The following is a 115343-nucleotide window of genomic DNA, read 5'->3' as shown; positions in this document are numbered from 1 at the left end:
CACGTACTGCTCCACGGGCTCGGCGATGGGGGTGTCGTTGCTGCCTCCGCAGGCAGCCAGAGCGGCCACGGCGGCTGCGCTGAGCAGGGCGAGCTGCCAGCGGCGCCCGGTAGTGGAGATGGTCATGGGTCTCGGTCCTCGATCCAGTGGGGAAAGGCGGGGATGCAGCCTGCGGGTGGTGCAGATGCATGGCGAAACACATGATAGTCACGGTTTTGTCACACCGCAAAGGCAAAAAGGTGCCGATCAAAATGCGTGGCGGCATGTGCTCGTTATCCCTTGGGTGCCAGCCGGCCGCGCTCTGCGGGGCTTGCGTTCACGGCCGGGCGATGGTCCAATTGCGGCTTCGAAGGGGAGTAGCTCCCGCCACGCACCCGCGCTGCGCCCACAGGGCACAGCCATCGCGTGGCATCGGACCTGTCGTCAATACGAAGCGAAACACCGCTTCCGGCAGGCCGGGTTCAGCGCGCAGGAAGGGCGCTGGGCCGAGCAAGACCTTTGATGGGCCCTCTGTGGGCTGATCAAGGCCGCCCTCCCGATTCGACGACCCGCGCAACGCGGGCGAGCCCTTGATCCTCCGACCGCAGGCCCTCTATCCCCCGGATGGACTTGGCGCTACATTGTCGCCAAGCCCTCCTTTTATCTACCGATATTGAGGAATTTATGGAATTTTTGGCTTCGCCCGAATTCTGGCTCGCGCTGGGACAGATCATCATCATCGACATCCTGCTGGGTGGCGACAATGCGGTGGTCATTGCCCTGGCCTGCCGCAAGCTGCCCCCCGCTCAGCGTACCAAGGGCATCATCTGGGGCACGGCAGGCGCCATCGTTCTGCGCGTGATCCTGATCGCCTTCGCCATGACGCTGCTGGCGCTGCCATTCCTCAAGTTCGTGGGCGCGGTGCTGCTGGTGTGGATCGGCGTCAAGCTGCTGGCCCCCGATGAAGATGGCCACGGTGACGTGCAGGGCAGCGACAAGCTGCTGGCCGCCATCAAGACCATCATCGTCGCCGACCTGGTGATGAGCGTGGACAACGTGATCGCCATCGCTGGCGCTGCACAGAACGCGGGCGAGCACCAGTTCCTGCTGGTGGTGCTGGGCCTCCTGATCTCGATCCCGATCATCGTCTGGGGCAGCCAGCTGGTGATCAAGCTGATGGAGCGCTTCCCGTTCATCATCACGCTGGGCGGGATGCTGCTGGGCTGGATCGCTGGCGGGATGCTGGTGACCGACCCGGTCTTCTCCAATCCTGACAAGTGGCAGTGGATGATCAAGATCCCGCAGACCGACATGATCAGGTATGGTGCAAGCGTGGCAGGTGCCTTGCTGGTGCTGGCGCTTGGCAAGATGATCCTGGCACGCCGCACTGCCACTGCCGCCCCGGTGGAACACGGTTGAGCGGACTTCAATGACCCCATGGGCTGACTGCGGGGCGCTCGCCGAGCGCCTTTGGCGGCAGCCCCCGACCAGGGAGCTTACGCATATGGACAAAGTCATCGTGTACGTGGACGACGCAGCCCATGCACTGCAGATCCTCGCGCCCCTGTTTGCGCGCGGTTCGGCGGGCAATACGCACTGGGTGCTGGTGGCGTGCGCGCCACGCATGACCCATCGCATCAGCAAGTGGGTCAGCCACAGCGCGCGCGAAAACTGGCGCGCCAAGTGGGCCGACAAGCTGTTCGCCCAGGTGGTGCCGGGCCTCAGGGCCCACCCCGACCACGTCACCATGGTGCTGGCCAAGGGCCCGCTGCCGGAGCTGACGGACCGGCTGCAGGCCGACATGGGCAGCACCAAGGCCCAGGTGGTGGACGCGCGCCGCCCCAAGCTGGACGCCATGGCACCCGACGCGGCAACCACCGTGCCGACCGGCAATCGCTGGGCACTTCCCGGCACGCTGGGCAGCCTGTTTGCCAGCGTGGGTTTGCTGATGGTGCTGGGCACCGAGTAACCAGCAGGCTTCGAGGGGAAGGTGGTCGGAGTGTTCCGGCCGCCTGCGCGCCCCTTTTTGCCACAGGCCAATGCTATCCTGTGGCCCATGATCCGACTTCTTCTGAAATGGCTGCTCAGCGCCGCATCGCTGCTGTTTGTGGCCTATGTCTACAGCGGTGTGGTGGTGCAGAGCTTTCCGTCGGCGCTGATCGCGGCCTTCGTGATCGGCCTGTTCAATGTAATCTTGCGCCCCGTCCTCGTGGTGCTGACATTGCCCGTGACCATCGTGACGGTCGGGCTGTTCCTTTTTGTCATCAACGCGCTCATGTTCTGGGCTGCGGCCAGCGTGCTCGATGGCTTCCAGGTCACCGGATTTGCTGCCGCGCTGATCGGCTCGCTGATCTACTCGCTGCTCGGCGTGGTGATCGAATCAGCGCTCGGCGGCCTGTTCACGAAGAAGTGATTCCATGGCCTTGAGGCGGGTGTCGATGATGGACGCCTCGAAGTGGTCCACCGACGCACCGCTGCGCTTGGCCAGGTCTTGCCCCGCCTTGAAACGGTCTACCGCTGCGGCATAGTCATAGCGCGTGGCATGGGCCTCGGCCTCGGCACGGACAGCGCGCAGGGGCTGGCCGTTGGCCTGCCACACGGTGGCCATCAACTGCCACACGGTGGCGTCCCGCGGGTGGTTGGCGATCCAAGTCTGCAGCGCCCCGGTGACCTCGCCCGAGCGGCCGAGCTTGACCAGCGCGCGGGTGCGCAGCAGCAGCTCCGGCCGGTGGTCGTTGGCGGCCCCAGCAGGCAGCGCAGCGAGGGCCGCGTCTGCATCGCCGGCGGCCAGTTCGATTTCTGCCTTGAGCAGTTGCGCCAGCCGCTGGGCTGGCAGGTCGCCACGGACCTGCGCCTCCAGCAGCGCCCAGGTCGTGCGTGCCGCCTTGGCATCGCGCAGCTGGCTGCTCCCCAGGGCCGAGGCATACAGGATGGCGGCCTTGCGCGCCGCGCTCTGGCTGGCAAAGCCGGTGCTGCCCGGTTCGGCGATCCACTGGCGCTGGGTGTCCACCCCGGGATTGGAGAGCACCCGCGCCCGCGCGGAGGCCATGGCGTGCTCCTGCGTGGACACGGGGGCGGGCTGTTGTGCCTTGCCCGGCGGCAGACGCGACTGCATGTCGGCCATGCGCTGCGTGGTCAGCGGGTGGCTGCGCAGGTAGGGCCAGGAGCCGTTGTCGTTGATGCGGTTGGCCTGCTGCAGCTTGTCGAACATGCTCACGAAGCCCTGGGGAGCAAACCCCGCAGGCTCCATGAGCCCGTAGCCGACACGGTCGGCCTCGCGCTCCATGTCGCGCGAGAAATTGAGCTGCGTCTGCATGGCCAACGCCTGCCCCCCGACCACCATGGCCTGCGCGGCACCCGGGTTCTTGCTGGCGGCCAGGGCGCCGAGGATCATGGCACCCAGCAGCAGGGGCGTCTGCTTGCTCTGCTGGGCAATCAGGCGAGAGATATGGCGCTGGGTGACGTGGCTGAGCTCATGCGCCAGCACCGAGGCCAGTTCATCGCGCGAAGTCACCACGCCGATCAGGCCCAGGTGTACACCCAGGTAGCCGCCCGGCAACGCAAAGGCGTTCACCGAGCGGTCGCGCCCGAGCAGAATCTCCCACGCAAAGCGCTCGTCCAGCTCCGGCGAGAGTTCACCGCGCTTGCGCGCCGCATCCATCAGGGGCAGCCACAGGCTCTGGACATACTCGGACAGCACGGCATCGTCGATATAGTCCGGGTCGCGGTACAGCTCGCGGATGATGCGGTCGCCCAGGCGCCGCTCGCCGCTGGTGGTGAGCTCGCTGCCATCGCCCAGGGTGGGGAGTTGGGCGTGGGCAAGACGCACGGGAAGAATGGCCGTACTGGCCAGGGCGAGTGCCAGGGATGTCACTACCGCTCGCGCACGCCAGAGGCGGTGCGCCCGGGGGACCTGGCGCCCGGCCCGCACGCGGATGTCGCTTGAAGCCAGCGTGTGGGCCACACCAATATGGTTGCCCGCTGCCGGGGCACAAACAGGTTGAATAGGCAGGGTGGGGAGGGTCGCCACGCTTGGGATTTTCCGCATGGACCGTATGATGCCCTGACGCTCCAGTGTTTCCCCGGCGATTCAACTGGTTACCAAGAAATTGCAGCCCCCTGCCGACAGCCCGACTCCAGCGACCCCTCCATGTCCATCCCGACCACAACGCCAACGCTCACCCATTTCGACGCCCAGGGCCAAGTCCACATGGTGGACGTGGGCGCCAAGCCCGCGACCCACCGCATCGCGGTTGCCACGGGCCGGATCGAGATGCAGCCGGCCACGCTGGCCATAATCGAAGCCGGCACCGCCAAGAAGGGCGACGTGCTGGGTATTGCACGGATTGCCGGCATCCAGGCGGCGAAGAGGACGAGTGATCTGATTCCGTTGTGCCATCCGCTGGCATTGACGCGGGTGGCTGTGGAGTTTGAGGTGGCCAGCGTGAAGCATCCCGGAACTACAGGAATTGCCTGCACGGCCACCGTGGAAACCGTGGGCCAGACGGGGGTCGAGATGGAGGCGCTGACTGCGGTGCAGATTGCCTTGCTGACGATTTATGACATGTGCAAGGCGGTGGATCGGGGGATGGTGGTCAATAACGTACGGGTGGTGGAAAAGCAAGGCGGAAAGTCAGGAAACTTTGGAGAAGCAGCTCGATCCTAGCCGCGCGATCAGGGGAGATCTCATGAAAAACGAAAGCATCTGATCCTGGTTTCCATAGTTTGACAATACAAGGATTCGCGCTGCATTTAACAAAGTTGTCGTGCCAAAGTGCTACCTTTCCATTTCGCAGGACCGAGACACCCATGCAATCTCAAAAGCTGGCGAAACAAAGCCTAGTCGGCGCGTTGATCCAGGGCACCCTTCTTGCTGAATGGATTTGAATTTTTGAATGAAACTGGAGCAGTTGTTGATGACCCCCTCGCCCCATCGTGCCCGATTCTGGCTACTGGCCATCTTCGTTCTCTCAGGCTTTGCCGGACTGATCTATCAATCCATCTGGACCCACTATTTGGGGCTATTTCTTGGCCATGCAGCCTACGCACAGGCTCTGGTCCTTGCGATTTTCATGGGCGGCATGGCGGCCGGCGCCGCATGGATTGCCAAAGCGGGCCAAAAATGGCGCAATCTTATCCGGGGCTATGCAATTATCGAAGTGGTAATCGGAATATTTGGCCTATTGTTCCATCATCTTTTCACAGGCGTGGCAGAAATCAGTTATGACCACCTCTTTCCAGCACTAGGTGACACATCGGCAATCAATATCGCACGATGGCTTGTCGCAGCGCTACTTATTCTTCCCCAGACCATCCTTCTTGGAATGACTTTTCCACTGATGAGCGGGGGAATTATAAGAAGATTTCCCGGAAATGATGGCAATGTCCTCGGTGGACTTTACTTCACCAACAGCATTGGCGCCGCCATTGGTGCTTTGGTCGCCGTTTTTATACTCCTCCCGCGAGTTGGATTACCGGGGGCCATGGTCGCAGCCGCGATGCTTAATTTCGCCGTTGCTGCGTTGGCCTGGTGGCTGGCTCGCGAGCCTGAACCGGTGAAGCCCTCAGACTTCAACGTGCAGACAGAGCAGCGATTAGGTCACAGTCCACTACTCCGGACGGTGCTTTTTGGAACTGCACTCTCTGGTGCAGCCTCCTTTATTTACGAGATAGTCTGGATTCGAATGCTGAGCATGGCCGTCGGAAGCACCATGCATTCATTTGAACTCATGCTTGCAGCTTTTATCGCAGGCATCGCGTTCGGCGGCCTCTGGGTTCGCAACCACGCAAGCAAAACTCAACAGCCCCTGCGCTTGGCTGGCTGGATGCAGATTTTTATGGGCATTGCGGCTCTTGGTTCTCTTGCTGTCTATGCCAATTCCTTCTCCTGGGTTGGCTGGATCATGGAGGCCCTCGCGAGAACAGATGCTGGATATGCCCTATTCAACGCCGGAACAGCAGCCATAGCAATAATCGTCATGCTACCAGCTGCCTTTTTTGCTGGCACAACGCTCCCGCTTTTTACCATCGCGCTACTTCAAAATAGTTACGGCGAGCGATCTATCGGAAGGGTGTATGCCTGGAATACTTTTGGGGCAATTTTTGGGGTATTTTTCGCTATTCACTTTCTTATCCCCAATATTGGCTTGAAACTATCACTATGCGTTGCTGCAGTCATTGATCTTGCGGTGGGTCTGGTCCTCATTCGCATGCATGCCAAAAGCAGTGGAAAACTGTTTCCCTTTGCACTCGCTGCTGCCAGCTCCCTGCTGGCTATTGTCTTGGCATTCCGAGTTCCTTTCGACCCAATGCAGCTGGCGTCCGGAGTGTTCCGTCATGGAAAAAGCAGCGTATCCAAAGACAGTGAGGTTGTCTATTACAAAGACGGGAAAACGGCGAGTGTATCGGTTATCAATACGAAGCCAGGTGCGTTGGCCATTGCAACTAATGGCAAGCCCGATGCAGCGATCATGATGGCCCCCGGCATTGGCCCGACAGCAGACGAGCCCACCATGGCATTGTTGGCAGCATTGCCATTGACCATGCATGCGTCCCCTCAAAAAATAGGCGTGATCGGCTTTGGCTCTGGCCTGACAACTCACACCCTTCTTGGTGACCAGCGGGTCAAGCGCGTTGACACCATTGAGATAGAAGAAGCAATGATTCAAGGCGCAAGACTTTTCGGTCCCAGGGTGGAGCGGGCATTCACCGACCCTCGCTCCCACATTATTGTTGATGATGCAAAAACTTATTTCTCAGGACAAAGCCTTAAATATGACGTCATCATCTCCGAACCCTCCAATCCGTGGATCAGCGGAGTCGGAGCACTATTTTCTTCGGAGTTCTACAAATTTATTCCGCGGCACATAGCTGAAGGAGGACTGTTCGTACAATGGATTCAACTATATGAAATAGACGATGCTCTTATCGGATCCATTCTGAAAGCCATGACACCCGCCTTCGAGGACTATAGTGCTTGGATATCCAACAGTACAGATCTCATTATTGTCGCCAGTCCAAAAGGGCCGCTGCCGAAAGAGGATTTGGCAAACATTCTAAGTGACGGTGCCTTGACCGCCGAACTGGCGCGACAGGGACTGACTCGATCCGAGCATGTGCGCTTTAGAAAGATTGCGGATGCTCCAATGCTCAGAGGCTTTACGCACGCCTATGCTAATTTTCCGGCCAATTCTGACTATCACCCCATTCTGGGTCTTGTGGCTCCCAAAACCCGTTTCAAAGGCATTTTTGCTGAAGGTCTATTGTCGATTCCTTACCAATCCACTCCGTTCCTCGAGGCTTTGGGTGTACGACAGCCCTTCCCGCAGTCCATGGAGCCCAGTAAGGTGGAACATTTTCCTGCGGAACTCAATACATGGCGCGCGCGCGCTTTGCTGACCGAGCTGAATGGTGGAGATGGAACCGCTATGGCCCCTCACATAGTTGATAGACGATCGCTTACGCCAGCGACCTTGCTGCGGGAAGCTGCCGCCCAATGCAACAACCGTACGGATAATTACACACAGCGGTTCTCCGCTCTCTTGAGGGAATTCCATGAATCCACAATCCCCTATCTGTCGGAAGATACGATGAAAGGTGCCTGGACCAATCCTGCATGGCAGAAGTGCACGAATATACCTAACGACATTTCGGAAGCGATCGGGCTGTTGGCCGCCATTTCAGATAGAAGCTACACTGAAATGAACCGAAGAGGAAGAGAATGGCTGGAAAAATCAACTGACGGCAAAGTGACACGTAGAGAATTCAATGATATTGCCTTGTCAGCCGTATATCTTAGCCATGCCCATAGTGGACAATGGGAAAAAATCATGGAAGCAGAATCTACAATAGGTAAAAATATAATTTCCATTGGAGACTACCAAAAGCAACGACGACTTTTGAATGCCATGGCAGCAAGTATGACTCAAAAGTAATTTGCACCCGAGAATTTCCTTTATATGCCGAGCGGATACCGTCTGAAAATATTCGTCAGGCGACTTCCCGCCTCCGGGGCAGAGTCTTTTCTGCGTTTTACCGCAAAAGCTGTGAGCTGGAAAGTCCTGTATGGTTATCGCACCAATAGGCTCATACCCGCCATAGGTAGACTAAGGCCGCGACACCAATTCCGACAAGAACGCCAATGCTTATTTCCAATTTCGTATGTCCCATACGTTCGCGCAGGCGTTTTTTTTCATAGCACTTCAATTTGTCAGCCAGCCGATTGATTGCTTCTGCATGCTTTCCCACTTGGCGACGGAGGCTGTTGGCATCCAGCATGACCACAAAGGCGAACGTGACTGCCACTGCAAATGCCGGATGGTCAATGCCTTCCCGCAAGGCAACCAGTGTGACGGTACTGCTGACGATGGCGCTGTGCGTACTGGGTAGTCCACCGTATCCAATCAGGCCAAACGCCCATTGGCCTGATTTGACGCTATTGATGATGAACTTCAACGTACCCGCCGCCAGCCAGGCGAGAAAGGGGGTTAAGGCGTATGAAAGGTCCATGGATGTCGTCAATGGGAAGCGGGCCAAAGAACCCAGAGGCACGCGCCAATCCACACCAGTACCGTGGCAAGCAACGGCAGGTCGAACAGCAGAGCATCAGTCGGAGACTCCCCTCCCTCCAGCCTTTCAACCACAAACCAGTAGCGAAAGAGGCCGAACAACACCACTGGCACGGTAATGACCAGTTCAGGCTGTGCCGACATGACAAACATGCTGTAAAACACCAGAGCACCTGTCGCAGCCATCTCTGCATAGCGATCAACCAGGGCCACGGTGTACTGCTCAAGCACTTCTCGGCTCTCGCTGCCGCGGTGGCTCAGTTCCTGGCGCCGCTTGACCGCAGCCAAATACAGAGCGAGGCACAGTGTCGTGATAAACATCCAGGACGAGACAGGCACTGACAATGCCTGAGCGCCCGCATAGACCCGCAACACAAATCCAAAGGCCACGGTGAAAATGTCTAACACGGGCTGGTGCTTGAGCCCAAAGCTGTATGCCCAGTTTAGTGCCAAATAGCCACAAATCACCAGTACCACGGCAGGTTGGAGAAACCATCCCCATACAAGCACGCCATAGAGCAGAGCCACCAACGCCAGAGCTTCTGACCTCCTCACGATGCCCGCAGCCAATGGCCGCGTTTTGGATTTCTTGGGATGCATACGATCACGCTCGACATCCTTGATGTCATTGACGATGTACGCTGCGGAAGATGCGACACAGAACAGTGCCATGGCGAGCAGGGCCTGCGCGATGGCATGTGGATCTTTGAACGCGCCGGCAAACACCAAGGGCGCCAGCACAAAGCTGTTCTTGATCCACTGCTGCGGCCTCATCAGCCTCAAAAGGCCCGACCACCTCTTCATAGACGTGACGGATGGCGGGGTATCATGCATGCCGTTTATATACCTGTGCGACAAAGCATGGATTCTGCACCATGAGGATTGCATTGCTCTATGCATTGCTGGCAGCGGTTGCCACAGCTGTCAACATTGGCGCCCAGGATGCCTTTTTGCGCATGTACGGCGGGCCGTTGCACGTCCTGGCGTCGGTCATCGTAGGTACGGCCGCAGGCTTGATCGTCAAGTACCTGCTCGACAAGCGCTACATCTTCAAGTTCCGGGCGCGAGACGCGGCCCACAGTACCCGAACCTTCGCGCTATACACGGTGATGGGATTGCTGACCACACTGGTCTTTTGGTGCTTCGAATTTGGCTTTCACGCCTTGTTCGAAGGCTCGCGTGAGATGCGCTACCTGGGTGGCGCGTTGGGGTTGGCCATGGGCTATGCGGTCAAGTACCACCTGGACCAGCGCTACGTGTTCAAGGCAGCGGGATGAGGTCCATGCAATCATGGGGAAGGCTGAGCGCCGGCCCGCACCACGTTATCCCACTGGTTGACCCTTCTCGCGTCGCAGAGGCGATGCAGACCCATGCCCCCGGGATCGCCTACGGCAACGGCCGCAGCTATGGGGACATGTGCCTCAATCCAGGCGGAGTGCTCTGGCATACGAGAGGATTGGATCGCTTGTGCAGCTGGAACGCCGAGACAGGTATGTTGGTTTGCGAATCAGGGGTGCTTCTGCGGGATATACAGCAGACGTTTGTTCCCAAAGGCTGGATGCTACCCGTGACGCCAGGCACCCAGTTTGTCACCGTGGGCGGAGCAGTGGCCAACGATGTGCATGGAAAGAATCACCACGCGATGGGCAGCTTCGGTGATCAGATCCTGCGCCTGTGGCTGGCACGCAGCGATGGCCAAATCATCGAATGCACAAGGGGCCAAGCGAGTGAATGGTTTTTCGCCACCATCGGAGGGATGGGCCTGACGGGTGTCATCGTTCGGGTGGAACTGAAGTTGCGCCGCATATCCGGCCCCTGGCTGGACACAGAGACTATTCCGTACGGGAGCCTGGACGAATTCTTCGGCTTGTCGGATGCCAGCGAGGCTGCATGGGAGCACACCGTTTCCTGGATAGATTGTCTTTCCGGTGAACGCACACGCGGAATCTTCATGCGCGCCAAGCCCTCTGCCGCGACAATCGGGCCCTTGCCCAAGTCCGGTACCCGGCGCATGCCCGTCACGCCACCCGTGTCGCTCGTCAACCATATGACCTTGCGGCCCTTCAATATCGCCTACCACCGTCTCCAGCGCTGGAAGGCGGGGCAGGCCGTGGCGCATTACGAGCCCTTTTTCTATCCGCTAGACGGACTGCTTGAATGGAACCGCATGTACGGTCCCAAGGGATTTTACCAGTACCAAAGCGTCGTGCCTCGCGCTGCAGGGCCCGACGCTACCCGGGAAATGCTGCGTGAGATCGGACGTAGCGGGGAGGGCTCGTTCTTGGCCGTGCTCAAGACATTTGGCAGCCGAGCAGGCCCCGGTATGCTCAGCTTCCCACGTCCCGGTGTCACGCTGGCACTGGACTTTCCGAATCGCCGGGACAGCACCCTGCGCCTGTTTTCGCGACTGGATGAGATCGTGCTCGCTGCTGGCGGCACCCTTTACCCCGCCAAGGACGCACGCATGTCCCGCCGGATGTTTGAATCCGGGTATCCGCGCCTAGCGGAGTTTTTGCCATTTCGCGACCCCGGCATCACCTCGTCGATGTCGCGCCGCCTTCTAGGGAGCTGATGTGACACATTCACCGCACACACAACCACGACAGCGCATCGTGATCATTGGAGCGACTTCCGCCATGGCCGAGCACTGTGCCCGCCTGTGGATAACCAAGGGGTCTGCGGACATGGTTCTGGTCGGACGCAATGAGGCCAAGCTCCAAAGGACCATTGCCGATCTGGCCGTACGATCGCCAACATCAACCTTCACGTCGCTCACAATCGATTTTCTCGACGCAACGTCCATCGATGGAACGGCCTTGGCAATTTGCGAGGCGGGCTTGCCTGATATCGTTTTGATCGCCCACGGGTCACTGCCAGACCAGACTGCATGCCAGACTAACCTTCACGCGTGCCGCGACGAACTCGAAATCAACGGCGTATCACCAGCCTTGTTTGCAGAAGCCTTTGCGGCACGCATGGTTCCCGCCGACCAAGGAACGATCATCCTTATCAGCTCGGTCGCGGGCGAACGTGGCCGCCAATCCAACTATGTCTATGGAGCAGCCAAGGGCATGCTCAGCTTGTACGCTCAGGGCCTCCAGCACCGTGTGGCAAGCAGTTGCCGCAATCTGAACGTGCTGCTGGTCAAGCCGGGGCCCACCGCGACCCCCATGACGGCCCATCTGACAGAACAGGGCGTGGCCTTGGCTACCGTGGAAGACGTAGCGCGGGCTATCGTCGATGCAGCGGACAAAGGAAAGGCCGAGATCTACGCCCCCGGCAAATGGTGGTTGATCATGCTGGTGATACGCCACCTTCCGCGCTTTGTCTTCAACCGGCTGCGGATCTGAGCCACGCGTCCGAGCGCAACGAACTCGTCCTAGCGCGGGGCAGGGACTATGCCAGGGACTCGCCCACCGCCGCGATAACTTCATCGAAATGCTCTTCCAGTCCCATCCACAAGGGAAGGCGGACAAGCCGCGCAGAGTGGCTGTCGGTCACGTCCATTGATCCATGCGGGCGGCCAAATTTGCGGCCCGCGGGTGCCGAGTGCAAGGGAACATAGTGGAATACCGCACCGATCCCAAGCGTTTTCAATCGCTCGATGAACATCGTGCGGGAATCGAGATCCGGTAGCAGCACATAGTACATGTGCGCATTCTGCTGGCAATGGTCCGGCACGATGGGGCGACGTATCCGCCCCGTGCTTTCAAGCGCCTCCAGAGAATGGTGGTACTGACTCCACAGGCTGAGTCGCTGTGCGGTGATGGAGTCTGCGGCCTCCATCTGCGCCCATAGAAAGGCAGTGATCAGTTCTCCAGGAAGAAAGCTCGATCCCAGATCACACCAGGTGTACTTGTCCACCTGCCCACGAAAGAACAGGCTGCGGTTGGTTCCCTTCTCGCGGATGATCTCCGCCCGGTCAACAAACTCTGGATTGTTGATGAGCAGTGCCCCCCCCTCGCCGGAAATGATGTTCTTGGTTTCATGGAAGCTCAGGCACCCCATGTGCCCGATCGACCCCAAGGGACGCCCTTTGTAGGTCGACATGATGCCTTGCGCAGCATCCTCGATCACGATCAGTTCGTGGCGCTTGGCGATCTCCATGATCTCGTCCATCTCGCAACTCACCCCTGCATAGTGCACTACCACAATCGCTTTTGTACGGGGGGTGATAGCTGCTTCGATCAAGGTTTCGTCAATATTGAGCGTATCGGACCGGATGTCCACGAACACAGGGATCGCACCGCGCAGCACGAACGCATTGGCTGTGGAAACGAAGGTGTAGGAGGGCATGATCACCTCGTCACCCGGCCCCAGATTGGCGAGCATGGCTGCCATTTCGAGCGCTGCTGTGCACGAATGGGTCAACAGCGCTTTCGTGGCACCCGTGCGCTGCTCCAGCCACCTTGAGCACAGCTTGGTGAAGTTGCCGTCTCCTGCCAAATGGCCTTGGGCATGGGCCTGCGCTATGTACCAGAGCTCCTTGCCCGTCATGTACGGCTTATTGAATGGTATTTTTTTCATAATCTTTTCGCGATAGCTTACGCAGGCCCCGTGGATATCTAAGTCACGCTGTCGAGCTCGTGCATCAAACACATGGATCTGCTGAATGTAAGTCAACCAGAGCGGTGAGCCTACCACTCGCAGAGGACCGAGTGACTTATTTTTGGGGACGGAAACCCCAATTTTTCCAGGCAGGATCAGCACCTCCTCAATGCATTGGCATGAAAGTCAATCAGCCATATTTTCTACAAAAAATCACTTTTTTGAAAAAACAACAAATTTCAACAAAATGAAACTCAGTATTGCAATTACGCCAATAGCAATCAACTGCACAATTTCATGCTTATAACCCAGTTTATCCACCAAGAAGAATAGCAGACAAAGATTTATCAAGTACCCTAACGCATACACCGCAACAAACTTTATGCCCACGGCGGCAATTGCTCCACTGTGGTCGAAGGTAAATTTTCTGTTTCCGTAGAAACTAATAATAAAAACTGTTGCGTATACGAAGCTCATGGCAAGCTTATGCCCCACACCCACGGCCACGATGGCTATGTAAGCCATGTAGCCGAGGAAATTGGACAAAACTCCAACTCCTCCGTAACGCAAAATTTGGGTGAAGACAGGGCGCGGCATCATACCAACCGCTCATTTTGCAAATAAATGGCTTCAAGCTTCAAAAGATCTTTATGGCGATTTTTTATCTTTTTAGCGGGAATGCCAAAATAAATCGCCCATGGATCCGTACTCTTGGTCACCATCGACATCGCCCCTACAGCACTGCCCTCATTGATAGTTACTCCTGGAAGCACTATGGTACAAGCACCAATAATCACATGACGGCATATACGAATAGTAGCCTTGGTTTCATTTTTAAACTCATCTGGCATCGTTGGATTGGTCAATGATCGCCCAGAATAGTCATCTGACTGGGAAAAAACATGACATCCATAGGCAAGGCCAGAAAAGTCTTCCAAGAAGACACCTAATTCTCCGCCTGCCACGTTATTATAGACTGCAATGTGAACATTTCTTCCTATTACCACCTTGCCAGAAATTACGCAAAAGTCATCAATTCTCGAATTATCGCCAATCTCTATGCGATCCGGGTCGTATATTGAAGCTTTATCGCTGATGCGTACATTTTTCCCGAGATACTTGAAGGATAAAGCATTCAATTGATCTTGACTCAAAAATGGCATCATTCACTCCTAATTTCGGGAGCAAGTGCTGATTTGCTCACTTCAAAAATAACATCAACAGCATAGGGCGGGCGCTCCATCATTCTGAAATGCATTCGCGAAAGATATTCGCCAATAATTCCAAGTGCAAACAATTGCACTCCGGAAAAAATGGAGACTATAGATGCCAGAAAACTGAATCCAGGCACTGCACTTCCAGAAATCAGATAGCGAGCGATGACGTAGGCAAGGACGACCCCTCCCCCGCAGGCAAAGACCAATCCAATCATGCTGGCAACTCTCAAAGGAAGAGTGGAAAATCCAGTCATCATATTGATTGCATGCGCCATCAATTTTCTTAGCGTATATCCCGACTCTCCCGAAATCCTCTTGTCTTGGCGTACACTGACGGAGGAGAAACTGGTAGTGGCCCAACTCAGCAATACTTCGATATTTACCGTAGGACTACGATATGCGTCAAAAGCGGCGCACAACTTTCTTTTAAAAGCTCTAAAGGCGCTGACCTTGCTCGCTGAAGCTACGCCCATGGCACTTTGCAAGGCGATCTTGGTTATCCGGGATGCCGCATTTCGAAGGAATCCATGATTTTCTTCTTCTGGCGTTCCGTAGACGACATCGTAACCCTCCCGAATTTTCGCAAGAAGCTTGTGAATTTCCTCGGGAGGATTTTGCAGGTCATCATCCATAGTAATTATTATTTCACCAGTGGCGGCCCTTATACCGCACAGCAACGCGTTGTGCTGCCCATAGTTTCGGGCCAGCTTAATTCCTCGTATTCTGCCATCCCTCAGCGCCAATAAACATATTTCCTCCCAAGTTGAATCACCTCCGCCATCTTCGACAAAGATTATTTCATAATCAACAGCAAGAGCGTCCAGAATTGGCATAAGCCGTTCATAGAGCGGTCTTAAATTCCCCCCAGATCTGTAACAGGGGATGACGACCGATAATTCATTTTTTTTCATACAACTGCCATTCGCCATTTCTCGCAATCGGCCTCATTGCGCCGTTAGATTTTTCTTTGATCCATTCGGAAGCATCCTGCGGATGACGAACCAAGAAATAATCAAAAAGCTCGCCGTGATTCCGAGTCCAGTCGAAATTTGCCGGATACCATTCAAATCCTGAAAAAATACCCGATGGCGCGTCGATTTTGTACTTCACAGGCAGACCCCAGAATCGGGCAAAGTTAAATTCAGCCAAACCACCATGCTCGGCTTGATACCACCCGGCAAAATGCAGATGCAGAGGGGCACTCGACGCCTGACTTGTCGGTTTGAATGCAAACATCAGAATTCTTTTTCCTGGATCAGCCTTCTCCATAACAGCCCGATAGCCAGATGCTTCACCTTCGAAGATCAATGCCCGAACCGAATGCCAACCCACGATGGAGGATGCGATCAACGCCAACCCCACACCAGCCAATGCAGAATGGCTTGGAATGGGATGTTTATTGGAAATTTCAAAACATAAAAAATACAGTGGCAGGCCAAACAGCCCGAATCTCTGGTATGTGAAATAATTACCCCCCAAAAGATGAGGAACAAACATCATCCAAATAATATACAAACCAAACGGCGCCCAAGAAAAAACAGACCGCTTGGGTTGGGCCCCCCATATGAACGGCAGTATCAAGCAGGTCAACCCAATCAGCTGGCCAATACCGGGCGTGGGTGCCGAGACAAGTGATGGCAAAAATTCAATCACTCGATTAAGACCTACCATCCACATTACATTTCCCCTGGCCTCTGGAGCAGAGTTGAAGCCAATCACCAACCAAGCAACCGTGATGGGAAGCACTGAAAATATGGGAAGAATTTTATAAAACCATTTTTTAATGCCGCTCCAAGGCTCGGCCAATATAAAAATAGCGGCAGCGCAGAAAAACGCGGCTATCAAAAAATGAGCGAAGAATAGAAAATGCACCCATAAAGCGACCCTCACCCAGCCATCGCGCTTATCTTTATTCTTGAAATCAGAAATTTCACTAAGAAAAATAAACCCGAAGGGCGCAGCGACGATAAAATTGAGAAACCCCCATTGATAAGCAAATCCAAAGGGAAGTATAATAAAAATCCAGCGCCATTCGGCGGGCATTTTCATTTTTATGCAGAATCTCGCCGCAGCCCACACAAATAGGCATTGAGCGCTCGCGATAATTATCTTGATGGCTATCACCACATCGAACGGGATGGAAAGAATCATGACCAGCCCATATCCCAACCAGTAGGGGGTAAACAGCCGCAATTCAAACATGTCAGTGAAAGCCCATGGGCTTCCACCCAGCAACGCCTTCAGGGCGGTAATTTGCGCAGCATGCTGAGGCACATCCACCATGGCTGGATAGAACGGTAACATGACGGGAAGCCCACACAGCACACATGCAAGCAGGAAAATCCTATCCTGGCTAAATTTCATTTTGGAGGCTTTGCAATATTGGGAAGGTTTAGAATCAGTGCATGGACTGAGTGTGGCGTGCGATTTCTGAATTGTGCAGACAACCCGGACCTACCGCATTCTAGACCTCAGCAAGTTCACCCCGCCTAGAGAGTCAAGCTGAAGATCCAGAGGCTTGAGCGCTGGGTGTGCCAAAAGTAGGCCCGCGCTGAGCGATGATCAACCGATCAGACTTCAAGACTGATGTCCAGCCGACCCGGCTGAATCGAGAGGTGAGAGTTGCTCGCCGCACCTCAAGCTATGGCTATGGCTGACTATCTGGCTCGTAACACCGCGCCAATTTTGATGAACTCCACACGGCGCCTGCATTGCACTCCGTCACTCGTTCAGGTTGACAGGACATATCTATACGGAACGTAGGTGCTAAATATGGTCACCCGGCAGTCCGCTCGCGACGAAAATGCTACCCAAAAAAAAGTCAAGCGCTTTGTCAACGACATTCCGAAGGAGCGTACTTTGCGGGGAGGGAGCCAAGCGTCCTGTTTGTCAAGTTTCTGATCGAGGCTTGCTTGTCTGTCGTGCTCGTGCATGCCCAATCCATTGCACCTTGGGATGAGTCCGACGGAACCGCGCCATTGATGTTGGGGGATAGCACAATGGTGTTGCCATCCAGGCCTGCTGGAATGCCGTTGCCCGCACTTGCTGCAATGGAGACTACCAATGGCCAAGGACTTGCGGCACCAACAATGGTGACGTCTTTGACATACTTGCTGGCGCGAAAGCTGGCAGTCGCAGAATTGAAGGCGGCAGCTGCAGCATCCATGCCAGTGATTCCTCCGGCCTGAAACGACTCGTTGAGCAATTCCTTGCCTGGAGCAGTTGCAACCAACGCTTCCGCCACTTTGGCGCGGACCGTGTAATCCTGATAGGCCGGCAGCGCCACAGCAGCCAGGATCCCAATGATGGCCACCACAATCATCAACTCAATCAGGGTAAAACCTTTGTAAGGATGAGTAAGATGTGACATATGTGGCTCCAATCTGGTCAATGTTGCTGGTGTATGCAAGGAGCATTCCAAGATCAACTGCGGGCGCGTACAACAGGCTGGTGGTCACAACATAGCCCAAAAGATGCGAATGGCGCATAAACAGCAAATTTATGAACCAAAGCCATCTGCTTCAACATAACCGCGGATACGCCCACTGAGCGGGTCGACAAATGCGACCCAACCCATTGACATCCGGCTCACGACGGGTAGCCACAAGAGTTCTTCAGGCCTCAGCGCATCTTGCCGCCCATCGCCTTTTTCGGCGGCCTTCGCCGCATGGCGCTGAATGCGTTCCGTCAGTTGTGGGTTCAATGCAAGCAGGGCGTCCAATGGCATTGCCCGAGACTTCACTTGGGGAATGCTGAGCTCATAAGCCTGCCACCAGTCTGGGCGCTGACCAGGCTCCACACCTTGCAGCGACGCATCCACACTTTCCGCCTTCTCCTGCGGGGTTCTTGCGCTGCGAATCCCAAGAATACGGGGCGGTTCAAAACGCAAAGCACCAACCCACTCTGGAATGGTTTCAGGTTGCGATGTATCGATGTCGGCGTAGCTCACAACCCGGAAGCGATCTACTTCGAACAGCAAAGCAACTGGCCGCGCTTCGCTAAGGCTGTGCACACCATAACCCAAGGCTGCCATTTGCACAAAAAAAATAAGAGCAATGTCTATCCATATAGCCTTGGGCGTCTTTTCAGGATGAATCAATAGAAGAGTAAGGGTAGGCCCACACACCACGTCAACAAGCATGATCAAGAAAAAAAGCTTCCATGCGCCTGAAATATCCAGATAGGGCTGTGGAAACCATACACCCATAATCAGCAATGCTATAAAACCGGCAATTGCAGCAGAAACAATGAGGTGTCGCAAAGCCCAAGGCGCGGAAGATCGAAATCTGAAAATTAATTTAGAACTGACGAAATTCATATTCATGCATGAGTCATAAAATTCCACAAAGGTACATCCCAGCGGTCGATATGTCTGCTGTCCCTACCACCCATGGTCCCTTTGGGGCCATGCGGACTGGTGCAAACTTCGATCCGAACTCTGCAGGCCAGAACTGATTCGCAGAGCACCCCAAGACAACCGTGTAGAAGTTTCGCATCGGAAGTACCCAAAGCGCAAGTCATGTATGTGTATCCAGTCGAGTGGGGATCGCGCGGAATGCCGTCGACACACGCTTAGAAGCACTCCGGCGGCCCTCGCACCTCTACCGAGACGGCACTAGGCTTTCTTTCTTTAGTTCTTCTATAAATTCCAAAGCCTGAGGCTTACAATTTTCACCCTTCAATTGCAGGCACGTGAATTGAATCAGGGTCCGAATGGACGCGTGCATTTTATGGATGTCATAAGCATGAAGCATCTCCAAGTTTTCACGGTACAAATTCAATGCGTCAGCCTTATTGCCAGCCAGGTATTCCAACGCAATCATGGAATGAACAAATTGGAATTCCCCTCCTCGCCCTGTAAGAGCTTTGGATCGATTTAAAGTTTCACGAGCGAGTTTTAGATCACCATTGAATATCATAAGGGCCTGCGCATAATTAGCCAAAATGCTTGAGTATTTCAGGCTTTTCATCAACCCCAATTGCTCCCTGGGTTGATCCCAAATACCCACAGAGTTGTCTACCAACCCTTGCAAGTAAGGAATTGCCTCAGGATTCTGTTTAGTCAACAAGTAAATAGCATAGATACCCTGCACTTCCATCGGCAGACGCCCCCTGTTCCTGGATTGGATCTTTTCAATCTCGATCTCAAACTTTTTTTCCAGCTCGGGCTCTCGGGAACTCGACAGATGGACGAGGTAGTTCATCAGCACCATCTGATTTTCCGGGCGAGATTGGTACTGCCAACTCCACAATTTTACTCCGCTCTCCCACATGGATGTGACTGTGTAAGTTACCAAAAGCGACAACACGAGCCAGCCCCCAGCCACAGCCGCGCCCATCAAAGAGATTATTCGCTGCAGCGGGTATTTGTCACGGATTTCAAGAAATAATGCCACAGAGGCAAGTGCGAGCATGACCAGCGGCAGATACATGAACCGTTCAGCGCCGATAGTATCTGCAAGCCGAATAGACAAAATACCTAAAACCGGGAAAATTCCTGCATAAAATCCAATCCATAGAATGGCCCAAGTTTGACGTTTTATTGCAAAGTAAACTACCACCGCCAAAATTGCCAAAGCTACCGCAAGAGCAGCTATATGCTGCCGAGCCGAAGCCAGCTCCAACAAAATATCATGCTGAGGGCTGATGGAGCTGAAGGGCATAAAGCCCATGAACGTATAGAACGAAAGCGCTCGCATCCAGAATTCATAGTTTGCGAAACCGCTTGCCAACTGCATCAAACCGAATTCTGAATATGATACAACTCCCAGAGCCTGCCGTCTCAGAATGAAATAAATAATCGTTGTAGCTGCAGATACCAACAGGTAAGGCCAGAGATCAGCAAGCGTAACTCGAAGCGGTCGGCCCGGACTACGAGCGATGGCGAGAAGTACCAGTAAGGGGGCAAACAATATACCCGTTTCCTTCGAAAATAATGCGCCTAGCGCAAAAATACCGACTGCCATACAACGAAATACAGTGGCGGGAGCCATAGCAGTGGCAAAGCCCGCCAACAGCATGGTCGTTGCCAGCAGGTCAAAGCGTCCGGAAATCCAGGCCACGCCCTCTGCCAGACATGGATGAGCGCTGAAAATCAATGCGGCGACTAAAGCTGCAATTCGCGTCTTATCCCGAGATCCATATATTGCGCATGCAATGACATAAACCAGACATGTATTGATGCCATGGAGTATCACGTTGATCAAATGGGAGTATAGAGGCGTCAGCTTGAAAAGCTGCATCTCCGCCATCCAGGTGGTGAGTACCAGTGGACGAAAATAAGAAGTATCCGGTAAGATGGGGCGAGCAACAGCTGCCCAACTCCAGACGCCCTCTCGTAACATGGTATTGTCCACAAACAAAGAATTGTCGTCCCAGATATAGCCAAAGCCGAGACTTTGACCATAGAGACTGGCAACTACAGCAAGCAGCAAACCAAAAGGCCACAAGGCGCGAGGGGCAGGAGTAAATATACGCACGGTAATCAAAAATAAAAAAAGCGAGGCAAAGCCTCGCTTTTTAGAAAATGGTCCGCTTAGGCTGGACCAAAAATTAACGGCACTCGGAAGGCGCGTACTTGGAAGGCAGGGTGCCCACCGGACGGCTACCCAGGCCGCGGTTCTCTGCACTCTTGTTGGTGATCGAAGCACATGCCCAGTCAATAGCGCCTTGGGAAGTAGACGTAGGCGCGATCTGGTTCACATTGGGTGTGAAGACCAAAGTATTGCCGTCCAGGCCGGTCGGGATACCGTTGCCAGCGTTGGCAGACACAGTCACAGTGATGGACCAAGGTGTAGCGGTGCCGACTGCGTAGTCTTTCACGTACTTCGATTGCTTGGTAGCGACCGCGGCGGTGTTCAGTGCACCGGCTGCTGCCGTCAGGCCACCAATACCGTCGGTCTGGAAGGCTTCGGACATCGCGCTCTTAGGCGAGCTGGCAGCGATCACGGCTTCAGTCACCTTGGCACGCACGGTGTAGTCTTGGTAAGCAGGCAAAGCCACAGCAGCCAGAATACCGATGATCGCCACAACGATCATCAATTCGATCAGGGTAAAACCCTTTTGCATGAAACGCTTCATAAATCACTCCTCGGAGGTCAATTGCAATTGAAACCTGCAGAAAATTCTCCAGGCTACTGATCTATCAGCAGGTTCCGTGCCACCCCACCAAGCTGGCTACACCCCGTCTGAGCCCCTCCCCCAAATGGGTCAATTGTCCTCGAAGTGTTTCCTAGCCCCTCCCAAGGGCCTTGCTGCGACATTTTCGTCACACCACAAACGTCACCACCTGCAACACACTCGTCAGAACTCGAACTCGTCCCCTGCCTTGAGCCAATAAATGTCATGCGGAGCGGCCCCCCGCAGCCCCGCGTTCTGGTCGAAGCGACGGATCTCCTCCATGATCAGCTCGGTCTCCGAGGGTTTGGTATGGGTGATGTAGATGGGACAGCGCTTGCCGGGGGTCAGTTGCGCCAGTTCCTGGGCCAGGGTGTGGGGTGACAGGTGCAGGCTGCGCTGTGCAAGGGCGGTTTCGCGGTTGCTGAAGGCGGTCTCGATGACCAGCATGGTGACGGGCAGGGCATTGACGCGTTGCCAGAAGTCCGGGTTGCGGCCCGTGTCGCCGCTGAACACCCACCAGCCGGAGCTTCCGGCCACCGCATAGCCCACGGCGGGCACCGTATGCACGGCAGGCAGAACCTCCAGGTGCACGCCTTCGACGTGCAGTCGCTCCCCTACCGAGATCGCCTGGTACTGCAGAAACGGCTGGTCGGACGTAGGAATGCTGCTGAAGTCCGGCCAGATGACGTTGTTGAAGACATGCGCCTGCAGGGCGGCGATGGTGCCGGGCAGCGCGTGCACCTGCACCGGGCTGCTGCGCAGCGATGACACCGCATCCAGCATCAACGGCAGTGCCGCGATGTGGTCCAGGTGGGAATGCGTGAGGAACACATGATCGATGCGCCGCATTTCGTCCAGTGCCAGGTCGCCCACCCCTGTCCCTGCATCGATGAGGATGTTGTCGTTGACCAGGAAGGAGGTGGTCCGGCAATCTTTGGCGATGGCCCCGGAGCACCCCAGTACGCGAACCTTCATGTCATGCAGTCCTGTTTGTTCCGTCTGTCGCTTCTGGCTGTCTGTTGTTCGTCTGCGTCCGCCGGCTACTTGGCATCGAATTGGGTGGCACCATCCCAGTCCGGCTGGAAGGGTAACACCCGCAGGGCCTCCATGCGACCGGCATACAGCGAATACAGGATGCTCGCAGGTTGTAACGCCTTCAAATTCTGCAAAAGAAGGGCACATGCATCCCAATCCTGGGCCCGGTAAGTGGCGAGGAACTGGTGCCACAGGGCCAGTTGCTGCTCCCGCTCGGGCGCCAGCGGCTCGGCCGCCGTGCCCACGGGCGTGTAGATGGTGACGGCCTGGGCTTTGCCCTTGACGCGCACGCGGTCCAGCTCCTGCCAGATGAATCCCGGGGCCATGGCACGGGTGGTGTCGCTGACCACCATGGTCACGCCGTAGGTCTTGGACAGCCCTTCCAGACGGGAGCCCAGGTTGACGGCGTCGCCGATCACCGTGTAGCTGCGCCGGATGTCTGAACCCATGTCCCCCACGCACATGGTGCCGGTGTTCAGGCCGATGCCCACGCCGATCTCCGGCAGGCCCTTGCTGCGGTGCTCTTCGTTGAGCTGGGTGATCGCCCGGGTCATGTCCAGCGCCGCTGCCACGGCCGATTCGGCGTGCCCGGGGGTGGCCACGGGTGCGCCCCAGAAGGCCATCACGCAATCTCCCATGTACTTGTCGATGGTTCCCTGGCGGCGGCCACGGATGATCTGGGTCAGGCGGCTGAACACGCCGTTAAGCAGGGCCTGCAGTTGAAGGGGCTCCATGCGTTCAGACAGCGCAGTGAAGCCACGCATGTCGCAGAACATCACCGTCAGTTCCTGGTTGGCGGCATCCATGGTGTAGCGTTCGGGCTCCTTGAGCATCTCGTCCACCAGTTCTGGAGGCACGTAGGTGCCGAACAGGGCAGCGAGCTCCCGCTTGGAGCGGCTCTCCACAAAGTAACCATAGACCATGTTCAGCGTGAAAGCGGACAGTGCCAGTACCAGGGCGGTCGCCAGAGGCATCACCAGGCCATGCGACTGGTACAGCCAGAGATTCAGCCCCACCAGCCCAGCAAACACCCCCGCGCTGAGCAGAACGGCCCAGCCTGCCGTCAGCAAGGGCAATGAGAATGCCAGCAACAGGCCCGTTGCCACGAGCTGCAGAACATCGAAATCGGTGGCGTAGTCTGGCTGGAGCACATTCGCGCCGTCCAGGAAGGCGGACAGCAGATTGGCATGCGTCTCCACACCGGGATAAGTTCGCCCCACGGGCGTCACACGCAGATCGACCAAGCCTGGCGCCGTTGACCCTACCAGCACCAACTGGCCCTTCAGGCTGCCTTGCGGCAAGCGCCCCTCCAGCACATCACTGGCGGAGATATAGCGAAACGAGCCACCGGTAACGTCACCAGGGCCGCGGTAGGGCACCAGCGTCGCCAGATTGGGATCGACCGGCAACCGGATCAAGCTCTGGCCTTGGCGCAGCAGGATGCACTGCAACACGTCGTGATCGAATTCCGACGACGCATAGACTGGGTCCAAGTCCCTCACGCCCGTCGCCACACGCAGCATCGCCAAGGCCAGCGATTCGTAATAACGGCCCTGGAACTCAGCCAGCAGAGGCAGGGAGCGCACAACCCCGTCGGGGTCGGTGATGGAATTGAAAAAGCCCGCTGCAGGCGCCGCCCGTGCCAGCGCTCCGATATTGCTGCCATGGCCCTGCCAGGACGTGGCTCTCAGGGGCTTGCCGCGCAGCCGCTCCAGGGGCAGGGCAGGTTCGGGCAGGACTCCACGGGCCTGTCCGTCCCGATCGCTCGTGAAATAGTAGCCCAGCACCACGGGCCGGCCCTGCAGCGACTGTGCAAACAAGGCGTCGTAGTCCAGCTGCGGCGACAGCTGCGCCAATTGTTCGGCAAACCCGGAATTCCCTTGCAACGGCCCCTGCGCCAGCCGCTGCAGGCTGGCCAGTCCTGAACTGCCGTCAGGCTCGGCAAAGACCACGTCAAAGCCGAGCACGGAAACCTGTTGGCGCTCCAGCAGCTCGCGTGCGAAGCGGGCCATCTTGTCCCGGCCCCAGGGCCACTGCCCGATGCGTTCCAGGCTCCGCTCGTCGATGTCGACGATGGTGATGCGCTCGTCCATCGTGCCCGGCATGGTGGCGCGCAGGCGGGTGTCGTAAATGATGTTTTCCAACCGCTCGAGCACCTGAAGGTGCAGGACCCCACCCACGTGAAGCAGGGCGAACAGCAGTGGCAACAGCGTGACGGCGATGCGGCGCCAGCGGCGCGCCAACCAGGAGCCAGTCCGGGGGCGCATCAGAATGGCTCAGCTCGGTGGCGCCCGGCGCTTTGCGGACAAGGGGCCGAGCCAGGCAAGCGGCACAGCGCGCCCGTCAGGTCTGCTCGAACTGCATCTCGGTGCCTGCCAGCTCCAGCTTGTCGCCGTGCTTGAGCGGCACCGGCGACAGCCCGATGGCCGAGCCGTTGAGCAGCGGCATGTCCGGGCCTTCCACATGCGCCAGCACGAAGCCGTGGTGGCGCTTGGTGATGGAGGCCACGGCAACGCCCGGCTTGCCGATGGTGGTCACCACCTTGAGCAGCGAGACCTCGCGCCCTGCGGCTGCGCCGGACATGACCTTGATCACCGCCGTGATCGGTGCAGGGGGCGGGGCACCCGGCAGACCGGCCGGGCGCGATACGGCACCCAGCGGCGGCACCATGCCCGGCTTGAAGATCATGGTCTTCTCGAAATTCTCGCCTTCGGCCTCGTGCAGGAAGCGGATCTTGTACTTGCCCACTTCCACCGTATCGCCATTGCGCAGCTCCTGGCGTTTGACGGCCTTGGCATTCACGTAGGTGCCGTTGGTGCTGCCCAGGTCCTCGATCTCGACGTCATTCCCGACCATGTGGAAGATCGCGTGCTCGCCGCTCACCGCCAGGTTGTCGATCACGATATCGTTGTATGGCCTGCGTCCAAGGGTGGTGCGGTCCTTGGTCAACTGAACTTCCTTGATGACGACGCCGTCGATCGAAACGATCATTCTGGGCATGATCCACTCCTGATTTGAGATTTGTTATGGGCCGGCACCGTCATGCAGCACCCAGCAGGCGGGACATCAGGCTGCGCTTCTTGCCCCCCGCGCCGGCCTGTACCAGCAGTACGCTAACGTTATCACGACCGCCGTGTGCATTGGCGGTATCAATAAGCAATGTGGTTTTTTCCTCCAGCGGGAGGGATGCACGCACCATCTCCGCCAGATCGGCATCGGACACCATGTCCGTGAGCCCGTCCGAGCACATCAGGAACAGATCGTGCGGCGCTACCTGGAATTCATTGACTTCCATGAGCACATTGGGCTCCACGCCCAGGGCGCGGGTGACCAGGTTGCGGTTCGAGGAGATCGCCGCCTGGTGCGGCGTGAGGATACCGGCATCCACCTGCTCCTGCAGCCACGAATGGTCGCGCGTGATCTGCTGCAGCACCCCGCCGCGCAGGCGGTAGCAGCGCGAATCGCCGATGTGCCCAAGAATCAGCCGGGATCCCTGGAAGATGCCCGCCACCAGCGTGGTCCCCATGCCGGCGTACTGGGGGTTCGAAAGCGACGCCCCCAGAATGGCATGGTTGGCGTTTTCCACGCAGATTTCGAGCGCCCGGCGCACATCCGTCGCCTGGGGGGTACTGCCGGCCTGGGACAGCCAGCGGGCCATTTCCGTGCGGATGAAGGTCGTGGCCATGCCGCTGGCGACTTCGCCTGCGTTGTAGCCCCCCATGCCATCGGCCAGGATGGCCAGCTGGGCATCCCGGTCGATCGCGACGGCGTCTTCGTTGTTGCTGCGCACCCGCCCCCGATCGGTGCGCGCAAAAAAATCGTAATTCATGGATAAAGCGGCACAGGCCTCATCGGGCGCTGGATGGCGGCAGCGAAGAGTCCCTCTGTGCAGGATATTCCGTCACTGTTTCCTGAAAGTCCGCCATGTCGTTCCGTGTTGCCTTGCGAGCCGCATCATAGACGACTGTCCGCTGGTTTGTGCCGGTTTCAGCGGCTACCAGCGCTGCCAGTGCACGCCGGATCTCGGCCGCAAACTGGCGCCCCGTCTGGTAACGGGCTTCGGGGCGCTTCATCATCGACAGCGCCACCACCTCGGCCACCTCGGCCGACAGCTCGGGCCGCAGCGTGCGTACGTCGGGCGCCGGCACACTGGCAATCTTGTGCATCAGCTCGGGCATGGAGGCTCCACGCAGCGGCAACGAGCCGGTGAGCATCTGGAACAAGGTCACGCCCAGCGAATACAGGTCCGAGCGCCCGTCCACCTTCTTGCCCGCCAGCTGTTCGGGCGACATGAAGCTCGGTGTGCCCAGCACCAGGCCCGTACGGGTCTTGTTCGAGTCTGTGAGGCGCGCGATGCCAAAGTCGGTCACCTTGACCGCATCGGTCGCCGCGTCGAACATGACGTTGGCCGGCTTGATGTCGCGGTGCACCACCTGGTTGGCATGGGCATAGTCGAGCGCCTCGGCCACGCGGGCCGCCACCGACAGCGCCAGCGGCACCGGCAGCAGGTTGCCCTCCTTGCAGAAGGGCGACAGGTCCGTCCCCTTGAGGAACTCCATGGAGATATAGGCCAGGTCGTGCTCCTCGCCCGCATCGAAGATGGTCACGATGTAGGGATGCTGCAGGCGCCCCGCCGTCTCGGCCTCGCGAAAGAAGCGCGCACGGGCGTCGATCAGCCCGTCGCCCTCGAACTCCTGTCCCAGGGCCAGCGTCTTGATGGCCACCATGCGGCCGATCTTCGGATCGCGCCCCAGGTACACCACGCCCATGGAACCCTTGCCGAGCTCCTTGGTGATTTCGTAGCGGCCCAGCATGGGCAGACCGATGGTCGCGTCGCCCGGCAGGCGCGGCGTGGCCGGCACGCTGGGCATGGGCATCGGTGCCGAACTCGGTGGCGGCGCCGTGTCGGGCTGGCCCGAAGCCGACTTGGCCCGGGCGCGCATCTTCCGGTAGCGGGTCTTGGCGTCCTTGTACTGCCTGTCGTGGCGCAGGATGCGCTCGTACACCAGTTTGGCCATGGCGTAGTTGCGCTTGCGCTCAAAATCCTGTGCCAGGTGGTACAGGTTGTCCTTGAGGGCCTCGGTCATCGGCAGGCGGCGAAAGTGCTCGAACGCCTGCTCCAGCTTGCCCTGGCCATGCAGCGCCAAGCCCAGCATGCGCTTGGACTCGGCTGCCTCGGCAGACTTCGTGCGGGAGGCGCCCCCGCCACCGCGCAGCTTCAGCGCCAGCATGGCGACCTGACCCACAGCCACCACCAGCGCAGCCCCCAGCAGCGAGAAGGAGATCAGCGCGTGCTCCAGTGCCAGCCACTGGGCCCCGGCCAGTGCCAGCAGCAAGGCCATGCTCACGGTCAAGCCGGCCAGTGCACTCACCTGCGGCAACGCCAACGCCAAGTACAGCACTGCCGCCACGATGGCCAGCCATGCCACTGGCAGCGCCCAATCCGGCGCCGTCACGGCATGGCCCTGGCGGATGGTCGACACCATCTGCGCCAGCACCTCCACCGGGTACAGCGACTGGCCGCCCGGCGTTGCCAGGGGCGCCGCCTGTGCGGCCGAAGTGAAACCCACCAGCACGGTCTTGCCCTGGAAGCCGGAGGCGCCCGCCGGAGACAGCACTTGTGCGAACGCGGTCCGGGCAAACACCGGCTGGCCGCCTTCCGGCGCATGGAACAGGGGCCGCAGCACCGACGTACTGTCGGTCGCAATGCCCAGGCTGCCCAGGCGCAACCAGGGCGCAGCGGCCTGCAGGCGCAGATCGGATGCGCCCAGTTGCAGGCTGCGCAGCACCGTCAACAGCGCGACCGATGGCACTGCGGCGCTGTCATGCGCCAGCAGCAGAGGCATCTGGCGCAGCACACCGTCGGGGTCAGAGTCCAGCTGCAGGTGGCCAATGGCAGATGCCGCCGCACCCAGGACCGCGGGGGGATGCCGCCCCGAGGCCGCAGGCACGGCATGCTCGCCCGGATTGGCCAGCGCGCTGCGGCGCACATACGGCGGCAGCGGTGTGGCAGGGCCGGTCGCCGCATACTGCGACACCAGCACCACGTTGCCTGCGCGCTGCATGCTCGCAGCCAGCCGCGCATCGCCCGACAGGGCGGCGCTGTCCGCGCCAGGCACGCCAGCCGCCTGTGGCTCGCCAGACACGGCGGGAGCAGGAAGGAGCAAGGGGCGGGCCGGCGTTTCCGGCAGCGGCATGGTGTAGACGATGGCCCGGGCGCCGGCGGCCGTGAGCTGGTCTACGAAACGGGCGTGGACCTCGGGCTGCCAGGGCCAGGGCCCCAGGGTCTTGAAGCTGCGGTCATCGATGCCGACAACCGCCAGGTCTGCAGCGGGCTCGGCCGACGTGCTGCCGACGGCGGCGTCGTACATGGCCAGATCCAGCCGGTGCACCCAGCCCATCGCGCTGGCCACGGCCACCACGACGGCGGCCACCAGTGCGCAGACAAAGCCATCGGTACGCCACCAAACCAGCTGCTGTCCCGATGTTGTTCTGCCCACTTGCAATCGATCCACGGAGGTAATGAGATACCTTTAGAAGCAATTTCCAAGCCCGGCCCCGGGGCGGCCCTTGGCGCGCCCCAGACCCCCTGGTCGCAGCCCTTGCCTGCCGTTCTTGTCGTTGGCACGCAACGCCCGGCGCTGCAAGTGCCATTTTTGTCAGGTCTAGGCGGTCGCGCGGCTGGCACGGCGCTGCCAGAGCTTGCCGCCACCCACCACCAGAATGGCGCCCAATGCCGCAGCCACATAGTGCAGCGAAGGATGCGCCGCCACCAGGCCCTGCAAAGCCGTATCGCCAGCAATGGTCTCGCCCGCCACCCAGCCGATGAGGGCCGCGCCCAGCACCACGATCACCGGGAAACGCTCCATCAGCTTGATCATCATCGTGCTGCCGAACACCACCAGCGGAATGCTGATGGCCAGGCCCAGGACCAGCAACAGGGTGCTGCCCTGTGCGGCAGCAGCCACGGCGATCACGTTGTCCAGGCTCATGACCAGATCGGCCACCAGAATGGTACGGACTGCGGCCATCAGGCTCCCATAGGTCTTGGATTCGCCTTCGTCCTCGTCACCATCGCTGAGCAGCTGGAAGCCGATCCACAGCAGCAGGCAGCCGCCCACGATCTGCAGGAAGGACAGGGCCAGCAGCTTGGCTGCCACCACTGTGAGCAGCACGCGCAGCACCACCGCTGCGCCGGAGCCCCAGAACACTGCCTTGCGTTGCTGCTCGGGTGGCAGCGAGCGTGCCGCCAGGGCGATCACCACTGCGTTGTCACCCGAGAGGATGATGTTGATCCAGACGATCTTGATCAGGCCGATCCAGAAGTCGGCACCTTGCAGAAATTCCATTGTCGATGACTCCACTGTTATGAATGCAAGAAGCGCCCGGAACCGGGGTTCCGGGCGCTTCTCTTTTTTGGAGCGGCCAGTGTATCGGGCGCTTGCGCCCGATGCGTCCGTAATTGTGCTTACGGACGGGTGTGCTTACTTCAGCTGGGCCTTGAGCAGCTTGCCCAGTTCCGAGGGGTTGCGCGTGATGATGAAGCCGGACTCTTCCATGATGGCCAGCTTGGCATCGGCCGTGTCGGCACCACCGGAGATCAGGGCGCCGGCGTGGCCCATGCGCTTGCCGGGAGGCGCGGTCACGCCAGCGATGAAGCCCACGATAGGCTTTTTCATGTTGGCCTTGCACCACTGGGCGGCTTCGGCTTCATCGGGTCCGCCGATTTCGCCGATCATGATCACGGCATCGGTGTCCGGATCGTCGTTGAAAGCCTTCATCACGTCGATGTGCTTCAGGCCATTGATGGGGTCGCCACCAATGCCCACGGCGCTCGATTGGCCCAGGCCCACTTCGGTCAGCATGGCCACGGCTTCGTACGTCAGCGTGCCGGAGCGGCTCACGACGCCGATGCGGCCCTTGCGGTGGATGTGGCCGGGCATGATGCCGATCTTGATTTCGTCGGGCGTGATCAGGCCGGGGCAGTTGGGGCCCAGCAGCAGCGTGCGCTTGCCGCCGGCGGCTTCCTTGGCCTTCATCTTGTTGCGCACTTCGAGCATGTCGCGCACCGGGATGCCTTCGGTGATGCAGATGGCCAGGTCCAGGTCGGCCTCGACGGCTTCCCAGATGGCGGCAGCAGCGCCTGCGGGCGGCACGTAGATCACCGACACGGTGGCGCCGGTCTGCGATGCGGCTTCCTTGACGGAGGCGTAGATCGGGATGTTGAAGATCGACTCGCCGGCCTTCTTGGGGTTCACGCCCGCCACGAAGGCGTTCTTGCCGTTCGCGTATTCCTGGCACTTTTCAGTGTGGAACTGGCCGGTCTTGCCCGTGATGCCCTGGGTGATGACCTTGGTGTCTTTGTTGATGTAGATCGACATGTGTGTTCTCCGGGCTTACTTGACGGCAGCAACGATCTTGGTCGCAGCTTCGGCCATGGTGTCTGCGGCGATGATGGGCAGGCCAGACTCGGCCAGCATCTTCTTGCCCAGCTCTTCGTTGGTGCCCTTCATGCGCACGACCAGCGGCACGTTCAGGTTCACGGCCTTGCAGGCCGTGATCACGCCGGTGGCGATGGTGTCGCACTTCATGATGCCGCCGAAGATGTTGACCAGGATGCCTTCGACCTTGGGGTTCTTGAGCATGATCTTGAAGGCTTCGGTGACCTTCTCGGGGGTGGCACCGCCGCCCACGTCCAGGAAGTTGGCCGGCTCGCCGCCGAACAGCTTGATGGTGTCCATGGTGGCCATGGCCAGGCCGGCGCCGTTGACCAGGCAGCCGATGTTGCCGTCCAGGCTGATGTAGGCCAGGTCGAACTTGGAGGCTTCCACTTCGGCCGGATCTTCTTCGTCCAGATCGCGGAAGGCCACGATTTCAGGATGGCGGAACAGCGCGTTGGCGTCGAAGTTGAACTTCGCGTCCAGTGCCATCAGGTTGCCCTTGGAGTCGCAGTTCAGCGGGTTGATTTCCACCAGCGACGCATCGGTGTCCATGTAGCACTTGTAGATCTTCGCGAAGATGTCTACGGCCTGGTCAATGGAAGCGCCGGTCAGGCCAATGGCTGCGGCAACCTTCTTGCTTTGCTCGACGGTGATGCCGGTCAGGGGATCGATCATCTCGGTGATGATCTTCTCGGGCGTGGAGTGGGCCACTTCCTCGATGTCCATGCCGCCTTCGCTCGAAGCGATCAGCGCGACCTTCTGCGTGCCGCGGTCGGTGACCAGCGAGACGTACAGTTCGTTCTTGATGTCGGCACCGTCTTCGATGTACAGGCGGCGGACCTTCTGGCCTTCGGGGCCGGTCTGGTGCGTCTTGAGCTGCATGCCCAGAATTTCGCCAGAAATGCGCTTGACGTCGTCAATGGTCTTGGCGACCTTGACGCCGCCGCCCTTGCCACGGCCACCGGCGTGGATCTGGGCCTTGACGACCCACACGGGGCCGCCGAGTTTCTGGGCTGCTTCGACGGCTTCTTGCACCGTGAACGCGGGAATGCCACGCGGAACGGGCACACCAAAATTGCGCAAGATTTCCTTGCCTTGGTATTCGTGAATCTTCATGAGGTCTCTCTCAGGGAAGGGTGGTAGTTACCCGTTTACCATGAACAGTTGTCTGGCCGCGGGCTTGGGACATGGCAACCGACGACTGTATCATGCTGCGACGCACCATCCCCTGTGCCTAACACGTACAGCATTGGCGTCCATCCATTCTTACCCCCGGCAGTCCACGCTGCCAGACCAGCAGGAGCACCCCATGTCCAGAGTCTTTATCGATGGCGAAGCCGGCACCACGGGCCTGCAGATCCGTGAACGCCTGCAGGCCATGCCCGAGGTCGAGCTGGTCAGCATTGCACCCGAATTGCGCAAGGACCCGGCCGCCAAGCGCGATCTGATCGCGGGCGTGGACTTGGTCGTGCTGTGCCTGCACGACGACGCCGCGCGCGACACCGTGGCCATGGTGGACGGCATCGAGCAATCCACCGGCCGCAAGATCAAGATCATCGACGCGAGCACCGCGCACCGCACCGCGCCCGGCTGGGTCTTCGGTTTCCCCGAGCTGGCCGCCGGCCAACCCGAGGCCGTGGCCGCCGCGACCCGCGTGGCCAATCCCGGCTGCTATGCCACCGGCGCCATCGCGCTGCTGCGCCCCCTGGTCGATGCCGGGCTGATTCCTGCCGACTTTCCCCTGGCACTCCCCTCTGTCAGCGGCTATTCGGGTGGCGGGCGCACCATGATCGAGGCCTACCAGAAGGGCGAAGCGCCGCTGTTCGAGCTGTACGCCCTGGGCCTGGCGCACAAGCACCTGCCGGAGATCATGCACTACACCGGCATCACCCGCCGGCCCATCTTCGTGCCCTCGGTCGGCAACTTCGAGCAAGGCATGCTGGTGCAACTGCCCCTGCACCTGGACACGCTTCCCGGCGCGCCCAAGGCGAGCGACCTGCACGACGCCCTGGCCGCGCACTACGCCAAGAGCAACACCCCCGAGCAGTGGGTCAGCGTGCTGCCCGCCACGGCCGACGGCAAGCTCGACGCCCTGGCGCTCAACAACAGCAACAAGCTGGAGCTGCGCGTGTTCGCCAACGAAACCTACCGCCACGCGGTGCTGGTGGCGCGCCTCGATAACCTGGGCAAGGGTGCCAGCGGCGCCGCAGTGCAAAACCTCAAGCTGATGCTGGGTCTGTGATTTTCTGCACGCCGGGCGGGCCAGGCACGGCCCGCGCCATGGCGTGCATGACAACCAGCCACCCATAATCTCGCCACACCGGGCACTTGCCCCGGTGAGCGAAAGGGCTGGCATGAAGACATCTCCATGGTGGGTGGCTGCGGCCCCGCTGGCAGCCCTGGCCGGGCCCGTAGCGGCCCAGACCCGGGTACCGGCTCAGGACCTCAAGGGCCTGACGGACCCTGCCGGACTCAAGCGCTACGCCGGCGCGGTGCTGCTGTACCGCGATGATGCCGCCTACGATGAACTGCGTTTCCCCGCCGCCAAGGTGGTCAGCCAGAGCGACGACAAGCTGGTGGCGCCGCGCAGCCTGGACCGCGCCGGCCAGCGCACCGCGCTGCAGTACGTGGCGCCCGCCGGCCGCTCCTCGCTCGAAGTGTTGCGCGGTTACCAGCAGGAGCTCAAGGCCGCCGGCTTCGAGACCGCCTTCGAATGCGCAGGCGATGCCTGCGGCGGCTCCAACATCTTTGCCTACAGCCTGCCGCGCTCCCTGCTGCCCGGCGGCTGGGCCGGCAAGGTGGGCGACAACAGCCCCGCCGCCTGCGCCTCGGGTACCCTGGCCGACCTGCGCTACGCCCTGCTCGACAACAAGGCCACCGGAGTGGGCATGGCAGTGATGACCTGGAACCCCGACATCACCTCGGCCTACTGCGACGAGAAAGAGTTCCAGAAGCGCACCACCATCACCGTGGTGCGCGTGGAACCCAAGGCGCGCGAACAGCAGATGGAAACGCTGTCGTCGAGCGAGATCGCCAAGGGGCTCGATGCCAACGGCAAGGTCGCCATCTACGGCATCCTGTTCGACACCGGCAAGGCGGACATCAAGCCTGACAGCAAGGCATCGCTGGACCAGATCGGCACGTTGCTCAAGCAGCAGGCCGGCCTGAAGCTCCATGTGGTGGGCCACACCGACAACGCCGGCAACCTGCCTGCCAATATCGACCTGAGCCGCCGCCGCGCCGATGCCGTGGCCGCAGCGCTGGCCAGGGACTACGGCATTGCCCGCGACCGGCTCACCGCCAACGGGGTGGCCAGCCTGGCACCCGTGGCTTCCAACGGGTCCGACGCAGGGCGCGCCAGGAACCGGCGCGTGGAGCTGGTTCTCCAGTAGCGCATCCACTTTGCGCCCCAGGGCTCGCGCCCGACTTCAGACCTCTTCGTCGTCCCCGACACCGCGCACCACCCGGTGCACGACGTCGCCCGAAAAGCCCCGCGCCATCAGGAAGCGCACCTGCTTTGCCCGCGCCTGAGGGTCGGCAGCGGGCTCGCCAAAACGGCGGCGCCACACCTCGCGGGCGCGCGCCAGTTCCGTGTCCTGCAACTGCGCCAGGGCCTGCTGCACCACCTCGCCGCCCACGCCCTTGGCCTGCAGCTCCTGGCGGATGCGCGCAGCACCCATGCGGCCGGCACGCAGGTTCACGACCGAGGCCACCACGCGCTCCTCGCTGATGAAGTCCTTCTCCTCCAGTTCGGCCAGCACCGCATCCAGGTCCTCGCCCTCCTGCACATGCGGGCGCAGCTTGCGCAGCAGTTCGGCGCGTGAATGCTCGCGCTGGCCCAGCAGCCGCAGTGCGCGGCCTTTGAGGGAAAGGGTGGCAAAGCCCATGGGTTTCGATCCGCAGGTGAACGACAGGTGGATGGGACGGCGAAGTCGCAAACGACAACGGCCACCGCTCCGTGCAGGAGCGATGGCCGCCATCGTCTGCGGCAAAGGCTGCCGATGACAGCCTTTGCCTGGCGATGCTCAATGCATCACTCTTCGGATGCAGCCGGGGCCGCCGCCTGCAGTGCGTCGGGCAGGAGCGCAATGCCCAGGCCTTCACGCACCTTGTTCTCGATCTCGCGGGCGAGGTCGGGGTTCTCGCGCAAGAACTCGCGCGCGTTGTCACGGCCCTGGCCGATCTTCTCGCCGTTGTAGGCATACCAGGCGCCCGACTTCTCGACGATCTTGGCGGTCACGCCCATGTCGATGATCTCGCCCTCACGGCTGATGCCCTCGCCGAAGAGGATGTCGAACTCGGCCGTCTTGAAAGGCGGGCTCACCTTGTTCTTGACCACCTTGACCTTGGTTTCGTTGCCAATGGCTTCGTCGCCCTTCTTGATGGTGCCGGTGCGGCGGATGTCCAGGCGCACCGAGGCGTAGAACTTGAGCGCATTGCCGCCGGTGGTGGTTTCGGGGCTACCGAACATCACGCCGATCTTCATGCGGATCTGGTTGATGAAGATGACCATGCAATTGGTCTTCTTGATCGTGGCCGTCAGTTTGCGCAGCGCCTGGCTCATCAGGCGGGCCTGCAGGCCGGGCAGGGCATCGCCCATTTCGCCTTCGATTTCGGCCTTGGGCGTGAGTGCGGCGACCGAGTCGATGACGATCAGGTCCACGGCGCCCGAGCGCACCAGGCTGTCCACGATCTCGAGCGCTTGCTCACCGGTGTCGGGCTGGCTGATCAGCAGGTCGGACAACTGCACACCCAGCTTCTGGGCGTACTGCACGTCCAGGGCGTGCTCGGCGTCCACGAAGGCGCAGGTGCCGCCTTGCTTTTGCATCTCGGCAATCACCTGCAGCGTGAGCGTGGTCTTGCCCGAGGATTCCGGGCCGTAGATCTCGACCACCCGGCCACGTGGCAGGCCGCCCACGCCCAGCGCGATGTCCAGGCCCAGCGATCCGGTGGAGACGACCTGGATGTCCTCGATCACCTCGCCTTCGCCTAGGCGCATGATGGTGCCCTTGCCGAACTGCTTCTCGATCTGGGCGAGCGCAGCCGCCAGCGCCTTGGCCTTTTCGGTGTTGACGGGGAGGGCGGGGTTGGTGCCTTTGACTGCGACGTCCATGAGAAAACTCCTTGAGAAACAACGGGTTGGGTGTTTGCACTTCGTCTGCAATTAACTACAGGCTGGATGCTTGAACAGTAGTTTATGCGAGCCATTGAATCCCATCAATGCACTATTTAGTCAGTTTGCCTGACAATACTGCATGCCTGATTCTTCGTCCCTTGCCGCATCCACTCCGATGGAAGACGGCTGGCGCCAGACCCACCTGGGCCGCCTGCTCGGCCACGCCATGCGCCGCTTCGATGCCCAGGTGCTGCAGCTCATGGCGCGCAATGTGGAGGTGCCGCTGGCCCTGTCCAACCTGGCGGCGCGCGACCAGGTGAGCGCGGCGCACGTGCACATCACGCGCCACCTGGCGCTGCAGGGCGACCGCCTGACCGACCTGGCCCAGCGTGCCGGCATGACCAAGCAGGCCATGGCCACCCTGGTGGACCAGTGCGAGGCCTGGGGCCTGGTCACGCGCGAGGCGGACCCGCTGGATGCACGCGCGCGGCGCGTGTGCTTCACGCCCACCGGCCTGGCCTGGCTGCAGGCCTTTCGCGATGCGGTGGCCCAGGCCGAAGCCGAGTTCCGGGCCGAGGTGGGCAGGGACGTGGCCACGGTGGTGGCCATCGGGCTGGAAGCCTACGCCAGTGGCGACACGACGGGTGACGGCGCCAGCCGCAGGGACAGCGCCAGGGGCTGAGGACAGGAACCTGTTCAGGCAGGTGGCGTGGGCATGCCCGAAGGTTCGGCACAGGCCAGCAGCCATTGGCGGAACTGCTGCAGGGTCTGCAGCTGGTTGCGCCCCTCGGGGTAGCAGAACCAATAACCGACTTCGCTTTGGTAGCCGCAGCCGGGCAGCGGTTCGCGCACCAGGCCGCTGGTGATCTCGTCCTGCACCAGGCAACGCGGCACCAGCGCCAGGCCCATGCCGGCCATCACCGCGCGGATCATGGACTGGAACTGGTCGAACTGCGGACCGGCCAGCGGATTGAGCCCCTGCACGCCATGCGTTTCGCTCCAGCGCAGCCAGGCCTCGGGCACCGTAACGTGGCGCAGCAAGGTGTGGCGCGCCACGTCGCGCGGACTGTCGATGGCCCAGTCCGCCACGCGGGTGCGCGGCGCGATCAGCGCCACGTCCTGCCCCGTCAGGTAGTGGGCATGCGCGCCAGGCCAGTGGCCATCGCCGAAGAGGATGGCGCAGTCGAGCTCGGGCCGCTCGAAGTTGTAGCTGTGCACATAGGGCACGAAGTGCAGCGTGACCTGCGGGTGCTGCTGCTGGAACTGCGGCAGCCGAGGAATGAGCCACTTGGCAGCGAAGGTGGGCAGGCTCGACAGGTGCAGCGCGCCGCCGCCGTCGTCGCTGGTGATCAGCTCCAGCGTTGCGGCTTCGAGCTGGGCCAGCACGGCCCGCACGGCCTTTTCGTAGCGCTCCCCGGCAGGCGTGAGCGCCAGGCGCTTGCGGCTGCGCTCGAACAGCGGCACACCCACCCAGCCCTCCAGTTCCTTGACCTGCTTGCTCACTGCGCTCTGCGTCAGGTGCAGCGCTTCGGCCGCGCGCGAGACGCCACCGAACCGGGTCACGGTGGAAAAGGCCCGCAGCAGATGCAGGGGCGGTGAAAGGCGTCGGAGAGAAGACATCGTAAGTTCTCAAATCATTCCATATCGGAATGTTATCAGGCACATCCATTGCTTGGTAGTGGACACCGGATCATGTAATCTCAAACCCCCTTCATAGGAAAACCGCACATGAAACGCCGTCACCTGCTCACCACCCTGGCTGCTGCATCTTTCATTCCTGGAATGTCCTTTGCCCAAGAAGGCAAGCCCCTGCGCATCGTCGTGCCCTTTCCGCCCGGCGGCGCCACCGACATCACCGTGCGCGCCCTGCAGGAGTCGCTCACCCGCATCCTCAAGCAGCCTGTGGTGCTGGACAACCGTGCCGGCGCAGGCGGCTCGATCGGCATGGCCGAAGTGGCGCGCGCCCCGGCCGACGGTCTCACGCTGGGCGTGGCCACCCTGTCCACCCACGGTGTGAACCCTGCCGTCTACAGCAAGCTGCCCTACAACCCGCTCAAGGACTTCGTGGGCGTGACCGAGATCGTCAAGGCCCCCGGCGTGGTCGTGGTGAACCCCGCCGCACTGCCCGTGAAGGACTTCGCCGACCTGGTGAAGTACCTCAAGGCCAACCCCGGCAAGGTGTCGTTCGCAACGCCCGGCAACGGGACCATCGGCCACATGTGGGGCGAGCTGTTCAAGAGCAGCACGGGCACCTCCATGGTGCACATCCCCTACCGTGGTGCAGGCCCGGCCATCAACGACGTGCTGGCCGGCCAGGTGGCCGTGTATTTCGACCAGGTGGCCTCGTCGCTGCCGCACATCAAGTCGGGCAAGCTCAAGGCGCTGGCGGTCTCGTGGCCCACGCGGCTGGACGTGCTGCCGGACGTCCCCACCTACGCCCAACTGGGCTTGGCCAACAACAACGATCCCTCGTGGTTCGGCCTGGTGGCCCCCGCAGGCACGCCCGCCGCTGCCGTGGACCGCATCCAGCAGGCCGTGGCACAGGCACTGCAGGAGCCCGCCGTGCGTGAGCGCCTGGCCGGCCAGGGCCTGTACCCCTCGGGCACCACGCCCAAGGAGTTCTCGGCCCAGCTGGTGCGCGAGATCGACAAGATGAAGCGCGTGGCCGCCTACGCCAAGATCGCGCTCGACTGAGAACACCCCACCGGCCCCTGGACAAAGGGGGCCGACCAAGGCCACAGCCGGCGGGACTGCGAAATCCTTTCAGGGATAACCATAGTCTCCAACCGGTCCGGGCGGCTAGGCCAGCCGCCCCTTATTGCGCACACTCTGCCTATGCATGCCGCTTTGAAACTGATCAATCGACGATTCCAGCAGGCCCAGCCCGGTGCCACCGGTTCCCCCGGCACTCCGCTGGCGCCTGCGGCAACCTTCACCTACCTGCCCGGCACTACCGCCCTGGTGCTCGACTCGCCGCACAGCGGCACCCGCTACCCCGACGACTTCGGATCTGCCTGCGACCTGCCCACGCTGCGCCGCGCCGAAGACACCCATGTCGAGAAGATCTACGACTTCGCCCCTGCGCTGGGCGTGGCCTGGGTGGAAGCCCATTTCCCGCGCATCTACCTCGATGCCAACCGCGACACCACCGAACTCGACACCACGCTGCTCGACGGTGAGTGGACGGAACCCATCTCCACCGACCCCCGCGTGCTCTCCAAGGTGCGCCTGGGCAAGGGCCTGATCTGGAAGTTCACGGACGAGGGCGAGCCCATCTACAACCGGCTGCTGGGCGTTGACGAGGTGCGGGCCCGCATCGACCGCTGCTGGCGGCCCTACCACGGCGCCGTGCAGCAGGCCATCGAGGCCGCGCATGCACGCCACGGCTACAGCATCCACATCAACTGCCACTCCATGCCCGCCGTGGCCGCCAGCCATGCCACCGATTTCCCGGGCCTGGTGCATGCCGACTTCGTGGTCGGCGACCGCGACGGCAGCACCGCCAGCCCCGCCCTCTCGGCCCTGGTGTGCGAGCACCTGCGCGAGCGCGGCTACAGCGTGGAGCACAACCACCCTTACAAGGGCGTGGAACTGGTGCGCCGCTACAGCAACCCTGCTGGCCAGCGCCACAGCATCCAGCTGGAGATCAACCGCAGGCTGTACATGGACGAGACCACCCTGGCCCAGCACCCCGAGGGCATGGCGCGGCTGCGCGCCGACCTGCGCGCGCTGGTGGACCGGCTACTGACCACCGATCCGCGCTGACAGCGGCTCAGGCCATCAGCGCCGCAACGCTGTCGAACAGCAGTGCCATGCTGTCCGGCGTGGTGGTGTTGGAATGGGCCAGGCCCGCACCTGATCCGTCCAGCGCCACGATCGAAAGTGCCTCGAACCCACCGATCGCGCCCGAATGCAACAGCCAGTTGGCCCCGTGTCGGGCTTGCACGACCCATCCGAGGGAATAGTTGCCAGTCGTGGCGTGCGCCATCTCCAGCAGCTCCCGCACATAGCCCGGCGGCAGGGGCGTCGCTTCACCGCGCAGGGCCCGGAGGTGCCATTGCAGCCACACGGCATCGTCCCGGACCCGCAGGCTCACGCCACCGGCGGGGTCCAGCAGCCCCAGCCAGGCCTGCTCCATTCCCTCGCGCAGCGCCAGGGGCTGCAAACGCCGCCCCTGCCCCGCATGGCCCGCTGGCTGGTTGGGGCCCTGGCGCAGCGGGGCGCCCACGAAAAGAGACAGGCCCAAGGGCTTCGCCAAGCGCAGTTCCAGCAAGGTGCTCCAGTCCTGCCCCGTCGCGCTGGCCAGCATGCGGGACACCAGGATATAACCGGCGTTGGAATAGACATAGCCTGGAATCTCCCCGGTAGCACGCACAGGCGGCTGCTGCAGCAACCAGCGCAGGAAGAAAGCCTGCATATCGGCTGGCTGCTGCAGACCGGCCAGTGCCTCGTCGCCGGCATGCTGTTCGAAGGCATCGATATCCGCCTGGTCCGTGAAGGCCATGACACCTGCCCGGTGGCCCAGCAGGTCCCTCAGGGTAACGCTGCGGTACACCGGTAGGGCCTCGCGGGCCAGCTCGGGCAGCACCTGCGCCAGCGTGCTGTCCCAGCGCAGCAGCCCCTGGTCGACCACACTGGCGGCCACGCAGGCCGTCATGGCCTTGGTGTTGGAGCCGATGGCCATCAAGTCGCCCGGTTCCAGCAGAGCGCTGTCCCCCAGGCGGCGCAACCCGGCCACTGCCGTGCGGATCTCGCGGGCATCGGCCCAGCCCATGGCCACGCCGACCAGGCCCTCCGACACCAGATCACTGGCGCGGGACTGCAGGCGCACCTGCTCCGGATCGAGCGGGTCACCACTACCGCCGCCGCCGCAGGCGCTAAGCAGGGCGCCCAGCCCCACGGTGGCCAGCCACTGGCGGCGATGGAGAGCGGCACTTGGCGCAGCGGAAGGGGTCTTAAGGTTCATGGCATCTCGTGCAAAAAAGAAGATGCCCGATTGTTGGAAGCCGAACCTTTGGCTCAGCCAAAGGCCATGGGCCAGCGCAGCGTGAAGCCCGCGCCGCGCCCATGCAGGCCTGGCCCCAGGGTGACGCTGCCACCCAGTTGCCCCAGCGCCTGGCGCGCAATGGTGAGCCCCAGGCCCGAGCCACTTCTGCCCGCATGCGGCGAGCGCCAGAAGCGCTCGAACACCTGTGCCTGCTCGTCCACACCGATGCCCGGCCCGTCGTCGGCGATCCACACCACCACCTCCTGGCCCTGCTGCATGACCCGCACCAGCACTTCGCGCCCCGCCCCAGGCCCGCATCCATGCCGCAAGGCGTTGTCCAGCACATTGCCCAGCGCCGACCACAGCAACTGGCGGTCAAGCGGCAGAACCCAGCGGTCCGGCCCCTCCAGCGACAGCTCCACCCCCAGGTCGTCCGCACAGCGGCTGCGCTCGGCTACACCGTCCTGAAGCAAAGCCACGAGGTCCAGCGGAGTGGTCTGCGGGAGGGGGGATTCCTCCAGCGCAGCCAGAGTGAGCAACTGCTCACTCAGGTGTGCAGCGCGCTGCAGGGCGCGCACCAACGCCTCGGCGGCCTGGTCCCGCACCGGCCCCTCTGGCGCTTGCAGCAAAACGTGGGCCTGGGCGGCGATCACCGCCATGGGTGTGCGCAGTTCGTGGGCCGCGTCATGCACCAGGGCCTTCTCGCGCGCCAGGTGCGCACGCAACCGCTCGAGCAAGGCGTCGAACGATTGGGCCAGCCCCTGCAACTCCCGCTCGCGGGGCAGGCCCTGCAAGGGCCTCAGGTCCTGTGCCGAGCGTGCAGCGATCTGGGCCCCGAGCCGCTCCAGCGGGCGCAGGCCGGTGCGCACGGCCAGCCACAGCGGAAGGCACACCAGCGGAAACGCCAGCAGCACCGACATGGCCAGATCTTCCCCGATGAAGCCCAGCAGGCGCGCATCCGGCAGCCGCGGCTCGGCCACCAGCACGCGCCAATCGCCAGCCGATTCCCAGGCCGCCCAGTGCGGCCGCCCGGCAATCTCCATCTGCGCATGGCCCGAAGGTCCTGCCAGGGGCACCGCCGCAACCTCGGCCGAGCTGCTGTGCAGCAGTTGCCCATGCGTGTCCTGCAGTTGCATGAGCAGCACGTCGCCCTGTAGCAGCGCCGTGCCGCTGCGCATGGCGTTGAGGGTCTGGGCCATGCCGCTCACGAGGGCACGCGCCTCGGCGCCATCGGGCATGGCACGCAGCGGGGACGCCAGGCCTTGTGCCAGCTGGTGCACCCCGGGGTTGGCGTCCATCGCTGCATAGTGTCGGTGGGCCTCCTGGGCCAGCAGCACCAGCCACACCAGGGCCATGGCCGCCAGCAAGGCCAGCAGTGTCCGGCGCGTGAGGCTGGGGCCCCACCAGCGTTGCTGCAGCACAGGCCTCGTCATGGCTGCAGCCGGTAACCCACGCCGCGCACGGTCGCGATGCGCTCCCCACCGATCTTCTTGCGCAGGTTGGAGACGTGCACCTCCAGCGTGGCGGCGTCCAGGGCGTCGCCCAGCGGTTCCAGGCGCTGGGCCAGCACGTTCTTGGCGATCACCGTACCGGGCTCCCGCGCCAGCTCCAGCAGCAGCCGGAACTCGCGCGGCGACAGGGCCAGCGGCACCTCCTGCAGCCAGGCCTCGTGCCGGCGCGGCGCAATCCTCAGAGCGCCCAGCGTCCATTCGCCATGGGTCTGCCGGGCGCTGCGGCGCAGCAGCGCATGCAGCCGCGACAGCAGCTCGGGCACGTGGAAGGGCTTGAGCACGTAGTCGTCGGCCCCGCCGTCCAGGCCATCGATCCGGTCCTGCAGCGCCGTGCGGGCCGTGATCACGATCACGGGCAGCGCCATGCCGGCGCGGCGCCAGCGGCGCAGCAGCACCATGCCATGGCCATCGGGCAGGGTCAGGTCGAGCAGCACGGCGTCCACCTCGTCGGCATCGGGCACGGGCGGCGTCGCCGCCGCGCTGCGCAGCCACTGCACGGTGAAGCCATCGAGCTGCAGGGCCTGCAGCAGCGCCTGTCCCAGGTCCAGGTCGTCTTCGATGAGCAGGATGTGCATGGCGCGCATTGTCCATGCGCCAGGCTTGCAACCAGCCAAAGGCCAGGGTGAACCGATGGCACGCCCTAGAATCCAACACACGACAAGGCCTGCCCACGGGCCACCCACCAGGAGACACCCGCATGCGCATTCTCATCGCCGAAGACGACCAGGTGCTGGCCGATGGCCTGCTGCGCACCCTGCGCAGCTCCGGCGCCGTGGTGGACCATGTGGCCAGCGGCAGCGAGGCCGATGCCGCGCTGCTGACCAACAACGAGTTCGACCTGCTGATCCTGGACCTGGGCCTGCCGCGCATGCATGGGCTGGAAGTGCTCAAGAAGCTGCGCAGCCGCGGCTCGGCGCTGCCGGTGCTGATTCTTACTGCGGCCGACAGCGTGGAGGAGCGCGTCAAGGGCCTGGATTTCGGGGCCGACGACTACATGGCCAAGCCCTTCAGCCTGCAGGAGCTCGAAGCCCGCGTGCGCGCCCTCACACGCCGCGGCATGGGTGGCACCAGCAGCGCCATCAAGCACGGCCCGCTGGTGTACGACCAGGCGGGCCGGGTGGCCACCATCGACGGCAAGATGGTGGAGCTGTCGGCGCGCGAGCTCGGCCTGCTGGAGGTGCTGCTGCAGCGCGCCGGGCGCCTGGTGAGCAAGGAGCAGTTGGTCGAGCGCCTGTGCGAGTGGGGCGAGGAAGTGAGCAACAACGCCATCGAGGTGTATATCCACCGCCTGCGCAAGAAGATCGAGCGCGGCCCGATCCGCATTGCCACGGTGCGCGGTCTGGGCTACTGTCTGGAAAAAATCCCAGGCTGACCCTTCCCCCGGCACTTGCAGCTCTTCACCCCACACCTTGAAAATCTTCCAGCGCGAGCAGCGCTCCCTGTTTGGCGAGATCCTGGACTGGATGCTCACCCCGCTGCTGCTGCTGTGGCCGGTTAGCCTGGCGCTGACCTGGCTGGTGGCCCAGGGCCTGGCCAACAAGCCCTTCGACCGCGCGCTGGAGTACAACGCCCACGCGCTGGCGCAGCTCGTGGGCATACAGAAGGGCACGGTGCAGTTCAACCTGCCCCAGCCCGCCAGCGAGATCCTGCGCGCCGACGATTCCGACGTGGTGTACTACCAGGTCAAGGGCGTGGGCGGCGAATTCCTCTCGGGCGAGCGCGAACTGCCAGCGCCCCCTTCCGACGAAGTGCCCATGCCCGGCGAGGTGCGCCTGCGCGATGCCGAGCTGCGCGGCATCGACATCCGCGTGGCCTACATCTGGGTGCGCCTGGCCCTCAAGGACAGCCCGCTGGCCCTGGTGCAGGTGGCCGAGACCCGTGAGAAGCGCAGCGTGCTGGCCACCGAGATCATCAAGGGCGTGATGCTGCCGCAGTTCGTGATCCTGCCGCTGGCCGTGCTGCTGGTCTGGCTGGCGCTGGCGCGCGGCATTCAGCCGCTGAACCAGCTGGAGCAGCGCATCCGCGCGCGCAACCCGGACGACCTCTCGCCGCTGGACGACCGCACCGTGCCGCTGGAAGTGGCGCCGCTGGTCGCCTCGGTGAACGACCTGCTCACGCGCCTGCACGACTCGCTGGCCACGCAAAAACGCTTTTTGGCCGATGCCGCCCACCAGCTCAAGACGCCTCTGGCGGGCCTGCGCATGCAGGCCGACCTGGCGCAACGCGAGGGCACCAGCACCGAAGAACTCAAGCGCTCGCTGCAGCAGATCGGCCGCTCCAGCATCCGCGCTACGCACACCGTCAACCAGCTGCTGGCCCTGGCACGCGCCGAAGGCAGCGGCGTGGGTTTTGCGCGCCAGCCCTGCGACCTGGCGCGCCTGGCCATCGAGGTGGTGCGCGACTCCGTGCCGCGCGCGCTCGAAAAGCACATCGACCTGGGCTACGACGGCGCCGAACCGGGCTCGCCCGGTGTCTGGGTGGACGGCAACCCGACTCTGCTCAAGGAGCTGGTGCGCAACCTGGTGGACAACGCGCTCAACTACACCCCGTCGACCCCCGACAGGCCCGGCGTGGTCACCGCGCGCGTGCTGGCCGACACCTTCGGCCGCGTGCTGCTGCTGCAGGTGGAGGACTCGGGGCCGGGCGTGCCCGAGTCCGAGCGCGACCTGGTGTTCCAGCCCTTCTACCGCGCGCTGGGCAGCGATGCGGACGGATCGGGCCTGGGCCTGCCCATCGTGCTGGAGATCGCGCGCAAGCACGGGGCCGAGGTGGTGCTCGAAGATGCCCACCCCGGCATGCAGCCGCCGGGGGCGCGCTTCAGCGTGCGCTTTGCGGCCAGCGAGCACGCGCCCGCCTGAAACCAGGGCCATCGGCCCGAGGCAGCAGCCGGAAGGACCGGTTTCAGGCATCATGAAATCCCGTTCTGCCGGATACCCCATGCCTGCTTCTCCCGCTTCGCCACCGCGCCGCTTTCGCAACACCGATGCGGGGGTCGTGATCGGCAACTTCCCCTGGTACGAGATGGCCTGGCGCTCGCTGCGCGGCGACTTCAAGCCCCGCTCCGAGCCCGCGGGGGGCTACGCGCGCTTCGTGCGCGACTGGACGCAGCCCGTGGACCATGCACTGCTGGCGCAAAGGCACGAGGCGCCGCTGGTCACCTGGCTGGGCCATGTCTCCATGCTGCTGCAGGTGGCGGGGCTGAACGTGCTGATCGACCCCACGCTGGCCAGCCATGCCGGTCCGCTGGGGCGCTTTGGCGCCCCGCGGCGCGTGCCGCCGCCGCTCACGCCCGAACAGTTGCCACGCATCGATGCGGTGCTGGTCTCGCACAACCACTACGACCACCTGTGCAGCGCCACCTTGAAGCGCCTGAGGGCAGCGGGGCAGAACCCGCGCTTCATAGTGCCCATGGGGCTCAAGGACTGGTTCGTGCAGCGCGGAATGGACAGCACCACCGAACTCGGCTGGTGGGAGTCCGTGGAGCTGGCGCCTGGCGTGCGCGTGCACTTCACTCCCGCCCAGCACTGGAGCCGCCGCAGCCTGAACGACACCAATGCCTCGCTCTGGGGCGGCTACCTGCTCGAGTGGAGCCGGCCCGATGCGGCAGGGCCCTGGCGCTTCCTGTTTCCGGGCGACACGGGCTACAGCGACGACTTCAAGGCCATCCGCCAGCGCATCGGTGCCGTCGATTTTCTGGCCCTGCCGATCGGCGCCTACCTGCCGCGCGACTTCATGAAGCCCATGCACGTGAACCCGGCCGACGCCGTGCAGCTGATGCTGGACGTGCAGGCGCGCCAGGCCATGGGCGTGCACTGGGGCACCTTTGCACTCACCCAGGAGGCCTTCGACCACCCGCCGCGCGACCTGGCCACTGCCCTGGCCGAGCGCGGCGTGCCCGCGGAGCGCGTGTGGCTGATGCGGCACGGCGAGACGCGGGCCATCCCGCTGTAGGTGCGGCACGACCGGGACATTCCTGCCAGGACTATGCTGAGTGCCAAACGTCGTTATCCACGGCGGCACCAACTCTCCAGAATGGGCCTTTCACTACCGACAAGGCCCCCGATGAAACGACGCACTCTGTTGGCCGGGGCATTCCCCATTCCATGGGCTGCAGGCCACGCATGGGCCCAATCCACGGCCGATACGCGCCCGGTGCGGCTGCTGGTTCCGTTTGCAGCGGGCGGTGCCACCGACATCACGGCACGCGCCATCGCCGGCCCGCTGTCGCAGCGGATGCAGCGGCCCATCACCGTGGAGAATCGCCCCGGCGCGGGGGGCGCCACCTGCATGACCGAGGTCGCGGCCGCCGCGCCCGATGGGCTGACACTGGGCATCGCCACGCTGTCCACGCACGGTGTCAACCCTGCGGTCTACCGCCACCTGCCCTACAACATCGACGCCTTCACGCCCATCACCGAAATCGTGAAGGCCCCCGGCGTGCTGGTGGTGCACCCCGACCTGCCGGCGCGGGATTTCGCGCAGTTCATCCGCTACGTGAAGGCGCAACCCGGCAAGGTGGCCTATGCCTCGCCCGGCAATGGCACCATCGGCCACATGTGGGGCGAGCTGCTCAAGAGCACCACCAACACCTTCATGACCCATGTGCCCTACCGGGGCGCGTCACCGGCGCTGGCCGACGTGGTGAGCGGCAAGGTACCCGTTTATTTCGACCAGGTGGCCTCCTCCCTGCCGCACATCCAGGCCGGCCGGCTGAGGGCACTGGCCGTGTCGTGGAAGGAGCGGCTGGCGGTGCTGCCCACGGTGCCCACCTATGCCGAGCTGAGCCTGTTTTCCAGCAACGACCCGTCGTGGTTCGGCCTGGTGGCGCCAGCGGGCATGCCAGCCGCCATGGCCAGGCAGTGGCGCGATGCCGTGGCCGCCGTGCTGCAGGAACCCAGCGTCAAGACCCAGCTGGCGGACCAGGGTCTCTTCGGCTCCGGCAGCCTGCCCGAGGAGTTCGGCGCGCAGATCCGCAAGGAAGTCGACAAGATGCGGCGCGTGAGCCGTTTCGCGCGCATCGTGCTGGACTGAAGGCCCTGGGATGGCACAGGCGCCATCCCAAAGCTACCCTACCGCCCGCACCGACATCAACGCCATGAAGAGGTAGCCATTGTCCGTGGGCGCCCGGTACACCCCGCGCGCACCGAGCACCTGCGCGGCCACGCCCGAAAGCTCCCAGCCGTCCGTCACGTCCGCATCCCAGCGGGGCACGGTCAGCGGCAGAAAGCCTTGGACCTCGCCCCACTCGCGCACCGCAGGGATGCGGGTGCTCACCTTGGCATGGTGGCTGAAGTTCGCCCAGGCCCAGAGCCAGGTGCCGCTGGCCTTGGAGACCGAGCCGATGAACTCGATGTCCGCCACGACCCGGGGAGCCCCCTCGTGCGAGAAGGTCAGCGTGCCTTGCGCCTGGTCGTAGTCCCAGCGCTCGAAGCGCGAGATGCCGTGGTCGGATTCGAGCGCCTGCTGCTTGTGCACCAGCGCATGGTGGGCATCGACCACCGCGTCTTCCCAGGCGTGCAGTTGCGGCTCGGGCATGGCGCCAATGCTCTGGGCCATGGAGCCCTGGTAGCAGTGGTGGCACAGGATCTTGAGGTCCAGACAGCCCTCGTTGCGGTCGTTCCACTCGCCGCCTTCCTTCACCAACTCGGCATTGCAAGTGGCGCACCAGGCGTCGGGGAAGGGGTAGTCGGCCTCGGGGGCGTCGCAGAACCAGCGCTGCGCGGGGTGGCGGTGCAGGTGCCCGCAGACATAGGTGGGCGTGGCTTCTCCGTGCTCGCCACATTGGATGGAAGAGGCTTCTTCGGTCATGGGATCAGGTTCGCAAAGGAAAAAGGGAACGGCATCGAGCGCCACCGCGTGCAGAGCCTGCAGGCGCCGGCAGCTCAGCTCAGCTGCAACTGCGCAGCGCCTTGCCGGCCAGTGCGCTGCGCAGCGTGTCGAGTTGCGAGCGCAGCGCATCGGTCACGGCGGGCAGGCGCAGCGTGAAGCCGGGGGTTTCGGTGCGCTCCTGGATCACCCGGGCGGTGCGCACGCCTTTTTCGCCCAGTGACGCCAGCTCGCGCTTGGCCGCGTCCTCCGTGGTGAAACGGCCCAGTGACAGGCCGATCTCCAGCGTGCCGCCGGGGCGGTCGAAGTCGACCTTGCGGGCACGCAACTCCGCGCGCTTCTTGTCCAGGGTCTCCTGGTCTTCGAAACGGCCCATGTAGACCATCCAGCGGGCCGGCGTGGGTGTCGATTCGAGCACCCAGCTGCCCTGGGGCAGAGCGGCTGCCGCCGTGCGCACGGCTTCGGCCTGCCGTTCGTCGAGCACGCCGGCCTGCAGGCATTCGGCCGCGGTGCCCGCGGGTGGCGTGGCCTCGGACACGGGAACTGGCGGGGCGGGGTTGGTCGGCCTGGCCCGCAGGATCTGCAAGGTGTCAGGGCGCAGCTGCTGGCCCATGCGCTGGGGCTCGCCCTCCTGCACTGGCGCAAAGCCCCATTCGCGCAGATGCCCCTGCGACCAGGCGTAGTAGCCGCCATTGGCCAACAGCAGGATCAGGATGAGAAGGCGCAGCATGCAGATCCTTCTTTCATGACGGCAGCGCGGGGCTGGGCCGCACGCTGATTTCCGAACTCGTGATGGCCTGCATCCCGTTGGCCGTCTGCACCAGCAGCGCACCATCCTCGCCCACGCCGTGGGCGGTGCCGGCCTGCCCGTCGCTCATGGTGACGGCGCGGCCCTGCAGGATGTCGCGCTGCGCAAAGCGCGCCTGCATGGGGGAAAAGCCATAGCCCTCGAACGACTGCAGCATGGCCACCAGGGGCGGCACGATGCGCCGCAGCGCCTCGGGGGCAGTGAGGCCGCGTTCCACCTCCTGCAGGCTGGCCGGGGGCATGCTCATGCCATCGCCGCCCCGCGGCAGCACGTTGATGCCGATGCCCACCACCACGTAGCGGGCCGCGCTGCCCGCCGGCATGGCACTGCTGCCCTGCGCCGCCACAAAGCTGGCCGTTTCGACCAGGATGCCGCCGAGCTTGCGGTCGCCGGTGGTCCACAGGTCGTTGGGCCACTTGAGGCCGACGCGGGGGGGCTGGCCCTCGCCCTCCGGCGGCAGCACCGGCTGCAGGCTCTCGGCCACGCTCACCCCCACGGCCAGCGACAGGCCCGACCAGTCGGCCGGTGCCAGGGGCAGGCCGAGCGACATCATGAGCGAGGCGCCCACATCGCTCTGCCAGACCCGGCCCAGGCGCCCGCGCCCCGCCGTCTGCTGCTCGGCCACGAGCAGGGTGGGGTCGCACAGGCCTGCGCGCGCGCGACGCATGAGTTCGGTGTTGGTGGAGTCGATGCTGGGCAGCACCTCGACGGAAAAGCCCGGCAACTGGGGCACCACGGCTTCCCAGAGGGCTTCGGCAGGCCAGCGGATGGAAAGCGGGGTCATGGCTTTGCGCGCCGCCCGGGCTGGGAGGCCTTGTTGCCCGTGGCATCGTCGCCGCTTTTTTTGTTACTCTTTTTACGCGGGGGCGCTACAGGCTCAGCCGGCATGGGAGGGCGCCAGCCCCGCTTGGGCGCAAGCAGGGTGCCCCGGCAGTTGTCGCTGCCGCACCAGCAGGGATACTCGGCCTTGAGCTTCTTGGTGTAGGGTTCGTCGATGATCAGGCCGTAGTCGTAGTTGAGTTCCTCACCAGCGTGGATGTTGCGCAGGGCGGTGATGAAGATCCGGCCGTCCCGCTCGTCGGCATAGCAGTTGGGGTTGCAGCTGTGGTTGATCCAGCGCGAGGAGTTGCCGCCGAACTTGGCGTCGATCACGCGGTCTTCATCCACATGGAAGTAGAAGGTATGGTTGGGCTGCAGGGGATCGTGGGGGTGCCGATCCTGGGCTTCCTCCCAGCCGATGACCTCGCCCGTGTACTCGACAAGGACTTCGCCCTCTGCAATATCCTGCACGGCAAACACGCCGTTGCCGTGCACGCCCGAGCGCCGCGTCTGGATGCGGCGGCCCGGTGGGTTGGAAGGGGCGGCGGGCAATGCGGTGCGGGGCATGGCAAAAACTCTGTTAACTTGAATATGCACACATGCGCGTGCGCGTGTACGCGTGAGGCAACGAATTGTAGAAGCGACCGGCCGGATGCCGGACAGCCAGACTGGCGAGAAACCAAAAAATGACCAAGACCCTGGTAATTGCAGAAAAACCCTCAGTGGCGCAGGACATCGTGCGCGCACTGACGCCCGTGGCGGGCAAGTTCGAAAAGCACGATGACCACTTCGAGAACGACCGCTATGTAGTCACCAGCGCCGTGGGCCACCTGGTGGAGATCCAGGCACCCGAGGAATTCGACGTGAAACGCGGCAAGTGGAGCTTTGCCCACCTGCCGGTGATCCCCCCGTATTTCGACCTCAAGCCGGTGGACAAGACCAAGACCCGCCTGAACGCGGTGGTCAAGCAGGCCAAGCGCAAGGACGTGACGCAACTCATCAACGCCTGTGACGCGGGTCGCGAGGGGGAGCTGATCTTTCGCCTGATCGAGCAGTACGCCGGCGGCGCCAAGCCCCTGGGCAAGCCGGTCAAGCGGCTGTGGCTGCAGTCCATGACGCCCCAGGCGATCCGCGATGGCTTCGACGCCCTGCGCAGCGAGCAGCAGATGGCGGGCCTGGCGCATGCGGCGCGCAGCCGCAGCGAGGCCGACTGGCTGGTGGGCATCAACGGCACGCGGGCCATGACGGCCTTCAACTCGCGCGATGGCGGCTTCTTCCTGACCACCGTGGGCCGGGTGCAGACGCCCACGCTGTCGCTGGTGGTGGAGCGCGAGGAAAAGATCCGCAAGTTCGTGAGCCGCGACTACTGGGAAATCCATGCCGCCTTCCAGGCCGAGGCCGGCGAGTACCCCGCCAAGTGGTTCGACCCCAAGTGGAAGAAAAACGAGGACGTGGAGATGCGCGCCGACCGCGTCTGGTCGCAGCGCGAAGCCCAGGCCATTGCCGACGCCGTGCGCGGCCAGAAGGCCAGCGTCACCGAGGAGAGCAAGCCCACCACCCAGGCATCGCCCCTGCTGTTCGACCTGACCAGCCTGCAGCGCGAGGCCAACGGCAAATTCGGCTACTCGGCCAAGACCACGCTGGCACTGGCGCAAAGCCTGTACGAACGCCACAAGGCCCTGACCTACCCGCGTACCGACTCGCGCGCGCTGCCCGAGGACTATGTGCCCGTGGCACGCCAGACCTTCGAGATGCTGGCCGACAGCAGCATGCGCCACCTGGCACCGCATGCGCGCACGGCGCTGACCAACAACTACGTGCGCCCTTCCAAGCGCATCTTCGACAACAGCAAGGTGAGCGATCACTTTGCCATCATCCCCACGTTGCAGGCGCCGAGCGGCCTGTCCGAGGCCGAGCAGAAGCTGTACGACCTGGTGGTGCGGCGCTTCATGGCGGTGTTCTTCCCGAGTGCCGAGTACACGGTGACGACCCGCATCAGCACGGCCGTGGGCCACAGCTTCAAGACCGAGGGCAAGGTGCTGGTGCGCCCCGGCTGGCTGGCCATCTACGGCAAGGAAGCCGCCGACGAAGTGGAGGGTGGCAAGGACGGCGACAAGGGCCAGAACCTGGTGCCCGTGAAGCCCGGCGAAACGGTGCAGACCCAGCAGGTGGACCCCAAGGGCCTCAAGACCAAGCCGCCTGCACGTTACTCCGAAGCCACCCTGCTGGGCGCCATGGAGAGCGCCGGCAAGCAGATCGACGACGAGGAACTGCGCGAGGCCATGCAGGAGAAGGGGCTGGGCACGCCAGCCACGCGCGCGGCCATCATCGAAGGCCTGCTGACCGAAAAGTACATGCTGCGCGAAGGCCGCGAGATGATCCCCACGGCCAAGGCCTTCCAGCTCATGACGCTGCTGCGCGGGCTGGAGGTGGAGGAGCTGTGCCGCGCCGACCTGACCGGCGAGTGGGAGTTCAAGCTCTCGCAAATGGAAAAGGGGCAACTGAGCCGCGAGTCCTTCATGGCCGACATCGCCGCCATGACCGAGCGCATGGTCAAGAAGGCCAAGGAGTACGACCGCGACACCATTCCCGGTGACTACGCCACGCTGACCACGCCCTGTCCCAACTGCGGCGGCGTGGTGAAGGAAAACTACCGCCGCTTTGCCTGCGTGGGCAAGCCCGGCACCGAGCCCTGTGGTTTCAGCTTCGGCAAGTCGCCTGCGGGCCGCACCTTCGAGACCGCTGAGGCCGAGGCCCTGCTGCGCGACAAGAAGATCGGGCCGCTGGAAGGATTCCGCTCCAAGGCCGGCTGGCCCTTCACGTCCGAGATCGTCATCAAGTACGACGACGAGGCGCACAACTACAAGCTCGAGTTCGACTTCGGCGACGACAAGAACGCCGAGGAATCGGGCGAGCTGGTGGAGTTTGCCGATGCGTCCCTGGGCCCCTGCCCGATCTGCAGCGCCGGCGTGCACGAGCACGGCGCCAACTACGTGTGCAGCAAGGCCGTACCCACCGCTGCCCAGCCCACGCCGAGCTGCACCTTCAAGAGCGGCAAGATCATCCTGCAGCAGCCCGTGGAGCGAGAGCAGATGCACAAGCTGCTGGAGACCGGCAAGACCGACCTGCTCGACAAGTTCGTCTCGATGCGCACGCGCCGCGCGTTCAAGGCCTTCCTGGCCTGGGACAAGGAGGCCGGAAAGGTGAACTTCGAGTTCGCGCCGAGCAAGTTCCCGCCGCGCAAGCCGGCTGCCGGTGCCTTTGCCGGCAAGACAGCCGCAGCCAAGGCACCGGCCAAGGCGGCGGCCGCGAAGAAGGCGCCCACCAAGAAGGCGGCGGCCACCAAGACCGCCACCGCCAAGGCGCCGCGCAAGGCCGCGGCCGGCGCCGCCCCCAGCGCCGCGCTGGCCGCCGTGATCGGCAGCGAGCCGGTGGCCCGCCCAGAGGCCGTGAAAAAGCTGTGGGAGTACATCAAGGCGAACAACCTGCAGGACCCCAAGGACAAGCGCACCATCGTCGCCGACGACAAGCTGCGGGCGGTGTTCGGCAAGGACAGTGCAGGCATGTTCGAGCTGGCCGGCATTCTGGGCCAGCACCTGGGCTGACGCAGCAGCATGCGCAGCGCCCGCGAACGTACCGCCTGGACCATCGCCGTGGTGCTGCTGGTGGCTGGCGCCGCCGTGGCCTGGTGGAAAGCCGACCAATGGCTGCCCCAGGCCGGGCCGTGGGTCGAAAAGACGTGGGGCAGGCTGATGCGCCCCGGAGAAGACTCCCTGCCGCCGGAGAAGAAGAACGCGCAAGGCGCTGCCGCGGGCGCGCGAGGCGCCGCATCGGCGCCCGCACCCCAGCTACGCAAGTGCGTCCAAGAGGGGCGCACGGTCTACACCGACCAGCCTTGCGCGCCCGGCGGCCAGGAGCACAAGGTGAATGGCGAAGTCACATCCTTCCCACGCTCACCGTGAGGACCGGCCCGTCAGACCACGCGGCGTTCGGTCACCAGAAAGGCCGTGATCTCCGCCAGGAAGGTCCTGGCATGGGCCATGGTGCGCTGGCCCTCAGGTGACGCAAACGCAGCGGTCAGTACCTCTGGACTTTCGAACCACAGCTCCACAATGCCGTCGATGGGCAGATCGCCATAGCCGCAGGGCTGACCCTTCACGCGCTCGCGTTCGGTCACCACGTTCTGGCGGTAGCCATTCACGCCGGGCATGGTGCGCACCAGGTCGGCGTGCACGCGCCATTCGCGCCTGAAATCGTCCTCGGAGATATCGGCGCGGCGGCGCAGGGTGGAGATGCGCTTGAGCAGCCGCGCGCGGGCCGCCGGGTCGGCGAGCAGGGCGATGACCTCGGTCTGCTCGGTGGTCACAATGTGCAGGCCCGAGAGGAAGTGCTGTTCGTCCGCTACCAGCTCGGCGGCCAGGTTGCCTTGCCCGAAGGCAGCCTCTGCGCGCTGCTCCCCGTCGAGCCACAGCTGCGAGAAGCCGTCGAAATCCCACGGACCGCGCGCGTAGTCGATGCCGCGCTGTAGCCGGTCGGTCACCAGGTTTTGCCAGTAGGCCTGCAAGCCGGGGGCGCGCGCCGCCAGTGCGCCGTGGTGGTCACGCCAGTAGGCATCGAAGCGCTCGGTGCTCCAGTCGGGCTGCTTCCTGATCAGGCCCATCCTCACACGGCTCGGGATGTGGTGGCTGCTCATCGTGTCTCCTTGTGGTTGTCACTGGTGAAGGACGTACCGTCCGCCTGATCGGCACGCGCACGCGCCAGGCCCGGAGCCCGCTTGGCCAGCCAGACACCGTGGCGCACGGGCCAGCGCTCGTAGCCTGGGTCGGCCCCCAGGGCGGCTGCGGCGTGGTGGGGCCAGTAGGGGTCGAGCAACGCCTCGCGGCCCAGGGCAATGAGATCGGCCTGGCCGCGGTGGAGGATGTCCTCGGCCTGCGCGGCATCGACGATCATGCCCACGGCCTGGGTCTTGACCTGGGCCTCGGCCCGGATGCGGGCGGAAAACGGCACCTGGAAGCCCAGGCCGCGTGGCACGGGCAGGGCGCGCGTCTCCTCGGTCAGGCCGCCGGAGGAGCAGTCGATCACATCGACGCCGCACTGCGCGAGTTCACGCGCCAGCACGATCGAATCCTCCACGTCCCAGCCGCCCTCGCGGCTGCCGTCCACGACCGAGAGGCGGGCGAACAGCGGCTTGTGGGCAGGCCACACGGCACGCACCCGGCGCGCGATGGTGAGGGCCAGGCGCATGCGCCCCTGCAAACTGCCGCCCCATTCGTCGCCGCGGTGGTTGGAATGGGGCGAGAGAAAGCTGGCCACCAGGTAGCCATGGCCGAAGTGCAGTTCGACCACGTCCATCCCGGCCTGGTCGGCACGCAGCGCAGCATCGGCAAAACGCTGCACGATGTCTTCTATGCCAGCCGCATCGAGCACCATGGGTGCAGACCAGCCGGGCCCGGCAGGCAAGGCGCTCGGGCCCAGGCGCTGCCAGGGCTCCGCATCGGCGGCCATCTGCGCGTCGCCCAGTGCGGCGCCGCCCTCCCACAGCGGCTGGCTCCCGGATTTGCGGCCGGCGTGCGCCAGCTGCACGCCGATGGCACTGCCGTTGGCGTGCACGAAATCCACCACGGGCTTGAGCGCGTCAATGTGGCTGTCTTTCCACAGCCCGAGGTCAGCGGTGCCGATGCGCCCACGCGGGTCCACGGCCGTGCTTTCCGTGAGGATGAGGCCCGCGCCGCCCAGGGCGAACTTGCCCAGGTGCACCAGGTGCCAGGGCGTCGCGTGCCCGCCTTCTGCGGCGTGCTGGCACATGGGCGAGATGACGGTGCGGTTGCGCAGGGTGAGCCCGCGCAGGGCCAGGGGCTGGAACAGCAGGGGCGGTTGTGAATAGGTCATGGTCAGAGAGAAGATTCAGGGCACGGCAGGCGCCACGGCCACGTGCCGGCGCGTGCCCAGCCAGGTACCACCCATCACGGCGGCAAATCCCACGAGATGCCACAGCGTGAGCTGCTCGCCCAGCAGCAGGGCGGCAAAAAGCACGCCGAACACCGGCACCCAGTAGAGGAAGACGGCGGTGCGCGCCACGCCGATGGAGGCGATGGCCTGGTTCCACACCACGTTGCACAGCGCCGTGGCGAAAATGCCCGAGAACAGCACCAGCGCCCATGGCCACCAACCCGGGAACAGCGTGGCCACCGTCACGGCCGATGGCCCCAGCGCCAGGTGCACCACCAGCAATGCGGTGCCGATGCAGTAGGTGAGCCAGCACAGGGTGAGCGGGTGGATCTGGCGCGCGAGGCGCTGCACCATGGCACCGCCGGCGGCGAAGCTCACCACCGAGCAGATGATGAGCAGGTCGCCCACGCCCGCGCTGGACAGCCCCGAGCCCGGGTAGCTGAGCACCACCGCCGCCACGCCGGCAAAGCCCAGCAGCACGCCGCAGCCGCGCTGTAGCGTGAGCGGCTCGCGGAACGCCAGCGCCGCCAGCAGGGCCGATGCCAAGGGACTCAGCGCCATCACCAGCGCCGCATTGGTCGCCGTGGAGCGCTGCAGGCCCTGGGCGAACAGCACCTGGTTGGCGTACACCATGAACACCGCGCACAGCCCCATCGCCGCCCACTGGCGCCCGGTGAAGCGCATGCGCGCGCAGCGCTTGGCCACGACGATGGCGGTGAGCGCGATGCAGGCCACCAGCATGCGCACACAGGCCAGCATGGTCGGCTCGAACCAGGCGGTCAGCCACTTCACGGACGTGAGGTTCAGGCCCCACACAGCCATCGCACCGATCAGGACGGCCTGCACGGCCAGCGTTTGGCGGTCATTCATGTCCAGAGCTCCTGCAAGCGCCAACAGGGCGGCATCACCCGTGCGACCGACGGGCGGGCCATGGATTGCGACCGCACGGTTGCCGCGCGGTCAGGGTGGGGCGCTCAGCCTTCCAGCGACTTCCACATCTGCACGTCGCGCTCCGCCGTCCAGATGCGCGGGTCCGGGTACTGCGTGGCTTCGTCATACGCCCGCGTCACGTCAAACGGCATGCAGTGGTTGAAGATCACCCAGTTGCCGTACTTGGGTTGCAGTTTGGCGAAGGTGGCTTCGTAGACCTTGCGCAGGTCTTCGCCTTGGGCGGCGCTGGCCTTGACGCTCTCGTACAGGTCACTGATGAAGGCGCGCGTGCCGGCCAGGCCGGCCTGCACCTGCTCGGGCGTCTGCAGCGCAGCGCCGCGTCCGGGCACCAGCTTCTCGGGCTTGAGGGCCGCAAGGTTGTCCAGCNNGTCGCCGCTGAACAGGATCTTCTCTGCCGGCAGCCAGGCCACGGTATCGCCCTTGGTGTGGCCCCGGCCCAGCTGCAGGATCTGCACTTCCAGCTTGCCCAGCCACAGCGTCATCTTCTTGTTGAAGGTCATGGTCGGCCAGGTCAGGCCGTCCGGCACGCTTTCCACATTCTGGAACAGGCGCGGGAAGCGGCCGATCTCGCTGTCCTTGTCGAACTGGCCGCGCTCGACGATCAAATCGCGCGTGTCTTCGCTGGAANGGGCTTGTCCGTCACTTCGCGGATGCGGCGGATCACGTCCTGGGCCATGACGGGGGTGGCCTGGGTGTCGATCACCATCACCGCGTCGTCGCCAATGATGATGCCGGTGTTGGGGTCGCCCTCGGCGGTGTAGGCGTAGGCGTGCTCGGACAGCTTGTCGAAGCTGACCTGCTTGACTTCCAGGTCGGCGGCGGAGGCGAAGGTCTTGGTGGTCATGGGGTGGGTCCTTGGTGTTCCAGATGGTGTCAATGCGTGCCCAGGTAGGCGGCCTTGACCTTGGGGTTGTTGAGCAGCTCCACGCCCGAGCCTTCGAGCGTGATGAGGCCGGTTTCGAGCACGTAGGCGCGGTCGGCCACGCCCAGGGCCTGCTTGGCCATCTGCTCGACGAGCAGGATGGTCAGGCCCGCATCGCGCAGCTGGCGGATGGCGTCGAAGATGTCCTTGATGATCAGCGGCGCCAAGCCCAGCGAGGGCTCGTCGAGCAGCAGCAGGCGCGGCCCGCTCATGAGGGCACGGGCAATCGCGAGCATCTGCTGCTCGCCGCCCGACAGCGTGCCGGCCAGCTGGTGCTCGCGTTCCTTCAGGCGCGGAAAGCGCACGAACTCGCGCTGGATCGAGGCCTCCAGCGCCGCAGCGCCCTCGGCCCTGCGCGAGTAGGCGCCCAGCATCAGGTTCTCGCGCACCGTCTGGTCGGCGAACACGCCGCGCCCCTCGGGCGACATGGCCACGCCCAGGCCCACGCGCTGGTGCGCGGGCACCGCTGTGCAGTCCTTGCCGTCCACGAAGATGCGGCCCTCGCCAACGGGCTCCAGGCCGCAGATGCTCTTGAGCAGCGTGCTCTTGCCCGCACCATTGGCGCCGATGATGGTCACCACCTCGCCCTGGCGCACTTCCAGGCTCACGCCCTTGACCGCCTCGATGGCGCCGTAGGACACCTTGACGGATTCGATTTTCAACATGCTGATGCTCTCGGTTCAGGTGGCGGCCACGGCGTCGTCGTCAACGCCCAGGTAGGCGGCGATGACACGCGGGTTGGCCTGCACCTCGGCGGGGTTGCCCTCGGCGATCTTGATGCCGTAGTCGAGCACGATCACGTGGTCCGATATCGACATCACCAGGTCCATGTGGTGCTCTACCATCAGAATGCTCACACCGCACTTGCCGATACGCACCAGCAGCTGGCCCAGCTCGGCCGTCTCCTGAGGGTTCAGGCCGGCGGCGGGCTCGTCGAGCAGCAGCAACTGGGGCTCAGTGGCCAGCGCGCGCGCCAGCTCCACGCGGCGCTGCAGGCCGTAGGGCAGGCTGCCGGCCGGCTGGTGTGCCAGGTGCGACAGCCCGACCAGGTCCAGCAGCTGGATGGCGCGCTCGCGCGTGGCCACCTCCTGGCGGCGCGCCTGGGGCAGCGACAGCAGCGAAGAGAAGAAGCCGTTGCTCATGCGGCTGTGCCGCCCGAGCATCACGTTGTCCAGCACCGACAGGTCGGCGAACAGGCGCAGGTTCTGGAAGGTGCGGCCCATGCCCAGGCAGCAGATGATGTGCACCTGGCGGCCCACGATCTCCTGGCCCAGGAAGCGGATGGAGCCCTGGTCGGGATCGACAACGCCGGTCAGCATGTTGATCATGGTGCTCTTGCCCGCGCCGTTGGGCCCGATCAGCGCATGGATGTGGCCGCGCTGCAGGCGAAACGACACGTCCTGTGCGGGCTTCACCCCGCCGTAGGACTTGCTCACACCCTGCACCACCAGCAGCTCGCCGCTGCCGTCGGGCCCGATGCGCGTGGGCGCGGCACTGCCGCCAGCCGCGAGGCCGGCTTTCTTCGCCTTCTGGAACCACTGGGACACCAGGCCCATGATGCCGCCCGGCATCACGTACAGCGCGAACAGCAGCAGGAAGCCGTAGAGGAAATGCTGGGCCGAGGGCCAGCGTGCCAGCAGCGCATCCACCAGCGTGAGGATCACCGTGCCCACCAGCGGGCCGTACATGGAGCCCGCGCCGCCGAACAGCACCAAGAGCAGTATGAAGATCGACAGGTGGAAGGTGATGAAGTCGGAGTTGATGTACTGGTTCTGCTGCGCCACCAGGGCGCCGGCGATGCCGCAGGTGACGGCCGCGACCACGAAGGCGATCACCTTGGCGCGGTAGACGCGCACGCCGACCGAAGACGAGGCGATCTCGTCCGCCTGCAGCGACAGCAGGGCGCGGCCGAAGCGGCTGCAGATCAGGTTGCGCAGCAGCAGATGGGCCGCGGCGCACAGCACGATGCCGAACCACACCCACTGCACCGAGGTGAAGGGCTGGCCGTTCCAGGTCAGCGGCTTGATGCCGTAGATGCCCTGGGCGCCGCCGAACACATCGGTCCATTCGCCCACGAGCTTTTCCACCACGATGCCGAAGGCCAGCGTGACCATGGCGAGGTAAGGGCCCTTCACGCGCAGCGAGGGCAGCGCGATCAGCACGCCGCATACGCCCGAGATACCGGCGGCCAGCACCAGCGCCAGCCAGGGGCTCATTTCCGTGCGCGTGGTGAGCAGGGCTGCCGCATAGGCACCGGCCGCGAACAGGCCGGCCTGGCCCAGCGACTTCTGGCCGGCGTAGCCCACCAGCACGTTCATGCCAGCGGCGCACAGGTAGTACACGCACATCATGAACACGATGCGCAGGTAGTAGTCGTTGTGGAACAGCGCCGTGGCGCCGATCAGCGCTGCAGCCACCAGGGCCACCGCGACGAAGTGACGGCCCTGCTTCATACCTTCTCCACCATCTTCTTGCCGAACAGGCCCGTGGGACGGAAGGCCAGCACCAGGATCACCAGCGCGAACACCGCCACCTCGCGCCACTGCGCCTGCCAGAGGTTGACCATGGACTCAAACACGCCCAGCACGAAGCCCCCGATCACGCAGCCGCGCGGGTTGCTCAGCCCGCCGATCATGGCGCCCGAGAAGCCCTTGAGCCCCACGGTGAGCCCCATGAACAGCGAGGCCTGGGCAATGGGCGCGAGCAGAAAGCCCGAGAGCCCCGCCAGCGCCGAGCTGACGACGAAGGCACTGATCATCACCGCATTGGTATTGATGCCCATCAGGCTGGCCACGCTGCCATTGGCGGCCACGGCGCGCATGGCCTTGCCGACCATGGTGTGGTTCATCACGCGGTCGAACACCAGCATGATGGCCACGGTCACGCCCAGCGTGAGCAATTCCTGTGGGCGCACGCCCACGCCCAGAAAGCGGATCACCGCATCGCCCACCGGCGCCGGCACCACCACGGGCTTGGGGCCCCAGATGGCCAGGCCGATGCTCTGCAGGATGACGCCAAAGCCCAGCGTGCTCATCACCCAGGCCATGCCGGGCCGCCCGGCAAAGGGCCGCACGCCGATGGCGTACAGCAGCCAGCCCAGCAGACCCATGGCACCCAGGGCCGCCACCAGGGCCAGCAGCTGCGCGCCGGCACCGGGAATGGCGTCGCCGAAGGTGGTGGAACTCACTGGCTTGCCCAGCACCAGGAACAGCGCGCTCATGCCGATGAAGGCACCGGCCGAGACGAACTCGCCGTGCGAGAAGTTCAGGGTCTTGGTGGTCGTGAATGTGATGCTGAACCCCAGCGCCACCAGCGCGTAGGCACCGCCTACCGCCAGCCCGCTGATGATCGCCTGCAAGAGCGCTTCTGTCATGTTCTGTTCCTCGGCCGGGCGCTGCGGACACGGATGCCCGCCACGCCCGGCCGTTGTGGTCGTGCGTCGGTCGAAGGGGTGCTTACTGCTTGAAGTCGGCTGGCGTCAGCGAGCCGATCAGCGCATCGGTGTAGGGCAGCAGCTTGCCGTCCTTCCAGCGGATCCAGACCAGGTCCTTGGCGGTCAGCGCGTCGTGGTTGGTCTTGGTGAAGGGCTTGTCGTAGGCCTTGAGCACGCCCTGCACGGGGGTCTTGAGGTCTTCGAGCGCCAGGCGCACGGCCGAGCCTTCGGTGGTCTTGGCCTGCTTGACGGCCTCGGCGTACAGCAGCACCGAATCGTAGCCATGCAGCGCGAACGAGAACGAGCCGGGCGCCTTGAGCTTGGCACCGATGCGGTCGAACAGCTTTTGCTGCGCGGGGGTGCGCGTCTCGCTCACGGTGCGCATGAACAGCGGCTTTTCGGCCAGGGCCTTGCCGGCCGCGTCGTAGAAGGTGATGTTGTCGGCCGCCCAGGAAGTCAGCGTGAGCGGGAAGTAGTTGATCTTCTCCATGCTGCGCACCAGTTGGGCAATCGGCGTGCCCTGGGCCCAGACGACCACGGTGTCCACGCCTGCGGCCTTCATCTTGCTCAGCTGCGAGGTCATGTCCGTGTCGCCGACGCCGAAACGCTCGGTGGCAGCGGCCTTGATGCCCTGCACCTCGGCGATCTCCTGCATGTCCTTCAAGCCACCCTGGCCGTAGCCGGTGGTCTCGGCCATCAACCCTACCACCTTGGAGGTGGCGGCGTTCTTCTTGACGTAGGCCATGAGGGCAGCGACCTGCTCGCGGTCCACCATGGAGACCCGGAACATGTAGTTGTCGGCGCCGGGGCTCATGGGCTTGGTGATGTCGGTGCCCGAACCCACGTTGCCCAGCACGGGGATCTTCTTCTGGTTGGCGATGTGCTTCCAGGCCATGGCGTTGCCCGAGTTGGTGGGGCCGAACACGGCAACCACCTTCTCGTTGTCGATCAGCTCGCTCATGTTCTGGATGGACTTGGGCGGTGCCGAGACGTCATCGCGCGTGGTGAGCGTGAGCTTGCGCCCCAGCACGCCGCCCGCGGCGTTGATGTCGGCGATGGCCGCTTCCATGCCGATCACGGCGGCCTGGCCGCTCTGGGCCGAGGGCGAGGCGGAAAGGTCGCCGTTGTAGCCGAGCTTGATGTCCTGGGCGGACACGCCGGTCGAGATCGCGGTGACGGCGGCTGCGGCCAGCAGGCCTGCGCAAAGGCGTTTGAGTTGCATGGTGTTGTCTCCTTCTTTATGGTTGAAAGCTGCCTCGCACCCTTTGCCGGGCCGGGCCAGGGGGGAACTCGGTCAGACGGCGAGGAAGCCGCCGTCCACGGGCAGCGTGATGCCCGTGACATAGCGCGACATGTCGGACGCGAGGAAGATCACCGGGCCGACCAGGTCCTCGGTCTCCCCCACGCGGCCCATGGGGATGCGGGTCATGAACGATTCGAGCCGCTCGGGGTTGTCGCGCGTGGCCGCCGTCATGGGCGTGGCGATGACGCCGGGCGCCAGCGCATTCACGCGCACGCCCTTGGGAGCTTGCTCGGCCGCGAGCGACTGCGTGAACATCTTGATCGCCCCCTTGGAGGGCGAGTAGCCCAGGCTGCCGCCCTGGCCGGCATAGGCGGCGATGGAGGCGATGTTGATGATGGAGCCCCGGGTCGACTGGATGGCCGGCAGCCAGGCCAGGCTCACATTGAAGGTGCCGTGCACGTTGACATCGATGGTCTTCTTCCAGTTGGCGGCGGCGCGTTCGCTGCCCGTGCCCTCGCGGATGATGATGCCGGCGTTGTTCACCAGGATGTCGATGGCGCCCACCTCGCTGCCCACTTGCGCGGCCAGCACGTTGCACGCCTCGGGGACGGTCACGTCCAGCGTGTAGGCGAAGGCGTCGCCGCCTTCGGCCTTGACCAGGCGGGCCGTTTCCTGCACGGCTGCCGTGTTCATGTCGGTCACCACCACGCGTGCGCCGGCCTGGGCCAGGCCCAGCGCAATTGCGCGGCCGTTGCCCTGGCCAGCGCCCGTGACCAGCGCCAGCCGGCCGTTCAGCAGGCGCGGGGCCACTGTTTCTGGATACACCATATGTCTGCTCCTTCTTCTCTGGTCTTTTTTGGGGGGCTCAGGCCGTGCGGGCCACGGGCACGGCAGCGCGGTCCTGCTGCGTCACCGATTCGCGCACGGGCACCAGGGCCTGGGCGAGTTCCATCCCGGCCACGTAGCCGAAGGTGAGCGCCGGGCCCAGGGTGATGCCGGCACCGGGGTAGTTGCCGCCCATGATGCTGGCCGCGTCATTGCCCACGGCGTACAGGCCCTTGATCGGCTGGCCTGCGGCGTTGAGCACGCGGGTCCTGTCGTCGGTCTGCAGGCCGGCAAAGGTGCCGATGTCGCCGATCACGAGCCTGATCGCGTAGTACGGACCGTTCTCCAGCGGCGCCAGGCAAGGGTTGGGGGTGACCAGCGCATCGCCCTGGTAGCGGTTGTAGGCCTTGCTTCCCTTGCCGAACGCCGGGTCTTCGCCACGGCGCGCGGTGTCGTTGAATGCACTGACCGTGGCCTCCAGCACCGACGGCTCCACGCCGATGCGTGCTGCCAGCTCGGCCACGGTGTTGCCACTTTGCAGGTAGCCGCTGCGCAGGTGGCGCCCGATGGGCAGCGGCGCGGGGGCTACGCAGCCCAGGCCGTAGGCACGCAGCGCCTTGTGGTCGCACAGCAACCAGGCGGAGACTTCCTTCTCGCCCCGGCACGCGGCGACCATGGCCTGCACGAAGTCGTGGTACGAATTGCCCTCGTTGGCAAAGCGCACGCCCTTGGGCGTCACGGCGATCACGCCGGGCTTGGCGCGGTCGATGAAGTGCGGCATCACCCCCTTGCTGCCGTCTGAGCGCGTGGTGACCGATGCGGGCACCCAGGCCGCCGCATGGGGAATGGTGCCGTCCACATGGCCGCCCACGGCCTCGGCGAGCTTGAGGCCGTCGCCGGTGTTGGATGCGGGCGAAGGCGAGTAGTGCTCCTTGCCGGTGGGCGCGTGGGGAAACAGCTGCTTGCGCCGCTCCACGTCGTGCGGGAACCCGCCGCAAGCCAGCACCACGCCGCGCGTGGCGGTCACCTTCACGGTCTTGCCTTCGTGCTGCACCAGCGCGCCGCTGACGCCGTCGTATTCCACCACCAGTTTCGTGACCGGGGAGGACAGCCACACGGGGATGTCCAGGTCCATCGCGGCCTTGGCCAGGCGGCCGGCCAGAGCGTTGCCGTTGGTCAGCGTCATGCCGCGGCCGTTGCCGATGACGTCCATGGCGTGCTTGCTCAGGCGCCGCGTCACGTAGGCGAACGAGGTGGGCGACTTGAAAGCCCGCATGAAGTGCTTGATCTCGGGGCCCGAGCCCAACATCATGCCGAACACCGTGAGCTCAGGCAGGGGTGGCGCCAGGTGCTTGATGCGCGGGCCGAGTTCGCGGCCATCGAAGGGGCGCGTGACCATCGATCGCCCGCCAGGCTGGCCGCCCGTGGCCTCGGCGTGGTAGTCGGGGAACACGGCGGGCATGTCGAACTGCACGCAGGTGTTCTGGGTGAAGAAGTCGATGGCCTTGGGGCCGTATTCCAGGAAGGCGTCGACACGCGCGGCGTCAAAGTGCGTCGTCGCCTCGTGCTGCAGGTAGGCGCGGGCAGCACCGTCCGGTTCCTGGATGCCCTGCTCCCTGGCCAGGCGCGTGCCCGGGATCCACAGCCAGCCGCCCGAGCGCGCGGTGGTGCCGCCGAAGCGCGCTTCCTTTTCCACCACCAGCACCTTCAGGCCCTGCGATGCCGCCGTGATGGCCGTCGCCATGCCCGAGGCGCCCGTGCCCACCACCAATACATCCACCGAGATGCTGTCCTGCGTCATGCCTTGTCTCCAACGTTCGAAGTGTTTCGGCGGATTCTAACGAGCATATGACTATTGTCAATTGATCCGTTAATATCAAACAATGCGATTCAGTCGAATGAATCTGCCTATATCATGGAAAACCCTTATGGATACACTGGCCACCCCCCGTCTGGAACTCCCCATCATGGAAAAAAGTCGCCGTGGCATCCAATCGATAGAGATCGGGAGTGCCCTGCTGTTGCAACTCGCCCTGCATGTGCGCCCGCTGGCGCTCAAGGACCTGGCCAAGGCCAGCGGCATGACCGCGGGCAAGGCGCACCCGTACATGGTGAGTTTTCTGAAGGTGGGCTTCGTCACCCAGACCGAGGCCGGGCACTACGAGCTGGGCCCGCTGGCCCTGCAGCTGGGCCTGACGCGGCTGCAACGCATGGACCCGGTCAAGGAGGCCTCGCAGCTCATCGAGGCGCTGGCCAATGACTCGGGCCAGAGCATTGCCGTGGCCGTTTGGGGCAACCTGGGCCCGACCATCGTGCGGCTCGAGGAACCCATCGAGCCTCTGCACGTGAACCTGCGCACGGGCACCGTGATGTCGCTGACCAATACGGCCACGGGCCGGCTGTTCGCGGCCTACATGCCGCCCAAGGTGGTGGAGCGCATCCTGAACGATGAACTGCAGCGCCTGGGCACGCGCAAGGACGCCAAGGGCGAACCCGCCCACGCGGAACTCGACGCCGCCCTGGCCGAGACGCGCAAGCACGGCCTGTCGCGCTCGCTGGGGCAGCCGATTCCCGGCATCGACGCCCTGTGCGCGCCGGTGTTCGACTCGGCAGGCCACCTGGTGCTGGGCATCCTGGCCATGGGCCCATCGGCCAGCTTCGACAGCAGCTGGGATGGCTCGGTGGCCACGCCGCTGCGCCAGTGCGCGCTTCAGGTCTCGCAGCGCATCGGGCGCACCGCGCCGCCAGCACCGGGCTGATTCGCGACAGGCACAGGCCCCGCGGGGCCTGTGCACAGCGTGGGTCAGAATAGCCGCTCCTCCAGACCGGCCCCTTCCATGCACCTTTCCTCGCTCCGCCGCTTCGGAGTCTGCGCCGCGTACGCATTGCTGTCCTGCGCCGCTGGCGCCAAACCCTCGCCCCAGGAGTACCCGCGCCTGTCCGAGAACCTCGCGGCCTCACCGAGCCTGGAAGCCCGCAAGGTACTGCATGGCGAGGTGGAAGGCCTGTTCGCGCTGCCGCGCACGCAGCAACTGGTCGCGGTGGCCGGCGGCTACCTGTGGAAGTTCAATGCGCAAGGGGAGCTGCAGGACACGCTGCGCGTGCCCAGCGGGATCCACACCTCCGGCATCGTTTTCACACCCCACTACTACAGCGACTGGGTGTACAGCGGCGACCGGCGGCGCAAACCGTATGCCCCCACCGTGGAGGGCAACCGCCTCTCGCAGGCCGAGCTGTTCGCCGAACTCGACCGCGCCGAGCACGTGGAGTTCGGCCGCAACGACACCAGTGCCTGGGCCTACCTGCTGTCGGGCGGCAAGGCGTGGATCCTGGACATCACGCGCCAGCGCGACAAGGTGGACACCTATTGCCGCCAGCGCACCCATTCGGCCGAGAAGCTGGGCTGGGACGCCACCTGCCTTGGCGGCTACCACCCTGCCCGCAAGGGCTGGACGGAGATCGAACCCGAGGACTTCGACAACGCCGGGCAAGGCATATCGCGCGTGAAGGTGGTGGACTTCGACCGCCGCCGCCTGCACCTGGAAGAGGGCCTGAGCGGGCAGTTGCTCGGAGCCACCGTGGGCGTGGCCCTCAAGGCCCTGGGCGTGCCTGGCAACCTGCCCAGCCGCTACTGGTTCGGCGATGCCCATACCCAGCTGCGCGTGGGCAGGGAGGTGCTCAAGTTCAAGGCCTTCATCCCGAAGGAGGATGGGCAGTTCCGCTTTCCCAACATGGCTTGGTGGGATCCATCGCCCGTGTTGCCGGGCGCAAACCCCTGGTTCACCGTGCACCCGCGCAGCTACCTGCACCACCCCGGCGAAGAGGCGCTGCTGCGGCACTACGAGAAGGATATCGGCCTGTATGTCGTGCGCCCGCGCGGGTCGGTGCCAGGCCAGGCCACGGGCCGAGAGCCCGGCGCGTGGCGCCCGGTGTTCACCGGGCCATCGACCCACTCGTACGCCGTGAGCGCCAATGTGGAGTTTGCTGCCGCGCGGCCCGGCGAAGCGGCCGCCCCGGCCGCGCACACCTGGCTGCGCAGCCCCGACGAGCGCAAGCGCCACGCTGGGATGGGGCCGCAGATCCCCGTGCAGGCGCTGTGGCCCGTCCTGCAGACCGTGCCTTCGGCACTGACGCTGCATTGGCGCACGTCCTCCGAGGAGGAAGACACGCAACTGCGCATCGAGCTGCCTGCCAGCGAAACCCGCGCGGCCTTCGAGCGGCTGCAGGGCGGCAAGGGCCCGCTGGAGCTGGTGGTGCAGGTGCCCGACCTGGAAGGCCCCACGCTGGGGATGTCGGTGCTGCTGCGCAGCGGCAGCCTGCAGCAGGCGCTGCCTGGCGCCCGCATGGCCTACGTGGACAATACGGCACGGCCCGCATCCGCGCGCAAGGCATCGGTGCAGGCGCTCAGGGATGCGAACGCCGCCGCCCAGCGCTCGCCCGGCGCACTGCCCGCGTTCCTGCAGATCGCGCAGGACCTGGCGCAGGACCTGCAGCGAGTGCAGGGCGATGCCTCGGACATCACCCATGCGTATGCGCAGCTGATCAATCACTTCAATGGCCGGGAGGATTTCGCCGCGTCCTCGCGGCTGGTGCGCCACTACCTGGCCCAGGTCTACCCGTCCATGGGCAAGTACCAGCGCGACGACAAGCAGGTCTACAACGTCGGTGTGATAGCCAGCCAGACCCTGGCCTTCGCCATGCGCACCAACGAACGCGACCTGGCCGAAGCCGTGATGGCGACCCTGATAGGCCCAGGCTTCGACCCGGCGGTGCAAACCAACGGCACGCTGATGTACAACCTGTCGTGCTACTACGCACTCACCGGCGACAAGGCGCGCATGCTGGAGGCCATCGCCAACGCCCGCCGCCTGGGCAAGCAGCCCGCGCAGTTCCTGCGGGACACGGATTTCGACCGCTACCGGCAGGACGCGGAGTTCCTGCAGGCCGTCAACGCGCCGACCTGAGAATCTGTTCTATCGCATCTCATACGGATTTGCATTCGATCGTAAAACTAGGCGGGAGCCGCAANCAGTGCTGTAGCACGGCAAGGCGAACCAACGACGTTATACGGTTGAAGGCAAATCCGTATCAGTGGGCCGGCGCGAGGTGCAGCCGCGCCGCATCCACCTGCGCGTTCACGCGTTCGGCCAAGGCCATGTCGCCCGGGGTCTCGGGCGAGAATTTGTCCACGGCACGGGGGGCGCTGTCTTCATCCAGCGCAGCATAGACGGCCACGCAATGCGTGACCTGTCGCAGCTCCTTTTCCTGGATGCCGCCGCTGCGCACCTCGATCAGCATGTTCATGCTGGTTTCACCCGTGTGGGCCAAGCTGGCCTGCACCTCCACCAGATCGCCCGGGTGGATGGGCCGGTCGAAGCTGGCACTGCCCATGAATGCCGTCACGCAAGTCCCACCGGCCCAGGAACAGGCGCAGGCGAAGCCGGCCTCGTCCATCCAGCGCAGTACGGTACCGCCGTGGATGCGGCCGGACGCCGACGGGGCGGTGTGCGACGCCAGAAAACGCAGGGTGATGGAATGCATGCAGTGGTCTCCTCGGAAGGTCTACCGGTATATCCCATTTGCTCTCAAGCGCCCTGTAGGAGCGCACCGCCACCCACCAAACGGCCGCTTTGGGGCGACCTGCGGTGCAGCGCGGCGCATCTGGCATGTCGCTTGCTGAAAGGCAGGGGTTCCTCCCCTGTTCCCTGACCCGGCCCCGCGCCGGGCCCGCAACCTCGCGCATGCACCGGCTGCCGCTTTCGCCATGACCTCCCTGAACCGTCTGAACTTGCTCCAGAAGTTTCTGATCCTCGGGCTGATCGCGCTGGCGATGACGGCCCTGCCCACCTTCATGTACATGCGCGATGCGCTGCAGGACATGGCCACGGCGCGCCAGGAGGCGCGGGGTGCGCCGCCCTTGCTGGCGCTCAACAAGGTGGTGCAGGGCATGCAGGTGCACCGGGGTCTTTCGGCCAGCATGCTCGGCGGCAACGAGGCCCTGGCGGCGCGCCGGCCTGCAGCGCGCGAGGCGGTGGAGAAAGCCCTGGCCGACGTGGCCACCCGCTTCGCAGAAGCGGGCGTGCCCACAGCCGAGGAAGCCACCTGGAAGCAATTGCGCCAGACCTGGCAGACCCTGGAGCAGGCAGTCGCCGCGCGCGGCCTGCAGCCGGCCCAGAGCACGGCACAACACACCCAGCTCATCGCCGGGGTGATGCGGCTGAACGAGACCTTGCTGCACCACTACGGCTTGGCGCTCGACCCCGGGCAGGACACAAGCGCCCTCGTACGGGCCTCGCTGGTGCACGTGCCCATGCTCGGCGAAAAGCTCGGCGTGATGCGCGCCCAGGGTTCTGCCGCGCTGAGCGGCAAGGCCCTGGCGCCCGAAGGCAAGGGCGGCCTCATGGCACTGCAGCAGCGCGTGGTGGAACTGCAGGGCGACACGCTGCGCAGCCTGGAGCGCGCCATGGTGCACAACCCGGTCTTCCGCCAGGCGCTGGGCGGCCCGGCACAGGCGGTGAACACCCAGGTTCAGCAGGCACTGCAGCGCGCCGACAGGGAGGTCATCGGCGCAGCCGAGCTCTCTGCGCCGGCCTCGGACTACTTCGACGAATTCACCCGTACCATAGACGCGCTGTATGCCCTTAATGCCCAGGCCATGGACCTGCTCAACGGCGCGCTGCAGGAGCGGGTCTCGGGCCTGCAGCGCCAGTTGCTGTGGCAGCTCGGCCTGCTGGCCGTGGCCCTGGCGGTGGCGGTGGCACTGGGGCGCACCTTCGTGCGCTCGATCACCGTGCCGCTGGCGCAGGCGGTACAGCTGTCCAATGCAGTGGCCCAGGGCGACTTGCGCGGCACGGCCACGGCCCACGGCACGGACGAGGTCGGCCAGCTCATGGCGGCCCTGGTGCAGATGCGCCGCCAGTTGACCGACGTGGTGAGCCAGGTGCGCGGCGGATCCGAAGGCGTGGCCACGGCCAGTGCCCAGATTGCGCAGGGCAACAACGACCTCTCGGCGCGCACCGAGAGCCAGGCCAGCGCGCTCGAAGAAACCGCAGCCTCGATGGAAGAGCTGAGCTCGACGGTGCGCCAGAATGCGGACAGCGCACGCCAGGCCAGTGCACTGGCCGGCAATGCGCGCACCATTGCAGTGCAAAGCGGCGATGTGGTCACCCAGGTGGTGCAGACCATGCAGGACATCAGCGCCTCGTCGAAGAAGATCGCCGACATCATCGGCGTGATCGATGGCATTGCCTTCCAGACCAACATCCTGGCGCTCAATGCTGCAGTGGAAGCAGCACGCGCGGGTGAGCAGGGCCGGGGCTTTGCGGTGGTGGCCAGCGAGGTGCGCAGCCTGGCCGGGCGCAGCGCCGAGGCGGCGCGCGAGATCCGCACGCTGATCCACGCCAGCGTCGAGCGTGTGGAGCAGGGCAACCTGCTGGTGGAGCGCGCCGGCGGCACCATGCACGAGGTGGTGGCCGCCATCGGCCGGGTGAACGACATCATGGGCGAGATCAGCGCCGCCAGCTACGAACAGTCGCTGGGCGTGGCCCAGGTGGGCGAGGCCGTGACGCAGATGGACCAGGCCACGCAGCAGAACGCGGCCCTGGTCGAGGAGATGGCAGCGGCGGCAAGCAGCCTGCAAGGCCAGGCCGAAGAGCTGGTGCAGGTGGTGTCGGTGTTCCGCGTCGGGGAGACAGCCCCGGCGTCCGCACCGCGGCTGCGCTGATTCCCCAATCTACGTCGGGCGCGCCAGCACCAGCCGCGCGCGCAGGCCGGCGCCCGGAGCGCTGTGCAGCTCCAGCGCGCCACCATGCGCGCGTGCCACGCGCTCGGCAATGGCCAGGCCCAGCCCGGCCCCCGGAATGCCTGCACGTGCGCCGCCACCGCCGCGCACGAAAGGCTGGCGCATGCGCTCCAGCTCGGCGGGAGGGATGCCGGGGCCATGGTCCGCCACCTCGATCCACACGCCAGCCGCACCGGCGCCCGTTCTCAGCACCACGGGCGCAGCGCCATGGCGCCAGGCGTTCTCGACCAGGTTGTCCACGGCACGCCGCAGCGCTTGTATATGCACGGGCACCGCTGGCGTTGATCCCGGCTCCAGCCGCACCGCGCGGCCATGGTCGGCCTGCGCCTCGGCCACGGCCCGGGCCAGTTCATCGAGCGAGGCGGCTACGGGGGCCTCGCCGTCGCCCAGGCGCGCGAAGTCGAGGAACTGGCCGACGATGGCATCCATCTCTTCGATGCTGCGCGCCATGCTGGCGGCCAGCGGCGCGTCCACATGCGCCTGGGCGATCTCCACCCCCAGGCGCAGTTTGGTCAAAGGGGTGCGCAGATCGTGCGACACGCCGGCCAACATCAGCGCGCGCTCGCGATCGGCGTCGGCCAGGCTGCGCGCCATCTGGTTGAAGCTGCGCGCCACGGTGGCGATCTCCTGGGGCCCATCTTCCGGCAGAGCGGCGGGCGCCTGGCCCTGTGCCAGGTGCTGCGCCGCAGTGACCACCCGGGCCAGCGGCCGATTCAGATGGCGCTGCAGCCACCAGGCCCCGAGCAGGGCGAGCAGCACGCCGGCAACCGTGGCCAGGAGCCAGGCACCGGTGAACTCGCGCGTGGGGAACACGCTGGGCAGACTGAGCCAGTAGTCGGTGCCGCCATGCGCCACGCGCAGCGCCAGCGTGCCCGCACCATCGCGGCGCCAGCGCGGCCCACCGGCCACGCTGGCCTCGGCCAGGTCCAAGCGCCGCGCCACCGCCTGCACGAAGCGCTGCTCCAGCGGCGACAGCAGGGCGCGCCGGCGCGGGGACGGCGGCTCGTCGGATTCCAGAGCAGCCTGGGCCGCCTGGCGGTTGAAGGCCTCGACAAAGGCGGCGCGCTGTGCGGGCGGCAGCACGTCCAGCCCGGCGCGCAGAGCGGCCACATTGCGCGCCACTCCGTCGGCCACCTGGGCCACGCGCGGCTGCAAAATCATCTGGCGCACCAGCACCACAGCGCACAGCTGGCTAGCCACCACCAGCGCCGTGATGAGCAGCAGGTTGCGCCCCAGCAGGCTGCGCGGCCACCAGCCCTGCGCAGGCGCCGTGGCGGTCATGCATTGCCCCTGGTCGGCGCCGCACCGTCCGGCATGAAGACATAGCCCACGCCCCAGACGGTGCGGATGTGGCGCGGCTGCGCCGGATCGGTCTCGATGAGCTTGCGCAGGCGCATCACCTGCACGTCGATGCTGCGGTCGGTGGCCTCGTGGTCGGGCCCGTAGGCCAGGGCCATCAGCCGGTCGCGCCCGAGCGGGCGGCGCGGCTGCTGGGCCAGGGTCTGCAGCAGGGCGAACTCACCGCTGGTCAGGGGCACGTCCTGGCCGTCGCGGGTCAACCGGCGCTCATCCACCCACAGCGTGAAATCGCCAAACCGGATGCTGCCGCCAGCCTGCAGCGGGCCGGTGTGCGCGCCCAGCATGCGCTGGCGGCGCACCATGGCCTGCACGCGGGCCAGCAACTCGCGCGGGTTGAAGGGCTTGGGCAGGTAGTCGTCGGCACCCATCTCCAGGCCGATGATGCGGTCCACCGGGTCGCCGCGCGCCGTGAGCATGAGGATGGGAATGGTCTCGCCCTGCGCGCGCAGGCGCCGGCAGATGGACAGGCCGTCCTCGCCCGGCATCATCACATCGAGCACCAGCACGTCGAAACGCTCGCGCGCCAGCAGCGCGTCGAGCGGGCCGGCGCCATCGACCGTGCGCACGGCATAGCCCTGGTCGCTGAGATAGCGCTGCAGCAGGGCGCGCAGGTCGGGCTCGTCATCGGCCACCAGGATACGGGCCAGGGCTTCGGTCATAGGGGAGGGCGTGCAACTCAGGATGGGGCAATGGTAGGGCGCAAGGCCCTGCCGCAGGCCACTTCGTCATGCTTTGTCATACATCGGCCCATCCACGCCACAAATGGCTCACACCTGGGCGCCACAGTCGGGGCATCCACAACCCATCGCCCCAGGAGCCGACCCATGACCTCTTCCTCCACCTGCACGATGGCCGTGGCCTGCCTGCTCGCCGCGGGCCTGGTGGCTGGTGCCAGCGCCCAGGCCGCGCCGCCCGGCCAACGCACCCAGCAGATGCGAGAGGCGCGCGAACAATTGCACCAGCGCTTCGTGGCCGCCGACAAGGACGGCAACGGCCAGCTCACCCGTGCCGAGGCCCAGGCCGGCATGCCGCGCGTCTACAGCGCGTTCGACCAGATCGACACCCAGCGCAAGGGCTTCGTGACCGAGGCCGAAATCACCGCCGCCATCGCCGCGCGCCTGGCCAGCCGCAAGGGCACGCCGCAGTAGCCCCAGCCACGCCCCCTCGTCGCCTTTTCTTCACTACCATTGCAGGAGAACACCACCATGACCACCACCCTCGCTCCCCGCCTTTGCGCCTGGGCCTGCCGGGCCGCACTGCCCCTGGGGCTGGCATTGGCCTCGCTCGCCGCCGTGGCTCCGGCCCATGCGCAACCGATGGATCCCGGTAGCTTCTTCGACGATGCGGGCGGCGGCACCGTGACCGCGCTGCCGGCCGGCGTGCAGCGCATCGCCGACGTACCCTATGGCCCCGACCCGCTGCAGCGCATGGACGTGTACCTGCCCAGCACCCCGCGCAGCAGCGTGGACGGCCCCGCACCGGTCATCTTCATGGTGCACGGCGGCGGCTGGCGCACGGGCGACAAGGCCATGTCCCGCGTGGTGCAGGAGAAGGCGGCGCGCTGGGTGCCGCGCGGCTTCGTCTTCATCTCGGTCAACTACCGGCTGCACCCGGCGGTCAACGTGCTGCAGGAGGCCATCGACGTGGCCGTGGCGCTCGACACGGCACAGAAGCAGGCGGCGCAGTGGGGCGCCGACCCCACGAAGTTCATCCTCATGGGCCACTCGGCCGGGGCGCACCTGGTGTCGTTCGTCAACGCGCATGCGCCGCTCTTGCAGCAGTTGGGCGTCACGCCCTGGCTGGGCACGGTGTCGCTGGACAGCGCGCTGCTCAACGCACCGGTCGTGATGTCGCTGCCGCACTATCCGCTGTACGACGAGGTGCTGGGCAGCGATCCGGCCTTCTGGCTGGCGATCTCGCCCTACCAGGCCGTGGCCGGGGCTCAACCGCCTTACCAGTTCGTGTGCTCCACCAGCCGCCCAGACCGCCCCTGCCTGCAGGCGCAGGGCATGGCGGCCCATGTGCAGGCTCTGGGCGGCCGCGCCGAAGTGCTGCCGCAGAACCTCACGCACGGCGAAATCAATGCCAACCTGGGCCTGGAGAGCGGCTACACGCGGGCCGTGGAGACTTTCATGGGATCACTCGATCCCGCGGTTGCACAACGCCTGCGTTAGGCCAGGTAGCGCGCGAGGTACTTGCCAGTGTGGCTGGCGGGATTGGCCGCCAAGTCCTCGGGCGTTCCTACGCCCACCACCATGCCGCCACCGGCACCGCCCTCGGGCCCCATGTCGATGAGCCAGTCGGCGGTCTTGATGACGTCCAGGTTGTGCTCGATGATGACGATGGTGTTGCCCGCGTCGCGCAGCTGGTGCAGCACCTTGAGCAAGAGGTCGATGTCGGCGAAGTGCAGGCCGGTGGTGGGCTCATCCAGGATGTAGAGCGTGCGGCCCGTGTCGCGCTTGGAGAGCTCCTGCGCCAGCTTCACGCGCTGCGCCTCCCCGCCCGAGAGCGTGGTCGCCGCCTGGCCCAGGCGGATATAGGACAGGCCCACGTCGAGCAGGGTCTGCAGCTTGCGCGCCAGGGCTGGCACGTCCTTGAAGAAGGCGAAGGCATCCTCCACCGTGAGCTCCAGGATCTGTGCGATGTTGCGGCCCTTCCAGAGCACCTCCAGCGTCTCGCGGTTGTAGCGCTGGCCGTGGCAGACGTCGCAGGGCACGTAGACGTCGGGCAAAAAGTGCATTTCCACCTTCACCACGCCGTCGCCCTGGCAGGCCTCGCAGCGGCCGCCGGCGACGTTGAAGGAAAAGCGCCCGGGCCCGTAGCCACGTTCCTTGGCGGTATTCACCTCGGCCATCAGTTCGCGGATGGGCGTGAACAGGCCCGTGTAGGTGGCCGGGTTGCTGCGCGGCGTGCGGCCGATGGGCGACTGGTCGACGTTGATCACCTTGTCGAAGTACTCGATGCCCACGATCTCGTCGTGCGCGGCCGGCTCTTCGTGGGCGCGGTAGATCTGGCGCGCCACGGCGGCGTACAGCGTGTCGTTGACCAGCGTGCTCTTGCCCGATCCCGAGACGCCGGTCACGCAGGTCAGCAGGCCTACGGGGAAGTCCACCGTCACGTTTTGGAGGTTGTTGCCCGTGGCGCCGGCCACGCGCAGGGCCTGCACGGCGCCCTGGCGTGCATGGTGGGCGGCCATGCGCTCGGCGCGGCGCTTGCTGGCCTCGGTTTCGGGAAAGCGCGACTTGCCTTTGGCCGGCGCAGGGGCCGGCGCGGCCGCCTCCACCACCGGCAGCCAGGGCGTGCGGCGCCGGGGCACGGCGATGGACAAGGTGCCCGACAGGTACTTGCCGGTCAGCGATTCGGGGTGGTTGCGCACCGTGTCGTAGCTGCCCTGGGCCATCACGCGGCCGCCATGCACGCCCGCGCCCGGCCCCATGTCGATCACGTGGTCGGCGGCGCGCATCATGTCCTCGTCGTGTTCGACCACGATCACGCTGTTGCCGATGTCGCGCAGGTGCTGCAAGGTGGCGATGAGGCGGTCGTTGTCGCGCTGGTGCAGGCCGATGCTGGGCTCGTCGAGCACGTACATCACGCCCGTGAGGCCCGAGCCGATCTGGCTGGCCAGGCGGATGCGCTGCGCCTCGCCGCCCGACAGCGTCTCGGCGCTGCGGTCCAGACTCAGGTAGTTCAGGCCCACATCGTTGAGGAACTGCAGCCGCGTGGTGATCTCGCGCACCACCTTGTCGGCGATCTCGGCCTTGGACCCCGAGAGCGACAGGGAGCGGAACCAGCCGTGCGCGTCGTTGAGCGTGGCATGGCTCACCTCGAAGATGGCGCGGGCCTGCTCGCCCTCGCCCACCTTCACGTGGCGCGCTTCGCGGCGCAGGCGCGTGCCATGGCATTCGGGGCAGGGCTGGGTGCTGCGGTAGCGCGCCAGGTCCTCGCGCACCACCACCGAATCGGTTTCGCGGTAACGCCGCGCCATGTTGGGCAGGATGCCTTCGAAGGTGTGCTTGCGGCTCAGCACCTTGCCCTTGGAGGGGCCGCTGTCCATGATGTAGCTGAAGGCGATCTCCTCCTCGCCCGAGCCGTGCAATACCGCGTTCTGCACGTTGGCGGGCAGCGACTCGAAGGGTGCCTCGACATCGAAGCCGTAGTGCCGGCCCAGGCTCTCAAGCATGGCGAAGTAGTAGCCATTGCGCCGGTCCCAGCCCTTGATGGCACCGCTGGCCAGGCTCAGCGTGGGAAATGCCACCACGCGCAGCGGGTCGAACACCTCGCGCTGGCCGATGCCGTCGCAGGCCGGGCAGGCGCCCATGGGCGAGTTGAAAGAGAACAGGCGCGGCTCCAGTTCGGCCAGCGAGTAGCTGCACACCGGGCACGAGAACTTGGAGCTGAACAGGTGCTCCTGGCCCGAATCCATCTCCAGCACCAGCACGCGGCCATTGCCCTCGTTGCCGCCCACGCGCAGCACGGCCTCGATGCTCTCGGCCAGCCGCTGCTGCATCTCGGGGCGCACCTTGAGGCGGTCGATCACCACGTCGATGCTGTGCTTCTCGGTCTTCTTGAGGGCTGGCAGGTTCTCGTATTCGTAGATCGTGCCGTCCACCCGGAAGCGGATGTAGCCCAGCGCCTGCATCTGCCCGAAGACCTCGGTGAACTCGCCCTTCTTCTCGCGTGCCACGGGGGCCAGCAGCATCAGGCGCGTGTCCTCGGGCAGGGCCAGCACGGCGTCCACCATCTGGCTCACGGTCTGGGCCGCCAGCGGCAGGCCGTGGTCCGGGCAAAAGGGCGTGCCGGCGCGCGCGTACAGCAGGCGCAGGTAGTCATGGATCTCGGTCACCGTGCCCACCGTGGAGCGCGGGTTGTGGCTGGTGGCCTTCTGCTCGATGCTGATGGCGGGCGAGAGGCCCTCGATCAGGTCCACGTCGGGCTTGTCCAGCCGCCCCAGGAACTGCCGTGCATAGGCCGACAGGCTTTCCACATAGCGGCGCTGGCCCTCGGCATACAGCGTGTCGAAGGCCAGGCTCGATTTGCCCGAACCCGACAGCCCGGTGATCACCACCAGCTGGTTGCGCGGGATGTCGAGGTCGATGTTCTTGAGGTTGTGCGTGCGCGCCCCGCGGATGCTGATGCGCTGCTCCCGCAGCACGCGGGCCAGGTAGGCGCCGTCGGAAGATCGGTCGTCGGCGGCGGCAACAGGGTCGTTTTTCACGGGGGCGGGCTCAATGCAGGACAACCCACCATGATAGGCCACCGGCATGCCCCGCGCAGCCCGTTGCCTGCGGCCCGCCGAAGGCCGTGGAAACCGTCTGTATCGAAGCCGCCCTGCAGGGCCCTGCCAATCCTGGCGAATGTGCCGGATGTTTCCGGCCACCGCGCAAGGGACAGCGGCAAATCCAATAAAATGACAATCATTCTCATTTGATGGCCATCCAATGGGGGCATACCCCCATTTGGCCACCCACTCGCCGCAGCATGGCCTCCGAACACACCCTTCCCGACGCATCCCCCGATGCCACCGCCTCTGGCGCCACGCCCGCCGCAGGATGGGCTGGCCGCCGCTGGCGCCTGCCGGCCCTGCCCACGCTGCGCCAGGCCTGGTTCCAGGTGCACTGGTTCATCGGCATCACCGCCGGCACGGTGCTGGTGGTCATCGGGCTGACCGGGGCGCTGCTGGCCTTCCACGAAGAGATCCTGGACGTGATCAACCCCGGGGTGCGGCAGGTGGCCCCCTCGGCGGGACCCATGCTGACACCCCAGCAGACGGTCGACGCGGTGCAGCGTGCCGGCCGCAGCGAGCGCATCAGCAGCGTGGCCGTGCAGGCCGAGCCGGGCAGCTCGGCGCGGGTGACCTTCGTGGCGCGCCCCGGCGAGCGGCGCGGCGACGTGGTCTATGTGCACCCTTACAGCGGCGCCGTGCTGGGCGAGCTGCAGGGGCATGGTTTCTTTGAATGGATCGAGTCGCTGCACCGCTGGCTGCTGCTGCCGCGCGAACCCGGCCGCGTGGTGGCCGGGGTGCTGGCGATCTGCCTGCTGGGCCTGTCGCTCTCGGGCCTGTACCTGCGCTGGCCTCGCAACCCGCTGCGCTGGCGCACCTGGCTGACCTTCGACACCGCGCTCAAGGGCAGGTCCTTCCTGTGGGGCCTGCACTCGGTCATCGGCACCTGGGCGCTGGTGGTGTACGTGGCGCTCACGGCCACGGGTATTTAATGGTGCTTCGATGCCGTGCGCGATACGGTGGACGGCTGGGCCGGCCAGAAACGCCCGCCGCGGGTGGCCGCAACGGCCCGACCACCGGCATCCGCCAGCGCCGAACCCAAGGCGCCCGAGCCTGCAGCCCCGGACCTGGCCCGCACCTGGGCCGTGTTCCAGCAGCAGGCCGGCGACTGGGCCGAGGCCAGCCTGCGCATGCCGGCCAAGGCCGGGCAGCCGGTGCAGGTCACCTGGCTCGACGCCAAGGCGCCGCATGAGCGCGCACGCAACCGCATGTCCATCGAGCCCCTGACCGGCAAGGTCAGCGCCGAGGACCTCTACGCCGAGCGCAGCATGGGCGCTCGCGCACTGAGCACCATTTACCCGGTGCACATGGGCACCTATTTCGGCCTGCCGGGACGGGTGGCGATGCTGCTGGCCAGCCTGGGCCTGCCGCTCTTCGCCATCACCGGCTGGATGCTCTACCTGGACCGCCGGCGCCAGCGCCGCGCCACCGAGGCTGCGCGCGCCGCCCACGGCCAGGGCGTGCCCACCGCCGTGGCCGGCACCCTGGCCGCCGACACCCTGCTGGTGGCCTACGCCAGCCAGGCCGGGCAGGCCGAGCGCATTGCGCTGCAAAGCGCCACCGCCCTGCAGCAGGCCGGCCTGCGCGTGGCCGTGCAGTCGGTGGCACAGCTCACCCCCGAGGCCCTGCGCGCGCACCGCCGCGTGCTGCTGGTGGCCAGCAGCTTCGGCGAAGGGGAGCCGCCCGACAGCGCCCGGCGCTTCACGCGCTTGCTGGAGCAGCAGGGTGCTGGCGCCCTGGCCGGCATGCGCTACGGCCTGCTGGCGCTGGGCGACCGCAACTACGCACGCTTCTGTGGCTACGGCCATGCACTGGACGAAGCCCTGCGCAAAGGCAGTGCCGAGCCCTTGTTCCCACTGATCGAGGTGGACAGCGGCGACCCAGCTGCCCTGGCACGCTGGATGCAGACCCTGGCCACCCTGGAAGGCGCCGAGCATCTGGCGCTGGATACTCCGCTGGCCGATGCCGGTCCCGCATTGCCCTACACCCCCTGGCGCCTGGCGCAACGCGAATGCCTGAACCCGGGCAGCGAGGGCGGTCCGCTGTTCGAGCTGGCGCTGACCTCCGACACATCCGCCACCTGGCACCCCGGCGCCCTGGTCGAGGTGCAAGCCCGCCACAACGCTGAGGCAGTGGATGCCTGGCTGGCCACTGCAGGATGGGCGGGCACCGAGCCCGTGCACTTGGCCAGCCAGCCCTGCACTCTGGCTGAAGCGCTGGCGCAAAGCGTGCTGCCGGTGCCGCCACTGCACTTTGCCGATGCCCAGGCCTGCGCCGACACCCTGGTGGCGCTGGCACCGCGCACCTACTCCGTGGCCTCGCTGCCGCAGGACTGCGCGCTGCAGCTGCTGGTGCGCCAGGAGCGCCATGCGGGCGGGCTGGGCCTGGCTTCGGGCTGGCTCACCACGCATGCCCCGCTGGGCACGCTGGTACCCCTGCGCCTGGTAGCCAACCCGCGCTTCGACGCGGCCACGGGCGACGTGCCCTGCCTGTTCATCGGCAACGGCTCGGGCCTGGCAGGCCTGCGCTCGCACCTGCGCGCACGGGTGGCAGGTGGGCACCGGCGCAACTGGCTGCTCTTCGGCGAGCGCCACAGCGCGCACGACACCCTGTGCACCGCCGAGATCGAGGGTTGGCAGGCCGCTGGCTTCCTGGCGCGGCTGGACCGCGTGTTCTCGCGCGATGGCGGCGAGCACCGCTACGTGCAGGACCGCCTGCGCGCCGCCGCCAGCGAGTTGCGCGCATGGGTGGCTGACGGCGCCATCCTCTATGTCTGCGGCAGTGCCCAGGGCATGGGCTCGGGCGTGGATGCGGTGCTGGCCGAGGTGCTGGGCGCCGATGCGCTGGACGCGCTGATCGCGGACGGACGCTACCGGCGCGACGTCTATTGAGCGCAAGCGGATGGCCGTTTGTTCTTGATCAAAGTCAACGGACAGGGGGATGGGCGAGAATCGGGGTTTGCGCCGTCCACCGAGCCCCTTTCCTTGTTCATGCCTTCCCCGGCCCCGAGTGCCGCCCCTTCCCCCTCTGCCCCCCTGCCGCCGACGGCCGCGCACGCCATGACGCCGCTGGAGCGGCGCGCCAGCGTCAGCCTGGCGCTGATCTTCGCGCTGCGCATGCTCGGCCTGTTCCTGGTGCTGCCGGTGTTCGCGCTGGAGGCACGCAAGTACCCCGGGGGGGATGACCCGGCCCTGGTGGGCCTGGCCATGGGCATCTACGGGCTCACCCAGGCGCTGCTGCAGCTGCCGCTGGGCATGGCCTCGGACCGGTTCGGGCGCAAGCGCGTGATCGTGCTCGGCCTGCTGGTGTTTGCCGGCGGCAGCCTGCTGGCGGCGCTGGCCGATTCGCTCACCGGGCTGCTGCTGGGCCGGGCGCTGCAGGGCGCGGGCGCCGTGTCGGCCGCTGTCACGGCCTTGCTGGCCGACCAGACCCGCGATGCAGTGCGCACCAAGGCCATGGCCCTGGTGGGTGGCAGCATCGGCCTGATGTTCGCCGTGGCCCTGGTGGCCGCGCCGCTGCTCACGGCCCACATCGGCCTGTCGGGCCTGTTCGGCCTGACCTGCGCGCTGGCGCTGGCCGGCGTGGCCGTGGTGCTGTGGCTGGTTCCCCCCGAGCCCACGGAGCACCGCAATGCCCCCCGGGGCCGCCTGGCCGACGTCTGGGCCCACCCTGACCTGCTGCGCCTGAACCTGGGCGTGTTCGTGCTGCACACGGTGCAGCTGTCCATGTGGGTGGCCGTGCCAGCCATGCTGGTGCAGGCCGGCCTGCCCAAGGACCACCACTGGCAGGCCTACCTGCCGGCGGTGGTGCTGTCGTTCGCGGCCATGGGGGGCCTGTTCGCGCTGGAGCGCGCCGGGCATCTGCGCGCGGCCCTGCTGGGCTCCATCGCCCTGGTGCTGGTGGTGCAACTGGGCCTTGGCGGCCTGGCGGCCAGTGGCGCCACGCCCACGCTGTGGGTGTTGGGGCCGCTGCTGTTCGTGTTCTTCTGCGGTTTCAACGCGCTGGAGGCCAGCCAGCCCAGCCTGGTCTCGCGCATGGCACCCGCCGCCCTGCGCGGCGCGGCCCTGGGCAGCTACAACACCCTGCAGTCCCTGGGGCTGTTTGCCGGGGGTGCCCTGGGTGGCGCCCTGGTCAAATGGGCTGGCGCACCGGGCCTCTTTGCCACCACGGCCGTGCTCACCGCGCTGTGGCTGGTGCTGACCTGGCCGCTGCGTCCCACGGGGCGGGGCCAGGGGCACTGAGCGTTTCTGTAACAGATTCGCGCCCGCCCCGGCCACCCCGGCTTGCGGCACAATGGCGCGTTCGGCGCGCAGTCTCTCCACGGACCGGAGAGCACACCAGCGCCCCCCAACATCAAGTAGGTAGAGCAGCACCATGGCATCCGTGAACAAAGTCATCATCGTCGGCAACCTCGGCCGCGACCCTGAAATGCGCACCTTTCCCAGTGGCGACCAGGTGGCGAACGTGACGATTGCCACCACCGACAAGTGGAAAGACAAGCAAAGCGGCGAAATGAAGGAAGCCACCGAGTGGCACCGCGTGGTCTTCAACGGCCGCCTGGCCGAAATCGCCGGCCAGTACCTGCGCAAGGGCTCGCAGGTCTACGTGGAAGGCAGCCTGCGCACCCGCAAGTGGACCGACCAGGCGGGCGTGGAAAAATACAGCACCGAAATCCGTGCCGACCAGATGCAGATGCTGGGCAGCCGCCAGGGCATGGGTGGCGGCCAAGGCGGTGGCCAACAGGGCGGCTATGACGATGGTGGCGGCTACGGCGGCGACCAGGGTGGTGGTGGCTACGACGCGCCACCCCAGCAACAGCGCCGCCCCGCCCCTCCTGCACAGCAGCGCCCCGCTGCGCCGGCCGCGCGCCCGGCCCCTGCGCCCGCACCGCGTGCGGCCTCGGGCTTCGACGACATGGACGACGACATCCCGTTCTGATCGGTCGCACAAGGGCGTGTTGCGCATGACCGCTGGAACCCGGCAGCCCTTCGCAGCCCCATGGCTCCTGTCCAGGCCCGCCCATGTTGCGGGCCTTTTTTTCGCCCGCATGGGCACCAATGACCATGGAAAGCCCTGAGTCCGACCACACCCGCCCCGACGAGGCCCTGCGCCGCTGGCGCCTGATCCTGGGCCGCTATGCCGCGCAGCCGCTGTCGCATGCGCAGTTCGATGCGGGCGACTGGAAGCTCGACCAGGCCCTCGAATACCTCTACGGCCGCGAGTACGACGGCCGGGGCCTGGCGCGCCCTGCGGGCGGCGCAGCCGGCTCGCTCGACCCGAGCCAGCTGCGCGCCATCGACTGGCTCAACCGCTCGCGCGAACTGTTTCCGCAGGAAGTCTTCGAGCGCATGCAGACCCAGGCGATCGACCGCTACCAGCTCACCGACCTGCTCAAGGACCCGGCCGTGCTGCGCTCCATGGACCCCACGCCGGGCCTGGCCAAGGCGCTGCTGGGCATGCGCGGGCGCCTGTCGGGGGCCATGCGCGATGCCGTGCGCGAGGTGATCCAGAAGACGGTGGACGAGATCACCCGGCGCTTGAAGAACGACTTCGTCAACGCCCTGGTGGGCCGGCGCAACCGCCAGCGGCGCTCGCTGATCAAGAACGCGCAGAACTTCGATGCACGTGCCACCATCGCGGCCAACCTCAAGAACTACAGCGCCGAGCGGCGCCAGCTGGTCATCCAGCGCCCGCTGTTCAACGCCCGCGTGAAGCGCAACCTGCCCTGGGACGTGGTGCTGTGCGTGGACCAGAGCGGCTCGATGATGGACTCGGTGATCTACAGCGCCGTGATCGCCGGCATCATGAGCTCGCTGCCCGCCGTGCGCGTGAAGCTCGTGGTGTTCGACACCGCCGTGGTCGACCTTACGCACCTGGCGCACGACCCGGTGGAGGTGCTGCTCACGGTGCAGCTTGGCGGTGGCACCGACATCGGGCGCGCGGTGCATTACTGCGAGTCGCTGATCGGTAACCCGCAGCGCACGGTGTTCACGCTGATCAGCGACTTCGAGGAAGGCGCCGCCCCCGGCCCGCTGCTGTCGGCCGTGGCGCGCATGGCCGAGGCGCGCGTGAAGCTGCTCGGGCTGGCCGCGCTCGACGAAGGCGCCAACCCGGTCTACGACCGCCAGATGGCCCAGCGCCTGGCCAACAAGGGCATGCACGTGGCAGCGCTCACACCCACCCATTTCGCGCAGTGGCTTGCGGAAGTGATGGAGTGACGATGGCCGCCTGGTTCGAGAGCTTCCGCGCCTACGACGACGACACCCTCACGGCCCTGGCCAACGCGGGCCTGCTGCGCCGCGCGGCCAAGGACGTGGAGGCAGGCAAGGTGCTCTGGGCCGAGCAGGGCGCCGACGGCGGCGTGGTCGAGGCCGATGGCCAGCGCGTGCAGCTCGACGCCCGGGGCCCGCAGAAGGCGCAGTGCGACTGCCCGGCGCCGGGCATCTGCAAGCACATCCTGGGTGCGGCGCTATGGCTGCGAGCGCTGGAGCCCGGTGCCGCCACCGCTGGAGCACCAGCAACCCCTGGTGCCCAGGCGGATGCGACACCGCTGCCTGCGCCTGGGCCCAGCGCCGATCCATTGGCCGAGGTGCGCGCCCTGCAAGCCCCCGCGCTGTTCAAGCAGGCCGGCGTGGCCGCCGTGCGCCGCGCGGTGCAAGCGCTGCCCTGCGGCATCGAGTGGCGCGTGCAGGGCGGCACACTGGTGATGGACCTGCCCGCGCTGGGCGCCACCTGCCGCTATGTGGCCGGTGCCGGCTACGAGGGCATGGTGTCCGAAGTGCCCACACGCGAGCGCAAGGCCGTGCACCTGATCGCGCTGGCGGCCCTGCGCGAGGTGCTGGGCGAGCCGCTGCCCTGGCCCGAGGGAATGGCCCCTGCCGCAGCGGCAGAGCAGCCCACCGCCGCGCTGGGCGAACGCGAGCGCGCCTTCCTCGCCCAGGTGGAGGCCATGCTGCACGAGCTGCTGACCGGCGGCCTGTCTCACGTGAGCGAGCAGGCCTCGGCACGCTTGCTGGCGCTCAACATGTCGGCACGCGGCGAAGGCCTGCCGCGCCTGGCCGCGCTGCTGCGCAACCTGGGCGGCATGGTCGACGGTCTGGTGCGGCGCGACCACCGCATGCAGGAGCGCGATGCGCTGGCGCTGATGTCCAGCATCCAGGCGCTGTGCGATGCCCTGCGTGCCCCCGCTGAAGGCCAGGAGGCCGCAGAGCGCACCGCCGCCCTGCGCGGCCGGGTGCGCCGCACCTTCGACGAGACAGCGGCGTTGCAATTGCTGCCCCTGGGCGCCCACTGGTGGCAGACCCTGGGCGGTGCGCGCGGCCTGACCCTGGCCTTCTGGGACCTGGAGGGCCAGCGGCTGCTGCAGGCCGTGCTGGCGCGCCCCGATGGCAGCGACACGGGCTTCACGCGCCACAGCGCCTGGGCCATCCATGCCGTGTGGCCCGGTGTGGGCGCCGCACAGTCCCTGTGCCAGGCCCCGCTGCAGCTTGAATCCCCCCGGCTGGCCGACGACGACCGGCTGGCTTTGGCCGGCACGGCCCGGGCGCAGGCGCTGGCACCCTGGCACGCGGGCGATGCGCGCCTGGCCACGCTGGGCTGTGGCCGCTGGGCCGAACTCACGGCGCAGCTGAGCGCGGCCACGGGTCTCTCGGGCGATGGCGCCGAACTGGTGCTGCTGCGCCCTGCCGCCACGCGCACCCCCATCCTCGATGAGGCGCACCAGCAGTTGCTGTGGCCCGTGCAGGATGCCGATGGCCTGTGGCTGCACCTGACCGTGCCCGTGGGCGACGCCAGCATGCAGCGCGTGGACAACCTCGACCGGCTGGCCGCACGTGGCGCCCCGGTACACGCCGTGCTGGTGCGGGTGGAGCGCACCTCTGCCACCACCTTGCTGGTGCCGCTGTCGCTGCTGAGCAGTGACGCCAAAGGCCAGGTGCATGCCATCTCGCTGGACTATGCGACCGAGGCGGCGCGGCCCACGCCGCTGGCCCAGCGCATCCTGCGCCTGGTGCAATGGCGCAAGGACCAGGCCACGCCAGCGGCCACCCAGCCCACGCGCGCCCAGCGCCTGCTGGGCCCGGTGCTCGACGTGCTGGAGACCCAGGCCGCCACCGGACGCATGCCGCTCACCGAAACGCAATCGGAGCGCCTGGGCGCTGCGTTACCCGGCATCGCCTCGGTGGGGCTGCACACCGTGGCATCGGCCCTGCAACACCACTTGGCCACACCGCAGCCGGCCGGCATGCTGCGCCTGCAGCAGCTGTGCCAGCGCACGGTGGAGCTCGACGGCCTGCCCTCCATCGCTGCGTAGTCGCGCACCGGCGTGGTGTTACAAGCCATTACCTTGAAAGCGGGCAAATTGCACGCTGGCGCGGCCTGGCGCCACGGCAGCGCCATGACGCGCTGACAAAATGCGAGGCTCTATTCAGACCACAGGGGATCGCGCATGGGATTGCTGGACAAGATCGTGGGGGCGGTGACGGGCCGCTCGGGCAATGATGGCAATGGACTGAGCACCGCGCAGAACAACCTGCTGCGCCAGGCCATGGAGCCGCTGGACAAGGCGGCGCCGGGCCTGGCGGACAAGGCCCTGGCCTTCGTGAGCGAAGGCACCCACGAAGCCGTGCTGCTGGAGCTGCAGGCCCCCCATGCCCTTGAGCCCGGTCAATTGCTCGGCTCGCCGGGCCGGCTGCGCTGGGGCTTCAACCTCTGGAACGACAAGCCCCTGGAGGCAGCGGGCAAGAAGAGCCTGGCCGGGCGCTCCGGGTTCTACGCCGCTGTGCCTGCCGACAAGCCGCCTCTGGCCCTGCTGGTGCGCCTGGGCAAGCTGCTGGCTGCAGCCGATGCCGGCAAGTCGCTGGAGCACCCTGGTGCGCCCGTGCCCGACTGGCTGCAATACCTGGTCAACGATGCGGTGCATGCCAGCTTCAAGGATGGCAACAGCAACAAGCACGAGCCGGCCAAGGAGCGTGCGGCCTGGACGGTCGACCTCGTCGCCCGCCTGCTGACCGAAGAAGGCTTGGACGAGGCGCTGGCGCTGCAGCTGGTGTTCGAGCGCAAGGGCCTGGACAGCTACTACCAGGACCGCCTGGACCATCTGGTGAAGAACCCGGCCGTCGCCGATTTCATGCGCGCGCGCCCCGAGGCCGCACAGGCCCTGCTGCAGCAGCTCTCGGCATCGGGCCGCGTGCAGCTGGCTTCGCGCATCGGGCCGGACAAGGAACTGCGCGCCGCCTTCCCACCGCTGCTGGTGGCGCTGGCCGCTGATGGCAGCAAGACCGTGCGCGCCGAGGCCGTGCCGCACATCGAGGGCATCGCCGAAGCCGAACGCCTGCGCCTGCTGGCCGCACTGCTGAACAACGGTGATACCAGCCAGCGCACCCAGGCGGCCGAGCTGCTCGCGCGCCTGCCCGCCGAGTCCACGCGCAGCCTGCTCGAAGCCGCGCTGGCCAGCGAGGCCAGCAAGCCGGTGCAGCAGGCGATCCGCGCCGCACTGAACCGGCTGGACGCAGCCGGCAATGCGCAGGAGCAGGACCTGCCCGAGCCCCCGCCCTGGGCTCCGTTTGCCGACAACCCGCTGGGCCAGGACGCGCTGGATCTGCTGCTGGCCAACCGCACCGAGGTGATCGAGCGCGCGCGCCGCGCCGCCGAGGAAGAGGCCGAAGAAAACAAGACCCAGAAGCACAAGTACACTTGGCGCCAGAAGAGCTACGCCAACCTGTCCAAGCTGACCGAGGACGACATGCGCCAGGCATTGGCCCTGCTCAATGGCCAGCTCGACAGGAAGCAGACAGAGAAACTGCGCAGCACCGAGGTGGCCCAGGCGGTGACGCACGGCAACCGCCTGTTCGCACTGCCGTCCTTCGGGCCCTCGCACTTGATCCGCTGGCTGGGCGTGTCGCGCTACGGCCGCAGCTTCTGGTTCGACGACGGTTTCCAGAAGTGGCTGGGCCGCCAGCCCCGGGGCAGCGTGGACCTGCGCGCCCTGGCCGAGCTGATGCAGCGCTCCAGCCTGCCGATCATTGAAGTGGCACGCACGGCGCTGTCCGACTACTGGAACACCCCCAGCGCCACGGATCTGCTGCCGCCCGAGTGCATCTGGCCCTTCTTCATGGAGCATCCCGAGTTCATCGACCAGGCCCTGGGCCTGACCGCCCCCCCGCCCAACACCGAGCGCTATTCCAGCGCTCTGGCGCTGGCGCCCGCGCTGCAGACGCTGGCGGTGTTCCCCACCATCCCGGCACGCTGGCTGCCACGCGTGATGGAACTGGCCCTGGGCGAGGGCAAAACGCACCGCCCCATGGCCCAGAAGGCCTTGTCCACCCTGCCGAGCATCGGCCGTCAGGTGGTGGAATCGCTCACCCACACCAAGAGCGAAGTGCGCACCGAGGCCGCGAACTGGCTGGCCGAGCTGAAGTACACCGACGCCGTGCCGGCCCTCACCAAGGCGCTCGAAAAGGAAAGCCGTGAGACGGTGCGTGCCGCCTTCCTGACCGCACTGGAAGGCCTGGGCGATGACATCTCGCCGCGCCTGGCCCCCGCCATCCTGCTGGCCGAGGCGAAGAAGGGCCTCAAGGCCAAGCCCCCTGCGGGCCTGGCCTGGTTCGCGCTGGATGCGCTGCCGGCCGCACGCTGGGCCGACGGCACGGCCGTGGAGCCCGAGATCCTGCGCTGGTGGGTGGTGCTGGCCTGCAAGCTCAAGGAGCCCGGCGGCAACGCCCTGCTCACGCGCTACATGGGCCTGCTCGATGCCGGGAGCCGCCAAACCCTGGGCAGCAGCGTGCTGCGCCAGTTCATCGCCCAGGACACGCGCCATCCGCCGCTCGAGGAAGGCATCGCCTACGCCCAGGCCCATGCGCCGCAGCGCTACCAGTCCTACCAAAAGGGCTACCAGAACGCCAAGCCCGAGTACCGCCAGTACTACGAGGCCGACTACGCCAAGTCCGAAGACCAGGTGTTCGAAGAATGCAAGCGCGAGAAGATGGCCGAGTACCTGGGCAGCGCCATCGGCGAGAAGGGCATCCTGGCGCTGGCGGCCTTTGCGCCGGGCCATGAGATCGTGACCCTGCTGCAGCAGTACATGCGCGACCACTACCAGCGCCGCTCGCAGATCGAGGCCATGCTCGAAGGCGTGGCCCCGGGCAACGACCCGGTGGTGATCCAGCTGATGCTGGGCCTGTCGCGCCGCTACCGCACGGCCTCGGTGCAGACCAAGGCCCGCGCCCTGGTGCAGGAGATCGCCGACCGCAACGGCTGGACGCAGGACCAGCTGGCCGACCGCACCATACCCACAGCCGGCCTGGACGACACCGGCACCCTGGCGCTGCCTTTTGGCGAGCGCATCTTCACCATGGTGCTCGACGCGGCGATGAAGCCCGAGCTGCGCAACCCCGAGGGCAAGGCCATCAAGACCTTGCCCGAGCCGCGCCAGAACGACGACCCGGCGCAGGCCAAGGAGACCAAGGCGCTGCTGTCCACCAGCAAGAAGGAGCTCAAGCAGGTCATCGACCTGCAGACCGCCCGCCTGTTCGAGGCCATGTGCACCGGTCGCCACTGGCCCGTGGCCGAGTGGCGCGAGTACCTGCACCGCCACCCGGTGGCCGGCCGGCTGATCCAGCGACTGGTGTGGCTGGAGGTGGATGCCGAGGGCGCCGCGCTGCAGAGCTTTCGCCCCACAGAGGACGGCAGCCTGATCAACACCGAGGACGACGAGGTGCAATTGTCCGACGGCGCCCAAGTGCGCCTGGCCCACGCCTCGCTGGTGGACAAGGCCAGCGCCAGCGCGTGGACGAAACACTTCAAGGACTACAAGACAGCCCCGCTGTTCCCGCAGATGTCGCGCCAGTCGCCCACCCTGGCCTTCACCGACGAGAAGGGGCTGGCCGTGAGCGAAATCAAAGACCGCCAGGGCTGGGTCAGCGACAGCTTCACCCTGCGCGGCGCCTTCACCAAGCTCGGCTACCAGCGCGCCCAGGCCGAAGACGGCGGCTTCTTCTACCAGTACACCAAGGACTTCTCGAGCGTGGGCGTGCGCGTGGCCATCGATTTCTCCGGCAACACCCTGCCCGAGGAGAACGTGGCTGCCGCCCTCAAGACGCTCAGCTTCGAGGACAGCAAGGCACGCAGCTGGGGCGACAACACCCTGCCCCTGGCCAGCGTGCCGCCCGTGCTGCTGGCAGAGGCCTACGCCGACTACCTGGCCATCGCCCAGGCCTGCACCGGTTTCGATGCCGACTGGGAAAAGAAGATGCCCTGGTAGCCTGTCAGCGGGCTCCTGAAGAGGGGCACCGCAAGATTTCAGGCCGTAACTGTTTGAATCGAGCGACGAAAACCGGACGTAATTCACGTTTTTTTGGTGAGGTCTCTCCATTCTCACAATTTGCGACATCTTGGCGCGAAAACTACCGCGATGATCCAGCCCTTGCACCGCACAACAGCCCATGAGCTGTGCGGGATTTCATTGAATGTGAATGATTGAGGGAGGAATTTTCATGCCGGGTTTTGTCCGAAAAATACTGATTTTCATCACGGGCTATGCATGGCTCATCCTGCTGGCAGGCCCGGGCCTGGCTGGCATGGCCATCTGGAGCAGCTGGAAGGCCGATGGCGACCACGCCTACACCGCGCGGGAGCAGCTGCAGACGGTGGCCGGCACGGTCACCGGCGCCAGCGAGGTGACGGTCAAGCGCAAGCGCCGCTCGACCAAGCAGTACTACGAAATCACCGTCAAGCCTGAAGCGGGTGGCGAAGAGCGCAAGCTGCGCATCGCGCACAGCGAGCCCAAGGCGGTCGTGGGCGGCATCATCGACGAGAAGGTCACCGCGCTGTACGACAGCAGCGACAGCGACATCGTCTACGAGGTGGTGATGGCCGGCAAGCCCGTGATCAGCTATGAGGCCACGCGCACACGCATGCAGGCCGAGGCCGCGTCCACGGCCCAGTCCTTCAGCGGGGCCGGCATCTGGGTGCTGGCCGTCGTGCTGACGCTGCTGGGCGCCGCCGGCGTATGGTCCAACCGCAAGCTGCGCCGCGCCGACGAGCTGGCTGCCGCCTGATTCCCTACCCGAAGAGAGAGGCAGGAAGCGGCCCACAAGGCTGCTTCCTGTGTGAGAAGTAGCAACAACCACAACCGAGGAACATCCTTGTGAACACCAATGTACTGACCCCTGAGGACCCGTCCGGCTCCCCCATGGAGCGCCGCGAGTTCATCGTCTCCACCTACAAGCACCTGGGCGCGGCCATCCTGGCCTTTGTCGTGCTGTCCACCGTGCTGATGCTGAGCGGCTTTTCCACCACCACCGCCAAGATGCTGCTGGGCAGCGGCAACAAGTTCATCTGGTTGGGCGTGATGGGCGCCTTCATGCTCGTGGGCTGGCTCGCCACCCACCTGGCCGACAACGCGGAAAAGCCCCAGACCCAGCTCATGGGACTCGGGATCTACGTGCTGGCAGAGGGTCTGATCTTCGCGCCCATGTTCGGCATCGCCCAGATCGTCGCGCCCGGCGCCATCGGCGCGGCAGGCTTCATCACGCTGCTGATGGTGGCGGCCCTGACCTGGACGGCCTTCACCAGCAAGTCGGACTTCTCGTTCCTGGGCGGCATCCTCAAGGTGGGTGGCCTGGTCGCGCTGGGCACCATCGTGGCCGGCGCGATCTTCGGCTTCAAGCTCGGCATCTGGTTCTCCGGCATCATGGTGCTGTTCGCTGGCGCCTGCGTGCTGTACGACACCTCGCGCATCATCCACGACTACCCCACCGACCGCCCCGCTGGCGCCGCGCTGCACCTGTTCGCGTCGATCGCGCTGATGCTCTGGTACGTGCTGCGCATCCTGATCAGCCTGGCGACGAACGACGATTGAGCCAAGGCCTGGGCCGGTGCCCTGCGAAGGGCACCCGACAGAAACAAGTACACCGGGGCATGCACAGCATGCGCCCGGTGTTTTATTTGGAGCGATGCACTCTTGCTGCGGAGACTGCGCAAAGCTGGTCCAAAATAGCTGCGAAGGGCGCGCAGCCCGTCTCCCTGTGCGCGCTCACCGCCGTCAACACCACCGACACCATGAGCACCACCCCCCCTTCCGCGAACCAATCCGTGCGCCTGTCGCCCGAGCAACGCTGGGCCGACGAACTGGCCCGCCTGGCCGCAGCAGACACCCACGCCCTGCCGCCGGGCTGGAAGCTCTCGCCGCGTGCGGTGCGCCAGTTCATCCTGGGCGATGCCAAGCTGCAGGTGACGCAGAAGTTCTTTGGCGACGACCCGCTGGTGGACCGCGCCATCGTCACGCTCATGGGCCACCAGGGCCTGATGCTGGTGGGCGAGCCGGGCACGGCCAAGTCGCTGCTGTCGGAGCTGCTCTCGGCGGCCATCAGCGGAGACTCGGGCCTCACGGTGCAGGGCACGGCCGGCACCACCGAAGACCACATCAAGTACAGCTGGAACTACGCCCTGCTGCTGGCCGAGGGCCCGAGCCAGCGCGCGCTGGTGCCATCGCCCCTGTACCAGGCCATGCGCGCGGGCAAGCTGGTGCGCTTCGAGGAAATCACGCGCTGCCCGCCCGAGATCCAGGACGTGCTGATCTCGCTGATGAGCGACAAGCAGCTGATGATTCCGGAGCTCGGCGACGACGCGCGCCTGTTCGCCCAGCGCGGCTTCAACATCATTGCCACGGCCAACCTGCGCGACCGGGGCGTGCACGAGATGTCCTCGGCCCTGAAGCGGCGCTTCAACTTCGAGACCGTGCGCCCGATCCGCGACCACCAGTTCGAGGTCGACCTGGTGATGGCGCAACTGGCGCGCGAGCTGGCCGGCAACGAGGCGCCGGTGAACGTGCCGCGCGACGTGGTCTCGCTCTTGGTCACCACCTTCCAGGAGCTGCGCGCCGGCCAGACGCAGGAGGGCACGGCCATCAAGGGGCTTGATGCCGTGATGTCCACCGCCGAGGCGGTGAACGTGGCCTATGCGGCCGCACTGCAGGCGCGGCATTTCAACGACGGCGAACTGACCCCGCGCGAGATCGCCGGCCAGCTGCAGGGCGTGGTGCTCAAGGACAGCACCGAGGATGCCAAGCGCGTGCGCCACTACTTCGACACCGTGGTGCGCGAGCGCGCCCGGCGCGACCCGCAGTGGAAGGCTTTCCACGAAGCAGCCCGCTCGCTGTGGCAATAGCGGTGAGCACAACACCGCAGCCCGTGGGCCTGCGGCCGGAAATAGCGGCCCTGCTGCAGCAGTTGCTCGGCGACGAGGGCATCTTCTTCGTGCCCGTGCGCCACCACAGCCCGGCCTGTGCCTGGGCGCTGCGCCACCTGCTGCGCGAGGTGCGCCCGGCGGCCGTGCTGATCGAGGGCCCGGATGACCTCGACGCTCTGCTGCCCCTGCTGCAGGACCCGCTGACCCGCACCCCCGTGGCCTGGCTGTGCCAGGCCACGCGCGAAGCCAAGGCCGAGCCGCCTGACCCCGGCGAGGAAGGCACCGAGGCCGAACCGGAGTCCGCCGCGCCGCGCACGGTGACCAGCAGCTCCTTCTACCCCCTGTGCGACTACAGCCCCGAATGGATCGCCGTGCGCGAGGGTGTGGCCCTCGGCGCGCAGGTCGCACTCATCGACCTGCCCTGGCGCCACAAGGCCTGGGAGCGCCGCTACGGCGAAGGCGATGGCGGGGAGGAAACGCAGGCCCCCGACACCGCGCGCAGCCAGATGGAGGAGCGCCACTTCGCCCACAGCCGCTACCTGAACGCCATGGCACGCCAACTCGGCTGCGTGGACCACCACGACCTGTGGGACAGGCTGTTCGAACTGCGCACGCCCGAGGCGCTTGCCGACTGGCGCACGCTGTTCGCCGACGTGTTCAGCTGGTGCGCCATGGCCCGGCAGGACTACGAGCCCGAGGTGCTGGAGGCCGAGCTGAGCCTGCCGCGCGAGCGCCACATGGCCGCGCACATCCGCCGCTGGCGCAACGACGTGACAGGCCCCATCGTGGTGGTGACGGGGGGCTTTCACACCGCCGAGCTGCTGCGCAGCTGGAAGACGGCCCCGCCCCTGGCGGCGCCCGCCAAGGCTGCAGCCAAAAAGAACAAGGCCGCGGAGCCCGATGCCTGGCTGATCCGCTACAGCTTCGAGCAGCTCGATGCGCTCAATGGCTATGGCGCCGGCATGCCGTCACCGGGCTACTACCAGCGCACCTGGGAAGCCCTGGAGGCGCTGCAGGCCCCGGCCCAACGCGATGTCCCGGCGACCGGGGCGGTCCACCCCCTCACCGTGGTGGCGCTGGACCTGCTGACCCGCTTCGCGCAGCAGACCCGCGCGCAGGACCAGGCCGACGCCGTCTCCACCGCACTGGTGCAGGCCGCTGCACTGCAGGCCGTGCGCCTGGCCGAGCTGCGTGGCAATGCCGGGCCGGGCCGCCAGGACCTGCTGGACGCGATCCGCTCGTGCTTTGTCAAGGGCGCGATGGACGAGGGCACGCGCGGCTTCACGGCCGACCTGCGCGCCTTCCTGGGCGGCACGCGCATCGGCGATGTGCCGCCTTCGGCCGGCTCGCCACCGCTGATCGAGGACGCGCGCCGCCTGGCCCGGGCCGCTGGCGTGCGCCTGGACGACAGCGCCTCGCGCACGGTACGGCTGGACCTGTACCGCAAGCCCTCGCACCGCGAGCGCAGCCGCTTCCTGCACGCCATGGCCTACCTCGATGCGGGCCTGGCACAGTGGGTGGCCGGGCCCGATTTCATCGCCGGCAGCCGGCTGAACATGCTGTTCGAGGAATGGCGCGCCGCTTGGTCGCCCATGGTCGAGGCGCGCCTGATCGCGCTGGCCAGCGACGGCGCGAGCGTGGAGGCGGTGTGCCTGGCGCGGCTGCTGCGCGAAGAGGCTGCCCTGTCCGACCAGGGCCGCGGGCGCAGCGCCAGCGCCGCCGTCGCCCTGCTGCAGCGCGCCTGCCTGGTGGGCCTGCACGCGCGGCTGCCGCAGCTGCTGGCCATGCTCTCGGCCCACCTCGACGAGGATGCCTCGCTCGGCTCCGTCGTGGAATGCGGGCACCGGCTGGTCACGCTGTGGCGTGCACGCGAGCCCCTGGGCGTGCAGCAGAACCCGCAGTTGGCCGGCCTGCTGCAGCGCGTGTGGCCCGCGGCCCTGTACCTGCTGCCGCCGCTGGCCCAGACCCCGCTAGACGGGCAGGAGCAGGCCGTGCGCCTGCTGCTCTCGTTGCGCGAGCTGGGGCGCCTGCTGACCGGCCTGGACGGGGACGGCAGCAATGCCATCGATGCCAGCCTGCTCGTGGAGCACCTGGAGCGCTTTGCCACGGGCGCCGGCTGCGCGCCCGGCGTGGCCGGCGCCGCCACTGCGCTGCTGTACCTGGACGGCCACTGGGACGACGCGGCGCTGGACGCGGTGGTGCGCCAGCGCTTTGGCCCCGGAGCCCAGCCGCAAGAGGCGGTGCAGTTCCTGAGCGGCATGATGACCGCTGCGCCCGAGCTGCTGCTGCGTCTGCCAGGCCTGCTGCTGGGGCTGGACGCCCTGGTGCGCCAATGGGACGACGAGGCCTTCGTGGCCCACCTGCCGGACCTGCGCCAGGCCTTCACCGGGCTGCGCCCACAGGAAACGGCGGACCTGGCCACCAAGGTGGCGCAGCTGCATGGCACGGACGACGCCACCGCCGCATCGCTCGCCGGCATGCACTACGAAACCACCGAAGAAGACCTGCACGCCGGCCTGCGCCTGCAGGCCTTGCTAGAGGCCAGCCTGCAGCGCGATGGGCTGCAGCACTGGATCCGCTGAGCTATTCGGTAGCGCTGGCGATCACGCCGCCGCCCAAGCAGACCTCACCGTCGTAAAGCACGGCCGACTGCCCCGGCGTGACGGCCCACTGCGCCTCCGGGAACTGCAGGCTCAGCCCCGCGTCGTCGGCCGCGAGCACGGTGCAGGCGGCATCCTGCTGGCGGTAGCGCGTCTTGGAGCCATAGACGCCCGGTGCCGGCGCGTGGCCGGCCGTCCAGCTCACGTCCTGCGCGGTCAGCGCATGGGACAGCAGCCAGGGGTGGTCGTGCCCCTGCACCACGCGCAGCGTGTTCTTCGCCAGGTCCTTGCGTGCCACGAACCAGGGTTCGTGCTCGCCGCCGCCGCGCTGGGCGCCCTTTTCCTTGATGCCGCCGATGCCCAGGCCCTGGCGCTGGCCCAGGGTGTAGAAAGACAGGCCCACGTGCTTGCCCAGGGTGCGGCCCCGGTCGTCCTGAATGGGGCCGGGCGCATGGCTGATGTAGCGGTTCAGGAACTCGCGGAACGGCCGCTCGCCGATGAAGCAGATGCCGGTGGAGTCCTTCTTCTTGGCGTTGGGCAGGCCGATGGCCTCGGCGATGCGGCGCACCTCGGTCTTGTGCAGCTCGCCCACGGGGAACAGGGTCTTGGACAGCTGCGCCTGGTTCAGGCGGTGCAAAAAGTAGCTCTGGTCCTTGGACGGGTCCAACCCCTTGAGCAATTCGAACAGGCCCGAGGCGGGGTTCTGGCGCACGCGCGCATAGTGCCCGGTGGCAATCTTTTCGGCGCCCAGGCGCATCGCGTGGTCCAGGAAGGCCTTGAATTTGATCTCGGCATTGCACAGCACGTCGGGGTTGGGCGTGCGGCCGGCCTGGTACTCGCGCAGGAACTCGGCGAACACCCGGTCCTTGTAGTCGGCGGCGAAGTTCACGTGCTCGATCTCGATGCCGAGCACGTCCGCCACGGCGGCCGCGTCCACGAAGTCAATGTTGGACGAGCAGTACTCGCTGTCGTCATCGTCTTCCCAGTTCTTCATGAAGATGCCGACCACCTCGTGGCCCTGCTGCTTGAGCAGGTGGGCGGTGACGGCCGAGTCCACGCCGCCTGAGAGGCCGACGACGACGCGGTGCTTGGTTGGTGCTGTCATTGCCCAGATTGTATTTTTTATGCTGCGGGCACGCTGCGCGGGCGCGAAGAACGCGTAGCCTCCAGCAGGTCATACAGCTGCTGGGCCGCCGGCGAGAGGGAGCGCCCGCGGCGTTTGATGAGCCCCATCTGCCGCGTGACCACCGGGTCGACCAGGGGAATGCTGACCAGCGTGGGGTGGTCCTTGCCCGGCATGGCCAGGCGCGGCACGGCCGCCACGCCCAGCCCCGCCTCGACCAGGCCGAGCAGGGTGGTCACATGCTTGGCCTCGTACAGGCACTGCGGGCGATCGGGCACGTTGGCCAGCGCCAGGTCCATCAGCAGGCGGTTGCCCGAGGTCTTGCCCACCGACATGAAGTCGTGCTGGCCCAGCTCCGCCCAGGTGACCTTTTTGCGCCGGGCCAGCACATGGTCGCGCCGGCAGGCGGCTACAAAGCGCTCGGCCAGCACGGGCTTGAACTCGATCTCGGCCTCCTGGCTGCCGATGAAATTCAGGCCAAAGTCCGCATCGCCCTGCGCCACGGCCACCAGCACCTCGTTGGCGCTGGCGTCGTACACCTTGACCCGGATTTTCGGAAACCGCTCGTGGTAACGCTTGACCACCTGCGGCAAAAAGTAATACACGGCCGAGGGCACACAGGCAATGGTCACCTCGCCCATGCGCCGCGCCGCCACGTCGCCCAGGCCCATGAGCATGCCGTCGAGGTCGTCGAGCCACAGCCGCGTCTTGCGTGCGAAATCGCGGCCCACGGCCGTAAGCGTCACGCGGCGCGTGGTGCGGTCGAGCAGGCGCACGCCCAGCGCCTCTTCGAGCTTGTCGATGCGGCGGCTGAAGGCCGGTTGCGACAGGTGGATGGATTCGGCCGCAGCGCGAAAGCTGTGCAGCTCGGCCACCGCGGCAAAGGCCTGGATGTCGGCAAGGTCGAACTTGTTGTGCATGGCATGTCCTGGCAGGAACGATAGTGGGAGGCAAGGGGGCGCATGGCGTTGCGCGCCGTGCATCAATGCTTCGCAAAGTTGCAATTTACAGGCCCCATTTCAGCACGTAAAAGCGCCTGGCATCTATTGCTTGGCATGCATCAATCGTTGCCAACAATGCAATTCACAAACAAACCGGAGAGCCGCACCATGCAGACCCATGAGCTACAACTTTCCTTGCGTTCTGATGCGTGGCGGCACCTCCAGGGGCCCCTTCTTCCTGGCCGACTGGCTGCCGCAAGACCCGGCAGAGCGTGACCGCACGTTGATCGCGGCCCTGGGTTCGCCCCACGAGCTGCAGATCGACGGCCTGGGCGGCGGCAACTCGCTGACCAGCAAGGTGGCCATCGTCTCGCGCTCGGCGCATGCCGGCTGCGACGTGGACTACCTGTTCGCCCAGGTCAGCGTGGACGAGGCCCGCGTGGACACGCGGCCCAACTGCGGCAACATGCTGGCCGGCGTGGGCCCCTTCGCCATCGAGCAGGGCCTGGTGCCCGCCAGCCGCACCGGCGACGTGACGCGGGTGCGGGTCTACAACGTCAACACCCGCTCGCGCATCGACGTGCAGGTGCAGACCCGCGGCGGCCGCGTGCACTACGAGGGCGACGTGCGCATCGACGGCGTGCAGGGCACGGCCGCCCCAGTGCTGATGAACTTCCTCGACGCCTGGGGCGCCGTCACAGGGCAGATCTTCCCCACCGGGCAGCGCATCGACACTATCCAGGGCCTGCCGGTGACCTGCATCGACGCCGCCCAGGTGATGGTGCTGGTGCGTGCGGCCGACCTGGGCCTGCGCGGCGACGAGAGCCCTGCCGAGCTCGATGCCGACACCGCGCTGCTGTCCCGCCTGGAGGCCTTGCGCTGCGAAGCAGGTCTGCGCATGGGCATGGGCGACGTCTCGGGCAGCGTGCTGCCCAAGCCGGTGATCGTCTCCGACGGACCGGCGCCCGGCAGCATCGTCTCGCGCTACTTCACCCCCCGGCGCTGCCACCGCTCGCATGCCGTGACCGGCGCCATCGGCGTAGCCGCCGCCCTGGTGCTGCCCGGCACCGTGGCCAGCGACGCGCGCAGCGCACCCAGCGCCGGCACGCGCCGCGTGGAGGTGCTGCACCCGGCCGGCCGCATCCACGTGGATGTCGAACTCGCCCTGGTGGACGGTCAATCCACGCTGGTGCAGGCCGCGCTGGTGCGCACGGCCCGAAAGATCCTGGAAGGCACCTTGTTCGTCGCAGAGACTGCGGCACAACACGCCTGACTTCTCTTTTTCTCATCCACTCACAACGACATGACAGGAGACAAGACCATGACACACCCATCCCCATCGCGCCGCCGCACCCTGGCCGCCGCACTGGCCCTCGCCACGCTGGCCGGCGCACCTCTGGCGGCACACGCTGCCTTCCCCGAGCGCTCCATCACCCTGGTCGTGCCCACGGCCGCCGGGGGCGGCAACGACGGCATGGCGCGCGTGGTAGCGCAGAAGATGTCGCAGCTCCTGGGCCAGTCGGTGATCGTGGAGAACAAGGCCGGGGCCAACGGCGCGATTGCTGCCGAGTACGTGGCGCGCGCCACGCCGGACGGCCACACCATCCTGTTTGGCTACATCGGCACGCACGGCATGAGCCCGGCGCTGCAGAAGCTGCGCTACGACCCCATCACCCAGTTCGAGCCCATCGGCATGGTCTGCTATTCGCCCACGCTGATGGTGGTCAACCCCAAGGTGCCCGCGAAGACCGTGGCCGAGTTCGTGGCGCTCACCAAGGCCCAGCCCACGGCCTACAACTACGCCTCCGCCGGCAACGGCACGGCGCCGCACTTCTCGGCCGAGATGTTCAAGCTCGAGAGCGGCGCGCAGATGGCGCATGTGCCCTACCGTGGCTCGGCCCCGGCGATGAACGACACCATGGCCAACCAGACGCAGGTGATGTTCCCCAGCCTGTTCTCGGCCTCGTCGCATGTGAAGAACGGCAAGCTGCGCGCCCTCGCACTGGCCGGCCCCAAGCGCTCTTCGCTGATGCCCGACGTGCCCACGCTCGAAGAAGCCGGCATCAAGGGCGTGGAGATCACACAGTGGTATGCGCTGTTCGCCCCGGGCAAGACGCCGAAGACGGTGGTGGACCAGCTCAACAAGGCGCTCAACACCGCCCTGGCCGACAAGGACGTGGTGCGGCGCATTGAGGAGCAGGGCGCCGTGGTGGACAGCAGCACGCCCGAGGCCCTGGCCCTGACCGTGCGCCAGGAGTTGGCCAAGTGGCGCGGCGTGGTGCAGAAGGCCCAGTTGACGGCGGATTGATCCCGCTCACAAGAACATTCGATCCGAGGAGACAGCATGAAGAAGACAAACGGCGCCATCTGCGCCCTGCTGGCCTGCGCGCCGGCGTTCGCCCAGACCGCATCGACCAGCCCATCCGCCAGCAGCCTCACGCTCTACGGCGTGGTGGACCTGGGCTTGCGCCACGCGAGCGGGCTCACGGCCGCCAACGCCCCCGCACCGGGCTCGCACCACAGCCTGGGCAGCGGCATTCACACCACCAGCCGCTGGGGCGTGCGCGGCAGCGAGGACATGGGTGGCGGCGCCCGTGCGCTGTTCAACCTGGAAAGCGGCCTCAACGCCGATACCGGTGCTCCCGCCAACAGCGCCAAATACTTCGACCGCGCCTCGTGGGTGGGCCTGCAGGCGGGCTGGGCCACCGTGGCGCTCGGCCGCCAGACCACGCTGCTGGCCGATGCGATCTCGCCCGTGGACCCGCTCTCCATGCGCTTCGCCAGCTTCAACCCCAACATCGGCGTCACGGCGCTGAGCCAGCACGGCCTGGGCACCGAGTACGGCAGCGCGGGCGCCAATACCGGCTCCTACCGGCTGGACAACGCGGTCAAGCTCACCGGCCGCTTTGGCGGCCTCACGGCGCGGGCCATGCTGGGTGTGGGCGAGGTGGCATCGCAGACCTCGGCGCTGTCCTCGCACGGCGTGGGCCTGGCGTATGCGGATGGCGGCTTCACCGTGTCCGGCGCATGGCAGACCTTCAAGGATGCCAACCTGCGACCGCTCGATGCGGCCACGCTGGGCGCTGCGTACCAGTGGGGCAGCGTGCGCCTGGCCGCGAATGCCGGGCGCAGCAAGGCGCAGACGGGCGCGGCCACGCACACCGAACAGCGCGTGCTCTCGGCGGGCGCCACCTGGGCGGTGCTACCGCTGCTGGACCTGACCGCCACCTACTACAAGATCGACCGCACACGCACCGCCGCGGCCGACGATGGCTACGGCCGCATGGTGGCCTTCGCCGAATACAAACTGTCGCGCCGCACGCGGGTCTACGCCGAACTGGACCACACGCGATGGCGCAACGGCTTCCAGGGTGCAGCCAACAAGCGCGTGGCCACCGGTGTTTCCGCCGGGGTCATGCACAGCTTCTGAGCCAGGCCCTACACGAACTTGCCCGTGATGCCGCCGTCCACCACCAGTTCGGTGCCGGTCACGTAGGCCGATGCATCGCTGGCCAGGAAGGCGCAGGCATGGGCCACGTCCCAGGCCGTGCCCATGCGGCCCATGGGCACCTGGCGGGCACGCGCGGCGCGGGCTTCGTCGAGGCTGGTGTCCGAGAACATCCTGGCCACCGTGTTGGCAATGCGCGGCGTGTCGATCAGTCCCGGCACCACGGTGTTGGCGCGCACGCCCTGGCCCGCGTACTGCTGCGCCACCATGCGCGTGAAGTGCGTGACTGCGGCCTTGGTGACGCCATAGGCCAGGTGCGGGTAGCCCAGGTAGCGCATGCCCGCGATGGACGAGATGGTGATGATGGAGCCTCGGCCGCGCTCCACCATGCCGGGCAGCACCTCCTGGCAGGCCAGCAGCAGGCTGCCCACGTTCACGCCGTGGATGCGGTCGAAATCTTCCGCGCTGGTCTCCAGCGGGCCGCCGGTCTTGCCAATGCCCACGTTGTGGTGCAGCACGTCGATGGCGCCGCCAAAGCGCTCGCGCGCCTCGGCGAACAGGCGCTTCACGTCCGCTGCCTCGGCCACGTCGCCCACGAAGGTGGCGGCCGTGCCGCCCTCGGCCTCGATCAGTGCCGTGGTCTCTTCGGCCGAGGCCGCGTCGCGGTCGGCCACGCAAACACTGGCACCCAGGCGCGCGTAGGTCACGCAAGACGCGCGGCCGATGCTCCAGCCCGGGCCGGCCGAGCCACCGCCGGCCACGAAGACCACGCGGCCAGACAGGTCCAGCGGCAGGGCAGGTGGCATATTCTTCGGCGCGTTCATGGTGTCAGCCCCACGGTCATGCCGCCGCACACGTAGACCACCTGGCCGGTGGTGAAGCCCGCGCGCGCATCGAGCAGCGATGCCACGAGGTGCGCCACCTCGTCGGCCTGCCCCATGCGGCGCACGGGGATGGTGTCCAGGATGCGCTGGGTGGCCGGTGCACCGGGCGGGTTCACGCGTTCGAAGAGTTCGGTGGCAATCGGCCCGGGGCCGATGGCGTTGGCGGTGATGCCGTCGGCGCCCAGCTCCAGCGCCAGGGTGCGCGTGAAGCCGTGCACCGCTGCCTTGCTGGCCGAGTAGGCGATGCGCTCGCCCTTGCCCAGTGCGGCGCGGCTGGAGATGTTGACGATGCGGCCGAAGCGCGCCGCGCGCATGGCAGGCAGCAGCGCCTGCACGCAGGCGATGGCGGCGGCCAGGTTGACGGCCATCACCGCCTGCAGGTCGGCACTGGTGGCCGCATCGATGCCGGCCGGGCGCACGATGCCCGCGTTGTTCACCAGCCGGGTGATGGCACGCTCGGCCACGGTGCGTGCCAGCGCGTCGCGCAGCGCAGCCTCGTCGGCGAGGTCCACCTGCACGAAGGTCTCCCGATCTGAAATGGCCTCGGGCGCAGCGATGTCGAAGTTCACGACCTGGAGGCCATCGGCCATCAGGCGCGCGGCTACAGCACGGCCTATGCCGCGACTCGCGCCGGTGACGAGCACCGTACCTTCATTGGCGCTCATGCCTGGCCTTCCTGGCCCGCTCCCCCGACGAAGGGGATCGCGTGCTCGATGGTGTCCCAGATGAAGCGGCCCGAGGGGCTGTGCTGCTCTTCGACGATGTGCGCCACCAGGCCGGCCGCGCGCGATATCACGGCAAAGCCGCGCATCACCGCCGTGGGCACGCCGATCTCGCCCAGCAGCGCGGCCACCGCGCCCGTGGCATTGATGGTGATGGCGCGGCCCGCCACCTCGTCGACCGCCTGGGACAGGGTCTCCAACGCGCGGATCTTGTCGCCCTTCAGTTCGGCCTCGGCGCGGCCCATCTCCAGCAGCTTGTAGGCGCGCGGGTCCACCGGCTTGTGCAGGTGGTGGCCGAAGCCTGGCACCGGCGACTTCAGGCCCTTGTAGTGCCGCGCGATGGCCAGTGCCTCGGCAGCGGGGTCGGCTGCGGCCGCGATGCGGTCGAGCAGGCCGGCGCAGTTCTCCATGGTGCCCACGAAGGAGCTGCCCACGGCCAGCAGGCCGGCCGATATGGCGCCCTGCAGGTTCTCGGGCGCGCTCATGTAGATCAGGCGCGTGGCGATGGCGCTGGGCGTGAGGCCGTGCTCCATGAGCACGATGAGCACCACGTCGGTGATGCGCAGGTCCACGCCGCGCGGCGCGCGGCCCAGGATCTGCATCAGCATCACCTCGGTGAAGGTCTTCTTTCCCATCAGGTCCTCGACCAGGTTCGCATCGCGGTAATGCAGGCTGGTGAGGGTGTGGGTGCACAGGCTGGTGACGGGGGTCTTGGAAACGGTGGTGGTCATGTGAATGGCTCCTTCAGGCGGTTGCGGCCAACGCGGCATCGCGCACGGCGGACTTGAGCACCTTGCCCACGGGCGAACGGGGCAGGCTGTCGTGAAAATGGATGTGCTTGGGCGTCTGCACCGGGCCCAGGCGTTCGCGTACGAAGGCGATCAGCTCGGCCTCGCTGGCCTGCTCGCCGGCTCGCAGCTGCACGGCGGCCTGCACGGTCTCGCCCCACTTGTCGTCGGGCAGGCCGAACACGGCGCATTCGTGCACGGCCGGGTGCTGGCCCAGCGCGTTCTCCACGTCCACTGGGTAGACGTTGAAGCCGCCGGTGATCACCATGTCCTTGAGGCGGTCCTTGAGGTAGAGATAACCGCGCCCGTCGATGAGCCCGCGGTCGCCGGTGTGCAGCCAGCCGTCCACCAGTGTTTCGGCAGTCTTCTCGGGCAGGCGCCAGTAACCGGTCATCAGCAGATCGCCGCGCGCCACCACCTCGCCCACCTCGCCGGTGGGCAGCAGGCGGCCATCGGGGGCCATGATGGCCACGTCGCTGAACCAGGTGGTGCGGCCCACGGCAGCCCAATTGGCAGGGTCTTCGAAGTCCCCAGGCTGCATCACGGTGAGGATCTGCGGCGCCTCGGTCTGGCCATAGGTCGTGCCCAGCACCGGGCCGAAGAAGTCGCGCACCTGGCGGATCTTCTCGGGCGGCATGGGTGCGCCGCCATAGATGAGCCGGCGCAGGCGCGGAAAGTCTGCGCGCGAAGCGCCCGGCAGCGCCATCAGCATGTAGACCAGCGTGGGCGGCATGAAGCACACCGTGCCGCCGCGCTCGCGGAAGGCCGTGCGCACCGCCTCGGCCCCCGCGCCGCCCAGCACCACGTGGCAGCCGCCCTGCGCCAGGATGGGCAGCAAGTAGGTGGAGGTGCCATGCGTGATGGGCGCGGCCACGATGTAGCGCTCGTGCTCGTCGAAGCCCCAGGCATGGATCTGGTTGCTGATGTTGGCCATCCACGCGCGGTAGGGCTGCATCACGCCCTTGGGTGCGCCGGTGGTGCCGCCCGTGAACTTGATGGCCTGGGTGGCGTCGTCCGGCAGGTCGATCACGGGGCGCTGCGCGCCCGCATGCACGGCGGCCAGATCCGCAAGCCCTGCGGTCGGCACCCGGGCACCCGGTGCGCCTTCGAGCAGGTCGGCGCAGGCCGTGTCGAACACCAGGATGGAGGGCTCGGTCGCGTCGACGATGCGCCGGATCTCGGGCCGGGTGCTCTTGGGGTTGAGCGGCACCCAGACCTTGCCGCAGGCCAGCACGGCCAGCAGCGCGGCGATGTGGTCGGCGCTGTTGCCCGCGCAGATGCCCACGCGGCTTTGCGGCGCTGGGTCGAGCGCCGTGAGGCCCGCAGCGAGGGCCGCCACGCGCGCGGCCAGCGCGTCGTAGCGGATGGCGCCCTCGGGCGCGTCGATGGCAATGCGGTCGGGCCAGCGCTGGGCGGCGCGCCAGAAGAAATCGATGGGGAACATGGAGGGCAGGGTCGTGGTGGGTGATCGGATCGCTTATTCCGCCGTTGCGCCGGAGGCCTTGACGACTTCACGCCAGCGCTTGATCTCGGCGGCGGCAAAGCTGCGCATCTTGTCGGGCGTGCCGGAGTCGGGCGTGGCGGCCAGCTCCTGCAGGCGGTTGCGCACCTCGGGCAGGGCCAGCACCTTGTTGAGGGCGGTGTTGAGCTGCTCGACCACGGGGCGCGGGGTGCCCGCAGGCGCGGCCAGCGCGAACCACGACTGCACGTCGAAGCCCGCGTAGCCCGACTCGGCCAGCGTGGGCACGTCCGGCAGCAGGGGCGAGCGCTGGGCGCTGGTGATGGCAATGGCGCGCAGCTTGCCGGCCTGCACATGCGGCAGGGCCGAGGGTGTGTTGTCGAACATCGAATCCACCTGGCCGCCTAGCAGGTCGGTGACGGCCGGGGCGCTGCCGCGGTAGGGCACGTGCAGCATCTTGAGCTGGGACTGCATCTTGAACATCTCGCCCGAGAGGTGGATGGACGAGCCGCTGCCCGAGGACGCGAAGGTGATGCCGTCCTTGGACTCCTTGGCGTAGCGCACGTAGTCGGCCAGGTTCTTCACCGGCAGCTTGGGATTGACCACCAGGATGTTGGGGATCTTGGCGATCATGCCGATGGGCTCGAAGTCCTTGACCGGGTCGTAGCCCAGCTTGGGGTACAGCGAGGCGTTGATGGTGTTGGCGATGGTGTAGACGTACAGCGTGTAGCCGTCGGCCGGCGCGCGTGCCACGTTCTCGGCACCCACGTTGCTGTTGGCACCCGCCCGGTTGTCCACCACCACGGGCTGGCCAAGCTGGTCGCCGAGCTTGATGGCGACCAGGCGCGCGATGACGTCGGTGGCGCCACCGGCCGCATAGCCCACGACGAGCTTCACGGGCTTGGTCGGCCAGCTGGCAGTCTGGGCGTGCAGCGGCAGCGCTGCGGTGCAGGCGATGGCAGCAGCCAGGGCCAGAAGGCGCCGGCGCGGCGCGGTGGTGGTATGAGAGGTCATGTCTTGTCTCCTTGGAGTGTCTGAAATCCCGTCTTGGCGCCCCTGCGGCGTGGCTCTGCGGCACACTGCACGCTGGTTGCGTTGACCGGTAAATTCTTTCCCATGCCTTCTCGTCCTGCGAATCGAAACGTTCACCTGCCGGACGTTTTATCCTCCACGGCACCAGACGGTGAGCCTGTGGACGACCCCGGTAGCCGCACGCTGCGACGTGGCCTGCAGGTGCTGGACGCCGTGCTCGCCAGCGGCCGCGAGGGCCTGCGCGTGGTCGACCTGTGCCGCGCGGTGGGGCTGGAGCGCGCCACCGTCTACCGCCTGCTGGCCACGCTGCGCGAAGGCGGCCACGTGGCCCAGCGCGGGCGCTTTCGCTACGTGGCCGGACCCCGCATGGCCGCCATGGCCGCACCCGCCGCGCTGCCCAACATGTCCATGCGTCTGGCGCCCGTGCTGGAGCGCGTGAGCCGGGCCTGCGGCGATGCAGCCTTCGCCATCGTGCGCGAAGGTGCCGCCTCGCACTGCATCGCGCGCCATGTGGGCACGCACCCGGTGCAGATCCTGGTGATCCAGGTCGGCACGCGGCAGCCCCTGGGCGTAGGCGCGGCCGGCCTGGCGCTGCTGGCGGCTCTGCCTGACGACGAGGTGGACGCCGCCATCGCGGCCAACGCACAGGAGCTGCCACGCTACGGCGGCATGACACCCGAGCGCCTGGCCATCCTGGTGCGCGCCACACGCGAGCGCGGCTGGTCGGTGGTGGGCAACCATGCCACCCAGGGCGTGCTGGCTGCGGGCATAGCCGTGCGCAACGCCGAGGGCGCACCCGTGGCCGCCATCAGCGTCGCCTCGACGCTGGACCGCATGCCGCGCGAGCGCCAGCAGCTGATTGCGCGCTGGATGCGCGAGGCCCTGGCCGCGCTGCTGCCGGGCGGGGTGTGAGAACATCTCCACCCATCACATGCCGTGATGGCCGCGCACGGCCCAAGGAGCACCGATGGAGCTGAGACAACTGCGCTACTTCGTGCGCGTCGTGGAGCGCGGCTCCATGAGCCGCGCCGCGCTCGACCTGGACGTGGTGCAGTCGGCCCTGAGCCAGCAGATCACCCGGCTCGAAGGCGAGCTGGCCACCCGGCTGCTGCACCGCACACCGCGCGGCGTGGCCCCGACCGAGGCCGGCCTGGCCTTCTTTCGCGAGGCCCAGCTGACCCTGCGCCATGCCGAGCAGGCCGTGCGCGCGGCGCAGCAGGCGCGGCTGTCGGGCACCGTCACCGTGGGCCTGGCGCCCACCACGTCGGGTGTGCTCGGCCTGCCGCTCATGCAGGCCATGCGCGCCCGCTACCCGGACGTGCGGCTGCACATGGTCGAAAGCATGTCGGGCCACCTCACGGACATGCTGCATGCCCGCCAGCTCGACCTGGCGGTGCTGTTCGACACCCGCCTGCACCAGGCGCAGCAGTCGGGCACCGGGCGGCGCTGGCAGGTGCTGCCGCTGCTGGAGGAGGACCTGTTCCTGATCTGCGCGCGTGGCGGCCCGGGCGCGCGGCGCCTGCCCGAGACCATCACCGTGGCCGAACTCGGCGACGAGCCGCTGATTCTGCCCACCGGCCCGCACGGCCTGCGCAGCACGCTGGACACCGCCTTCGCGCGCGACCGCGTGGCCCCGCACGTGGTCCTGGAGGTCGACTCCCTGGCCATGGTGATGGCTGCGGTGGACGCGGGCCTGGGCTCCACCCTGCAGCCCTGGGCGGCCATGGGCCGCTACCCCGATGCGGCCCAGCGCTTCCAGTGTGCGCGCCTAACCGATGCACCCGCGCGCCGCGTGAACCTGCTGTGCAGCCTGTCGGAGGATGAACTCTCGCCCGCCGCACTGGCTGCGCGCGTGGTGGTGGCCGACTGCGTGCGCACTCTGGTGGGGGCAGGGCAGTGGTTCGGCACCACCCTGATCGAGAACGCCCCAGCCATCACGATCCGTGATACCTCAATGACCTGAATCTGCTGCACAGCTTGCAGCGGTCTGCCTAAAGTGGAGCCACCACGAAATGCGGCGGAGCCACCGCCCAGGCCAGGAGACACGATGATGCGCAGGACGAGCCCCCACGCGCCCCGCCGGGGGGAGCACTGACCCATGGAGACCACCACCCCCGACGTGCTGGTGATCGGCGGCGGCAATGCCGCGCTGTGCGCCGCGCTGATGGCACGCGAGGCCGGTGCCAGCGTGCTGCTGCTGGAGGCCGCCCCACGCGCATGGCGCGGCGGCAATTCGGCCCACACGCGCAACCTGCGCTGCATGCACGATGCGCCCCAGGACGTGCTGGTGGAGGCCTACCCCGAGGATGAGTTCTGGCAGGACCTGCTCAAGGTGACGGGCGGCCTGACCGACGAGCACCTGGCACGCCTGGTGATCCGCGCCTCGGGCACCTGCCGCGACTGGATGCGCCGCCACGGCGTGCACTTCCAGCCCTCGCTGGCCGGCGCGCTGCACACGGCGCGCACGAATGCCTTCTTCATGGGCGGCGGCAAGGCGCTGGTGAATGCCTATTACCGCAGCGCCGAGCAGCTCGGCGTGCAGGTGCGCTACGAATCCCCCGTGGACCGCATCGAGACCGAGGGTGGCCGCTTCGTCGCCGCGCACTGCAACGGCCAGCGCATCCGCGCTCGCGCCTGCGTGCTGGCCGCGGGCGGCTTCGAGTCCAACCGCGAATGGCTGCGCGAGGCCTGGGGCCAGAACGAGCGCGGCGAATGGCCGTCGGACAACTTCCTGATCCGAGGTACGGCCTACAACCGCGGCGTGCTGCTGCGCCACCTGCTGGACGAGCACGGTGCCGACCGCATCGGCGACCCCACACAGGCGCACATGGTGGCCATCGACGCGCGCGCGCCGCTGTACGACGGCGGCATCTGCACCCGCATCGACTGCGTCTCGCTGGGCGTGGTGGTCAACCAGCAAGCCGAGCGCTTCTACGACGAAGGCGAGGACTTCTGGCCCAAGCGCTACGCCATCTGGGGGCGCCTCGTCGCCCAGCAGCCCGGGCAGATCGGCTACTCCATCATCGACAGCCAGGCCATCGGCCGCTTCATGCCCCCCGTGTTCCCAGGCGTACAGGCCGACAGCCTGCCCGAACTGGCACACAAGCTGGGGCTCGACGAAAAGACCTTCATGCACACGCTGGACAGCTACAACGCGGCCTGCCGTGTAGGCCGCTTCGACCACACGGCGCTCGACGACTGCCACACCGAGGGCCTGGCACCCTCCAAGACGCACTGGGCACGACCCATAGCCACACCGCCGTACTACGGCTACGCCCTCAGGCCCGGGGTGACCTTCACCTACCTGGGCCTGCGCACGGACGACACCGCCGCTGTGCACTTTGGCGGTCAGGCCAGCCTGAACCTCTTCGTGGCCGGCGAGATGATGGCCGGCAACGTGCTGGGCAAGGGCTATACCGCCGGGGTGGGCATGTCGATCGGCACGGCCTTCGGGCGCATCGCGGGCACCAACGCGGCGCGCGCAGCCCTGGGTACGGCAATTGCGAAGGAGGTCGCCCATGCAGTCGCTTGATGCCCTGGTGCAGGATGCGCGGGCCCTGGCCGGTGGTGCCGTCGTGCCGCTGTCAGCCCCCGAGACCGAGGTCGCGCGCCAGATGCAGATCTGCAACGCCTGCCGCTACTGCGAAGGCTTCTGCGCCGTGTTCCCGTCCATGACGCGCCGCCTGGAGTTCGGCAAGGCCGACATCCATTTCCTGGCCAACCTGTGCCACAACTGCGGCGCCTGCCTGCATGCCTGCCAGTACGCGCCGCCACACGAGTTCGCGGTCAACGTCCCCCAGGCCATGGCCAAGGTGCGCAGCCAGACCTATGCCGACTACGCCTGGCCGCCGGCCCTTGGCGCGCTGTACCAGCGCAACGGGCTCACGCTGGCGCTGGCCCTGGTGGCGGGGCTCACGCTGTTCCTGTTGCTTGCAGTGGTGCTGCAGGGCCAGGGCCTTGCAGCGCTGTGGAACGGCGGCCTTCAGGGCAACTTCTATCGGTTGTTCCCGCACAACCTGCTGGTGGGCCTGTTCGCGCCCGTGTTCCTGTTTTCCACGCTGGCCCTGGCCCTGGGCGTGCGCCGCTTCTGGCGCGACGTGTCGCCCGCCACCAGCGGCGCCCCGGTGAGCCCCCCCGCAGCAGCGGAAGCCACGGGTGCCGTGCTGCGCCTCAAATACCTGGACGGTGGCCACGGCCAGGGCTGCCACGACGAGGACGATGCCTACACCCTGCGGCGCCGGCGTTTCCACCACCTGACCTTCTACGGCTTTGCGCTGTGCTTTGCGGCCACCAGCGTGGCCACGCTCTACCACTATGCCTTCGGCTGGGCCGCGCCCTACGACCTGCCCAGCCTGCCCAAGCTGCTGGGCGCCGTGGGCGGCACCAGCCTGGCGCTGGGCACGGCGGGCCTGTGGCACCTGAACCGCCGACGCCACCCGCAGCACGGCGACGCCGCGCAGAAACCCATGGACCTGGCCTTCATCGCCCTGCTGTTCCTCACCAGCACCAGCGGCCTGGCGCTGTGGCTGGCGCGCGGCACCCCGGCCCTGGCCCTGCTGCTGTGCCTGCACCTGGGCGCGGTGATGGCGCTCTTTGCCACCCTGCCCTACGGCAAGTTCGCCCACGGCATCTTCCGCACGGCAGCGCTGCTGCGCCACGCGGTGGAAAAGCGCCAGCCCAGCCACATAGGTCTGCGCGATGACTGATTCCCCAAAAGACCCAAGAAGGAGACCCCCGATGAACATCCACCCCCTGCTGCGCCCCCTGGCGCTGGCCGCATGCACCCTGGCGCTGGTCGCGCCGGTCAAGGCCCAGGACTTCCCGCCGAAGAAGCCCGTCACCCTGGTGGTGGGCTTTGCGGCCGGTGGCGCGGCCGATGCGGCGGCCCGGTTGATCGCCAAGAAGCTGGGCGAGAACATTGGCCAACAGGTGGTGGTGGACAACAAGGGCGGCGCGGGTGGCAACATCGCGCACCAGTTTGTCGCGAACGCGGTGCCTGATGGCTCGGTGCTGCTGCTGGGCTCGATCGGCCCGCTGACCATCGCCCCGCACCTGATGAAGCTGCCCTACGACCCGTTCAAGGACCTGGCGGCGGTATCGGGCGGCGTGAACTTTCCCAACGTGCTGGTGGTGCACAAGGCGACCGGTGTGAAGACGCTGGCCGAGTTCGTGCAGCTGTCCAAGAAGAATCCCGGCAGCGTGGACTTCGCCTCCACCGGCGCGGGCTCGGCCTCGCACCTGGCGGGCGAGCTGTTCAACCAGCGCGCAGGCATCGACATGGTGCATGTGCCCTACAAGGGCGGTGCCCCTGCACTGCAGGACCTGCTGGGCGAGCGCGTGGCCTCGTATTTCTCGGCCCCACCCACAGCCATGCCCCATGTCGAGGCGGGCCGGCTGGTGCCGCTGGCCACCACCGGGCTCACGCGGCCGGCCTATCTGCCCGGCATCCCCACGGTGGCCGAATCGGGCTTTCCGGGCTTTGAGGCGCTCAACTGGTATGCCTTCGTGGCGCCCGGCAAGACGCCTGCCGCGCTGCTGGACCGCTGGAACCGAGAGATCGTGGCCGTGCTCAACGACCCGGTGGTGAAGGAGGCGCTGGACAAGCATGGCCTCACACCGCAACCGACGACTCGCGCCGAACTCACGGCTTTCATGAAGAAGGAATCGGCCCAGTGGGCGGCCATCATCAAGGAACGCAAGCTGACAGCGGAGTAGAAGCCGGCAGGTCGGCACGCACCAAGCCGTCGCGCAGCATCCAGGCCAGCCACTGCGCCAGCACCTCGGGCGCCGGCAACAGGCCCTGGGCCTGCAACAGCGCGCAGGTCTGCTCCACCGAAGCACCGGCCTGCAGATGGCGCACCCAGTCGGCCTCCTGCGGCTCCAGCGTGCGAAAGTGCGGCTGCTGGCCCTTGCGCCATACGAGCAGGGTGGCCGGCTCCGGCAGGGTCAGCGCCTCAGGTACCTCCTCGTCCGCATGGATGGCGTTCCACAAGGCCACAGCGTTGGTGGTCAGCGGGCGCAACAGCGCGCTGGGGTGCAGCACGCCGCCTTCGGCCAGCCAGTGGCCGGCCGAAGGTGCGGCGGCCGCGTCCAGCGCCGGCACGTCGGCCCCGTCGAAGCGCGTGCGCAGGTCCCAATCGAGCTGGGCCAGCTCATGCAACTCAGGGTTGTCGGGATAGAGCGCGCGCAGGGTGCCGACAAAGCCCTCGCCATAGCGGTTGAGGCTGCGCGCCGTAGGCGGGTGCGCCACGGCATGCTGGCGCGCGTGGTCTTCGAACGTATCCGAGCCCAGGTAGAGCCAGGTCTTGGCGTAGGTGTCGGCCAGCACCTCGGCCAGCCGCGCGCGGTAGGCATGGTGGTAGATGCCCAGGCGCCCCGCGACAGGTGCCTCGGCGTCCAGGGCCTGCATGGGCTCGGCCAGGATGCGGTCCGCCAAGTCCCGCTGCAACGCCTGCAGCTGGGGTGCGAAGCACAGCGGAGAGAACGGCCAGGGCTCTGCGGCCGGTGCTGCGGCCCCAGCACCGGCCGGCGGCACATGGACCGCAGCCACGGAGCGGGCCATCGCCATTTCATCGAGCAGCTCGGCCAGCGGCGGAATGTGGTCGTCGCGCTCGACCATGGTCGCCACGGCGCCGAAACGCTCGCAGGCCCGCGCATACAGGTCCCACACGGGCTGGGCCACGGGGTGGTCGTGCGTATCGATGATATGGTCACCCTGGTCCGAATGGCCGGCCAGGTGGATCTGCTGTACGCGGTGCGCGGGCAGCGCATCAAGGTAGGTGAGCGGGTCGAAGCCGTGGTTCACGCTGCTCACGTAGATATTGTTCACATCGACCAGCAGCAGGCAGTCGGCCTCCTGCGCGATGTGGGCCAGGAACTGCCATTCGCTTGCGCTGTCGCCGGCATAGCGGATGTAGCTGGAGACGTTCTCCAACACCAGCCGGCGGCCCAACACGTCCTGCGCGCGGCGGACCTGCGCGATCACATGGCGCGCCGAGGCATCGGTATAGGGCAGCGGGTACAGGTCGTGCAGTTGCTGCTGCGGCCCGGGGCCGATCCAGCACAGGTGGTCCGATACCCACAGCGGCTCAATGCGCTCGGCCAGCGCCTTCACTTGGCGCAGGTAGGCAATGTCCACGCCCTGCGCCGCACCGATGGACATGGCCACGCCGTGCATGGCCATGGGGTAGTCGCGGCGCAGCGTGTCGAGCACCGCCAGCGGCTTGCCGCCCTCGATGAGGTAGTTGTCGGTGATGATCTCCAGCCAATCCAGCGGCTGCGGGTCGGCCAGAAAATCCGCGTAGTGGGCGGTGCGCAGGCCCAGGCCGAAGCCGGTGCCGCGCACGGCGATGGGGTCGTGTGCCATGGCTGATAGGTTGATGCTTCGTGCGCTCTGCTACGCCCAAGGCCAATGAAACTGTCACGGCCCAGGCCAATGCCGCCGTGCAAGGGCCGCCCCGCCGCAGGGGCGGCGTCCCCCTTCAAGGGGGAAGGCGCGAAGCGACTCAGGGGGTCAACCTTTGATATCGCCGATGGTGCCCTTTTCGCTCAGGCACTGGGCAGCGGTCTTGGCCTTGAAGCCGTGGCCCTTGCAGGCATTCTGGCCCTTGCAGCTGTGCTCGGCGGTGGAGCAGTCGCTGTTGCCCTTGCAGTCGTGCACGTTGTAGCAGTGCACCTTGTCGTTGGCAGCGACGGCCCCGCCCTTGGAGCCCTTGGGGGCATCGGCGGCAAAGGCACCGGAGGACAGGGCCAGCAGGGCGGCGGCCAGGGCGAGGGAAGCGGCGGATGGGTTCGAGGTGGACAGCATGGTGGAAGACTCCGTAAAGGTGAGGGAGGGTCGAAACAGGGGGTTTCAGATCGCACGGCGCCGTGCTCTCTGCCTGTTACTTCGCTCCATCCACCGCGCGGGTTACATGCGGCGCCACAAATATTTGCGGCGCATTCCGCGTCAGCCCGAGGTCTGGGTCACCGAAATGTCGGTATGCACCAGCGACACCGGGTAGCGCTGGCCCGCCAGGTAGTCGGCCAGGCACTGCAGCAGCAACGGGCTGCGGTGGCGCTCGGGGCAGGCGCGGATTTCGTCGGCCGTCATCCACACGGTGCGCACGATGCCTTCGTCCAGCGTGCGCCAGGTGTGGTGCGTGCCCAGCGATCCGGCAAAGGCAAAACGCAGGTAGGTGAGGTCGTCGCCCGTGCGCGTCTTGGTGAAACGGTTGAGGTAGACCCCGATCAGGTGCGTGGGCTCGAAGTCGAACGCCGTTTCCTCGAGCACCTCGCGTGCGCAGGCACTGGCGGGCGACTCACCGGGGTCCAGGTGGCCGGCTGGGTTGTTCAGCTTGAGGCCATCGGTGGTTTCTTCCTCCACCAGCAGGAAGCGGCCATCGCGTTCGATCACGGCAGCCACGGTGACATTGGGTTTCCAGCGGTTCGGCATGCCAGCCATTATGACCACGGCCTGCGACAGATGCCCGGCCCGTGGCGCCGTTCACACAGGCCCAATGGCGTACGCAAGGCGCTGGCTAGGACGCCAGCGTTCGCACCATGTACACGGCCCCCTCGCCGTAGCTTGCCAGCCGCTCACACTGCAGTGCATCGGCCAGCGGCTGCACGGCATAGCCATGTCGCTCCCAGTAGCCCTGCGAGCCCTGCACCGAGACCAGGGCGGTGTGGCGCAGGCCCCAGGCCGCGCCCTGCGCCCACAGCGGTGCCAGCAGCGCCTGCGCCAGGCCCTGGCCCGCGCAAGCCGGCAGCACCGCCATGTCGTGCAGGTACAGGGTATCGGGCGCGCCGGCCGGGCCCTCGAAGTCGCCGTGCAGCGGCGTAACCTTGCCCTGCACCGAGCGGTAGGCCGCCAGGTAGGCGCAGACCTGGCCGGCGCGTTCGAGCACCAGCGAGCAGTTGACCGGGCTGGCGAGCCGGCGCGCAAACACCTCGCCGCTTTCGACAAAGCCCGCGCCATAGCAGGCCAGCTGCACTTGCAGCAGGCCCGGCAGGTCGTGCAGTTGCAGCGCGCGCGGTGCACCGGGAGAAGAAGGGGAAGCGGTGGAGTTCAGCATGCAGACACCGCATTATCCCGGCCGCGCCCCTGGCGCATGACCTGCCATGTCATCGACGCCGGCAGGGCAGCCGCGAAGAATGGCTTGCGTCGGATGCCTGCCTGCATCCGCCACCCTTTGTTTCTATTCCGTTCGTTCAACTTCTCTGGAGCAGCCGCCATGAACACCGTCGAATCCCCTGTCCTGAACGCCGCCAACTCGGCCTCCCGCATCGCCGCACGTTACCTGAGCGCGTGGAACGCCACCGACAGCCGCGAGCGGGACCGCCTGGTGCGCGAGGCCTTCAGCAGCGAGGTGCACTACCTCGACCCGATGATGGAAGGCCGGGGCCACGATGGCATGGCGGCCCTGATCGCGGGCGCGCAGC

At 66.0% G+C, this 115343-nt stretch carries 98 protein-coding genes and 4 pseudogenes (2 of these 102 cut by a window edge); 44 read left to right on the top strand and 58 right to left on the bottom strand.

Features of this window, described 5'->3' with window-relative positions; translation table 11 throughout:
* A protein-coding gene (ggt, locus tag ASE28_RS14035; RefSeq protein ID WP_057267062.1) for a gamma-glutamyltransferase crosses the window boundary here: on the bottom strand, positions 1–126 show its 5' portion. It extends 1740 nt beyond the left edge of the window; only the first 126 of its 1866 coding nucleotides appear in the window; its start codon is at positions 124–126; its stop codon lies beyond the left edge, outside the window.
* 537 nt (positions 127–663) lie between these two features.
* On the opposite strand from ggt, the gene ASE28_RS14030 reads away from it, so the two are divergent.
* From ASE28_RS14030 to ASE28_RS14020, 3 genes are all read left to right on the top strand, one after another.
* Positions 664–1398 carry a TerC family protein gene (locus ASE28_RS14030; RefSeq protein ID WP_057200619.1) on the top strand — a complete coding sequence of 245 codons (735 nt, stop codon included), beginning with the start codon at positions 664–666 and terminating at the stop codon, positions 1396–1398.
* Between the two features lie 85 nt (positions 1399–1483).
* On the top strand, positions 1484–1948 hold the full coding sequence (locus ASE28_RS14025; RefSeq protein WP_057267060.1) for a hypothetical protein: 465 nt from the start codon (positions 1484–1486) through the stop codon (positions 1946–1948).
* A gap of 90 nt (positions 1949–2038) precedes the next feature.
* The gene (locus ASE28_RS14020) at positions 2039–2392 is read left to right on the top strand and encodes a phage holin family protein (protein ID WP_057267306.1); all 354 of its coding nucleotides are present in this window, start codon (positions 2039–2041) and stop codon (positions 2390–2392) included.
* Here ASE28_RS14020 and ASE28_RS14015 read toward each other — a convergent pair.
* Positions 2360–3853 (bottom strand): M48 family metalloprotease, encoded by a 1494-nt coding sequence (locus ASE28_RS14015; RefSeq protein ID WP_057267058.1) that lies wholly within the window; start codon positions 3851–3853, stop codon positions 2360–2362. The two genes, ASE28_RS14020 and ASE28_RS14015, sit on opposite strands and share 33 nt — an antisense overlap.
* Before the next feature lie 276 nt (positions 3854–4129).
* On the opposite strand from ASE28_RS14015, the gene moaC reads away from it, so the two are divergent.
* Both moaC and ASE28_RS31420 read left to right on the top strand, forming a co-directional pair.
* The gene (gene moaC / locus ASE28_RS14010; protein ID WP_057267057.1) at positions 4130–4645 is read left to right on the top strand and encodes a cyclic pyranopterin monophosphate synthase MoaC; all 516 of its coding nucleotides are present in this window, start codon (positions 4130–4132) and stop codon (positions 4643–4645) included.
* Positions 4646–4874: 229 nt separating this feature from the next.
* On the top strand, positions 4875–7913 hold the full coding sequence (locus tag ASE28_RS31420; protein WP_200963942.1) for a fused MFS/spermidine synthase: 3039 nt from the start codon (positions 4875–4877) through the stop codon (positions 7911–7913).
* Between the two features lie 151 nt (positions 7914–8064).
* Here ASE28_RS31420 and ASE28_RS31415 read toward each other — a convergent pair whose 3' ends face one another.
* Together ASE28_RS31415 and ASE28_RS14000 are read right to left on the bottom strand one after the other, a co-directional pair.
* Positions 8065–8487 (bottom strand): divergent PAP2 family protein, encoded by a 423-nt coding sequence (locus tag ASE28_RS31415; RefSeq protein ID WP_082608060.1) that lies wholly within the window; start codon positions 8485–8487, stop codon positions 8065–8067.
* 8 nt (positions 8488–8495) lie between these two features.
* A complete protein-coding gene (locus ASE28_RS14000) occupies positions 8496–9380 on the bottom strand; it encodes a decaprenyl-phosphate phosphoribosyltransferase (RefSeq protein ID WP_057267052.1) in 885 nt (294 codons plus the stop codon).
* 41 nt (positions 9381–9421) lie between these two features.
* Here ASE28_RS14000 and ASE28_RS13995 point away from each other — a divergent pair, with 41 nt between their 5' ends.
* From ASE28_RS13995 to ASE28_RS13985, 3 genes are all read left to right on the top strand, one after another.
* Positions 9422–9823: a GtrA family protein gene (locus tag ASE28_RS13995; protein ID WP_057267050.1), complete on the top strand. Its 402-nt coding sequence runs from the start codon at positions 9422–9424 to the stop codon at positions 9821–9823.
* Positions 9824–9906: 83 nt separating this feature from the next.
* Entirely contained in the window at positions 9907–11118 is a 1212-nt protein-coding gene (locus tag ASE28_RS13990) for an FAD-dependent oxidoreductase (RefSeq protein ID WP_369818178.1), read from the top strand.
* 1 nt (position 11119) lies between these two features.
* Complete coding sequence (locus tag ASE28_RS13985; protein WP_255361075.1) at positions 11120–11896, top strand: SDR family NAD(P)-dependent oxidoreductase; 777 nt, start codon at positions 11120–11122, stop codon at positions 11894–11896.
* A 46-nt stretch (positions 11897–11942) separates the two neighbouring features.
* On the opposite strand, the gene rffA is transcribed toward ASE28_RS13985, so the two are convergent.
* From rffA to sucC, 17 genes are all read right to left on the bottom strand, one after another.
* Positions 11943–13073: a dTDP-4-amino-4,6-dideoxygalactose transaminase gene (rffA, locus tag ASE28_RS13980; RefSeq protein ID WP_057267043.1), complete on the bottom strand. Its 1131-nt coding sequence runs from the start codon at positions 13071–13073 to the stop codon at positions 11943–11945.
* Positions 13074–13307: 234 nt separating this feature from the next.
* The gene (locus ASE28_RS13975; protein ID WP_057267041.1) at positions 13308–13694 is read right to left on the bottom strand and encodes a GtrA family protein; all 387 of its coding nucleotides are present in this window, start codon (positions 13692–13694) and stop codon (positions 13308–13310) included.
* Positions 13691–14257 (bottom strand): acyltransferase, encoded by a 567-nt coding sequence (locus ASE28_RS31410; protein WP_082608076.1) that lies wholly within the window; start codon positions 14255–14257, stop codon positions 13691–13693. Before ASE28_RS31410 ends, ASE28_RS13975 begins: the two co-directional genes overlap by 4 nt.
* Entirely contained in the window at positions 14257–15222 is a 966-nt protein-coding gene (locus ASE28_RS31405; RefSeq protein ID WP_082608059.1) for a glycosyltransferase family 2 protein, read from the bottom strand. Before ASE28_RS31405 ends, ASE28_RS31410 begins: the two co-directional genes overlap by 1 nt.
* A complete protein-coding gene (locus ASE28_RS32035) occupies positions 15209–16675 on the bottom strand; it encodes a hypothetical protein (protein WP_157421968.1) in 1467 nt (488 codons plus the stop codon). Before ASE28_RS32035 ends, ASE28_RS31405 begins: the two co-directional genes overlap by 14 nt.
* 469 nt (positions 16676–17144) lie before the next feature.
* Positions 17145–17681, bottom strand: coding sequence for a pilin (locus tag ASE28_RS31400; RefSeq protein WP_082608058.1), 537 nt, complete (start codon positions 17679–17681; stop codon positions 17145–17147).
* A gap of 129 nt (positions 17682–17810) precedes the next feature.
* On the bottom strand, positions 17811–18635 hold the full coding sequence (locus tag ASE28_RS32030) for a hypothetical protein (RefSeq protein WP_157421967.1): 825 nt from the start codon (positions 18633–18635) through the stop codon (positions 17811–17813).
* Between the two features lie 277 nt (positions 18636–18912).
* On the bottom strand, positions 18913–20790 hold the full coding sequence (locus ASE28_RS32025; protein WP_157421966.1) for a glycosyltransferase family 39 protein: 1878 nt from the start codon (positions 20788–20790) through the stop codon (positions 18913–18915).
* Positions 20791–20863: 73 nt separating this feature from the next.
* Positions 20864–21391: a pilin gene (locus tag ASE28_RS13960; RefSeq protein ID WP_057267035.1), complete on the bottom strand. Its 528-nt coding sequence runs from the start codon at positions 21389–21391 to the stop codon at positions 20864–20866.
* A 222-nt stretch (positions 21392–21613) separates the two neighbouring features.
* Complete coding sequence (locus ASE28_RS13955) at positions 21614–22405, bottom strand: 3',5'-cyclic-nucleotide phosphodiesterase (RefSeq protein WP_057267033.1); 792 nt, start codon at positions 22403–22405, stop codon at positions 21614–21616.
* A gap of 65 nt (positions 22406–22470) precedes the next feature.
* Positions 22471–24732: a CHASE2 domain-containing protein gene (locus tag ASE28_RS13950; RefSeq protein ID WP_057267031.1), complete on the bottom strand. Its 2262-nt coding sequence runs from the start codon at positions 24730–24732 to the stop codon at positions 22471–22473.
* Between the two features lie 76 nt (positions 24733–24808).
* The gene (locus ASE28_RS13945; protein WP_057200612.1) at positions 24809–25465 is read right to left on the bottom strand and encodes an FHA domain-containing protein; all 657 of its coding nucleotides are present in this window, start codon (positions 25463–25465) and stop codon (positions 24809–24811) included.
* Between the two features lie 40 nt (positions 25466–25505).
* The gene (locus ASE28_RS13940; protein ID WP_057200611.1) at positions 25506–26294 is read right to left on the bottom strand and encodes a Stp1/IreP family PP2C-type Ser/Thr phosphatase; all 789 of its coding nucleotides are present in this window, start codon (positions 26292–26294) and stop codon (positions 25506–25508) included.
* Between the two features lie 19 nt (positions 26295–26313).
* Positions 26314–28980, bottom strand: coding sequence for a CHASE2 domain-containing serine/threonine-protein kinase (locus ASE28_RS13935; protein ID WP_235516118.1), 2667 nt, complete (start codon positions 28978–28980; stop codon positions 26314–26316).
* Positions 28981–29130: 150 nt separating this feature from the next.
* Entirely contained in the window at positions 29131–29814 is a 684-nt protein-coding gene (locus tag ASE28_RS13930; RefSeq protein ID WP_057267027.1) for a TerC family protein, read from the bottom strand.
* A gap of 135 nt (positions 29815–29949) precedes the next feature.
* A complete protein-coding gene (gene sucD, locus ASE28_RS13925) occupies positions 29950–30846 on the bottom strand; it encodes a succinate--CoA ligase subunit alpha (protein ID WP_010464520.1) in 897 nt (298 codons plus the stop codon).
* Positions 30847–30861: 15 nt separating this feature from the next.
* On the bottom strand, positions 30862–32022 hold the full coding sequence (gene sucC / locus ASE28_RS13920; protein WP_057200608.1) for an ADP-forming succinate--CoA ligase subunit beta: 1161 nt from the start codon (positions 32020–32022) through the stop codon (positions 30862–30864).
* 193 nt (positions 32023–32215) lie between these two features.
* On the opposite strand from sucC, the gene argC reads away from it, so the two are divergent.
* Together argC and ASE28_RS13910 are read left to right on the top strand one after the other, a co-directional pair.
* Positions 32216–33148: an N-acetyl-gamma-glutamyl-phosphate reductase gene (gene argC, locus ASE28_RS13915; RefSeq protein WP_057267025.1), complete on the top strand. Its 933-nt coding sequence runs from the start codon at positions 32216–32218 to the stop codon at positions 33146–33148.
* Between the two features lie 112 nt (positions 33149–33260).
* Positions 33261–34298: an OmpA family protein gene (locus ASE28_RS13910; protein WP_082608057.1), complete on the top strand. Its 1038-nt coding sequence runs from the start codon at positions 33261–33263 to the stop codon at positions 34296–34298.
* 36 nt (positions 34299–34334) lie between these two features.
* Here ASE28_RS13910 and recX read toward each other — a convergent pair whose 3' ends face one another.
* Both recX and recA read right to left on the bottom strand, forming a co-directional pair.
* Positions 34335–34793: a recombination regulator RecX gene (gene recX / locus ASE28_RS13905; protein WP_057267021.1), complete on the bottom strand. Its 459-nt coding sequence runs from the start codon at positions 34791–34793 to the stop codon at positions 34335–34337.
* Positions 34794–34939: 146 nt separating this feature from the next.
* The gene (recA, locus tag ASE28_RS13900; protein ID WP_057200604.1) at positions 34940–36019 is read right to left on the bottom strand and encodes a recombinase RecA; all 1080 of its coding nucleotides are present in this window, start codon (positions 36017–36019) and stop codon (positions 34940–34942) included.
* Positions 36020–36161: 142 nt separating this feature from the next.
* On the opposite strand from recA, the gene ASE28_RS13895 reads away from it, so the two are divergent.
* On the top strand, positions 36162–36704 hold the full coding sequence (locus ASE28_RS13895) for a MarR family winged helix-turn-helix transcriptional regulator (protein ID WP_057267019.1): 543 nt from the start codon (positions 36162–36164) through the stop codon (positions 36702–36704).
* Positions 36705–36718: 14 nt separating this feature from the next.
* On the opposite strand, the gene ASE28_RS13890 is transcribed toward ASE28_RS13895, so the two are convergent.
* Positions 36719–37642, bottom strand: a complete 924-nt coding sequence (locus ASE28_RS13890) for a LysR substrate-binding domain-containing protein (protein ID WP_057267017.1) — start codon at positions 37640–37642, stop codon at positions 36719–36721.
* A 108-nt stretch (positions 37643–37750) separates the two neighbouring features.
* Between ASE28_RS13890 and ASE28_RS13885 the strand changes: the two genes are divergently transcribed.
* Together ASE28_RS13885 and ASE28_RS13880 are read left to right on the top strand one after the other, a co-directional pair.
* Entirely contained in the window at positions 37751–38716 is a 966-nt protein-coding gene (locus tag ASE28_RS13885; protein WP_057267015.1) for a tripartite tricarboxylate transporter substrate binding protein BugE, read from the top strand.
* Between the two features lie 141 nt (positions 38717–38857).
* Positions 38858–39787 (top strand): N-formylglutamate amidohydrolase, encoded by a 930-nt coding sequence (locus ASE28_RS13880; protein ID WP_057267013.1) that lies wholly within the window; start codon positions 38858–38860, stop codon positions 39785–39787.
* Positions 39788–39794: 7 nt separating this feature from the next.
* On the opposite strand, the gene ASE28_RS13875 is transcribed toward ASE28_RS13880, so the two are convergent.
* The 3 genes from ASE28_RS13875 to ASE28_RS13865 are packed head-to-tail and all read right to left on the bottom strand — an operon-like array spanning position 39795 to position 43095.
* Positions 39795–40988, bottom strand: coding sequence for a serine hydrolase (locus tag ASE28_RS13875; RefSeq protein WP_057267011.1), 1194 nt, complete (start codon positions 40986–40988; stop codon positions 39795–39797).
* A gap of 53 nt (positions 40989–41041) precedes the next feature.
* Entirely contained in the window at positions 41042–42442 is a 1401-nt protein-coding gene (locus ASE28_RS13870; protein WP_057267009.1) for a HAMP domain-containing sensor histidine kinase, read from the bottom strand.
* Positions 42439–43095 carry a response regulator gene (locus tag ASE28_RS13865; protein ID WP_057267305.1) on the bottom strand — a complete coding sequence of 219 codons (657 nt, stop codon included), beginning with the start codon at positions 43093–43095 and terminating at the stop codon, positions 42439–42441. Before ASE28_RS13865 ends, ASE28_RS13870 begins: the two co-directional genes overlap by 4 nt.
* 122 nt (positions 43096–43217) lie before the next feature.
* On the opposite strand from ASE28_RS13865, the gene ASE28_RS13860 reads away from it, so the two are divergent.
* The 4 genes from ASE28_RS13860 (at position 43218) to ASE28_RS13845 (ending at position 47551) form a co-directional block, all read left to right on the top strand.
* Entirely contained in the window at positions 43218–43892 is a 675-nt protein-coding gene (locus tag ASE28_RS13860) for a response regulator transcription factor (protein ID WP_007860685.1), read from the top strand.
* 37 nt (positions 43893–43929) lie between these two features.
* Positions 43930–45378, top strand: coding sequence for a sensor histidine kinase (locus tag ASE28_RS13855; RefSeq protein ID WP_057267007.1), 1449 nt, complete (start codon positions 43930–43932; stop codon positions 45376–45378).
* Positions 45379–45457: 79 nt separating this feature from the next.
* Complete coding sequence (locus ASE28_RS13850) at positions 45458–46471, top strand: MBL fold metallo-hydrolase (RefSeq protein WP_057267005.1); 1014 nt, start codon at positions 45458–45460, stop codon at positions 46469–46471.
* A gap of 111 nt (positions 46472–46582) precedes the next feature.
* Positions 46583–47551 (top strand): tripartite tricarboxylate transporter substrate-binding protein, encoded by a 969-nt coding sequence (locus ASE28_RS13845; RefSeq protein WP_057200597.1) that lies wholly within the window; start codon positions 46583–46585, stop codon positions 47549–47551.
* A 33-nt stretch (positions 47552–47584) separates the two neighbouring features.
* Here the strand turns inward: ASE28_RS13845 and ASE28_RS13840 are convergent, their stop codons facing one another.
* The 4 genes from ASE28_RS13840 to ASE28_RS13825 form a co-directional block, all read right to left on the bottom strand.
* Positions 47585–48328, bottom strand: coding sequence for a DUF6882 domain-containing protein (locus ASE28_RS13840; RefSeq protein ID WP_057267004.1), 744 nt, complete (start codon positions 48326–48328; stop codon positions 47585–47587).
* A gap of 79 nt (positions 48329–48407) precedes the next feature.
* Positions 48408–49076, bottom strand: a complete 669-nt coding sequence (locus ASE28_RS13835) for a hypothetical protein (protein WP_057200595.1) — start codon at positions 49074–49076, stop codon at positions 48408–48410.
* Between the two features lie 13 nt (positions 49077–49089).
* The gene (locus ASE28_RS13830; protein ID WP_057267003.1) at positions 49090–49938 is read right to left on the bottom strand and encodes a biotin--[acetyl-CoA-carboxylase] ligase; all 849 of its coding nucleotides are present in this window, start codon (positions 49936–49938) and stop codon (positions 49090–49092) included.
* Positions 49935–50540, bottom strand: a complete 606-nt coding sequence (locus ASE28_RS13825; RefSeq protein ID WP_057267002.1) for an SET domain-containing protein — start codon at positions 50538–50540, stop codon at positions 49935–49937. Before ASE28_RS13825 ends, ASE28_RS13830 begins: the two co-directional genes overlap by 4 nt.
* Before the next feature lie 119 nt (positions 50541–50659).
* On the opposite strand from ASE28_RS13825, the gene ASE28_RS13820 reads away from it, so the two are divergent.
* Positions 50660–53578, top strand: a complete 2919-nt coding sequence (locus ASE28_RS13820) for a DNA topoisomerase III (protein ID WP_057267001.1) — start codon at positions 50660–50662, stop codon at positions 53576–53578.
* Between the two features lie 9 nt (positions 53579–53587).
* The gene (locus ASE28_RS13815; protein WP_057267000.1) at positions 53588–53935 is read left to right on the top strand and encodes a hypothetical protein; all 348 of its coding nucleotides are present in this window, start codon (positions 53588–53590) and stop codon (positions 53933–53935) included.
* An 11-nt stretch (positions 53936–53946) separates the two neighbouring features.
* On the opposite strand, the gene ASE28_RS13810 is transcribed toward ASE28_RS13815, so the two are convergent.
* The 12 genes and pseudogenes from ASE28_RS13810 to ASE28_RS13765 all read right to left on the bottom strand — a co-directional run bounded on the left by ASE28_RS13810 (position 53947) and on the right by ASE28_RS13765 (position 65097).
* Positions 53947–54666, bottom strand: a complete 720-nt coding sequence (locus ASE28_RS13810; protein ID WP_057266999.1) for an EthD family reductase — start codon at positions 54664–54666, stop codon at positions 53947–53949.
* A complete protein-coding gene (locus tag ASE28_RS13805) occupies positions 54663–55862 on the bottom strand; it encodes an NADH:flavin oxidoreductase/NADH oxidase (RefSeq protein WP_057266998.1) in 1200 nt (399 codons plus the stop codon). The genes ASE28_RS13810 and ASE28_RS13805 overlap by 4 nt, the downstream gene beginning before the upstream one ends.
* Positions 55863–55877: 15 nt before the next feature.
* The gene (locus ASE28_RS13800; RefSeq protein ID WP_235514279.1) at positions 55878–56792 is read right to left on the bottom strand and encodes a DMT family transporter; all 915 of its coding nucleotides are present in this window, start codon (positions 56790–56792) and stop codon (positions 55878–55880) included.
* A gap of 104 nt (positions 56793–56896) precedes the next feature.
* Positions 56897–57239 (bottom strand): annotated as a pseudogene (locus ASE28_RS33055) (MBL fold metallo-hydrolase); the annotation flags it as partial.
* A 2-nt stretch (positions 57240–57241) separates the two neighbouring features.
* Positions 57242–57500: pseudogene (locus ASE28_RS33050) on the bottom strand (MBL fold metallo-hydrolase); the annotation flags it as partial.
* Position 57501: 1 nt separating this feature from the next.
* Positions 57502–57717 (bottom strand): annotated as a pseudogene (locus ASE28_RS33045) (MBL fold metallo-hydrolase); the annotation flags it as partial.
* A gap of 29 nt (positions 57718–57746) precedes the next feature.
* Positions 57747–58460, bottom strand: coding sequence for an ABC transporter ATP-binding protein (locus ASE28_RS13790; protein WP_057266997.1), 714 nt, complete (start codon positions 58458–58460; stop codon positions 57747–57749).
* Between the two features lie 15 nt (positions 58461–58475).
* A complete protein-coding gene (locus tag ASE28_RS13785; protein WP_057266996.1) occupies positions 58476–60248 on the bottom strand; it encodes an ATP-binding cassette domain-containing protein in 1773 nt (590 codons plus the stop codon).
* On the bottom strand, positions 60245–61168 hold the full coding sequence (locus ASE28_RS13780; protein ID WP_057266995.1) for a branched-chain amino acid ABC transporter permease: 924 nt from the start codon (positions 61166–61168) through the stop codon (positions 60245–60247). Before ASE28_RS13780 ends, ASE28_RS13785 begins: the two co-directional genes overlap by 4 nt.
* A gap of 82 nt (positions 61169–61250) precedes the next feature.
* Positions 61251–62450, bottom strand: coding sequence for an ABC transporter substrate-binding protein (locus ASE28_RS13775; RefSeq protein ID WP_057200585.1), 1200 nt, complete (start codon positions 62448–62450; stop codon positions 61251–61253).
* A gap of 72 nt (positions 62451–62522) precedes the next feature.
* On the bottom strand, positions 62523–63299 hold the full coding sequence (locus ASE28_RS13770) for an SDR family NAD(P)-dependent oxidoreductase (protein ID WP_057266994.1): 777 nt from the start codon (positions 63297–63299) through the stop codon (positions 62523–62525).
* 37 nt (positions 63300–63336) lie between these two features.
* A complete protein-coding gene (locus ASE28_RS13765) occupies positions 63337–65097 on the bottom strand; it encodes an FAD-dependent oxidoreductase (RefSeq protein ID WP_057266993.1) in 1761 nt (586 codons plus the stop codon).
* A 166-nt stretch (positions 65098–65263) separates the two neighbouring features.
* Between ASE28_RS13765 and ASE28_RS13760 the strand changes: the two genes are divergently transcribed.
* Together ASE28_RS13760 and ASE28_RS13755 are read left to right on the top strand one after the other, a co-directional pair.
* Positions 65264–66055: an IclR family transcriptional regulator gene (locus tag ASE28_RS13760; RefSeq protein ID WP_057200823.1), complete on the top strand. Its 792-nt coding sequence runs from the start codon at positions 65264–65266 to the stop codon at positions 66053–66055.
* Between the two features lie 78 nt (positions 66056–66133).
* Positions 66134–68260 (top strand): hypothetical protein, encoded by a 2127-nt coding sequence (locus ASE28_RS13755; RefSeq protein WP_157421965.1) that lies wholly within the window; start codon positions 66134–66136, stop codon positions 68258–68260.
* Between the two features lie 124 nt (positions 68261–68384).
* On the opposite strand, the gene ASE28_RS13750 is transcribed toward ASE28_RS13755, so the two are convergent.
* Positions 68385–68837, bottom strand: coding sequence for an acyl-CoA thioesterase (locus ASE28_RS13750; protein WP_057266991.1), 453 nt, complete (start codon positions 68835–68837; stop codon positions 68385–68387).
* A gap of 223 nt (positions 68838–69060) precedes the next feature.
* Here ASE28_RS13750 and ASE28_RS13745 point away from each other — a divergent pair, with 223 nt between their 5' ends.
* Positions 69061–71019, top strand: a complete 1959-nt coding sequence (locus tag ASE28_RS13745) for a methyl-accepting chemotaxis protein (protein ID WP_057266990.1) — start codon at positions 69061–69063, stop codon at positions 71017–71019.
* Between the two features lie 9 nt (positions 71020–71028).
* Here ASE28_RS13745 and ASE28_RS13740 read toward each other — a convergent pair whose 3' ends face one another.
* Both ASE28_RS13740 and ompR read right to left on the bottom strand, forming a co-directional pair.
* Positions 71029–72378, bottom strand: a complete 1350-nt coding sequence (locus ASE28_RS13740; protein ID WP_057266989.1) for an ATP-binding protein — start codon at positions 72376–72378, stop codon at positions 71029–71031.
* On the bottom strand, positions 72375–73115 hold the full coding sequence (ompR, locus tag ASE28_RS13735; RefSeq protein ID WP_057266988.1) for a two-component system response regulator OmpR: 741 nt from the start codon (positions 73113–73115) through the stop codon (positions 72375–72377). Before ompR ends, ASE28_RS13740 begins: the two co-directional genes overlap by 4 nt.
* Before the next feature lie 165 nt (positions 73116–73280).
* On the opposite strand from ompR, the gene ASE28_RS13730 reads away from it, so the two are divergent.
* Together ASE28_RS13730 and ASE28_RS13725 are read left to right on the top strand one after the other, a co-directional pair.
* Positions 73281–73604 (top strand): hypothetical protein, encoded by a 324-nt coding sequence (locus ASE28_RS13730; protein ID WP_057266987.1) that lies wholly within the window; start codon positions 73281–73283, stop codon positions 73602–73604.
* Between the two features lie 57 nt (positions 73605–73661).
* The gene (locus tag ASE28_RS13725; protein ID WP_057266986.1) at positions 73662–74630 is read left to right on the top strand and encodes an alpha/beta hydrolase; all 969 of its coding nucleotides are present in this window, start codon (positions 73662–73664) and stop codon (positions 74628–74630) included.
* On the opposite strand, the gene uvrA is transcribed toward ASE28_RS13725, so the two are convergent.
* A complete protein-coding gene (gene uvrA / locus ASE28_RS13720) occupies positions 74627–77719 on the bottom strand; it encodes an excinuclease ABC subunit UvrA (RefSeq protein ID WP_369818171.1) in 3093 nt (1030 codons plus the stop codon). The genes ASE28_RS13725 and uvrA overlap by 4 nt on opposite strands.
* 164 nt (positions 77720–77883) lie before the next feature.
* Between uvrA and ASE28_RS33600 the strand changes: the two are divergent.
* The 11 genes and pseudogenes from ASE28_RS33600 to ASE28_RS13670 all read left to right on the top strand — a co-directional run.
* Positions 77884–79134: pseudogene (locus tag ASE28_RS33600) on the top strand (PepSY-associated TM helix domain-containing protein); the annotation flags it as partial.
* Positions 79129–80628, top strand: coding sequence for a sulfite reductase subunit alpha (locus tag ASE28_RS33595; RefSeq protein ID WP_369818190.1), 1500 nt, complete (start codon positions 79129–79131; stop codon positions 80626–80628). The pseudogene ASE28_RS33600 and the gene ASE28_RS33595, both read left to right, overlap by 6 nt.
* A gap of 168 nt (positions 80629–80796) precedes the next feature.
* Positions 80797–81978, top strand: a complete 1182-nt coding sequence (locus ASE28_RS13710; RefSeq protein ID WP_057266984.1) for an MFS transporter — start codon at positions 80797–80799, stop codon at positions 81976–81978.
* Between the two features lie 133 nt (positions 81979–82111).
* Positions 82112–82675 carry a single-stranded DNA-binding protein gene (gene ssb, locus ASE28_RS13705; protein WP_057266983.1) on the top strand — a complete coding sequence of 188 codons (564 nt, stop codon included), beginning with the start codon at positions 82112–82114 and terminating at the stop codon, positions 82673–82675.
* Between the two features lie 125 nt (positions 82676–82800).
* Positions 82801–83955 (top strand): VWA domain-containing protein, encoded by a 1155-nt coding sequence (locus ASE28_RS13700; RefSeq protein ID WP_057267304.1) that lies wholly within the window; start codon positions 82801–82803, stop codon positions 83953–83955.
* Positions 83956–83957: 2 nt separating this feature from the next.
* A complete protein-coding gene (locus ASE28_RS13695; protein WP_057266982.1) occupies positions 83958–86048 on the top strand; it encodes an SWIM zinc finger family protein in 2091 nt (696 codons plus the stop codon).
* A gap of 135 nt (positions 86049–86183) precedes the next feature.
* Positions 86184–89996: a DUF4132 domain-containing protein gene (locus ASE28_RS13690; protein WP_057266981.1), complete on the top strand. Its 3813-nt coding sequence runs from the start codon at positions 86184–86186 to the stop codon at positions 89994–89996.
* 232 nt (positions 89997–90228) lie between these two features.
* Positions 90229–90792 (top strand): hypothetical protein, encoded by a 564-nt coding sequence (locus ASE28_RS13685; RefSeq protein WP_057266980.1) that lies wholly within the window; start codon positions 90229–90231, stop codon positions 90790–90792.
* A gap of 89 nt (positions 90793–90881) precedes the next feature.
* The gene (locus ASE28_RS13680) at positions 90882–91595 is read left to right on the top strand and encodes a Bax inhibitor-1 family protein (protein WP_082608056.1); all 714 of its coding nucleotides are present in this window, start codon (positions 90882–90884) and stop codon (positions 91593–91595) included.
* Positions 91596–91795: 200 nt separating this feature from the next.
* Positions 91796–92902, top strand: a complete 1107-nt coding sequence (locus ASE28_RS13675; protein ID WP_057267303.1) for an AAA family ATPase — start codon at positions 91796–91798, stop codon at positions 92900–92902.
* A gap of 2 nt (positions 92903–92904) precedes the next feature.
* A complete protein-coding gene (locus ASE28_RS13670; protein WP_235516117.1) occupies positions 92905–95505 on the top strand; it encodes a DUF5682 family protein in 2601 nt (866 codons plus the stop codon).
* A gap of 1 nt (position 95506) precedes the next feature.
* Here the strand turns inward: ASE28_RS13670 and mnmA are convergent, their stop codons facing one another.
* Together mnmA and ASE28_RS13660 are read right to left on the bottom strand one after the other, a co-directional pair.
* Positions 95507–96628 carry a tRNA 2-thiouridine(34) synthase MnmA gene (mnmA, locus tag ASE28_RS13665; RefSeq protein ID WP_057266978.1) on the bottom strand — a complete coding sequence of 374 codons (1122 nt, stop codon included), beginning with the start codon at positions 96626–96628 and terminating at the stop codon, positions 95507–95509.
* 17 nt (positions 96629–96645) lie between these two features.
* On the bottom strand, positions 96646–97566 hold the full coding sequence (locus ASE28_RS13660; protein WP_057266977.1) for a LysR family transcriptional regulator: 921 nt from the start codon (positions 97564–97566) through the stop codon (positions 96646–96648).
* Between the two features lie 199 nt (positions 97567–97765).
* On the opposite strand from ASE28_RS13660, the gene ASE28_RS33040 reads away from it, so the two are divergent.
* Genes ASE28_RS33040 through ASE28_RS13645 form a run of 3 tightly spaced genes read left to right on the top strand, consistent with a single transcriptional unit; the run spans position 97766 to position 101017 of the window.
* Positions 97766–98860 carry a 4-oxalomesaconate tautomerase gene (locus ASE28_RS33040; RefSeq protein WP_057266976.1) on the top strand — a complete coding sequence of 365 codons (1095 nt, stop codon included), beginning with the start codon at positions 97766–97768 and terminating at the stop codon, positions 98858–98860.
* 48 nt (positions 98861–98908) lie between these two features.
* Entirely contained in the window at positions 98909–99895 is a 987-nt protein-coding gene (locus ASE28_RS33035; RefSeq protein ID WP_057266975.1) for a tripartite tricarboxylate transporter substrate binding protein, read from the top strand.
* Between the two features lie 36 nt (positions 99896–99931).
* Positions 99932–101017, top strand: coding sequence for a porin (locus tag ASE28_RS13645; protein WP_057266974.1), 1086 nt, complete (start codon positions 99932–99934; stop codon positions 101015–101017).
* 8 nt (positions 101018–101025) lie between these two features.
* Here ASE28_RS13645 and ASE28_RS13640 read toward each other — a convergent pair whose 3' ends face one another.
* Genes ASE28_RS13640 through ASE28_RS13620 form a run of 5 tightly spaced genes read right to left on the bottom strand, consistent with a single transcriptional unit; the run spans position 101026 to position 105902 of the window.
* On the bottom strand, positions 101026–101859 hold the full coding sequence (locus ASE28_RS13640) for an SDR family NAD(P)-dependent oxidoreductase (protein WP_235516116.1): 834 nt from the start codon (positions 101857–101859) through the stop codon (positions 101026–101028).
* On the bottom strand, positions 101856–102584 hold the full coding sequence (locus ASE28_RS13635; RefSeq protein WP_057266972.1) for an SDR family oxidoreductase: 729 nt from the start codon (positions 102582–102584) through the stop codon (positions 101856–101858). Before ASE28_RS13635 ends, ASE28_RS13640 begins: the two co-directional genes overlap by 4 nt.
* Complete coding sequence (locus ASE28_RS13630; protein ID WP_057266971.1) at positions 102581–103372, bottom strand: citryl-CoA lyase; 792 nt, start codon at positions 103370–103372, stop codon at positions 102581–102583. The genes ASE28_RS13635 and ASE28_RS13630 overlap by 4 nt, the downstream gene beginning before the upstream one ends.
* A 13-nt stretch (positions 103373–103385) precedes the next feature.
* Positions 103386–104873 carry a class I adenylate-forming enzyme family protein gene (locus ASE28_RS13625; protein WP_057266970.1) on the bottom strand — a complete coding sequence of 496 codons (1488 nt, stop codon included), beginning with the start codon at positions 104871–104873 and terminating at the stop codon, positions 103386–103388.
* A 33-nt stretch (positions 104874–104906) separates the two neighbouring features.
* On the bottom strand, positions 104907–105902 hold the full coding sequence (locus ASE28_RS13620; RefSeq protein WP_057266969.1) for a tripartite tricarboxylate transporter substrate binding protein: 996 nt from the start codon (positions 105900–105902) through the stop codon (positions 104907–104909).
* 102 nt (positions 105903–106004) lie between these two features.
* On the opposite strand from ASE28_RS13620, the gene ASE28_RS13615 reads away from it, so the two are divergent.
* The 5 genes from ASE28_RS13615 (at position 106005) to ASE28_RS13595 (ending at position 111635) form a co-directional block, all read left to right on the top strand.
* Positions 106005–106832, top strand: coding sequence for an IclR family transcriptional regulator (locus ASE28_RS13615; protein ID WP_057266968.1), 828 nt, complete (start codon positions 106005–106007; stop codon positions 106830–106832).
* Between the two features lie 55 nt (positions 106833–106887).
* Complete coding sequence (locus tag ASE28_RS13610) at positions 106888–107883, top strand: LysR substrate-binding domain-containing protein (protein WP_057266967.1); 996 nt, start codon at positions 106888–106890, stop codon at positions 107881–107883.
* A 135-nt stretch (positions 107884–108018) separates the two neighbouring features.
* Positions 108019–109452, top strand: coding sequence for an FAD-dependent tricarballylate dehydrogenase TcuA (gene tcuA / locus ASE28_RS13605; RefSeq protein WP_057266966.1), 1434 nt, complete (start codon positions 108019–108021; stop codon positions 109450–109452).
* Complete coding sequence (tcuB, locus tag ASE28_RS13600; protein WP_057266965.1) at positions 109439–110626, top strand: tricarballylate utilization 4Fe-4S protein TcuB; 1188 nt, start codon at positions 109439–109441, stop codon at positions 110624–110626. The genes tcuA and tcuB overlap by 14 nt, the downstream gene beginning before the upstream one ends.
* Positions 110627–110657: 31 nt before the next feature.
* Positions 110658–111635, top strand: a complete 978-nt coding sequence (locus tag ASE28_RS13595; RefSeq protein ID WP_057266964.1) for a tripartite tricarboxylate transporter substrate binding protein — start codon at positions 110658–110660, stop codon at positions 111633–111635.
* Here the strand turns inward: ASE28_RS13595 and ASE28_RS32490 are convergent.
* The 4 genes from ASE28_RS32490 to ASE28_RS13575 form a co-directional block, all read right to left on the bottom strand.
* Positions 111607–113286 (bottom strand): DUF692 family multinuclear iron-containing protein, encoded by a 1680-nt coding sequence (locus ASE28_RS32490; RefSeq protein WP_162262251.1) that lies wholly within the window; start codon positions 113284–113286, stop codon positions 111607–111609. The genes ASE28_RS13595 and ASE28_RS32490 overlap by 29 nt on opposite strands.
* Before the next feature lie 147 nt (positions 113287–113433).
* Positions 113434–113727 carry a hypothetical protein gene (locus ASE28_RS13585; RefSeq protein ID WP_007850748.1) on the bottom strand — a complete coding sequence of 98 codons (294 nt, stop codon included), beginning with the start codon at positions 113725–113727 and terminating at the stop codon, positions 113434–113436.
* A 141-nt stretch (positions 113728–113868) separates the two neighbouring features.
* Positions 113869–114354, bottom strand: coding sequence for an NUDIX hydrolase (locus ASE28_RS13580; RefSeq protein WP_057267301.1), 486 nt, complete (start codon positions 114352–114354; stop codon positions 113869–113871).
* An 85-nt stretch (positions 114355–114439) separates the two neighbouring features.
* On the bottom strand, positions 114440–114976 hold the full coding sequence (locus ASE28_RS13575) for a GNAT family N-acetyltransferase (protein WP_157421964.1): 537 nt from the start codon (positions 114974–114976) through the stop codon (positions 114440–114442).
* A gap of 159 nt (positions 114977–115135) precedes the next feature.
* On the opposite strand from ASE28_RS13575, the gene ASE28_RS13570 reads away from it, so the two are divergent.
* Positions 115136–115343, top strand: partial view of a nuclear transport factor 2 family protein gene (locus ASE28_RS13570; protein WP_057266963.1) — the 5' portion only. The gene runs 188 nt beyond the window's last position; only the first 208 of its 396 coding nucleotides appear in the window; its start codon is at positions 115136–115138; the stop codon falls past the right edge of the window.

It is taken from the genome of Acidovorax sp. Root219, assembly GCF_001428665.1.
Lineage (GTDB): Bacteria > Pseudomonadota > Gammaproteobacteria > Burkholderiales > Burkholderiaceae_C > Acidovorax.
Note: the sequence above shows the minus strand (reverse complement) of the source record. Positions and strands in the feature narration are given on the sequence as shown.

Bases quoted from the DNA above. Each gene is read 5' to 3' on its own strand.
- ASE28_RS13610 (WP_057266967.1), top strand. From the start codon at position 106,888: ATGGAGCTGAGACAACTGCGCTACTTCGTGCGCGTCGTGGAGCGCGGC.
- rffA (WP_057267043.1), bottom strand. From the start codon at position 13,073: ATGAAAAAAATACCATTCAATAAGCCGTACATGACGGGCAAGGAGCTC.
- ASE28_RS32035 (WP_157421968.1), bottom strand. From the start codon at position 16,675: ATGAAATTTAGCCAGGATAGGATTTTCCTGCTTGCATGTGTGCTGTGT.
- ASE28_RS13580 (WP_057267301.1), bottom strand. From the start codon at position 114,354: ATGCCGAACCGCTGGAAACCCAATGTCACCGTGGCTGCCGTGATCGAA.
- ASE28_RS13770 (WP_057266994.1), bottom strand. From the start codon at position 63,299: ATGGTGTATCCAGAAACAGTGGCCCCGCGCCTGCTGAACGGCCGGCTG.
- ASE28_RS13585 (WP_007850748.1), bottom strand. From the start codon at position 113,727: ATGCTGTCCACCTCGAACCCATCCGCCGCTTCCCTCGCCCTGGCCGCC.
- ssb (WP_057266983.1), top strand. From the start codon at position 82,112: ATGGCATCCGTGAACAAAGTCATCATCGTCGGCAACCTCGGCCGCGAC.
- ASE28_RS13785 (WP_057266996.1), bottom strand. From the start codon at position 60,248: ATGAAGCAGGGCCGTCACTTCGTCGCGGTGGCCCTGGTGGCTGCAGCG.
- ASE28_RS13825 (WP_057267002.1), bottom strand. From the start codon at position 50,540: ATGCCCCGCACCGCATTGCCCGCCGCCCCTTCCAACCCACCGGGCCGC.
- ASE28_RS13895 (WP_057267019.1), top strand. From the start codon at position 36,162: ATGCCTGATTCTTCGTCCCTTGCCGCATCCACTCCGATGGAAGACGGC.
- ASE28_RS13695 (WP_057266982.1), top strand. From the start codon at position 83,958: ATGGCCGCCTGGTTCGAGAGCTTCCGCGCCTACGACGACGACACCCTC.
- ASE28_RS13755 (WP_157421965.1), top strand. From the start codon at position 66,134: ATGCACCTTTCCTCGCTCCGCCGCTTCGGAGTCTGCGCCGCGTACGCA.
- ASE28_RS13575 (WP_157421964.1), bottom strand. From the start codon at position 114,976: ATGCTGAACTCCACCGCTTCCCCTTCTTCTCCCGGTGCACCGCGCGCG.
- ASE28_RS13850 (WP_057267005.1), top strand. From the start codon at position 45,458: ATGCCTGCTTCTCCCGCTTCGCCACCGCGCCGCTTTCGCAACACCGAT.
- ASE28_RS13890 (WP_057267017.1), bottom strand. From the start codon at position 37,642: ATGTCTTCTCTCCGACGCCTTTCACCGCCCCTGCATCTGCTGCGGGCC.
- ASE28_RS13875 (WP_057267011.1), bottom strand. From the start codon at position 40,988: ATGAACCTTAAGACCCCTTCCGCTGCGCCAAGTGCCGCTCTCCATCGC.
- ASE28_RS32030 (WP_157421967.1), bottom strand. From the start codon at position 18,635: ATGAATATGAATTTCGTCAGTTCTAAATTAATTTTCAGATTTCGATCT.
- ASE28_RS13730 (WP_057266987.1), top strand. From the start codon at position 73,281: ATGACCTCTTCCTCCACCTGCACGATGGCCGTGGCCTGCCTGCTCGCC.
- ASE28_RS33595 (WP_369818190.1), top strand. From the start codon at position 79,129: ATGCTCTACCTGGACCGCCGGCGCCAGCGCCGCGCCACCGAGGCTGCG.
- ASE28_RS33040 (WP_057266976.1), top strand. From the start codon at position 97,766: ATGAGCTACAACTTTCCTTGCGTTCTGATGCGTGGCGGCACCTCCAGG.
- ASE28_RS13635 (WP_057266972.1), bottom strand. From the start codon at position 102,584: ATGAGCGCCAATGAAGGTACGGTGCTCGTCACCGGCGCGAGTCGCGGC.
- ASE28_RS14030 (WP_057200619.1), top strand. From the start codon at position 664: ATGGAATTTTTGGCTTCGCCCGAATTCTGGCTCGCGCTGGGACAGATC.
- ASE28_RS13640 (WP_235516116.1), bottom strand. From the start codon at position 101,859: ATGAACGCGCCGAAGAATATGCCACCTGCCCTGCCGCTGGACCTGTCT.
- ASE28_RS13700 (WP_057267304.1), top strand. From the start codon at position 82,801: ATGGAAAGCCCTGAGTCCGACCACACCCGCCCCGACGAGGCCCTGCGC.
- ASE28_RS13760 (WP_057200823.1), top strand. From the start codon at position 65,264: ATGGAAAAAAGTCGCCGTGGCATCCAATCGATAGAGATCGGGAGTGCC.
- ASE28_RS13960 (WP_057267035.1), bottom strand. From the start codon at position 21,391: ATGAAGCGTTTCATGCAAAAGGGTTTTACCCTGATCGAATTGATGATC.
- ASE28_RS13630 (WP_057266971.1), bottom strand. From the start codon at position 103,372: ATGACCACCACCGTTTCCAAGACCCCCGTCACCAGCCTGTGCACCCAC.
- ASE28_RS13625 (WP_057266970.1), bottom strand. From the start codon at position 104,873: ATGTTCCCCATCGATTTCTTCTGGCGCGCCGCCCAGCGCTGGCCCGAC.
- ASE28_RS13615 (WP_057266968.1), top strand. From the start codon at position 106,005: ATGCCTTCTCGTCCTGCGAATCGAAACGTTCACCTGCCGGACGTTTTA.
- ASE28_RS13775 (WP_057200585.1), bottom strand. From the start codon at position 62,450: ATGCAACTCAAACGCCTTTGCGCAGGCCTGCTGGCCGCAGCCGCCGTC.
- ASE28_RS13790 (WP_057266997.1), bottom strand. From the start codon at position 58,460: ATGTTGAAAATCGAATCCGTCAAGGTGTCCTACGGCGCCATCGAGGCG.
- ASE28_RS13940 (WP_057200611.1), bottom strand. From the start codon at position 26,294: ATGAATTACGATTTTTTTGCGCGCACCGATCGGGGGCGGGTGCGCAGC.
- argC (WP_057267025.1), top strand. From the start codon at position 32,216: ATGTCCAGAGTCTTTATCGATGGCGAAGCCGGCACCACGGGCCTGCAG.
- ASE28_RS31405 (WP_082608059.1), bottom strand. From the start codon at position 15,222: ATGAAAAAAAATGAATTATCGGTCGTCATCCCCTGTTACAGATCTGGG.
- ASE28_RS13780 (WP_057266995.1), bottom strand. From the start codon at position 61,168: ATGACAGAAGCGCTCTTGCAGGCGATCATCAGCGGGCTGGCGGTAGGC.
- ASE28_RS31420 (WP_200963942.1), top strand. From the start codon at position 4,875: ATGAAACTGGAGCAGTTGTTGATGACCCCCTCGCCCCATCGTGCCCGA.
- ASE28_RS13930 (WP_057267027.1), bottom strand. From the start codon at position 29,814: ATGGAATTTCTGCAAGGTGCCGACTTCTGGATCGGCCTGATCAAGATC.
- ompR (WP_057266988.1), bottom strand. From the start codon at position 73,115: ATGACCGAAGCCCTGGCCCGTATCCTGGTGGCCGATGACGAGCCCGAC.
- ASE28_RS13740 (WP_057266989.1), bottom strand. From the start codon at position 72,378: ATGACCGCCACGGCGCCTGCGCAGGGCTGGTGGCCGCGCAGCCTGCTG.
- uvrA (WP_369818171.1), bottom strand. From the start codon at position 77,719: ATGCCGGTGGCCTATCATGGTGGGTTGTCCTGCATTGAGCCCGCCCCC.
- ASE28_RS32490 (WP_162262251.1), bottom strand. From the start codon at position 113,286: ATGGCACACGACCCCATCGCCGTGCGCGGCACCGGCTTCGGCCTGGGC.
- ASE28_RS13595 (WP_057266964.1), top strand. From the start codon at position 110,658: ATGAACATCCACCCCCTGCTGCGCCCCCTGGCGCTGGCCGCATGCACC.
- ASE28_RS13710 (WP_057266984.1), top strand. From the start codon at position 80,797: ATGACGCCGCTGGAGCGGCGCGCCAGCGTCAGCCTGGCGCTGATCTTC.
- ASE28_RS13990 (WP_369818178.1), top strand. From the start codon at position 9,907: ATGCAGACCCATGCCCCCGGGATCGCCTACGGCAACGGCCGCAGCTAT.
- ASE28_RS31415 (WP_082608060.1), bottom strand. From the start codon at position 8,487: ATGGACCTTTCATACGCCTTAACCCCCTTTCTCGCCTGGCTGGCGGCG.
- ASE28_RS13660 (WP_057266977.1), bottom strand. From the start codon at position 97,566: ATGCACAACAAGTTCGACCTTGCCGACATCCAGGCCTTTGCCGCGGTG.
- ASE28_RS33035 (WP_057266975.1), top strand. From the start codon at position 98,909: ATGACACACCCATCCCCATCGCGCCGCCGCACCCTGGCCGCCGCACTG.
- ASE28_RS13845 (WP_057200597.1), top strand. From the start codon at position 46,583: ATGAAACGACGCACTCTGTTGGCCGGGGCATTCCCCATTCCATGGGCT.
- sucC (WP_057200608.1), bottom strand. From the start codon at position 32,022: ATGAAGATTCACGAATACCAAGGCAAGGAAATCTTGCGCAATTTTGGT.
- ASE28_RS13645 (WP_057266974.1), top strand. From the start codon at position 99,932: ATGAAGAAGACAAACGGCGCCATCTGCGCCCTGCTGGCCTGCGCGCCG.
- ASE28_RS13800 (WP_235514279.1), bottom strand. From the start codon at position 56,792: ATGAATGACCGCCAAACGCTGGCCGTGCAGGCCGTCCTGATCGGTGCG.
- ASE28_RS13685 (WP_057266980.1), top strand. From the start codon at position 90,229: ATGCCGGGTTTTGTCCGAAAAATACTGATTTTCATCACGGGCTATGCA.
- ASE28_RS13950 (WP_057267031.1), bottom strand. From the start codon at position 24,732: ATGCGCCCCCGGACTGGCTCCTGGTTGGCGCGCCGCTGGCGCCGCATC.
- ASE28_RS13870 (WP_057267009.1), bottom strand. From the start codon at position 42,442: ATGACGAGGCCTGTGCTGCAGCAACGCTGGTGGGGCCCCAGCCTCACG.
- ASE28_RS13840 (WP_057267004.1), bottom strand. From the start codon at position 48,328: ATGACCGAAGAAGCCTCTTCCATCCAATGTGGCGAGCACGGAGAAGCC.
- ASE28_RS13945 (WP_057200612.1), bottom strand. From the start codon at position 25,465: ATGCCCAGAATGATCGTTTCGATCGACGGCGTCGTCATCAAGGAAGTT.
- ASE28_RS13860 (WP_007860685.1), top strand. From the start codon at position 43,218: ATGCGCATTCTCATCGCCGAAGACGACCAGGTGCTGGCCGATGGCCTG.
- sucD (WP_010464520.1), bottom strand. From the start codon at position 30,846: ATGTCGATCTACATCAACAAAGACACCAAGGTCATCACCCAGGGCATC.
- ASE28_RS13975 (WP_057267041.1), bottom strand. From the start codon at position 13,694: ATGATGCCGCGCCCTGTCTTCACCCAAATTTTGCGTTACGGAGGAGTT.
- ASE28_RS13910 (WP_082608057.1), top strand. From the start codon at position 33,261: ATGAAGACATCTCCATGGTGGGTGGCTGCGGCCCCGCTGGCAGCCCTG.
- moaC (WP_057267057.1), top strand. From the start codon at position 4,130: ATGTCCATCCCGACCACAACGCCAACGCTCACCCATTTCGACGCCCAG.
- ASE28_RS31400 (WP_082608058.1), bottom strand. From the start codon at position 17,681: ATGTCACATCTTACTCATCCTTACAAAGGTTTTACCCTGATTGAGTTG.
- ASE28_RS14000 (WP_057267052.1), bottom strand. From the start codon at position 9,380: ATGCATGATACCCCGCCATCCGTCACGTCTATGAAGAGGTGGTCGGGC.
- ASE28_RS13820 (WP_057267001.1), top strand. From the start codon at position 50,660: ATGACCAAGACCCTGGTAATTGCAGAAAAACCCTCAGTGGCGCAGGAC.
- ASE28_RS13765 (WP_057266993.1), bottom strand. From the start codon at position 65,097: ATGACGCAGGACAGCATCTCGGTGGATGTATTGGTGGTGGGCACGGGC.
- ASE28_RS13620 (WP_057266969.1), bottom strand. From the start codon at position 105,902: ATGACCTCTCATACCACCACCGCGCCGCGCCGGCGCCTTCTGGCCCTG.
- mnmA (WP_057266978.1), bottom strand. From the start codon at position 96,628: ATGACAGCACCAACCAAGCACCGCGTCGTCGTCGGCCTCTCAGGCGGC.
- ASE28_RS13815 (WP_057267000.1), top strand. From the start codon at position 53,588: ATGCGCAGCGCCCGCGAACGTACCGCCTGGACCATCGCCGTGGTGCTG.
- ASE28_RS13810 (WP_057266999.1), bottom strand. From the start codon at position 54,666: ATGAGCAGCCACCACATCCCGAGCCGTGTGAGGATGGGCCTGATCAGG.
- tcuB (WP_057266965.1), top strand. From the start codon at position 109,439: ATGCAGTCGCTTGATGCCCTGGTGCAGGATGCGCGGGCCCTGGCCGGT.
- ASE28_RS13805 (WP_057266998.1), bottom strand. From the start codon at position 55,862: ATGACCTATTCACAACCGCCCCTGCTGTTCCAGCCCCTGGCCCTGCGC.
- ASE28_RS13880 (WP_057267013.1), top strand. From the start codon at position 38,858: ATGCATGCCGCTTTGAAACTGATCAATCGACGATTCCAGCAGGCCCAG.
- ASE28_RS13750 (WP_057266991.1), bottom strand. From the start codon at position 68,837: ATGCATTCCATCACCCTGCGTTTTCTGGCGTCGCACACCGCCCCGTCG.
- ASE28_RS13830 (WP_057267003.1), bottom strand. From the start codon at position 49,938: ATGACCCCGCTTTCCATCCGCTGGCCTGCCGAAGCCCTCTGGGAAGCC.
- ASE28_RS13865 (WP_057267305.1), bottom strand. From the start codon at position 43,095: ATGCACATCCTGCTCATCGAAGACGACCTGGACCTGGGACAGGCGCTG.
- ASE28_RS13885 (WP_057267015.1), top strand. From the start codon at position 37,751: ATGAAACGCCGTCACCTGCTCACCACCCTGGCTGCTGCATCTTTCATT.
- ASE28_RS13745 (WP_057266990.1), top strand. From the start codon at position 69,061: ATGACCTCCCTGAACCGTCTGAACTTGCTCCAGAAGTTTCTGATCCTC.
- ASE28_RS31410 (WP_082608076.1), bottom strand. From the start codon at position 14,257: ATGCCATTTTTGAGTCAAGATCAATTGAATGCTTTATCCTTCAAGTAT.
- recA (WP_057200604.1), bottom strand. From the start codon at position 36,019: ATGGACGTCGCAGTCAAAGGCACCAACCCCGCCCTCCCCGTCAACACC.
- ASE28_RS13725 (WP_057266986.1), top strand. From the start codon at position 73,662: ATGACCACCACCCTCGCTCCCCGCCTTTGCGCCTGGGCCTGCCGGGCC.
- ASE28_RS13835 (WP_057200595.1), bottom strand. From the start codon at position 49,076: ATGCTGCGCCTTCTCATCCTGATCCTGCTGTTGGCCAATGGCGGCTAC.
- ASE28_RS13995 (WP_057267050.1), top strand. From the start codon at position 9,422: ATGAGGATTGCATTGCTCTATGCATTGCTGGCAGCGGTTGCCACAGCT.
- ASE28_RS13675 (WP_057267303.1), top strand. From the start codon at position 91,796: ATGAGCACCACCCCCCCTTCCGCGAACCAATCCGTGCGCCTGTCGCCC.
- ASE28_RS13690 (WP_057266981.1), top strand. From the start codon at position 86,184: ATGGGATTGCTGGACAAGATCGTGGGGGCGGTGACGGGCCGCTCGGGC.
- recX (WP_057267021.1), bottom strand. From the start codon at position 34,793: ATGGGCTTTGCCACCCTTTCCCTCAAAGGCCGCGCACTGCGGCTGCTG.
- ASE28_RS13955 (WP_057267033.1), bottom strand. From the start codon at position 22,405: ATGAAGGTTCGCGTACTGGGGTGCTCCGGGGCCATCGCCAAAGATTGC.
- tcuA (WP_057266966.1), top strand. From the start codon at position 108,019: ATGGAGACCACCACCCCCGACGTGCTGGTGATCGGCGGCGGCAATGCC.
- ASE28_RS14025 (WP_057267060.1), top strand. From the start codon at position 1,484: ATGGACAAAGTCATCGTGTACGTGGACGACGCAGCCCATGCACTGCAG.